Consider the following 115,343-nt stretch of genomic DNA (forward strand, 5'->3'; position numbering starts at 1 on the left):
GTTCCCGGCGGTCACGCGGCTTCGTGGTCCTGCTGGTCGAACCGGTCGTGCTGGTACTGCTGGTCAGGCACCCATCATGTGGACGCCGCCGTCGACGTGCACGATCTCGCCCGTCGTCTTCGGGAAGAAGTCCGACAGCAGCCCGACGACACCGCGGCCCGTCGGCTCCGGGTCGGACAGGTCCCAGCCGATCGGCGCGCGGTGGTTCCACACGTCGGCCAGTTCCTCGAAGCCCGGAATGGACTTGGCGGCCATCGACCTGAGGGGGCCGGCCGAGACGAGGTTGCAGCGGATGTTCTTGGCGCCCAGGTCACGCGCGAGGTAGCGGTTGGTGGATTCGAGCGCCGCCTTGGCGATACCCATCCAGTCGTACTTGGGCCAGGCGAACTGCGCGTCGAAGGTGAGCCCGACGACCGAGCCGCCGCGCTCCATCAGCGGCAGGCAGGCCATGGTCAGCGACTTGAGCGAGTACGCCGAGACGTGCACGGCCGTGCCGACGTCCTCCCACTCCGCCTCCAGGAAGTTGAAGACTCCCTGCGGGCCGAAGGCGATCGAGTGCACGACGCCGTCGAGGCTCGCGCCCTCGCCCTGGATCTCCCGGATCCGGTCGGCGAGGGAGTCCAGGTGCTCCTGGTTGGTGACGTCCACCTCGATGACGGGGGCGGGCTTGGGCAGCCGCTTCGCGATGCGCTCCACGAGCGAGAGACGCCCGAAGCCGGTGAGGATGACCTCCGCACCCTCTTCCTGCGCGACCTTGGCCGCGTGGAAGGCGATGGAGGAGTCGGTGAGGACCCCGGTGACGAGAATGCGCTTTCCGGCGAGAATTCCACTCATGTGATCAGTGACCCATGCCCAATCCGCCGTCAACGGGAATGACGGCTCCAGTGATGTACGAGGCATCGTCCGAGGCGAGGAAGCGGACCGCTGCCGCGATCTCCTCGGGCTGCGCGTAACGGCCGAGGGGGACTTGGGCGACGATGTTCTTGCGCTGCTCGTCGGTGAGCACCTTGGTCATGTCGGTGTCGACGAAACCGGGCGCGACGACGTTGAACGTGATGTTGCGCGAGCCGAGTTCACGTGCGAGCGAGCGGGCGAAGCCGACCAGCCCGGCCTTGGAGGCCGCGTAGTTTGCCTGCCCGGCCGAGCCCAGCAGCCCGACGACCGAGGAGATCAGCACGACCCGGCCCTTCTTGGCGCGCAGCATGCCGCGGTTGGCGCGCTTGACGACCCGGAAGGTGCCCGTGAGGTTGGTGTCGAGGACGGACGTGAAGTCCTCCTCGGACATCCGCATCAGCAACTGATCCTTTGTCACACCGGCGTTGGCGACCAACACCTCCACAGGACCGTGCGTCTCCTCGATCTCCTTGTAGGCCTGCTCCACCTGCTCGGCGTCGGTGATGTCGCACCGGACGGCCAGGCAGCCGGACTCCGTCAGGGCCTTGGGCGGTTCGCCCGAGCGGTAAGTGATGGCGACCTTGTCGCCGTTGCCGACGAAGGCCAGGGCGATGGCAAGGCCGATGCCCCGATTTCCTCCGGTGACGAGAACCGAGCGGCTCAACGAAGCACCTTTCGTAGCTGTCTGGGCTGTCTGCTCTGATACCTGGAAAACCTATCGTTCGCGGCGGCGCTCCGTGGACTCGGGCCTTGACAGCGCCTCGCTACGGTCGCTGTGGGGTCCCTACAGTTCCGCTTGTGCTCGGCTTTGTATGATCAGCTCTGCCAGCCTGTCGATCCGACTCTTCAGGTCCTGATGGGGCAGCCCGAGGTCGAGGGCATGGCGGTGCAGACGGATCTCGCCTCCGGCCACCGGTACCCGTACCACGTCCTCTTGGCCGGATGCATAAACCAAGTGCCCCTGGGTGAGCCCGAGCCGTACGCAGTAGGCGAGCATCTGATAGAGATCGTCCCGGGACGGGCCGCTCTTGTACTTCGCATCCACCACGACGGACGGTACGGGGACGCCATCAGCACCCGTCAGGTAGTGAACGAGGTCCGGCTTGAGGACGTGGCCTTTCCCCGTGTCGAGATGGTGTTCACGATCACGAGGTTCCGCCCTGCCTCCCGCGGTCCGCTCCAGGGCCTCGCCGAGCGCACCACCGAGGAAGTCCTCATACACCTGCCACATCCGGAACAGCAGCCCGTCCGCGCTGATGGTCCGCCCGTCCTCCAGTTCGTACGAAGACCCTCTGAGAATGAGCGTGGCGAGGGACAGAGCGGGCCGGTAGCGCAGATTGAGGCGGGTCGGTGACCATACGGGCAGGGGTGCGCCGGGCACCGGCGGTGTGACCCCGTCGAGCTGTGCGGCGAACCCCCGCAACTCGCGACGGTGTACCGGGATCACGCCCGGGACCCGCAGCATCCGCCGGACCGCGCCGAGCAGCAACCGGTTCTCCGGGATATCGGCGGAGTGATCGTCGTAGGTCACTTCCAGCGGAAGCGCCAGCCCGGGACGGCGCCCGAGCTGCGCGGCGCCACGCAGTCGGCCGCGCAGTACGGGGAGGGTGTCCTCGATCTCCCGGTAGCCGAACAGGACTCCGGCGCGCAGCGCCCGCCTGGACGCCCGGGAAAACGCGTGGGCGACGGCCGGCAGCAGGTCGGGCCGAGCGGCCACGTCGATCTGCTGTCTCTCCTTCTCCCAGAGAAGACGGTCCGGGGCATAGCCGAGCAAGTACATCAGCCGGTCCACCGGTATCTTCGGCGCGATGGACAACCGCACTTGGCCGGGGCCACGCCCCAGCCGGACGGCACCCACCTGGTTTCTGGCCCTGAGCCGCCATTCCCCGGTGACCCGCCCTGGGCGTACGTCCACGAGCTCCGAGGCGTCGAGCGTCCGCGCCTGTTCGTCGGTCAGCGGCCGACTGGACCAGTCGTCCGCCTCCCTGAGCAAGATGGGCGCTTCGTCGCTCATGCGTCGTCGGCCGACGGGGCGGATACGGGGGCCGGGGGCCTGAGCGACGGGCTGATGCCGAGGTGTTTCCTGATGGCATCGAGGCCGTAGGTCTCCTGGATGTCGATCGATTCGCCGTAGTGGTGCTCGGTGAGCAACGGGATGATCTGGGTACGCCAGAGCAGATCGAGGGCTCGGTCACCGCCCTGCGCGATGGACTGCATCAGATACGAGTGACCGACCCGGAAGTCACGGTCGGCGCCGGGTCCGGCGGCGATACGGCGGTTGAGCTCGTCGAGGAGCTGTGCTCCGAACTGGGGCAGGCTGTTCGCGTCGAGCCAGGAGCTCAACAGCCCCTTGAGGGGTGTTTCGTCGGGGTGGAGCTCCAGGAAGGAGAAGCGTCGGCGCATGGCCCCGTCCATCAGCGCCACGGTGCGGTCGACCGTGTTCATCGTGCCGATGATGTAGAGGTTGGGCGGCAGCCGGAACCCGCGTCCTTCGTCCGATCCGTAGAGGAGATGGACGAACTCCTTCCGATACTCCAGGAGGAAGTACATCTCTCCGAAGACCTTGGCGAGGTTGCCCCGGTTGATCTCATCGATGACCAGCACGAAGACCTCGGCGGGGCGCTCCTCCGCCGTGTCCGCGAGTCTGCGCAGAGGTCCCTTGACCAGATCGAAGACAATGCCGGTCGAGGCGGGTCCCTCACGCTCGGGGAGCATGGAGTCGGATGCCGACTTCTTCGGCGTCCGAGGCCGGAAACCTTCGAAGAAGTCCTCGTAGCTGTACGCCGGATGAAACTGCACCAGGCGTACGTTGCTCGGGCTGCCCCCGGTCAGATGACGGGCGAGCGCGAGAGCGGTGAACGTCTTTCCCGTGCCGGGCGGCCCGTGGAAGATCAACTGCGGCTTGCCACGGAGGAGTTTCACCGCGTCCTGGAGCCAGCCCGGGTCGGACAGGGTGAGACGGTCGGCCAGTTCCTGGGTGACATCGGGGAGTTCGGCCTTGATGTCCGGAGCAGGTGCGGTACGGCCTGGTTTCGGCCCAACCAGTGGTTCGAGACGGGCGGCGAACTCACTGACATCGACGATACGGGCATCGCCGTCGGCGACCCGGGCCACCAGTTCGGCGGGCAGAGCACGGATGAAGTCGAGGGGTTTACCCAGATTCCGCCAGTCGACGGACCGCACGAAGTGGGCCGCGTCGTCGCTGGGAGTGGAGTAAACAGCAGGTCCGCGTACCACCCCCAGATAGGCGTGGGGGCCGTCGGTGCACACCACGATGTCCCCCTCCTGTATCCGGGAGAGGAAGGTGTAGAGCTCTTCGGCCTGCCGGTCGCGTCGAGCGGACGTCGCACCTGAATACGCCTCATCGACGACCTTGCGCACGCGCTGCGGTCCGGTGCCCTGGGCGAGAGCGGGCAGCCGGTCGGCCGACAGGGTCACCACACCCTGCTCGCGCCAGAGCGTCTTGATCAGACTGGCCCCGTCCTGGGCCCTCCCGCGAATGACCCACACCCTGCGGGGGCGTTGAGGCACACTCTCCTGTCCCGGTTCCTCTCCCAGCACCAGCGCGGTGAGTTCCTCGGCGGTGAGTCGCGCACCAGGCCGGGCCCGTACGACGTCGAGGCTGGAGCCTTCGTCAATCAGCTCGTCGCGCTCCAACAGCATCCGCCAGGCGTCGATGTCCACGGGCGGCAACAGCAGATCCGGGCCTGCCACACCCTCGTCCGAGAGAGCCAGATGCCAGCCGTCGGGGCGGGTGCCCTGAAAAGACGCCGCGAGCGCCTCGGCGTCGACGTCGAACTCCCCGGCGAGGTCCTCGACGCTGATCCACCGCTCATCGGGCAGTTCGGAGAGAATCTTGGCCGCGGCGTCGAAGGAACCGCGCCGCGTACGCCAGTGGCCGTAGCGGGTCGTCGCCTCGGCGAGGAACGTCACCGGATCGGGATAGTCCTCAAGCGCCCGCCCGCCCAGCCCGGTCAACCGCCAGGTCCGGTTGGCCCGGGTCAGCCAGCCGGCCTTGGTCAGCGCGGTGGCTGTGTAGCTGAGGTTCTTGTCGATGTCCGTCTTCACCAGCGGCCCGAGCGCTGCCCAGTCGGTGACGAGCGAAGGCTCGGCCCGATGGATCAACGGCCGGAGCTCACGGAAGGGAAGGCCGTCCTGGAGATGCTCGGTGAGGACGGTGGCGGCTCGATGAACCGCTCGGGCGCTGATCTCGAATGCGGTGTGCACGGCTTCCTTTCGTACGGATGCGCCCACCGGGAGCGGGCACGACGTGGCACGGCGCGCGACATTGCGCGCTGTGCTCCCCGGATTCCGCGCTGTCCCCGGAACGGGGATGGTGACACAGTCCTCCACACAGGGGCAGTACAGACTCCCCCAGTGGCCTTCCTTCCGGAGAGACCAGCCGTCATCAACGAGCCCCTTGAGGACCGCGCTGATCTCTGTGTCTGGATGATCCGCCGGCGACAACACACGTCCGCCCACTCCCGTCCTCCAATGCCCCAACGCCCCGAACGAAGCGGCCCGTTCAAGGTCAACACCGCGTGAACTGGAAACTACTCCGGGGTACTGACAGTCGACGAAATCGCACGTCGATGCGGCAATTGGGTCGAGCGTGCGGGCAGTTGGGAGCCGCTTCTCAGTCGCGCGGCAGCAGGCAGCGGATCTGCTTCCCGACGGGAGTCCGCATCACGTCCCAGCCGGGCGCGAGCACATCCACGATCCGGAGCCCGCGCCCATGCTCGGCCTCCGGGTCATCCAGCGGGACGCCCGAACGCCAGGGCATACGCCCCTGATCGGGATCGTGCAGCCTGACCCAGATCCCCGCCCTGCCCACCTCCACCTCGGCGACGAGCGGCACGTAGTCGCCAACGGCATTGACGGCGTTGCTGTAGAGCTCGGCGAGGACGAGTTGGGCGCAGTCGACGCCGTTGGGGCTGACGCCCGCGTCGAGGAGCGTCGTCTCGGTGAGACCACGTACGGCACGGAGGTTGCGCGGGGAGGCGGACATGTGGAGGGAGAAGCCGGCGGGGTTGGGGGCGAGGTAGTGCCCGAGGGCGGCGGGAGGGTGGGGGGTTGAGGTGAAGGTGTGGGGCGAGTTGAGGTTCACGATGCCTCCTTGACCTGGGGTCGCCACTCCAGCCCGCGACGGTCAGGTCACTCAGTCGTCAAGAGTCGCCCAGGTGGGGCGACTTGCTTTCAGATTGCTCCTCAAGCAGCTCGATTTGCAAGTTTGTCACCAGACTTTCGTGATCGTTAATTTGTTCCCATCGACTTGCACCGGTGATGGTGAAACACTCACCGCATGCCAAACGTGCGCCCTGTTCCCACTGTCCGACGCCGACGCCTGGGCGAAGCTCTACGCCGGTATCGCAACGCCACCGGGATGAACCTCGACGTCGCCGCCGCAGCGGTGGGCTGGATCGCCCCGAAGCTGTCACGGATCGAGACAGCCAACGGCCATATCCGGCCCAACGAGGTGGTCAACCTCCTGAAGGCGTACGGAGTCAACGACCCGGACGTGGTCACAGCCTTGGAAGGGCTGGCCAAGGACGCCCGGAAACAGGGGTGGTGGCAGACATACAGCGGGATCGTGGCACCGGCCTACGCGGACTACATCTCTCTGGAGTCCGACGCCGACAGCATCCACGAGTTTGCCCCGCTACTGATCCCCGGCCTCTTGCAGACCGCCGCATACGCCCGCGAGACCATCGCGGCCAATGCGACCACCCGTACCCCTGATGAAGTGGCAGCTCTCGCGGAGGTACGGCAGGCGCGACAAGCCGTACTCACCCGCCCCGGTACTCCCTTGAAGATCTGGGCAGTGATCCACGAATCCGTGCTTCACCAACGGTTTGCCGTACGCCCCAACACCATGCGCGAGCAGCTGCAACGACTGCTGGATGTCTCCGAGATGCCCAACGTCACCATCCAGATCCTGCCACTGGAGGCGACACCGCATCCGGGAGGCGCGGGCGCTTTCAGCCTCGTGGGCTTCCCCGGCCCGATGCCCGATGTCGTACTGCTGGAGAATCTCATCGGAGCGACCTACGTTGAAGGTGTTGACGAAGTCCAGACCTTCGCCAACGCCTACGAACGCATCGTCGCCGCAGCGCTGCCGACAGAGGATTCGCTGGCGCTGATCACCCGGATGGAAGAGAGAAGCCGCAAGTGAATGACGATCGCAAGGCGGAGCTGTACGCCTTCGGCCTCTCCACCGTCAACTGGCGCAAGGCATCCGCCAGTGCTGGAGAGAACAACTGCGTCGAGGTCGCCGCCCTCCCCGGTGGCAGCAGGGCCGTACGCGACTCCAAGAACCCCGGTCTCGAACCACTGCGCTTCACGGCTTCGGAGTGGGCCGCGTTCCACATAGGCGTGGTCGCCGGCGAACTCTGAGGCCGACAACGCACGGTGGCCGCCCACCCGTTGGGTGCGGGTGAACGGCCACCGTGCGTTGCGGTGTCAGTCAAAGAGGTCGAGCTGAACCTCACCCTCGATCTCTCCGCGCCCGAAGAGTCCGCTCTGAGGAAGCCCTTCGCCTTGCGGCGGCTTACGCTCGGACCGCACCGCCGTGGTGTTGGTGACGGGCGGCTTGGGCTTGGGCCGGGACGTACGTGTCAGCGGGCTTACGCCGGGGTCGTGGCGGGGGCCCTTGCCGGGGGGTGGGGTGAGGGACGTGACGTACGGGCCGGATGCCATCGCCTCGTAGATGCGGATGATGGCGTCTTTGGTGCGCTGGAAGAGTTCGGGCTTCTTGTTACGGAAGGCACGGAAGCTGTCCAGGACGAGGTCGAGGTCCTTGCGCTCGATGCCGTAGAGGTGGAAGTACGCGGCATCGAGTTCGGCGCGCATGAGGAAACGACGTTCCTCGTCCCAGATGAAGGGGGCGCCTTCGTCGTTGAGGTGCTCAGCCCAGAGAGCCATCTCGTAGGAGGTGTAGGTCAGTTCGAGGACACGGGAGCGGATCCACAGCTCGGGCGACGCGTTACCGAGCCAGATAACGGGCTTGGCGTACGTTTCCGGAGATAGCACTGGCAACTGTTCAAACGTGAAATAAGCGAGAGACGCACCTGCATACTTCTGTTTGGCCGCAAAATCGAGAACACGGCTGGACAGGTTGGCAAGCAACAGATCTGGTGTGAACGCGGGGAACATGAGCGGAAGCTTGTGTCCAATTGCGGTCCGTGGCAGTACCGACGCAATGACGGTCCGTTCATCGGACGCACGGCACACATCACGCCAGCCGAGCAACCAATCATGCGGCCACTCCTCACGTTGCTTCGGCAGGTCTTCCGCCAGTCGTGCATCTACCTCAGACTCATGCACCCAATGCCGAGGTAGCGGGAATGCTGTCGGATCTTGGTGAGCATCAAGGCCCAACCGGGGCAGAGTGCCCTTGTTGATCTGGGCCTGGGTCGCGTTCTCGTAAGTAGCGAAACGGCCGTCAAAGTGATGTACGAACTTCCCCTCATAAAGCGGCAGGTGACGTTCTTCCTCCTTTATGAAGACTGACCCCGACCTTTCCCATCCGTCGTCTACCAATGACTCTTCGTTCCGAAAAAGGTCGGAGTCGCCAGACATGTGGAGCATGACATGGAACCGCAGGCCCCATGGGTTGGTGGTCGCCTCGCTACTGCTCTTGTTCCAGAGCACAGGCACACGCAGGTGCACTTCCTCCAGCACCCGCAGATGATCCGGACTCTCGCACACCGGCGCTGTCCGGCTGTTCGGGTTAATCCGCCGGAACCCCTCCGCGTCCAGCGTGAACTCCCGGGCATCCAACTGATCCGGCCGCCGCGCCCGAAAACCGAGGCGAACTCGCTCGTACTCGCCAGCCGAGCCCCCGAACGTGAACAAGCAGAACCGGTACTGGTTGTGGACATCCGCGAAGAGCTTCTCCTCGTTCTCCAGATCCAGCACCGTCGCCAACTGTCGCCGCTCCACCAGGTCCGAGAAGAACCCCGACGTCGTCTTGTCCGTGGCAATCCCCGTAGGCAGCACCAGCCCCGCCATGCCCTCCGGCGACAGCAGCGTCCGTGCCTTCTCCGCGAACACCGCGTACGTATTGACATCCCCCTTCCCCGTGAGCGGGAAGATGTCCGAGTCCCTGAGCATGTTCGTCGTGCCCTTGGACTCCCGCTGCGCCGTCAGATACGCCCCGTGCAGCTTCCGGTCCGCCTCGATCGCCTGGCCGTGTTCGTCCACCGACTTCAGCAGATCGCCGATCCGGCGCTCGCGCTCGTTCGCGGTCTCCGCGTCCGCCACGTACGGATTCTGCGCGGCGAACCACTCCTTCTTCTGGATCTTCACCCGCTCCCACGGCGGATTCCCGATTACGCAGTCGAAGCCGCCCTGCCACCCCGTCGCCGCGTTCGCGTCCGTCGCGTCCGTCGCGTCCCGGTCCTCGACCCGGAAGATACGGGGGAATTCCAAATGCCAGTGGAAGAAACGGTTACGGGAGACGATGTCGCGCAGTTCCCGCTCCCCCGCCTCTTCTCGCCACTCCCGTTCCTCTTCCGTCTCCGGGACCGGTTCCTCACCCATCTTCGGTCTCGGCTTCGGGATGCCCGGCAGATCCTCGTCCTTCTCCAGCTTCTTCAGTGTCGCCGTCGTGATCGGGACCGGCGCGTCCTCCCTCTTCGGCCAGATGAAGGCCGCGCACCACGCGTCCGCGACCTTCTTCAGCCGCTTGAGTTCGTCGTTCGCCTCGAACTCACGGTGCCTCTTCGCCAGTTCCCGTATCGCCGCGAGCCCCGTGCCAGCGACCGGCGCGTTCGCCGCCTCGTCGGCCGCGACGCGCACCTTCGCTGTACTCGTCAGAGTGGCCGGCTCACCCAGTCTGGTCTGAACCCAGACCTCCACGCCCCTGAGTTCCCTGGCGTTACGGTCCTTGGCGTTCTTGACCGTCTGCTGTTCGTCGCCCTCCAGCTTGCTGAATGCCTTCTGCGGGATTCCCGATTCCAGGAGCAGCGGTGTCGTCCCCAGCAGCGCGTTGCCGACCTTGATCCGGTCGTCCAGGTACACCAGTGGTTCCCCCGGGTTGAGGGACTCCATCCACAGCGACACCTTGGCGATCTCCGTCGCCAGCGGGTTGATGTCGACGCCGTGGACACAGGACTTCACGACCTTGCCCATCGCCTCGCGTACCCGCTCCGGCGCAGGTTCGTGTTCGCCGTCCGCAGCAAGCTGGGCGTAGCGCAGGGCGATGCGACGGGCCGCCGCGACCAGGACGTGGCCCGAGCCACAGGAGGGGTCGACGAAGCGGATCTTGAGCAGATCTTTCGGGATGCCGGATTTCGCGTAGCGCTCGATCACCGGGTCGAGGGCATTGTCAAGGAGCTTCTCGATGAGCACCTTGGGGGTGTAGTACGAGCCGGTGGTCTTCCGCTGGTTGCCCGCCACCAGGTCCTGGAGCCAGAACTCCACCTTCTGCGGGTTGTGGCGCGGGATGAGCTCCAGCAGGGACTCATAGACGCTGCCGAGCTCGTCGGCGTCCAGGTGCCGGTAGTCGACTCGGGTCACACGGCCCTGTTTGTCGGAGACGCGGGACAGCAGCCGGACCGCCTGGAGCAAGTGCTCGTTGGGGAGCTTGGCCGCCCGCAGCGGCTCGCTTCCGCCCGGGAGCCAGGTGATCTGCTTCTCGTCGTCGGCGGCGCGGAAGTACAGGCCGCCGAGTTCGGGAAGGGCCAGATTCTCTTCGCCGCCGATCCTGCCGAGGGCTTCCAGCACGGCACGCAGGCCGTCCCACAGGTCGGTGTGGTGGTCGCCGCCCCGCCTGAAGGCGATACGGCGCAACCTGGCCGTGGAGAAGTACCGGGTGTAGCGGTCGCGGGCCCGTTCCAGTCTCCCCCTCTCCGCCTTGGAGTCGTTTGGTCCGGCCTGGAGCAGTAGGGCGTCGCGGTCCTCAGCCACGAAAAGGAATACCAACTGGTAGGCCAGGCGCAGCAGTTCGTGGTGAAAGTCGTCGAGTGCCGCCTTGCCGCCACGGGTGAGGGCCTCTCCGAGCCCCGGGTTCGCCTGGAGGAATCCGGTGCCGAGGATGGACAGGGCGTCCTTGACCTGGTCGCGCAGCCGGTCCCGGGAGCGGATGCCCGTTTCGATGGAGTAGGTGCGCCACCATTCGATGCGGCAGTCCGCCGGGGTGAGGGGCGCGATGTCGTCGGCGAGGACGATGTCGTCGAGGGTTCCTTCGTCTGCGTCGGCCGGTTCTCCGCCCGCCAGTTCGCCGTCCCCTGCCGTGGCATCGGCAGAGGCGACGGCGACGGCCCCACGTCGTTTCTTCTCCGGCTTCGCGACCAGTTCGAAGCGCGAGGAGTGGAGCATCGCGTACAGCGTGAGGAAGTCCGCGAATTGGTCCCCGCCGAAAATGGCGTCCAGGTTGAACTCGACGTAGGCGGAGCCGACGAGTGTGGTGGAGTCACGCAGGACGCGCAGGACTCGGCCGTTGGAGAGCAGGCCCCACAGGTGCTCGGAGGAGACGTTCAGGAGTTCCTGGACCATCGACTGGGGGGCCCGGCCGGTGCCGATGCCCCGGTCGAGGTCGGTGTCCCAGCCGAGAAGGTGTACGGGGAGGTGGTCCTGCCAGCGGTGGCTGACGCGGTAGTACCTCTTGGGGTCCCGGCCGGAAAAATCGATGCCCTTGCGTTTCGGGACGTCCGAACGGCCCGTGTAGCCGAGTTCGTCGAGGAGGACGCTCAGCCACTGCTGGTAGGTGAGCTTCGTCAGGTCGACGTTCTCACCCTGCTCTTCGAGCTGTGCGCGGAAGGAGCTGTAGGTGCCTTTGAGGTAGTCCCACCTGCGGCTGGCGGCGTCCTCGACACGAACACCGCGTGGCAGGCCGTAGTCGGCGGGCGTGGAACCGGGGAGCTCACGGTCCGTGCCACCGATCTTGTTGAGGAGATCGCGGGAGAGCAGGGCTCCCTCGACGCGCACCGCTGTGCTCGCCGGAAGGTGGTCGAGAGCGAGCGCGGTCACCTGGAGCCTCCGGGGCGCTTGACGTACACGTACACACCGAGCAGGTCGGGTTTACCGGCGGGCTCGGCTCGGATGCCTCGCGCGGCTGCCGCGCCGCGCGCCCTGCCCCGTTCACCTGCGGCCTCGCGGACACGGAGGTGCGCCGCTTCCAGGCGGCGGGCGAGATCGTGGCCGTAGGAGGCCAGGTGGTCCTCAACCTCGTCCACTTCTTCGAGGGCGCGGGTGATCTGCTGGTCGCGCATGGAGGGGATGGTGTTGCGGTCAGGGGTAGCTGGAAGCAGTTCGGCTGTCTCCTGGTCGGTGAGCCACTCGCGGGTGCCGTCGCCCGTCGTGCGCCAGGCCAGCAGCTGGGCATCCTCGGCGACCAGTTCGCGGGGGTCGGCATGGGTGCGGTCCGCCCTGCGGCGGGGAGGCAGGGTGAGGTGGAAGCGGTAGCGGACCAGCAGGAGCACGATGCGGTGGTCGACGGCGGTGGTACGGATGACGCCGAGCCGCCGGGCGGGCCGGTCGATCTCGCTGAGGCTCCGGTCCAGGGCGGAGTCGAGGACGTACCGGGCGATGGCCCGTACCGCGGGGTCCGTACGGAACAGGGCGTGTTCCCCGACGGGGACCGGGAGGTCCTGGTGGAAGATCAGCTCGTTCGGGGCAGCCGCCTTTGCCGCCTTGGCCTTGGACTTCGACTTGCTCTTGGCCGTGCCACGGGCCGGAGCCTGGACGACACCCGGCCCGGTGGCCTGGTCGGAATCCTCGTAGATTCCGAGACCGTGGCGCAGGCCCCGGGGCAGTGGGCCCGCCGGAGCGGTGAAGCCGGCGCTGTGCGAGTCGGGGCGTACGGCGGATCCCAGCGACTTCAGGGTCTCGCGGGTGAAGTCGGCGATGTCCGAGGGTTCCCCGAGCGCCTGGCGCAGGGCGTTCAGCTCGGCCTGGACCTCTTCGGGTCGCAGGCCGCTGTGGGCGAACTTGGTGAGGATCTTCGACTCCCGGTCGGCCACGTCCTCCCACTCCTTGTGGAGGCGTTCCCTGGCCTGGCTGAAGAGCGCCTCGGTGTCGATGTCGAAGGTGAGCTGTTCGCTGTTCTCCTTGCCTCTGAGGAAGAGGCTGCTGGACAGGGCCTTGAGAACGCCCTCACCGCCGTCCGGCACGGGGACGACGACGCCGACCTGCTCGGCGATCGCCTGGTGTTTACGGATGAGGACGTTCAGGACGAGGCCGTCGATCCCGGTGTCGGTGTCGAACAGGGTGACGGCCCGGACGTTCTCGCGGGTCTGTCCGAACCGGTCGACCCGGCCTTCGCGCTGTTCGTGGCGGGTCGGGTTCCAGGACAGGTCGTAATGGAGGACCGCGCCGAAGTCGTCCTGGAGGTTGACACCTTCGGAGAGGCAGTCGGTGGCGACCAGGACATGTCGGCCACGCTTCGCCGTGAGCTCGTCGATACGGGCTTGGCGGGCGTCGGGGTGGAGCTTGCCCGTGACCGCGTCGACGTGGACGCCGCGGCCCAGGGCTTCGGCGAGATGGTCGGCGACGTACTCGGCGGTGGGGATGTAGCGGCAGAAGACGATCGGGTCGTAGCCGTCGACGAGCTGGCTCTTCACCTCGTCGACGAGGGTGCGGAGTTTGGCGTCGTGTTCCGGTCCTGAGAGCTGGTCGGCTCGCGCGGCGAACGACTTCAGCTTTCGGGCGCCGAAGGAGTTCTCCGGGGTGTCGAGCAGCGATCCCGGTACGCCGTCCTGGCCGTCGGCGGACTCGTCGTCGGTGAGGTCGAGGACGGCGCGGTGAAAGCTTTCGACCTCCGCCTCGGTGCGCGCGGCGGCGACACCCGCCCTGACGCGGAGGGTCTCGGCCGCGGCGGCGGGCGAGGAGAGCACACAGCGCAGCAGCGCGAGCACGGAGACCCAGGTCATCCGCTGCTCGTGGGCGCCGTCGGGGCGGCGGACCTGCTCGCGGGCGTAGGCCAGGACGTCGGTGACGAAGCCGGCGTACTCCGTGTCCAGGTGGTACGGGGTCTCGCGCACCATGCGTGCGCGGGGGAAGGGGGTCTCCTCGTCGAGGTAGCGCTTGATGTCACGGCGGCGGCGCTGAACAAAGTGGCGGGCGAGCCGGTCGCGGTGGGCGGGGAGGGTGGGGTCGAGGTCCTGGAGAGCCGGATCGAGCAGGCCGGTGAGCTTTGCGAAGGCGTGGACGTCTCCGCTGTGCGGGGTGGCGGTGACGAGGACGAGGTGCCGGTCGGGGTTCGCGGCGAGGTCGCGAAGCAGCTCGTACCGCAGCTGGTGTCCGGTGCCCGTACCGACACAGCTGTGGGCCTCGTCGACGATCAGGAGGTCGGGGCAAGTGCGTTGGAAGTTGCCCCGGCGCTCTTCCTGCTTGATGAAGTCGGTGGAGACCACGGTGCAGGGATAGCGGTCGAAGATCGACTGGCCCTGCTCCGTGGTCTTCTCCAAGCGGGCTGCCGTGGATGGAAGGACGAGTACGGCGTCCATGCCGAACTTCTCCCGCAGCTCTCGCTGCCACTGCTCGGCGAGGGACGGCGAGCAGAGCACGGCCATGTTACGCGCCGAGCCCTGTTCGAGGAGTTCCTTGGCGATGAGCGCGGCCTCGATGGTCTTGCCGATGCCGACGTCGTCCCCGATGAGCAGCCGTACGGTGTCCATGCGCAGCGCCATCATCAGCGGGACGAGCTGGTACTGGCGTGGCTGGACGGAGATGGAGGCGAGGCTGCGGAAGGGGCCCGCGCCGTGCGTCGCCGCGATGCGCAGCGCGGTGCGCAGGAGGCCGGCCGACGCGAAGTCGCCGACCTCTCCGGGGACGGCCTCGGGCCGGCCGAAGCCCGGGTCCTCGATCTCGTGGGGGAAGAGCGCGGTGAGATATTCGCGGTCGCCGTCGAGCGGCTGGGCGATCACCATGCCGTCCGATTCGTCGGCGGGGCTGGGCTGGAGCACCCAGTCACGGCCCCGGGCGGAGACAAGGTCGCCGGGCGCGCGGGGTGCTGGGGTCGTCGTGGTCCCGGGGGTCATCGGAGACTCCGTCCGGTGCCGAAGACGTCCGGGTGTACGCGCACTGTGTTCTCCCACTCCTCGATACCGGCTCCGGCACGGATGACGAGCCAGCCGTCGTCGATCAGCCGGAATTCGGCCTGCCGGTCCAGCGACGGGCCGCCGGAGGTGTCCAGGTAGACGGCGACGTCGGCGCCCGGCAGGCGGTAGACGATGTCGGGACGGACCGCTGCCCCGGTCTGGTCGGGTTGCGTCTCGTCCGGCAGCCGGTGCCCCGTCCGGCCCAGCCACTCTACAAACTCCGCGACGGGCCCCCGTACCGGCTCGGTCGCTGCGGCCAGGGTCTGGGCCCGCAGGATGGCTGGGGTCACAGCGCGGTCACCCTTGGTGGTGGCGTTGGCGAGCCTGAGCAGCAGCGGTACTGCGGAATGCCGGTCGATACGGGTGTGGAACCGCTGATTGTTGTAGGAGAGGAGGCAGTCGTAACAGCCACGCTCGCAGCGCTCGGGGGCGCCTTCGGCCCGGTCCTCGTCCTGGCCGGTGTCCGGGTCGTAGTGAATGATCTTCAGCGCGGCTCTGGCGACTTCGGCGAAGGCGTTCGGGTCGTCGTGCAGGAGCCGCAGCACGCCCGCGCCGCCTTCCGCTCCCTCGATGAAGAGCATTCGGCCGCGCTCCTCGTCGTCGGGAAGATCCTGGCTGTCCAGCTCGGAGTCCTCCAGCTGGTAGCGGGCCTCGATGCCGCGTTCCAGGGCGTGGCGGAGCGTGACGGCGACCGCCTCGCTCTCCACGGGTTCGGCCAGGCGCAGCACGGCGATGTTCTTCCGGTCCTCGACATAGGGAATGACCTGGAGTGTCCGGTCGGCGGAGGCGAACGGTGCCAGGGCCTCGTCCTCGGCCGACGCCTCCTGGATCTCGCCCGCTTTCTTGGCGCTGAGCCAGCGGCCCTGGACAGGGTCGAGCCAGAAGCCCCGGTCGGCCGGGTGCTTGCGCTTGCGGCGGCCGAGGTTGAAGACACGGATCCAGGCGGTGTCCCCGTACCCGATGTCGAGGACAGGCCCGGTCGCGTCGGAGGTCGTGGCGTCCTGGCGTCCGGCGGCCCCCGAGAACTGGTATCCCGTCAGCAGTTCGAAGCCGGATCGGAGGCGCTCCTCCTCGTCGGAGGAGATACGGCGCACCGGAGACGCCTGAACCGTACTCAGGACCATGGTCCGGCTCAGGGTCAGGGTCAGCGGGATCAGGCAGTCGTCGCAGGTGTCGGCGCCCTGGGCGCGGTCGTACCACATACCGCACGCGCCGCAGATCCGGGCGTCACTGGTGGCGACCTGTCCGGGAGTGGCTCCCATCGGGACCTGGACGCGGTCGACGGAGTAGCGCTGGCCCTCGTGGTAGATCAGCGCGCCGGGACCGAATTCGGAGATAGCGATGAAGCGCGGACGCTGGATGTACGCGCCGTTCCGTTGGCCGAGCCTGCCTTCGCCCCGCTGGCCGGGGATGTAGGCGGCCAGGGGAAGGCGCGGGAACGAGTAGCCGGGGAGGAATCCCTCGGACGCGAAGTAGCGGTAGCTGTAGAAGTCGCTGAAGGATTCCTCGCTGTCCTCGTTGCGCAGCAGCTTCAGCTGGTTCTCGGCCTCGGCCCGGCGGGCCTGGGCGCGGCGGCGGGACTTGGGATCCACGGAGAGATCGCCGGCGACTCGGTGCTGCTGTTCGCGTTCGTCGAGGGCGGCCCGGTAGAGGCGGCGCCAGCGATCGCAGTCGTGGTCGAACCGGCCCAGTGCGGCCCGGACGGCGTCCTCGATCCAGCCGTCGTACCACCAGGTGGGTGGCTTCTCCAGGCCTGTTAGCAGCGGCTGGAGGACATCGGTGGACCGGACGATGGCCCGGCGGCGGGCTGCCTCACTGTCGAGCTGCGTGCGCATCGCGTCGGTGAGCGGCAGGGGCACCGGCTCGCCGGGGCCGGTGGGCCGGGCCTCCGCGTCGATGATCTCGGTCATCCGGGAGCCGAGGGCGACACCTGTCTCGGCCAACCAGACGGCGTGGACATGGGAGCGCAGCAGTTCCTCGTTGGCGAGGTCGAGACGGGGCGGGGTGACGCTGCCCGCGACCATCAACTGGGGGCGGCGGAAGTAGTACTGGTCGTGGGCGCTGCCCGTCGAACAGTACGTCGTGACGAGCGCGGGCTGTCCGGAACGTCCCGCCCGGCCCGACCGCTGGGCGTAGTTGGCGGGGGTGGGCGGAGCATTGCGCATGCCCACCGCGTTGAGTGTGGCGATGTCCACACCGAGTTCCATCGTCGGCGAGCAGTACAGCAGGCTCAACTCTCCGTCACGGAATGCCTCTTCCCGCTGCTCCCGCAGCCCGGCGGGGACCTGCGCGGTGTGTTCCCTGGCCTCAAGACCGACGAGCTCCATCGCGGTGTCCCGGTAAAGGTCGCGGAAGTAGGTGTTGACGGATGGTGTCGCGTCGGGGTCGCTGACCTTGCGCAGTGGGTCGGGCTCGGGAGTGGCCCCGTCGCCCGGCAGCCAGCGCAGGGCGGTGGCCTTGACCTGGTGGCCGAGCGACCCGTCGCGCTCCTCCCGGACGATCGCCACCAGACCGTAGGTCTCCAGTACCCGCAGCAGATCACGGATCACCGTGTCGGCGTCCGCGACGGACATTCGCCTGCCCCGGAGTGCGGGAATCGTGGCGAACTGTCCCGGGCGACGGAGGAAACGTCCGTACGCGCCCAGGCCGCTGAGGTAGATGGCCTCTCCGGAGGGCGCCCCCTTCGGGCCGCTGCCTGGAAAAGCGACCCGCGAGGGAACGCGCGGCTCTCTGGGCGGTAGCGCCCAGACGCCCAGGAGATGGCCGTCGGACTGGCGCTGAACCTGTTCGAAGCCCTCCTGGGTCAGCAGCGGTTCATCGACGGCGAGCGAGCGGCGCAGCTCATCCAGCAGCACCCTCGCGAGGTACTCGCGGTGCGCGGGATCGTCATGCGCGAGAGCTTCATGCCGACCGTGCCAGCACTCCTCGTCGGCGGCGATCTCCGCCAGATCGGTGTAGTCGAAGCGCAGCAACCCGGTCTGGGTGAGGTTGGGCATGGTGATGCGCCAACCGCGTTCGAGGTCGGCGTGGACCCGGTAGGACAGCACCGCACGCAGCGCCGAGCGGGCCAGCTCACGCTGGCTGTATTTCGCGCCGGGGTTACGAGCGAACACGTCCATGGGCAGGCCAAGGGCCTCCTCGACGGCCTGAGGTAGCAGATCGTGCCGCAACCCCTGCTGCCCTGCCGCGGCCAGCGCCTGGTAAAGGGCGCCGCGGACCTGAGTGACCTGAGCGAAGTCATTGAAGTGACCGGCCTGGAGGCTCGCGTCCTGCCGGTTGTCGACGAAAGTGAGGAGTTTGCGCGCCTTCACATCCATATTCGCTTGGGCGCGCAACGAGCGCACCACGCTGGAGCTGATGAGCGACACCGCCGAGCTGCGTCCCTCGGCGGCGAAGGTGGCGAGCTTGGCGAAGTCACGGGCTCGCAACTGCTCGTGGCTGACTCGGCAACGTAGACAGAAGCGGAACGGCGCGGCGATCCACCAGGCCCGTAGGCCGTCGGCTCCGGTTTTCGTATCCGCTGGGGCCTCCGCCGCTCCGGCGGGCCGCTGGGCGAGGATCGTGCCGTCGGGAGCGATCTGTATCCCGCGCGGCAGATCACCCGCGCGGGCCTGGACAATGGTCCGGGCCCCGTCCTCGCCGGTCTCGACCCAGCTGTCCGGGAGGCGGCTCAGGATCTCGTCGGGCTCGGTCGGCCATGGCCGTTGCTCACTGACGTACAAATAACCGTCGTCCTGCTCGCCGGGGGCTTCCGGATCCCGGCGCGCGACAAAGCGCGGCCCGGCTCCACCACCTTCCCGGGTGACGACCAGATACTCGTGCCCGCAGTCCCGGCAGAAGGCCAGCGGGATCAGCGGCTTCTCCCGCTGCTGCGGGACCACGACCTGGTACTGGCTGGTCAGATGGCGTTGCCCCGCAGGTTCGAGACTGCTGTAGACGGTGTCGCCCTTGGACAGGAACTGGTGCAGCCGGAAAGCGAACAGCGGACGGCGGTGTACTCGGTGGCGTGCCTCGGCACCGGCTCTCAGGATCGATTCGATCGCCGCCCTGCACAGCTCCTCCCGTTGTCCGCTCATCCTGGAAAGGGCCTCGGCTGCTTCTGGCACGGTCACGGGCGTACGCCGGATCAGCCTGCCCTTGGGCTTCTCGTCCTCCTCCTTCAGTCCGAAGGAATCCTCTACCCATACGGCGAGCGGGTCGGTTCGCAGGACCTCGTAGTCCCGCGACAGCGCCGCAGGTTTCAGGGCCGCGCGCAGGACCGCCTCGCCCAGCGCGGACCGTCGCGCGCGTGGTGTGCCGGACTGCGTGGGGCCCGGATCCGTGGCGCGCTCCAAGGTCTCGCCAATCACCCGCTCCGGCTTTACGCGGGCTCCGAACAGCAAGGTGGCGACGGACGCCACCTTCTCTCGCGCTTCCTCGAAGGTGGCGGCGCTGGCCATGGTGGCGGAGGTGCCGATGCACTGAAGGTTGGGGGCGTCGCAAGCGTCCCGGAGCCGTCTCACCAACAGTGCGACATCCGCGCCCTGCCTGCCACGGTAGGTGTGCAGCTCGTCCAGGGCCAAGAACCGCAGTCCCTGAGCCGCGCCGATGAGCTCCTTCCGCTCATGGGGCCGCGTCAGCAGATACTCCAGCATGACGTAGTTCGTCAGGAGAATGTCCGGCTTGGACCGCAGGATCGCGGACTTCTGCCCGGCATCCTCCTGGCCTGTATAGCGAGCAAATGTCACCTTCCGGTGCTCCTCCGGAACCCCCCACCTCAAATAGCGTGCCAGTTCGTGTTGCTGACTGTTGGCGAGCGCGTTCATGGGATAGACGATGATCGCCGAGATCCCGTCGGGGTTTGGGCGGCGCAGCACCTCGTCCACGACAGGGATGATGTAGGCGAGGCTCTTGCCGGATCCGGTGCCGGTGGTGAGTACATAAGAATCGCGGGTGCGGGAGGCAGCGGCATCGATCGCTTCGCGCTGGTGCCGGTGGAGCGTCAGGGTCCGGGCTCCGGGGTCGTGCTCGTCCGTCTTCTCCCGGAAGTAGCGTTTGCACCCGCTGTGCAAAACGCCCTCCTCGACGAGCTCGGCGACCGTACCGCCGCTGCGGAAACTCGGATTGAGTGAGATACGGGGGTCGGGCCAGCGGACCTTTCCCTCACGCTCCGCGTCGAGATGGCGCTGGATGTCACGGTCCCGTACGGACACCAGGGATCGGGTGAAGGCTCCGTAGTCCTTGATGAGATTCTGATGGACTCCGAAGACATCCATGGCGACGCCGTTCTCCCCATGCCGCACGTGGTACCGCGCTGCCCCGCGGCCGTGAGCAGCGCTCACCGAATGGCGTCCCCTGGCCACCGGAAGTGATCAGCCTACTGCTACGCGCCCATTCGGGACATCAGAAACGGGTGGCCCGCCCTAAGCCCCGCACGGCATGGTTCACTCCCTATCCCCAGTACCAAAGTGTGAGAAGGAGAGGCCCGTGCCCCATGAGGTCGATCAGTCGTTTCTGGCACTGCCGCTGAGGGCGCTCGCCGACGCGGCGCTCGCCAGGGCGCGGGCGCTCGGCGCCGATCATGCCGACTTCCGGTTCGAGCGGGTACGGAGCGCCGCCTGGCGGCTGCGGGACGCCAAGCCCGCCGGGTCGTCGGACTCCACCGATGTCGGGTACGCGGTCCGCGTGGTGCACGGCGGCGCGTGGGGGTTCGCGTCCGGGGTCGACCTGACGATGGACGCGGCGGCCAGGGTCGCCGGGCAGGCCGTGGCGATGGCCAAGTTGTCGGCGAAGGTGATCGCGGCGGCGGGTTCGGACGAGCGCGTGGAGCTGGCCGACGAGCCGGTGCACGCCGAGAAGACCTGGGTGTCGGCGTACGACATCGACCCGTTCGAGGTACCCGACGAGGACAAGACGGGACTGCTCGCGGAGTGGAGCGCGCGGCTGCTGCGCGGGGAGGGCGTCGCGCATGTGGACGCCTCGCTGCTTACCGTCCACGAGAACAAGTTCTACGCGGACACGGCAGGCACCGTCACCACGCAGCAGCGCGTCAGGCTGCACCCGCAGCTCTCGGCGGTCGCCGTGGACGGCGAGAGCGGCGAGTTCGACTCGATGCGCACGATCGCTCCCCCGGCCGGCCGGGGCTGGGAGTATCTGACGGGCACCGGCTGGGACTGGGACTCGGAGCTGGAGCGGATCCCGGCGCTGCTCGCCGAGAAGATGCGCGCGCCGAGTGTCGAGGCGGGGACGTACGACCTGGTGGTCGACCCGTCGAACCTCTGGCTGACGATCCACGAGTCGATCGGGCACGCGACGGAGCTGGACCGGGCGCTGGGGTACGAGGCGGCGTACGCCGGGACGTCCTTCGCCACCTTCGACCAGCTGGGGAAGCTGGCGTACGGCTCGTCGATCATGAATGTGACGGGTGACCGGACGGCGGAGCACGGGCTGGCGACGATCGGGTACGACGACGAGGGCGTCGAGGCCCAGTCGTGGGACCTCGTCAAGGACGGCACGCTCGTCGGCTACCAGCTGGACCGGCGGATCGCGAAGCTCACGGGCTTCGACCGCTCCAACGGCTGCGCGTACGGCGACTCGCCGGGGCATGTGCCGGTGCAGCGCATGGCGAACGTGTCGCTGAAGCCGGATCCGGGCGGGCTGGCCACGGAGGATCTGATCGGCGGGGTGGAGCGCGGGATCTATGTGGTCGGTGACCGTTCGTGGTCGATCGACATGCAGCGCTACAACTTCCAGTTCACCGGGCAGCGGTTCTTCCGGATCGAGAACGGCAAGCTGGCCGGTCAGCTGCGGGACGTCGCGTACCAGGCGACGACGACGGACTTCTGGGGCTCGATGGAGGCGGTCGGCGGACCGCAGACGTATGTGCTCGGCGGCGCCTTCAACTGCGGCAAGGCCCAGCCGGGACAGGTCGCGGCGGTCTCCCACGGCTGCCCGTCGGCGCTGTTCCGCAGTGTGAACATCCTCAACACGACGCAGGAGGCCGGACGATGACGCGGGCCACGGGAATCGGCCGGGGGTCCGGGGGTTGCTCCCCGGGTCAGCACAGTCTCAACACGACGCAGGAGGCAGGACGATGAGCCCGAGCAGCAAGCCGCACGAGATCGTCGAGCGGGCGCTCGAACTGTCGACCGCCGACGGCTGCGTGGTCATCGCCGACGAGCATTCGACCGCCAACCTCCGCTGGGCGGGCAACGCGCTCACGACGAACGGTCTCACCCGGGGCCGTACGCTCACCGTCATCGCGACCGTCGACGGCAAGGAGGGCACCGCCTCCGGTGTGGTGTCGCGATCCGCCGTCACCGCCCACGAGTTGGAGCCGCTGGTGCGCGCCGCCGAGGCCGCCGCCCGTGGCGCGGGCCCGGCCGAGGACGCCCGGCCGCTCGTCAAGGCCGGGCAGGTGTCCGCGGGCTTCACCGACGAGCCCGCCGAGACGACGTCCGCGGTCTTCGCGGACTTCGCGCCGGCGCTCGGTGAGTCCTTCGCGCGCGCCAGGGCCGGCGGCCGTGAGCTGTACGGCTTCGCGAACCATGAGCTGACGTCGACCTATCTCGGTACGTCCACGGGCGTACGGCTCCGCCACGACCAGCCCAACGGCACGCTGGAGCTGAACGCCAAGTCCCCGGACCGCTCGCGGTCGGCCTGGGCGGGGCGGGCGACGCGTGACTTCACGGATGTCGATCCGGCGGCGCTCGACGCGGAGTTGGCGAAGCGTCTGGCCTGGGCGGAGCGCCGGATCGAGCTGCCCGCCGGCCGGTACGAGACGCTGCTGCCGCCCACCGCGGTGGCCGATCTGCTGATCTACCAGCTGTGGTCGTCCTCAGCCCGGGACGCGGCCGAGGGCCGTACGGTCTTCTCCAAGCCCGGCGGCGGCACCCGCGTCGGCGACTCGCTCGCCGAGCTGCCGCTGTCGCTGCGCAGCGACCCGAACGAACCGGGCCTGGAATCCGCCCCGTTCGTGATCGCGCACGCGTCGGGCGACGACTCGTCGGTGTTCGACAACGGCCTGCCGCTCGACGCGACCGACTGGATCCGGGACGGGAAGCTGGACCGGCTGATCACCACCCGGCACAGCGCGGAGCTGACGGGGCTGCCGCTCGCGCCGCCGGTCGACAACCTGATCCTCGACGGCGGCGGTGAGCGCTCGCTGGAGGAGATGGTCGCCGCCACCGAACGCGGGCTGCTGCTGACCTGCCTGTGGTACATCCGCGAGGTCGATCCGGCGACGCTGCTGCTGACGGGGCTGAGCCGCGACGGTGTCTACCTCGTCGAGAACGGCGAGGTCGTCGGCGAGGTGAACAACTTCCGCTTCAACGAGTCGCCGGTCGGCCTGTTGTCGCGGGCGTCGGAGGCGGGCCGCACGGAGAAGACGCTGCCGCGTGAGTGGGGCGACTACTTCACCCGGGCCGCGATGCCCGCGCTGCGGGTGCCGGATTTCAATATGAGTTCGGTCAGCCAGGGCGTATAACCTCGAAGGCGTTCCGTCGTCCTGGACGGCGGACGGATCCGACTCATTGGGCCTGCTTCGCCGGGCCTGTTTCATCGAAGGAGACGCGAGAAGCGTGACGGATATCGTCGAGGAGCTGCGGTGGCGCGGGCTGATCGCCCTGTCCACCGACGAGGACGCGTTGAGCAAGGCGTTCGCGGACGGCCCCGTCACGTTCTATTGCGGCTTCGACCCGACCGCGCCCAGCCTGCACCTGGGGAATCTGGTCCAGATTCTCACCATGCGCCGGATCCAGCTGGCGGGGAACCGTCCGCTGGGTCTGGTCGGCGGGGCCACGGGGCTGATCGGTGACCCCAAGCCGAACTCGGAGCGCACGCTGAACGCGCCCGAGGTCGTCGGTGAGTGGGTGGAGCGGCTGCGCGGGCAGATCGAGCGGTACCTGGACTTCGACGGTCCGCACGCCGCGACCATGGTCAACAACCTGGACTGGACGTCGGGTCTGTCGGCGATCAGCTTCCTGCGCGACGTCGGGAAGTACTTCCGGGTCAACAAGATGATCGCGAAGGAGGCGGTCGCGCGGCGGCTGAACTCCGACGCGGGCATCAGCTACACCGAGTTCAGCTACCAGATCCTGCAGGGGATGGACTTCCTGGAGCTGAACCGGCGCTACGGCTGCACGCTGCAGACCGGCGGCAGTGACCAGTGGGGCAACCTCACGGCGGGCACGGACCTGATCCACCGGGTCGAGCCCGACGCGTCGGTGCACGCCCTGGCGACGCCGCTGATCACGAAGGCCGACGGCACCAAGTTCGGCAAGACGGAGTCCGGCACGGTCTGGCTGGACGCGGAGCGGACGACGCCGTACGCGTTCTACCAGTTCTGGCTGAACGCGGACGACCGGGACGTCTCCAAGTTCCTGCGGATCTTCAGCTTCAAGTCCCGCGAGGAGATCGAGGAGCTGGAGAAGCTGACCGAGGAGCGTCCGCAGGCCCGCGCCGCGCAGCGCGCGCTGGCCGAGGAGCTGACGACGCTGGTCCACGGCGCCGAGCAGTGCGCGGGTGTGGTCGCGGCGTCGAAGGCGCTGTTCGGCCAGGGCGAGCTGACCGGGCTGGACGCGGCGACGCTGGCGGCGGCCCTGTCCGAGGTGCCGCACGCGCGGGTGGCTGAGCTGGCGCCGATGGTGGATCTGCTGACCGAGGTCGGGCTGGCGCCGAGCAAGTCGGCGGCCCGTCGGACGGTGAAGGAGGGCGGGGCGTACGTGAACAACGTCAAGGTCACGGACGCCGAAGCCGTACCGGACGCCGGGGAGCTGCTGCACGGGCGCTGGCTGGTGCTGCGCCGGGGCAAGAAGAACCTGGCCGCGGTCGAGGTCGCGGCGGACACGGGTTCCTGATCCGACGCCGGACAGCGGTACGGCCCGGTACGCGTGTCGCGTACCGGGCCGTACCTGTGTCGGGCGGGTCGTGCCGGGTCTACCGGGTCGGCGTCCGTCTCCTGCCGCCCCGGATCGACGACCAGATCATGTCGCCCACTCCCACGACGAGGATGGCGCCGATCAGCTGGAGCACATGCCGTGTCCAGTCGATGCCCTTGGTGTCCTCGACTCCGAACCAGCCCGCGGCCGCGTTGCCGAGGATGCTGCCCAGGATGCCGAAGACGGTCGTCAGCCACAGCGGGATCTGCTGCTTGCCGGGGATGATCGCCTTGGCGATCAGGCCCAGCACGAGACCCACGATGATTGCCCACAGCCAGCTCATGGTCGCCTCCTCGTGCGGTGCGCTCTGCGCATGTGCGGCCAGTCTGGGTGTGTCCGGCATACGTCGCATGTCGGACAGGGCCGTACGTGGCCGGGCGGGGGCGAGGTGCGCCGCCGTCGAGCGGTCCCCGCTCTCGTAGGCGGCGCACGGCGGGCGTACCGTTGTGCGGGTCCGGCACGGGGAACGGCCGGCGAGGGAATCGGGTGGTGGGTCGTGATGCGGAAGCAGCGCAGCGCCGAGGTCTTCCAGATCACGGGAGCGAGGCGGGGGCTCGACGAGGACGTGCGCGGCAGACAGCGGCGCTATGTCATCTCCATGCTGATCCGCACGCTCGGGATCATCCTGGCCGTGGTTCTGTGGAATGTTGAGCGTTATGTGGCGATTGCCGGTCTCGTGCTGGGCATCCTGCTGCCCTACGTGGCCGTGGTGTTCGCCAACGGGGGCCGGGAGAGGGCCCGTTCGCTGCCGTCGACGCATCTCACCCCGGAGGCCCGGCCGATGATCGCTCCGGCCCCCGCGGCGGGCGGAGCGGAATCCGGCACGCGGTCCGCGAACTACGAACACCCCGCTCCCCCACGCGAGCGGGCCTGAGCCGGGCGACCTCGAAGCTCAAGAAAAGCTCAGATCAATCATGAAGTTCCGGTGCACCTGACCCCATCACCCGTGACATACTTTGTAGGCGCTCCGCATCCCCCGTCGGAGCGACGGACCGACGCCGGGCAGCTCCCCCCGTGGCTGCTCGGCGTCGCCTTTTTCCGGGCGTTTTCTCCCGGGATCGGGGCGTACACCCCAAAGATCACCGGTGACGGACACACCCCGGTCACGACCTAGCTCGTGTCCTAGGCTTGAGGCCGTGGACCTCTTCGATTTTCCCGGCGCCGCTTCCGGTCCCGACGGACCCGTCTGTTCGGCCAAGGGCTGCCGCGCGGCCGCCGTGTGGGTGCTGGCGTGGAACAACCCCAAGCTGCACACGCCCGAGCGCCGTAAGACCTGGCTGGCCTGCGACGAGCACCGCGAACACCTGTCGTCGTTCCTCGGTGTCCGCGGTTTCCTCAAGGACGTGGTCACCCTGGCCGAGTGGGAGCGGGAGCGCTCAGCCGCCGATGGCTGACATGGGCCGGTCGGGCTGGAGGAACGTCGGGTCGTCCAGGCCGGAGCCCGCCTTCTTGCCCCACATCGCCAGCTTCCACAGCGTCGCGACGTCGTCGTCCGTGGCGTCCGAGCGCAGCGCCGCGCGCAGGTCGGTCTCCTCGCGGGCGAACAGGCAGTTGCGCACCTGACCGTCGGCGGTGAGCCTGGTGCGGTCGCAGGCCGAGCAGAACGGGCGGGTGACGGAGGCGATGACGCCGACCCGGTGCGGTCCGCCGTCCACGATCCAGCGCTCGGCCGGGGCGGATCCACGCTCCCCGCCGCCCTCTTCGGTGAGCGTGAAGCGGGTGCTGAGCGACTGCAGGATGTCACCGGCGGTGATCATCCCGTCGCGCTTCCAGCCGTGCTGGGCGTCGAGCGGCATCTGCTCGATGAAGCGCAGCTCGTAGGCGTGTTCGACGGCCCACGCGAGGAGTTCGGGAGCCTCGTCGCCGTTGAGCCCCGGCATCAGCACGGTGTTCACCTTGACGGGGGTCAGTCCGGCCTCGCGCGCGGCGGCCAGGCCGTCGAGCACGTCCTGGTGGCGGTCGCGCCTGGTCAGGGTCTTGAAGACATCACGGCGCAGGGTGTCGAGTGAGACGTTGACGCGGTTGAGGCCGGCGGCCTTGAGCGCGGCGGCCGTGCGCTTCAGCCCTATGCCGTTGGTCGTCAGCGACATCTTGGGGCGGGGGGTGAGGGCCGCGCACCGCTCGACGATCCCGACGAGACCGGGCCGCAGCAGCGGTTCACCGCCGGTGAAGCGGACGTCGCGGACGCCCAGCCGGGTCACGGCGATCCGTACGAGTCTGACGATCTCGTCGTCGGAGAGGAGATCGGGCTTCGCGAGCCATTGGAGGCCCTCCTCCGGCATGCAGTACGTACACCGGAGATTGCACTTGTCGGTGAGCGAGACCCGCAGGTCGGTGGCTACCCGGCCGTAGGTGTCGATGAGCACTGTGAGCCCCCTTCCCTCGTGGTGCGCCTGGTACCTCTGGCCGTACCCGTGGACGGTGATCGCCGTGGTGCCTGGCGCGTCCGGTCTTCCGAGCCTACGGCAGTCCTGTGACAACGACGGGGGCCGTTTGCCACGAGGAGCGGCGTGGCCGCGTCGTAGGACTCTACGACGCGGCCACGCCAAAGGCTCTCGCTTCGGTGGAGAACGATCAGTGCGCTCCGGTGCCGGTGAGCGACTTGACCTCAAGCTCGGCGTACTTCTTGACGTCCGGCTCCTCCTTGGAGAGGAGCGATCCCAGCCAGCCGAGCAGGAAGCCCAGCGGGATGGAGATCAGACCCGGGTTCTCCAGCGGGAAGAAGGCGAAGTCCACGCCCGGGAACATCGAGCTGGGCTTGCTGGAGACGACCGGCGAGAACAGCACCAGCAGGACGGACGAGGCGAGACCGCCGTAGATCGACCAGAGCGCGCCCGCCGTCGTGAACCTCTTCCAGAAGAGGCTGTAGAGGAGCGTCGGCAGGTTGGCGGAGGCGGCAACCGCGAAGGCGAGGGCCACCAGACCGGCGACGTTCAGATCGCGGGCGAGGGCGCCGAGCGCGATGGAGACGACGCCGATGGCGACGGTCGCGTAGCGCGCCGCGCGGACCTCCTCCTTCTCGGTGGCCTTGCCCCGGCGGATGACGTTGGCGTAGATGTCGTGCGCGAACGACGACGAGGACGCCAGGGTCAGACCGGCCACGACCGCGAGGATGGTGGCGAAGGCGACCGCCGAGATGACGGCGAGCAGGATGGCGCCGCCGGTGGAGTCCCCGCCGCCGCCGATCTCCATCGCGAGCAGTGGCGCCGCCGTGTTGCCCGCCGCGTTGGAACTGGTGATCTCCTCCGGGGTGAGCAGCGCCGCGGCGCCGAAGCCCAGGGCGATGGTCATCAGGTAGAAGCCGCCGATGATGCCGATGGCCCAGTTGACGGACTTACGGGCCGCCTTGGCCGTGGGCACCGTGTAGAAGCGGATCAGGATGTGCGGCAGACCGGCGGTGCCGAGGACGAGCGCGATGCCCAGGGAGATGAAGTCGAGCTTCGAGGTCTCCGTGAGGCCGTACTTGAGTCCCGGCTCCAGGAACGCCGAGCCCTTGCCGCTGTTGGAGGCGGCGGTGCCGAGCAGGTCGGAGACGTTGAAGTTGAACTTCAGCAGCACCAGGAAGGTGATGAGCAGGGTGCCCGCGATGAGCAGGACGGCCTTGACCATCTGGACCCAGGTGGTGCCCTTCATGCCGCCGATGGTCACGTAGACGATCATCAGGATGCCGACGAGGGCGACGATCAGGACCTTGCCCGCGTCGCTGGTGATGCCGAGCAGCAGCGAGACGAGCACGCCCGCGCCGGCCATCTGGGCGAGCAGGTAGAAGATCGAGACGACGATGGTGGAGGCGCCCGCCGCCGTACGGACGGGGCGCTGGCGCATCCGGTAGGCGAGGACGTCGCCCATGGTGTAGCGGCCGGAGTTGCGCAGCGGTTCGGCGACCAGCAGCAGCGCGACGAGCCAGGCGACCAGGAAGCCGATGGAGTAGAGGAAGCCGTCGTATCCGAACAGGGCGATGGCGCCCGCGATACCGAGGAAGGAAGCGGCGGACATGTAGTCGCCGGAGACCGCGAGTCCGTTCTGGAAGGCGGTGAACTGCCGTCCGCCCGCGTAGAAGTCGGCGGCGCTCTTGGTCTGCCGGCCGGCCCACACGGTGATGACGAGGGTCGCGACGACGAACAGCGCGAAGAGCGTGATGATCAGCGGCCGGTGCTCGCTGGCGTCGGTGTTGGCGGCCAGCTGGATTCCCGCGGCCTCGAACGGCTGGATGGTCGGGCTCACAGGTCGGCCTCCATACGGGACTTGATCGCCGCGCCCTTGGGGTCGAGCTTCTGCGATGCGAACTTCGCGTAGAACCAGGCGATGAGGAAGGTGGTGACGAACTGACCGAGGCCGAAGACGAAGGCGACGTTGATGTTGCCGAAGAGCTTGGTGCCCATGAAGCCGCCGGCGTAGTTGGACAGCAGGACGTACAGCAGGTACCAGGCGATGAAGGCGACGGTCAGGGGGAAGGCGAAGGAGCGGTACGTACGGCGTAGTTCGCCGAATTCGGCGCTCTCGTGGACCTCGACGAACTGTGCTGTCGTGGGCTGGGCGGGCATGCTGGGGTCCGAATCGCCCTTGGGCGGCGGCGGTCCATCGGTAGCCACGGAATCTCCTCGTGACGCGGGTGCGGTAGGGGTGCTCGGAGAGGTAGTCACAGGGGGTGATGCTGCTCCACCCCCTGACAACGGCACGGAGAGCACGCCGAAGTGGTTCAACACCAGCGCTTTTCTGACCGAAATCATTGATGAGCAGGGATGATCAGCGATAGCTTCGCTCGTCATGTACCCGTCCATGCGCAGCGTGCGCAGGGGCGGCCTCACGGATGATGTGGAGAACCCATGGCTCATCTGAGATCCAGACGGCGGCGCGCACTGGTCCTGCCTGTCGGTCTGGCGCTCATCGCCTCGCTCGGCTTCCTGCCGGCCGGGTCCGCCTCGGCGGCACCGGTCGACGTTCCGGCCGCCGTCTCGGCGGACGGCCCGAAGCTGTCGTACGTCGTGAACACCAACGGCGGGCACTCCACCGTCAAATCGGTGAAGAAGGCCATCGCCAAGGCCGGCGGGACAATCACGATCGCCTATGACCAGATAGGTGTCATCGTCGTCCACTCGCAGAACCCGGAGTTCGGCAACACGATCCGGAAGGTCCGGGGCGTGGCTTCGGCGGGCGCCACCCGCACGAAGCCGATGGCGGCCCAGACCACCACGGACATCGAGGCCGAACAGCCGCTGTCCGCCAAGGAGGCGAAGGCCGCCACGGCGAAGGCGTCCGACGACCAGGACGCGCTGGAGCCGCTTCAGTGGGACCTGCCGGCCATCAAGGCCGACAAGGCGCACAAGAAGTCGCTCGGCAGCAGCAAGGTCACGGTCGGCGTGATCGACACGGGTGTCGACGACACCCACCCCGACCTCGCGCCGAACTTCGACCGCCGCGCCTCGGTCAGCTGTGTGGGCGGTACGCCCAACACGGCGGACGGTGCCTGGCGTCCCGGCCCCGGGGAGAGTGACCACGGCACGCACGTCGCGGGCACGATCGCCGCGGCCAAGAACGGTACCGGTGTCACCGGTGTCGCTCCGGGCGTGAAGGTCTCCGGCATCAAGGTGTCGCAGCCCGACGGCTTCTTCTACACCGAGGCGGTCGTCTGCGGCTTCGTCTGGGCCGCGGAGCACGGCGTCGATGTGACGAACAACAGCTATTACACCGACCCGTGGCTGTTCAACTGCGAGGACGACCCGGACCAGAAGGCTCTGGCCGACGCCGTCACGCGGGCCACCCGGTACGCCGAGGGCAAGGGCATCGTGAATGTCGCCGCCGCCGGCAACTCGGACATGGATCTGGCCGCCGACGAACTGACGGACGGCTCCAGCCCGAACGACACCACTCCGGGTGAGCGTGTGATCGACCCGGACGAGTGCCTGGACATCCCGTCGCAGGTGTCGGGTGTCGTCACGGTCTCCGCGACCGGTGCGAAGAACCTGAAGGCGTCGTACTCCAACTACGGCAACGGGGTCATCGACATCGCCGCTCCCGGCGGCGACCTGACGGCGTACCAGACGCCGGAGGCGCCCGCCGTCAACGGTCTGATCCTGAGCACGCTGCCCGGTGGTGGCTTCGGCTACAAGGGCGGCACGTCGATGGCTTCCCCGCACGCGGCGGGTGTCGCGGCGCTGATCAAGTCGACCCACCCGTACGCCTCGCCGTGGCTGGTCAAGACGTTGCTCAACGTCCAGGCCGACGCGACGTCGTGCACCAACCCGTACGACATCGACGGTGACGGCACCGTCGACGCGGTGTGCGAGGGCAGCAAGCAGAAGAACGGCTTCTACGGTGTCGGCACGATCGACGCCCTGGACGCCGTCCGCCGGTAACGGCGAACGCGTGAGTGGGTGAGCGGGCCGTCCGAACGGGCGGCCCGCTCAGTCATGTACGGGGGCGGTACGGGACTCGGGGCGGGTACGGGCCTTGGGGGCGGTGCGAGCCCTCAGGACTCCGGCCACGAGCAGGACCTGCGCCGCGAGGTACGTGAGCATGATCCACAGATCGGCGGCCGGCGGCTGCGGCCATTCGGCGACGCCGGTGGCGATGAGCGTGTCGGAGAGCAGGAAGAGCGCTCCGCCCGCGCCCGCGAGCGGGCCGAGGCCGCTCGCCCGGTAGGCCATGGCGGCCAGCAGAAGGCTGTACACGGCGACGGGGACCCGGAGTTCGGCCGGGAGGTCGGGCCACAGCAGGGCGAGCGTCACGACGAGCACGAGGCCGTATCCGACCGCCAGGTCTGCGCGGGTGCGGCGGCGGCCGAACAGGACGAGGTAGCAGACGTGTCCGGCGGCGAAGCACCCCATGCCCGCGAGGAACGCCCCGTCGGCCGACGAGAGCAGGAACACGTCTCCGCCCCAGCCGAGGAGCAGCGCGGCGACGAGCAGCCGCGGTCCGCCCCGGGCGGCCACGTACGCGGCGAGCAGCGGCATCAGCATTGGCTTGGCGAGGAGTTGACCGGTCCGCGCATCCAGGGCGACGCTCACCAGCTCGCCGACGGCGGCGAGCGCGAAGGCGGCCAGAAGGGCGCCCGGGAGCGCGTGGCGGCCGCTCACTCGGGCTGCCAGCCGGGGCCCCGGAAGACCCGGCCGGCCCGTTCGCGCCAGTCGCGGGCCGACCGTACGTCGCGTGCGATGGCGGCGTACTCGTGGGTGGCGACCCGCAGCGGATTGTGGGTCTCTATGTTCTTCGTGAGCCCGAAGACGGGCCGTTCGGTCTCCGCCGCGAAGGAGCCGAAGAGGCGGTCCCACACGATCAGGATCCCGCCGAAGTTACGGTCCAGATAGCCGCCTTGGGAGGCGTGGTGCACCCGGTGGTGGGAGGGCGTGTTCAGGACGTACTCGAAGGGGCGCGGCAGCTTGTCGATCCGCTCGGTGTGCACCCAGAACTGGTAGACGAGGTTCGCCGACGAGCAGAAGGCGAGTGCCGCCGGATGGACCCCGAGGAGGATGAACGGAAGGTAGAAGGGCCAGACGGTGAGCGAGGTCCAGGGCTGGCGCAGCGCGGTGCTGAGGTTGAACTTGCGGCTGGAGTGGTGCACCACGTGGCAGGCCCACAGGAGCCGGACGACATGGTGGCCGCGGTGGGACCAGTAGTAGAAGAAGTCCTGCGCGAGCAGCATCAGCGGGATCGTCCACCACAGCACGGGGACGCGCAGGGGCGTCAGCTCGTACGCCGCCGTGTAGACGGCGACGACGGGGATCTTCCACAGGAGGTCGAAGCCGAGGCTGCCGAGGCCCATGGAGAGGCTGGTGGCGGTGTCCTTGCCCGAGTACCCGGCCGCGTCCTCGTCGGGACGCAGCCGGCAACTCACCACCTCGACAAGGGTGAGCAGGACGAACGCGGGTATCGACCACAGCACGACATCGGGCAGGTTCGGCGGCATGCCAGCACCGTAGGGCCGGGTGCGCGGCCCCCGCTAGATGTTGTTACTGACAAGTATGTAAGACATTCCGTCAGCGGCCGGTCAGATCGCCGCCATCCGCTTCTCGGTGTCGGTCCGCGCCGGTCGGGACACCCCTGAGGGCGCGTTCCGGACGATCCGTCAGCGCCTTTGCCGCGTGGGCGGCCCGACGACGGGTCAGAGGCGCGTCACGGACTGTCAGTCGCGGCCCGTATTCTCTGTGACCATGCTCGACGACCGTGCGACTTCAGCGATGTGGCCGACCGCGTACCCCCAGGGATACGCGGTCGTCGACGTGGAGACCACCGGACTCGCCCGCGACGACCGGATAGTGTCCGCGGCGGTGTACCGGCTGGACGCGCGGGGCAACGTCGAGGACCACTGGTACACGCTGGTCAACCCCGAGCGGGACCCCGGCCCGGTCTGGATCCACGGTCTGACGACCGCCGTGCTGGCGGGCGCGCCGCTGTTCCGGGAGGTGGCGCACGAGTTCTCGGAGCGGCTCGCGGACCGGGTGCTGGTCGCGCACAACGCGGCCTTCGACTGGTCGATGATCTCGCGGGAGTACGCGCGTGCGCGGGCGACCGTGCCCACGCGTCAGCGGCTGTGCACCATCGCGCTCGCCAGGGAGCTCCGACTGCCGCTGCCCAACCACAAGTTGGCCACACTCGCCGAGCACTTCGGCGTCACACAGCAGCGCGCGCACCACGCGCTGGACGACGCGCGGGTGCTCGCGGAGGCGTTCCGGCCGAGCCTGCACGCGGCGGCGCGGGACGGGGTGCGGCTGCCGCTGCTCGAATGCCGGCCGCTCACGGAGTGGTCGGACAGCCCGGTGACGCCGCTGATCGGCCATCAGCCGACGCACCGTCCGGGGACCTGGCGGCCGTCGCGCCGGCTCCCGGCCTGCCCGTATCCGAACCCCGGGCGGTACGAGAGCGACAAACCCCTCGCGCAGGGGATGCGGGTGGCCTTCTCGGGTGACACGTCGGTCGACCGCGAGCTGCTGGAGGACCGGGCCGTCGAGGCGGGGCTGCATGTCGCCACCAGCGTCTCGCGGAAGACGAGTCTGCTCGTGACGAACGATCCCGGGTCGGCGACGTCGAAGACGGTGAAGGCGGCGGAGTACGGCACGCCGGTCGTCGACGAGGCGGCGTTCACGCACCTGTTGCGTGACGTGGCGCCCTCCCCCGTGGCCCTGCCCGTGTCGGGGCGCCCGTCGGACGGGTGATTGCGCCGCGACTCGCCCGCCATCCGCTCGCACACCGCCGCGCAGCGTCCCAACCTGTGGCGCATGGCACGTTGCGAAGTCTGCGGAAACGAGTACGGCATGTCCTTCGAGGTGCACGCGCAGGGCGCGGTGCATGTCTTCGACTGCTTCTCCTGCGCCATCCACCGCATGGCGCCCGTCTGTGAACACTGCCGGGTCCAGATCATCGGTCAGGGCGTCGAGGTCGACGGCCAGTGGTTCTGCGGTGCCCACTGCGCCCGCGCGGAGGGGAAGGTGGGCATCGTCGACCGGGTGTGAGGTCCGGAGAGGGTGAGCGGGCGCCGACCGGGTCGGGCGGACCCGCTGCCGAGGGCGCCCGGCCCGCCGGGTACCGTCGAAGGCGTGTACCGCTTCCTCCTGTCGCGGCAGTGGGTGATCCTCACCCTGCTCGCCCTCGTCCTCATCCCCGTGATGATCGAACTGGGCTTCTGGCAGCTGCACCGGCACGAACACCGGGTGGCGCAGAACGCCCTGATCGCGAACAACCTCAAGGCGAAGCCGGTCCCGGTCACCGAGCTGACCTCCCCCGGCCACACCGTGCCGCGCGCCGACTTCTGGCGGCAGGTCGAGGCCACCGGCAGGTACGACACGGAGCACGAGGTCGTCGTACGCCGCCGGACCAACGTCGACGAGACCGTCGGCTTCCACGTCCTGACCCCGCTCGTCCTCGACGACGGCCGCGCGGTCCTCGTCAACCGGGGCTGGATCCCCTTCGGGGACGACCAGCGGTCCTTCCCCGACATCCCGGCGGCGCCGAAGGGCGAGGTCACCGTCGTCGGCCGTCTCAAGGCCGACGAGACGACGGGCACCAGCGGCATCAAGGAACTGAGCGACCTCCCGGACCGCCAGTTCATGCTGATCAACAGTGAGCGGCAGGCCCGCTCGCTGGGCCGTACCGTCCTCGGCGGCTACATCGAACAGACCTCCCCCGCGGCGCCCGGCGGCAGCCCGGAGCAGATCCCGAAGCCCGACTCCAGCTCCATCGGCGCGCACATGGCGTACGCCGTGCAGTGGTGGCTGTTCACCGCCGGCGTGCCCGTCGGCTGGGTCATTCTCGTACGGCGCGAAACGCGCGACCGCGCGGCGACCGCCGCCCGGGGCGCCCCCGAGCGCGAGACCGCCGCCGCATAACGCGCCTGTCCTGCGGGAACAGGGCAGACGTGACCCAACGCATCGAGGACTACGCCCTCATCGGCGACTTGCAGACCGCGGCTCTCGTCGGAATGAACGGCTCCATCGACTGGTTGTGCCTGCCCCGCTTCGACTCGGCCGCCTGCTTCGCGTCCCTGCTGGGCAACAAGGAGAACGGCCACTGGCTGCTCGCCCCCCGGGGCGCGAGCCGCGCCACCGGCCGCCGGTACGTGGGAGATTCACTGGTGCTGGAGACCCTCTGGGAGACCAGGGGCGGCACGGTGAAGGTCACCGACTTCATGCCGCAGCGCGACGTCGCGCCGGACGTCGTGCGGATCGTGGAGGGCGTCAGCGGCTCGGTGGAGATGAACGCCACCCTGCGGCTGCGCTTCGACTACGGCTCGATCGTGCCGTGGGTGCGCAAGACCGACGGCCAGCGTGTCGCCGTCGCCGGGCCCGACTCGGTCTGGCTGCGCGGCGTCTCGCGGGCGCGGCCCGTCGGCGGTGAACTGCCGCCGAACGAGAAGCCGTCGGTGAAGACATGGGGGCAGGAGTTCAGCACCTGCTCGTCGTTCACCGTGGGCGCCGGGGAGAAGGTCGCGTTCGTCCTCACCTGGCACCCCTCGCACCTGCCACGCCCCGACCTGATCGACCCGTTCGACGCGCTGGAGCAGAGCAAGGAGGACTGGGAGGAGTGGGCGGCGCTCTGTACGTACAAGGGACCGCACCGCGAGGCGGTCCTGCGCTCCCTGCTCACCCTGAAGGCGCTCACCTACGCCCCGACCGGCGGCATCGTGGCGGCCCCCACGACCTCGCTCCCGGAGGAGATCGGCGGCGTACGGAACTGGGACTACCGCTACTGCTGGCTGCGCGACTCCGCCCTCGTCCTGGGCGCCCTGCTGTCCGCCGGCTACGTCGACGAGGCCGAGGCGTGGCGCGACTGGCTGCTGCGCGCGGTCGCCGGTGACCCCTCCGACCTCCAGATCATGTACGGCGTCGGCGGCGAACGGCGGCTGCCCGAGACGGAGTTGCCGTGGCTGAGCGGTTACGCGGGCGCGAGCCCGGTCCGGATCGGGAACGAGGCGGTCGAACAGCTCCAGCTCGACGTGTACGGCGAGGTCATCGACTCCCTGCATGTGGCACGGGGCCTCGGCATCACCGGGCAGCCGCACGCCTGGGACCTCCAGCTCGCCCTGCTGGGCTTCCTGGAGTCGAAGTGGCGCGAGCCGGACGAGGGACTGTGGGAGGTGCGCGGCCGCCGGCAGCACTTCACGCACTCCAAGGTGATGGCGTGGGTCGCCGCCGATCGCGCGGTGAAGACGCTGGAGGCCGACCCGTCGCTGCGCGGCGATGTGAACCGGTGGCGCACGATGCGCGACGAGGTGCACCGGGAGGTGTGCGAGAAGGGCTACGACCCGGTCCGTAACACCTTCACGCAGGCGTACGGCTCCACGGAACTGGACGCGGCGACGCTCCTGATCCCGCGCTACGGTTTTCTGCCGCCGGACGATCCGCGGGTCGTGGGCACGGTCGACGCGGTGCGGGCGGAGCTGGGCCCGGAGGGCCTGGTCCGCCGGTACAGCACGGAGGGGACGGCGGTCGACGGACTGCCGGGCGGGGAAGGAACGTTTCTCGTCTGCTCGTTCTGGCTGGCGGACGCCCTGCTGATGACGGGCCGCAGGAAGGAGGCGACGGAACTCTTCGAGCGGCTTCTCGCCCTGCGCAGCGACGTCGGTCTGCTCGCCGAGGAGTACGACCCGGCGATCGGCCGGCAACTGGGCAACTTCCCGCAGGCGTTCAGTCACATCGGTCTCGTGGGGACGGCCCTCGCCCTGGCGGCGGACGAGGAGGCAGGATAGGGGCCATGGATCTTGGACTGAAGGACCGTGTCTACGTCGTCACCGGCGCGTCCCGGGGACTGGGACGCGCGTCCGCCGAGGCGCTGGCGGCGGACGGCGCGAAGGTGGTCGTCACCGGGCGGGACGAGAAGTCCGTCGCCGGGGCGGCGGACTCGATCGGTCCGAACGCGTTCGGCGTCGCCGCGGACAACGCCGATCCCGCCGTCGCGGAGCGTCTGATCGCCGTGGCACGGGACCGGTTCGGCGGCTTCGACGGGATCCTGATCAGCGTCGGCGGCCCACCGCCGGGACTCGCGCTGGACACGACGGACGAGCAGTGGCGGTCGGCGTTCGACTCGGTCTTCCTGGGCGCGATACGGCTGGCGCGTACGGCGGCGGCGGAGCTGGGCGACGGCGGCGTCATCGGCCTCGTCCTGTCCGGCTCGGTCTACGAACCGATCCGCGGCCTCACGATCTCCAACGGACTGCGGCCGGGCCTGGCGGGTTTCGCGAAGTCGCTCGCCGACGAGGTCGGTCCGCGCGGTATCCGCGTCATCGGGCTGCTGCCGGCCCGAATAGACACCGATCGCGTGCGCGAGCTGGACGCGCTGTCCGCCGATCCGTCGGCGGCACGCGCGTCGCACGAGTCCCGCATCCCGCTGCGCCGCTACGGCACGCCGGAGGAGTTCGGCCGCACGGCGGCGTTCATGCTCTCGCCTGCGGCGTCCTACCTGACGGGCCTGATGCTCCCCGTCGACGGCGGCACACGCCACGGCTACTGACCGGGGCTCCGCCCCGAACCCCGCTCCTCAACCGCCGGAGAGGCTGAAAGGCCCCCGTCACGTCACCCGCTGCGCCCGATGCTTGGCGGCACGCAACCGCGCCTCCGTCGGCAGGGCATCCAGCCCCGCCGACTCCCGCGCGTGCGCCACCGCCTCCTCCGTCAGCCCCTCCAGCGCCGCACCCGGCGCCGCGTGCGGCTCCAGCAGCAGCCGTACCCGCGCCTCCGGCGCGCTCCGCCGGCCCGTCAGCCGGACCCGCGCCCGGGACACCCCGTCCAGCGACTGCGCCTCGCTCTCCAGCACGTTCTCCAGCGCCCGGCCCCTCAGCAGCGCGCCCTCCCCGTCGCCGCTGTCGACCAGCACCTCCCCCAGCCGCGCGCGCCGCAGTTGGGACAGCAGCCACCACAGTGTCAGCAGCACCAGGACCGCGAGCACCGCGATGACGACCGGCCACCACCAGCCCTGCTCGCGCCAACGGTCCCGGTCGCCGGCGCTCAGCAGTACGTCCTTCTCGCCGCTGTACGGCCACCAGGACGGCACGGACACGCCCAGTCCCGTTGCCAGCACCCCGCCGCCCACACACAGCAGCACCAGCCCGACGAGGCCCAGCAGGACACGGTTGACGACCCTGACCATCCCGTCATCCCTTCTTCTTCGGCCGGCGGACATGCACGGAGAGCGCGGGCGGCTTGACGAGGCCAAGCTCGCCGATGCCGGTGCCCAGGGCCGTGTCGAGATCGGCGCGTACGTCGTCGAGTTCGCGGAAGTGGGACACGGCCCGCACACGGACCTTGGAGCGGCGGGCCCGTACCCGTACGGACTGCACACCGGAGACTTCGAGCGCCCGGTCGCGCAGTATCAGCGCCGCCGCCTCCCGGTCGAGCCCGGCCCGCACCCGCGCCGGGCCGCGCCGCATCGGCAGGATCTCGCGCAGGCCCGGCGTCAGGGCGAGGACGATCAGCCAGAGGCCGAGAGCCGCGGCGACACCCGAGCCGACCAGGACCCAGGTGTTGTCCAGGGGCTCGGTGGCGAGCTGCCGGGCGAGCCACCGGCGCCAGTACATGGCCGGATGGTCGGCGCGTACGGCCGCGACGTCGTACAGCAGCAGCGCCGCCGCGCCGAGCAGCACGGCCGCGACGACCGCGGCCGGGATCCGGCGCCAGGACCAGAAGCGGCCGGCCTTGCCGTCCGCCTCGTCCTGCCCCAGCGTCGGCCGCCTCGATTCGTACCGCGCGGCGGAGGTGGACTGGTCCAGTTGGATCACGTCCGCGCGGACGGCACCCGAGGTGTGCTCGGTCCCCTCGCCCACCGGTTCGCTCATCGGATCCTCCCCTGCGCCGCGCGCGACTGGGCGGAGTGGAGACGCTCGACCATGACCGCCACTTCGGGCACCTCCATCCCCGCCAGAGCATGTACCCGCTCTATGACTCGGCGACGCACCGCGCCGCACCGGGCGCCGATGTCGGAGGGGTAGTCCAGCTCGACACCGATCCGTACGCGGGCGACGTCGTGGTGGACCAGGACGCTGGCGTGCGGCGCCGCGCCCCCCTCCGGTACGCCGTCCAGCGCCTCGCGCGCCGCCTGAGCGGCGATCTTCGCGACGACCCGGTCGGCGATCGTGGTCGCCCCGCGCTCCGCAGCCGTCATCCGTTCACCGGCCACGCGCGGTCACCGCCGACGTTCGTCGCGTTCGCGACCGCGGAAGAGGTCGCCCGCTTCCAGATCGCCGTCGAGGAATCGGCCGGCCACGAACCCGACCGCGCCCAACGCGGCCACCAGCAGAAAGGCTCCGAACCCGCCGAAGTATCCGGCGAACGCCAGGGCCATACCGGCCAACAGGCCGACCAGCGCCATGCTCATCCTGTGACTCCTCTTCGGTCTTCCGGACCCGGCCGTTACTGCAGCCGGGAATCGGGCTCGTCGTCCTCTTCGTCGGGCAGCTTCACATCGCTGACGGCGATGTTGACCTCGACGACCTCAAGGCCCGTCATCCGTTCGACGGCGGAGATCACGTTCTCCCGTACGTCGCGGGCGACGTCGCCGATCGACACGCCGTAGTCGACGACGATCTCCAGGTCGAGGGCGGTCTGTACCTCGCCCACCTCGGCCTTCACGCCGCGCGAGACGGACTTGGTGCCGCCGGGGACCCGGTCGCGTACGGCGCCGAAGGTGCGGGACATGCCGCTGCCCATCGCGTGGACGCCGACCACGTCACGCGCGGCGAGGCCGGCGATCTTCTCGACGACCCCGTCGGCGATGGTGGTCCGGCCGCGGACGGACGGGTCGCCGCCGCCCTTCTTGCCGGTGGACTTCCGCTGGTCGTCGTTGGACGACGACTTGACGGTGGGCTCGGACTGGTTGCGCTGTGCGGTGTCGGACATGCGATTCGCCCCTTTCCGGGCGCTGATGGACTCGATGTCCACGTTAGGGCGCCTTGCCCGGTCTCGCGCCGGGAATGCGGCAGTCTGGGGCCATGACGACTGGGCGCGGTGGCAACGGTGCGGACGGATGGAGCGCGGCGGTACGCGAACGGCTCGGCCTCGGCCGACTGCTCCCGCTGGGCGATGCGGCGGACGGGGCGTGGCTGGCCGAACGGGCGGCGGCGACCGCGCTGCGGCGTACGGCGGCGCGGGTGCCCGGCGCCGCGCTGGGCCGACTGAGGCTCTGCCTGGCCGATCCCGGCTCGGCGGAGCGGCCCGCGGTGCCCCCGCCGCCCAGTGCGCTGCCGCCGGGGACGCTCCGTGTCGAGGGGGACTTCGCGGCGGTCGCGGGCGAGCCGCTGCCGGACGTGGCCGAGCGGCTGCGTGCGGCGCTGTACGCCCACGCGGTGGACCGGCTGGGACTGCGGGTGACGGAGGTGGACCTGCGGGTGACGGCGCTGCTGGAGAAGGTGCCGGCCGACGAATCCGCCCCGGACTCCGGCTCGGAGAATTCCGCGGGGACGGCTGCGCCATTCGGGGCAACCGCCGTCGCCCCGAAGGGCACGGCGGCGGTCATCGCGGCGAACGTCCCCGGCGTCGCCCATCTGTCCGGGTCGCTCGGCACGCCGGTGCTCGTGACCCAGGGCCATGTCCGCGTCGAACTGGCGACGGCGGCGGGCCACCACCCGTCGGAGGTGGCGCGCGCCGTCGGCCGGGCGGTCGCGGCGTCACTGCCGAGCCACCCGACGGTGGCGGTACTGATCACGGCGGTCGACGTCACGGCCTGAACGGTGTCTGACGAACAGCGCCGTCCGCCCGCAGGGCGGGGCGCGCGCCCGGCCGGTGTCTCGTCGGTGCGTGCCATCGCAAGGCGGAGGATCGGCGTTGCGGACGGCCCGGCCGTACGTGGGCGACCGACGACAACGAGGCGAGGTGCCGTGCCGGGCCGGGCGTCGCGCGCCGGGCGGGATTCGTCAGACACGGCCAAACGGTCTAGTCGCCGAGGCCCGCCAGGTCCCGCAGGCGGCGTGCCTGCGCGGCGCGTTCGGCGGCGCGTTGTTCGTCGTACGTACGCGACGCGGCGCCCAGCAGCAGCGCCTTCGTCTCGACCGTCGCGTCGCGCGGCGCCGCGAGCAGGGCCGCGGTCAAGTCCTGTACCGCCGCGTCGAGTTCGGCCGGCGGCACCACGAGATTGGCCAGGCCGGTGCGTTCGGCCTCGTCGGCCTGGACGAAGCGGCCCGTCGCGCAGATCTCCAGCGCGCGGGCGTAGCCGACGGCGCCGACGAGGGGGTGCGTACCGCCGAGGTCGGGAACCAGCCCCAGGCTGGTCTCGCGCATGGCGAACTGCACGTCCGACGCGACCACGCGCAGGTCGCAGGCCAGCGCGAGCTGGAATCCGGCGCCGATGGCGTGTCCCTGGACGGCGGCGATCGACACGATGTCGCTCCGGCGCCACCAGGTGAAGGCGGACTGGTACGCGGCGATGGCCGCGTCGAGGTCCGTGTCGTCGCGGCGTGCCAGCTCCGGGAAGGAGGGTTCACCGTCGAAGCCCTCGGGGCTGAACGCCTGCCGGTCGAGGCCGGCGGAGAAGGACTTGCCTTCGCCGCGCAGCACGACGACCCGCACGTTGCCCGGCAGTGACTGCCCGGCTTCCGTCAACGCCCGCCACAGAGCGGGAGACTGAGCGTTGCGCTTGGCCGGGTTGGTCAAAGTCACCGTGGCAACCGCGTCCTCGACGGTGAGCCGTACGCCGTCCTTGTCGAGTACGGGATCGAGCGAAGTCATGGGGTGCCTCCGGTTCGGTGCAGTCAGCACAGCAAGCTAAGTGACTGCACAGTAACCACCCGGTCGACCGCGACGACCGGCCGGGTGGTCACCGGTGGAACCGGTGGCCGGAGAAGCGGTACGCGGTCGTCAGGCCGAGGCCTTCTTGCCGCGTGTCGCTCCGCCGCGTCCCCGCAGCGTGACTCCGGACTCGCTGAGCATCCGGTGGACGAATCCGTAGGACCGGCCTGTTTCCTCGGCCAGCGCACGAATACTCGCACCGGAGTCGTACTTCTTCTTCAGGTCTGCCGCGAGCTTGTCGCGCGCGGGGCCGGTTACCCGGCTGCCCTTCTTCAGAGTCTCGGCCACCCGTGCCTCCTCATGGAAGTGCGCTCTGGACTTCTCATGATCACCCCTCGGGGCGCTCCTGGCCACCCATTCAGCAAGGTTCGCTCCACAAGCTTCGGCGGAGCCCAGGATTCGAACACGAACGGAATCACTGATTCCAGACCGGCGTATGCCCACCGATCCCCGGGCCGGCAGAAGAAACGGCAGGTCAGGAGCGGTGTTCGGGAAAGCTGATCGAACTGGTCCCGGAACTGCTTGATCGTCGGCGCGCCACGCCAAAGTACGAGACACACTCACTCAGATGATGGATCACCGCTGAGCCGAATGATCCATACGGAGTGGATCACGCCGGTGCCGTCAGGCCAGCGCCACCAGATCCGCGTAGTCCGCGCCCCACAGGTCCTCGACACCGTCGGGCAGCAGGATGATCCGTTCCGGTTCGAGCGCGTGGACGGCGCCCTCGTCGTGGGTGACGAGGATGACCGCGCCCTTGTACGTGCGCAGCGCGCCGAGGATCTCCTCGCGGCTGGCCGGGTCGAGGTTGTTCGTGGGCTCGTCCAGGAGCAGCACGTTGGCCGACGAGACCACCAGGGTCGCCAGCGCGAGGCGGGTCTTCTCGCCGCCGGACAGCACACCGGCCGGCTTGTCGACGTCGTCCCCGGAGAAGAGGAAGGAGCCGAGGGTCTTGCGGACCTCGACCAGGTCGAGGTCAGGGGCGGACGACCGCATGTTCTCCAGGACGGAGCGCTCGGGGTCGAGCGTCTCGTGCTCCTGCGCGTAGTAGCCGAGCTTGAGGCCGTGGCCCGGTGTCACGTCGCCGGTGTCGGGCTTCTCCACCCCGGCGAGCAGCCGGAGCAGGGTGGTCTTGCCCGCGCCGTTGAGGCCGAGGATGACGACGCGCGAGCCCTTGTCGATGGCGAGGTCGACGTCGGTGAAGATCTCCAGGGAGCCGTACGACTTCGACAGGCCCTCGGCGGTCAGCGGCGTCTTGCCGCACGGTGCCGGTTCGGGGAAGCGCAGCTTGGCGACCTTGTCGGACTGGCGTACCGCCTCCAGGCCGGACAGCAGGCGCTCGGCGCGGCGTGCCATGTTCTGCGCGGCGACGGTCTTGGTGGCCTTGGCGCGCATCTTGTCGGCCTGCGAGTTGAGGGTCGCGGCCTTCTTCTCCGCGTTGGCGCGCTCGCGCTTGCGGCGCTTCTCGTCGGACTCGCGCTGCTGCTGGTAGAGCTTCCAGCCCATGTTGTAGACGTCGATCCGGGACCGATTGGCGTCCAGGTAGAAGACCTTGTTGACGACGGTCTCGACGAGGTCGACGTCGTGGGAGATGACGATGAAGCCGCCGCGGTAGGACTTGAGGTAGTCCCGCAGCCAGACGATGGAGTCGGCGTCGAGGTGGTTCGTCGGCTCGTCCAGGAGCAGGGTGTCGGCGTCCGAGAAGAGGATCCGGGCGAGTTCGACGCGGCGGCGCTGACCGCCGGAGAGCGTATGGAGGGGCTGGCCGAGGACCCGGTCGGGCAGACCGAGCGCGGCGGCGATGGTGGCGGCCTCGGACTCGGCGGCGTAACCGCCCTTGGTGAGGAACTCCGTCTCCAGGCGCTCGTACTTCTTCATCGCCTTCTCGCGGGTGGCGCCCTGGCCGTTCGCCATCCGGTCCTCGTTCTCGCGCATCTTCTTCAGCACGGAGTCGAGGTCACGGGCGGACAGGATGCGGTCACGGGCGAGGGTGTCGAGGTCGCCGGTGCGCGGGTCCTGCGGCAGATAGCCGACGTCGCCGGAGCGGGTGATGGTGCCGGCGGCGGGGATGCCTTCACCCGCGAGGCACTTGGTGAGGGTGGTCTTGCCTGCTCCGTTGCGGCCGACGAGGCCGATGCGGTCGCCCTTGGCGATACGGAAGGAGGCTGACTCGATGAGGACACGAGCGCCGGCGCGCAACTCGACACCGGTGGCGGTGATCACGGAAAAACTCCAAGGCGGTATGGACGGCGGAAGGGCGGGCGGAGGGGATTCTTCGACGCCGGCTAATGCACAAGGAGAAATGCCATACGGCCCAGTCTACCGGGGCCGCACAACTGGTTTACGCCTGGCGGGGTCTGTCCGGGGCGGTCTGCCGCGCCGCGTTGTCGGTGGCCGGTGCCAGACTGGAAGAACTGAGACGCAGGTCACAGCCGAGCTTGGAGAAGGTGATCAGCATGGTCGGTGCGAGAAGTATCTGTCCGACGCTCGTCTACGAGGACGCGAAGGCGGCCATCGGGACATTGAAGGACGCCTTCGGGTTCACGGAGGTAATGGTGTACGAGGGTGAGGACGGCAGCGTGCTCCATGCCGAACTCGCCCATGGGGACGGCGTGGTGATGCTGAGCTCCCGGACAAATGAGGGCGTCTTCGGCAAGGCGATGGCGGGCGGCGGCCCCACCGGGGTCTACGTCAGGGTCGAGGACGTGGACACGCACCACGCGCGCGCCGTCGAGCGGGGGGTGGAGATCCTGATGCCGCCCACGGACCAGGACTACGGCGCGCGGGACTACATGGCGCGCGACGCGGAGGGGAACGTGTGGAGCTTCGGAACGCACGCGCCGGGCACCGCCGACTGAACGCGCGACGGATCGGCCGGGCGCCGGGCGTTCGCCGCCGAGACGTCCGACGCCGGCCGGTCAGGCTCCTCCGGTGTGTACCTGGAACGCCGCCCGGCGTACGGCCTTCGCGAGGGCGGGGTCCGGGTGCGCGGCCGCCAGCGCGACCAGCACCTGCACGGTGCGGGGGTGGCCGACGGCCCTGATCTCGTCGAGCAGGGCGGGGACGGTGCCCTGGACGGCCGAGTCGAGATGGCGGACCAGCAGCGCGGTCTCGCCGTGGTCGGCGACGGCCGCGGCGGTGTCGACCCAGAGCCAGGTCGACTCCTCGCGGGTGAGGACGTCGGGCGCGTCCTCGGGGTCCGTGCCGTCGTACTCGGCGAGCCAGAGCAGGGCGTAGGGGCGTACGGAGGGTTCGGCCGAGGCCGCGCGCACCTCGGGCTCGGCGGGGGCGCCGACGACGCGCAGCGCCTCGAAGGCGAGTCCGCGCAGGAGCGCGTCCTCCCCCCGTGCCACGGCGAGGAGTTCGGTGACCGCGCTGCCGACGGTGCGGGCGGCGAGCCAGGCGCGGTATTCGGCGCGGGCCGGTCCGGGGGTGAGCCGGGCGCAGCCGCGCAGCATGTTGTCGGCGGACTGCTCGATGTTGCCCGCCGGGCTCTGCGCGGCGACACAGATCTGCTCCAGCTTGACCCAGACCGCCCAGTTGCCGAGCGGGGTGAGTGTCGCCTGGCCCTTGCCGAGGGTGAGGGCGCCGACGGCGGCCAGCCCCTCCAGGGCCCAGTCGAGAAGCGGCGGCAGCGGGACCGTGTCCACGGCCTGGGCGGGCTCGGGCTCCGGCGCCGACGCGGTCGGGGCGGCGGTGGGGCCGGACGTGGTCGTGGGGTCGTACGGGACCTCGCACCGCTCGTCGCGCAGTTCCGCGACGCGCTGCTGGAGCAGGTCGAGCAGGGCCGGTACGAGCACGGGGCCGGCCGAGAGCTGAAGGAGGGAGAGCACCTGGGGAACGGCCTCGACGACCTCGGCGACCGTCGCCGGGGCGACGTCGGCGGGGGCGGCGTGGACGAGCGACCAGGCGTCGAAGAGGGCGACCCAGCCGCGCAGGACGGCGGAGTCGTCACGGTCCCAGGCGCGCAGGCGCCAGCCGGGGCGTGCGGTGCCGCCGTGCAGTTCGACGAGCCCGGCGAGCCTGGCGCGGTCCCAGCCCGCGCTCACCTGGTCCGGGGTCAACTCCAGGGCGGCGGCGGCCCGTTCCCGGGCCTTCGGGGCGAGCGGGCCCGCGCCGGGGTCCCGGTCGGCCGCGGCCCAGCGGGCGATCCGTACGGCGTCGGCGAGTACGGCCCGCGCCTGACGGGCCAGCTCGGCGGGGGGTGGTGTGCCCTCCGGCGGACGGGGCGCCGGACGCGTTCGTCCGGTGGTCACGGCCCGTCGGGCCGTGGTCAAAGCTCGCGGGCGGACGAGTCGGAGTCTGGAGTTGCGCGCCAATTGCTCATCAGGCTTTCGGGACGTCACAGGAGCAGTCTTCCCGCTGATTGCCCGAAAGCCCAAACGGAACCTCCGGGCCGGGCCTCCACCGGCCGGTCACACCGCCGGGAAGACACCGGACCGGAGGGTGGCCGGGGGCGGCCGTGGGGCGTCGGCGGCGGTGCCGCGGGGACGTCGCGCGCCGGGGTGGGGAAGCGGGACGCGGGGTTACATGAGGGGGGTGAGGAAGCGGCGGAGCGCCTCTTCGTAACCGGTGGGGTCGGCGTTCCACATGGCGCCGTGCGGGGCGTCCGAGACGGTGTGCAGCTCGACCAGCTCGGGGCGGCGCGCGGCGAGTTCGCGGGAGGGGTACCAGGGGGCCAGGACGTCGTCGGGACCGTGGAAGATCAGCGTCGGGACCTGGAGGGTGCCCGGATCGGCGACCACGGGCAGCCGGCCGCCGCGCAGTCCCGTCCGGCCCTGCGCCGCGCGGACGGCGAGCGGCAGCAGCGGGCCCGGGGTGCGGCGGGCGGTGGCGAGGGCGCGCAGGGTGGTCTCCCAGTCGAGCACCGGGCTGTCCAGGACGAGTCCGCTGATCCGGTCGCGCTGTCCGGACTTCCCGGCGGCGTGCAGGGCCATGGTGGCTCCGACGGACCAGCCGTACAGGACGACGTGTTCGGCTCCGCCCCGGACGGCGAAGCGGATCGCGGCGTCGAGGTCGCGCCATTCGGAGTCGCCGAGGTGGCCGAGGCCGTCCGGGGAGCGCGGGGCGCCGTGGTCGCCCCGGTAGGCCAGGTTCAGGACCGGGAGCTGCTGGTCCACCAGGAACTCCATGACGTTCATGGGGTGCTCCAGGGTGCTGCCGAGGCCGTGCGCGGTGATCACCCAGGTGTCGCGGCTGCCGGGCACGAACCAGCCGGGCAGCGCGCCGAGTTCGCCGGGGATCTCCACCCGGTCGTACACGATGCCGAGCGCCGTGGCGGGGTCGCCGCGGTGGAGCCGGGGGGTGAGCCGGACGCGGCTGCCGGCGCCGAGGGTGCCCACGTCCACGCGCTCCAGCCGGCGGACGACCGTGTCGGCGGGGTGCGGTACGTCGTCGATGACCGGGCCGACGACCGCCTGGACGTCCGCGGACTCCAGCCCGTAGGTGCCGGGGCGCAGGGAGGCGAGACAGCGTGTGAGGGTGATGCGGCCGGCGGCCGTGGCGTGCACGGTCAGCCGTGGGTCGCCCGGCAGTGGTCGCCCGGGGGGCGCCTTGAGCGCCGCGTCGCTGGCGTACCGGCCGGCCGCCACAGCGGCCGTGCCGACACCGATCACTGTGGTGACGGCTGCTGCCGTCGCTCTGGCCGGGCGCATTTCCCCAGTGTCGGTACGGACGGCCGGTACGGCCAGTGGAACAGGCGTCCGGGGTGACGCGGGAGGCGTGAGAGGCCCTGTCGGCGGGTGGGGTCAGCTCCGCTGGCCGTAGCCCTTGAGCTGCTCCTCGACGTCCCGTACCTGCTGCCGGGAGAGCAGGGTCGGTGTGTGGCCGGGGACGGCGGAGGCGGTGAGCCACAGGCGGCTCATCCACTCCAGCTGGGCCGTGCGGTCGTACGCCTTGTCCAGGGTGTCGGCGTAGGTGACGGTGCCGTGGTTCTGGAGGAGACAGCCCGTGCGGTCGCGCAGCGCGCGCACCATGTTCCCGGCCAGGGCGTCGGTGCCGTACATCGCGTACGGGGCGACCCGGACCGGGCCGCCGAAGTCCGCCGCCATGTAGTGGATCAGCGGGAGTTCGGGGACGAGGGTGGAGACGGCGGTGGCGTGCACGGCGTGGGTGTGCACCACGGCGCCTGCGCCGGTGTGCCGGTAGACCTCCAGATGCATCGGCAGCTCGCTGGTGGGCTTGAGGCGGCCGATGACCTGATGGCCGTCGAGGTCCACGGCGACGGTGTCCCCGGGCGTCAGCCGGTCGTACGGCACCCCGCTCGGCGTGACGAGGACCAGTTCCCCGACGCGTACGGACACATTGCCCGAGGTGCCGACGACCAGTCCGTCGGCCGCGCTCCGGCGGGCGGTGGCGACGAGGTCCCGCCACGCCTGTTCGATCGCCTGCCCGTGGGTGTGTCCGGTTTCCGTCATACGGGGATCCTCCCAGGTGGTTCACCAGGGTTCGCGGGGCCCACGTTTGAGCGATATCTCTCCCTGCCGCCGGGCCCGGGTCGGCCGGGCTTCCACAGCCGCCCGGAAGGCGCCGAAAACGGGGCTCGGGCCGGGCGCCGCAAGGGCCAAGCGGACGCCGGCGACGCCCTCGAACTCCCGTGCCCACACACCAGTTCGCAAGCGGAGCCAACACCCCCCGTTGGGAGTCACCGCAACGCCTGCCTCAGTTCATCTTCCGTTCACTCAACATCCCTACGTTCCTGAACGGCCGATGACGTCAAACGATTGCCTGGGTAAATGGAACACCTCACGCTGCTGCTCGCGATCGTGATCGTGACGGCTCTTGTGTTCGATTTCACGAACGGTTTCCACGACACCGCCAACGCGATGGCGACGACCATCTCGACCGGCGCCCTGAAACCCAAGACCGCGGTGGCGATGTCCGCCGTACTCAATCTGGTCGGCGCGTTCCTGTCGGTCGAGGTCGCCAAGACGATCTCCGGCGGGCTCATCAACGAACAGGGCATCAGAACCGAAGTGATCTTCGCGGCGCTCGTCGGCGCCATCCTCTGGAACCTGTTCACCTGGCTGCTCGGCCTTCCGTCGAGTTCCTCCCACGCTCTCTTCGGCGGTCTCATCGGCGCCACGCTGATGTCCGTCGGCACCTCGGGTGTCAACGGCGGGGTCGTCGTCACCAAGGTCCTGCTCCCGGCGCTCGCCGCGCCGCTGGTCGCCGGTCTGGCCGCGATGCTCGCCACCCGGCTGACGTACCGCATCAGCCGGAACACGGACGAGAAGTCGACCGCGAAGGGCTTCCGCGCCGGCCAGATCGCCTCGGCCGGCCTCGTGTCACTCGCCCACGGCACCAACGACGCGCAGAAGACCATGGGCGTCATCACCCTCGCGCTGGTCACCGGCGGCGTCATCGCCCCCGGCTCCAACCCCCCGATGTGGGTCATCGTCTCCGCCGGTGTCGCCATCGCGCTGGGCACCTACCTCGGCGGCTGGCGCATCATCCGCACCATGGGCAAGGGCCTCACCGACCTCCGTCCGCAGCAGGGCTTCGCCGCCCAGACCAGCGCGGCGACCGTCATCCTCGCCTCGTCGCACCTCGGCTTCTCGCTCTCCACCACGCAGTCCTGCTCCGGTGCCGTGATGGGCGCCGGTCTCGGCCGCAAGGGCGGAGTCGTCCGCTGGTCGACCGCCACCCGGATGTTCATCGCCTGGGGGCTGACCCTGCCGGCCGCCGCCCTGGTCGCGGCGGGCGCCGAGTTCCTGACCGGGCAGGGCCCGTGGGGCATCGGGGCCACGGCCGCGCTGCTCGTCGCGCTCTCGACGGTCATCTGGTTCGCGTCGCGCCGCCAGCCGGTCGACCACACCAACGTCAACGGGACCGACGAGCCCGGCGACGCGGCCGAGGCGACCGAGCCCCCGGGCGTCGTGACCGCCGCCGTCGCCGCCGTCACCCCGCCCCCCGTGGGCGGTCCGGCGTCGGAGATCGCCGCCACCATCCCGGCCCCGGGTCCGGGGACCGCGGAACCCACCGCCGAACCGGCCCGGCCCGCGACCGTCTGACCTCAGTGGTCGGCGTCAGCGGCCTGACGAAGCGAAGGACACTTTCAGCATGAACATCGACTGGGCGGCGCTCGGCTCCGTCTTCGGCGTCAGTCTCGTGGCCACCGTCGGTCTGGTGGGTCTGTTCACCCTGGGGATCATCGGGCTCTCCAAGAGCGCGGCACCCGCGCAGGGGACGACGGCCACCGCCGGCGCCACGGGCACCACCGCCACGGCCACCACCGGCTCCGTCGCGCTGGCCCGCACCGGCGCGTACGTCTGCTTCGCCCTGTGCCTGGCGGCCGTGTCGTACGGGATCTACATGATCGTCGCCTGAGCCCGGCGCGGCGCTGCGCTGCGCTGTGTGATCGGACGTGGTGGTGGGGGTGGCCCGTACGTACGGGCCACCCCCACCGCGTTCGCGGGTCAGCTCAGTTCACGCACCGCCCGGTACGCCTCGTCGATCGCCGCGTGCGTGTAGGCGAACGCCTGCGCGTCGGAGTTGGCGATCGCGATCCGGCCGTGCGGCCGCCTCGCGAGCACGTACGGCCGCGTCTCCTCCGGCTCGAAGAGCGAGGGATCGTCGAGGGAGTTGTACTCGTACGCGTAACCGTGCGCCCACCGGTTGACGGTGATCGCGCTGATGTCGCGCCCCGGATCGAACCCGTGGTCGCCCAGCGCCCGCGCCATCGTGTCCCTGATCTCCCGCTCGAACGTGGCGAATTCGGTCTTCACCAGCTCCACCCGCCCGGCCTTGTGCTGCTGTCTGGCCGACAGCCCCGCCCGCGGCTTGTTCGGTGTCCTGGACAGGCTGAGCACCGTCGGCAGCGAAGGCTCGTGCGGCATCTCGAAGCGGCCGATGCGGGTGGCCTCGGGCAGTCCGAAGCTGCTGAAGTACGAGGTCGGCGTCGACACCCGGGAGACGCCCGCGTCGGCCATCGCCCGCCAGTCGCGCAGCGCCACCCGCGCGTAGAGGAGCGGGATCTTCACGCCGTAGCGCATCGCCTTGGTCTGCTCGGGCGGGAGCCCGCGCACGACATAGCTCGCGACGGAGTTCCAGCAGGCCATGACGGCGTTCGCGGCGTGCACCCGGTAGCTCTGGCCGCCGCGTGAGTAGCTGACCTCGACGCCCCGGCCCGGGTGCGACTCGCTGACGTGCCGGACGTCGTACGCCGTCGAGCCGAGCCGGATACGGACGGGCGAGCGCTCCTCGTCGAGCCGGTCGTAGCGGGCCTTCGCGGTGACGATCCCGGTCATCGACTCCGGTCCGCCGAACACACCGGGCACCAGATGGCTGACGAGCAGCCGGGCGACGGATGCGTTGCCGTCGGGGAAGTAGTAGTTGCCGTCCGTCTCGCTGCCGTCGAGATGCATCTGGGCGGTCGCGCTGATGCCGGGCCAGGGGGTGTGCTCCAGCGCGAGTCCGGCGAAGCCGGGCTGGCCGAGCGAGGCGGCGTCGGCGGCGGGCACGCCGTCCGCGTCGAGTCCGTAAAGTCCGTTGGTGGCGCGGGCGATGTGCGCGAGGGCCTCGTCGCCGATCCCGACCTTGTCCCGCAGATACGTCTCGTAGGAGATGCGGGAGAGGATTTCCTTCTTCTTCGCGTCGGACAGGCCGGGGTAGTGATCCACCGTGGTGGTCTGGAGTTTGACCAGATCGGCGCGGCCCTTGTCCGACATCGGCATGCGCGCGGCGAACGACTCCCAGCTCTCGCCCTTGCCCCGGACGACCAGCCGGTCGCTGCCCCAGGTCTCGGCGTCGAAGAAGGTGCCGGACGACAGCGCGTACTTGTCGTACGCGGAGTCGTCGATGGTTCCTTCGAGACGCTTGAGATCGATGCCGAGATCGCGGGTGATCAGTGAGTGCGCCTGCTTGGACCAGGTGCTCGGGGTGTCGAGGTTGACCGTGCCTCCGTTGGAGAGCAGCGTGCGTCCGCGTACGTGGAACTCGTTGCGGTGCGCGTGGCCGCCGAAGTCCTCCAGCGCCTCCAGGATCAGGACGCGGGCGCGGCGTCCGTGCTGTTGGCGGTAGTAGTAGGCGGCGGCGAGACCGCTGATGCCGCCGCCGACGACCACCAGGTCGTAGCGCTCGCCGCTGTCGCGGATCCGGCCCGGGTCGAAGTCGCCGTCCCTGACGGCGTGACCGACGTCGTACGAGCCGGGGTGCTGGCCCCGGATGCCGGTGCCGGTCGGCGGGTAGACCGGCGGGTGGCCATGGCCGCCGGTGCCGCCGGATGTCGGGTGGGCGCCGGGCGTGGGGCGGCCGGAGGCGGCGGCCGTGCCGCCGAGGCCGGGGAGCGCCGTGGCCGCGGCGGCGCCCGCCACCGTGACCGCCGCTCCGTCCAGGAAGTCCCGGCGGGTGATCTTGCGGCGCATCCCGAGTTCTTCGTCGCTGTATCTGGCCACGGTCAACCTCCAGTAGCTGGGCGGCCCGACCGGCCGTCGCGCTCGATAGCTGCGGATTCTTGGTTGATCGCAATGTTTCAGCAAGGGATACGACAGAGAACGAGCGAAGAACGACGCAATCAGTTGCTTTTCCTAGATCCAACTGCGATATCCGCAGGACGCCGAATCGCTGTGGACGCCCGCTTCGTGTGGGCCTCGGCACACTGCCCCGCCGCAGGTCAAAGCCTGGTTGACGGGGATTCGCACGCATGGTGGACTGCCGAGGCCAATACGGCGACAGCGAGAGGAAGCCGGTGCGAATCCGGCGCGGTCCCGCCACTGTGACCGGGGACAGCCATGTCCCCGGAAGCCAGGAACTCTTGTCGCCGCATCACGTCGAACCGGGGCGCGGACCCTGAGTGAGGACATGTCGCCATGCCCGGCTGCGGTTCAGCTGTCGCCTCCAGAGCTGTGAGTACGAGAACCCCACCCATCCCTCCCGCCCCGAGAACCCGGAGAACTTCCCGAGGCGTATCGGCGGGCTGAGCGATGCGTGCCGAGTATTCGGCGGGCCGCGAAGTACCGGCCCAGGGAAGTGTTTTCGCGTACGGCGCCGCCGCCGGTCTCCTCGCCGACCGGTTCTTCGGCGATCCCCGGCGCGGCCATCCGGTCGCCGCCTTCGGGCGGGCCGCGGGCGCCGTGGAGCGTCTGCTGTGGCATGACCACCGGGGCTGGGGCGCGCTGCACACGGCCCTGTGCGCCGGGGGTACGGCCGGGGCAGCCGCACTCGTTGCGCACGGGCTGCGGAACCGTACCGCCGCTTCCGTGGCCCTGACCGCCGCCGTCACCTGGACCGTGGTGGGCGGTACGTCGCTGGGGCGCGAGGCGCGCGCCGTCGGCGGGGCGCTGGCGGCCGGGGACGTCGAGGTGGCGCGGGAGCGGCTGCCGCACCTGTGCGGGCGGGACCCGCAGAGCCTGGACGGCCAGCAGATCGCGCGCGCCGTCGTGGAGTCCGTCGCCGAGAACACCTCGGACGCCGTCGTGGGAGCCCTGGTCTGGGGCGCGTTCGGCGGGGTGCCGGGGCTGGTCGCGTTCCGCGCCGTCAACACGCTGGACGCGATGGTCGGGCACCGGTCGCCGCGCCATCTGCGCTTCGGCTGGGCGTCGGCACGGCTGGACGACGTGGCCGGCTGGCCGGGAGCCCGGCTGACGGCGGCGCTGGCCGCCGTGGCGGGCGGGGCGCCCGCGCGGGCCCTGCGAGCGGTACGGCGCGACGCGGGCCGCCATCCGAGCCCCAACGCGGGCCCCGTGGAAGCGGCGTTCGCGGGCGCGCTGGGGGTACGGCTCGGCGGCACCCTCGCGTACGGCGGACGGGTCGAGCACCGGCCGGTGCTGAACGGCGGCGGCCGGCCCGTCGAGGTGGCCGACATCGAACGGGCGGTCGAACTGTCGCGGCGCGTCGGCGTGCTGGCGCTCGGCGTCTGTGTGGCCGGACGCCTGCTGGCCGGCCACCTCCTTGGGAGGAGGAGCCGATGAGTGACGGACAACGGCTCGGCGGCGGACTGCTGGTCGCCGGCACCACCTCCGACGCCGGGAAGAGCGTCGTCACGGCGGGTATCTGCCGCTGGCTCGTACGCCGGGGTGTGAAGGTGGCGCCCTTCAAGGGGCAGAACATGTCGCTGAACTCGTTCGTGACGCGCGAGGGCGCCGAGATCGGCCGGGCGCAGGCGATGCAGGCGCAGGCGGCGCGCGTCGAGCCGACGGCGCTGATGAATCCCGTCCTGCTCAAGCCGGGCAGCGACCGCAGCAGTCAAGTGGTCCTGATGGGGCGGCCGGTGGGTGAGCTGAGCGCCCGCGGCTACCACGGGGACGGCGACGGGCCCGGCCGCCAGGAGACCCTGCTGGGCACCGTCGTGGACTGTCTGCGGGAGCTGCGGAGCACGTACGACGCGGTGATCTGCGAGGGCGCCGGCAGCCCGGCGGAGATCAATCTGCGGCGTACCGACATCGTGAACATGGGAATCGCGCGCGCGGCCCGGCTGCCGGTCGTCGTGGTCGGCGACATCGACCGGGGCGGCGTCTTCGCGTCCTTCTTCGGTACGACGGCGCTGCTGAGCGCCGAGGACCAGGCACTGGTCGCGGGCTATCTCGTCAACAAGTTCCGCGGCGACGTGACGTTGCTGGAGCCGGGTCTGGAGATGCTGCGCGGGCTGACCGGCCGCGCCACGTACGGCGTGCTGCCGTTCCGGCACGGTCTGGGCATCGACGAGGAGGACGGTCTGCGGGTCTCGCTGCGCGGCGCCGTACGGGAGTCGGTGGTGGCGCCTCCGTACGGAGAAGAGGTCCTGCGGGTCGCCGTCTGCGCGGTGCCGCTGATGTCCAACTTCACCGACGTGGACGCGCTGGCGGCCGAACCGGGCGTCGTGGTGCGGTTCGTGGACCGCGCCGACGAGATCACCGACGCGGACCTGGTGATCGTGCCCGGTACGCGCGGCACGGTCCGTGCCCTGGCCTGGCTGCGCGAGCGCGGTCTCGCCGAGGCGCTGCTGCGGCGCGCCGCCGAGGGCCGCCCCGTCCTCGGTATCTGCGGCGGCTACCAGCTCCTCGGCGAGCACATCGAGGACGACGTCGAGTCCCGCGCGGGCTCGGTCGAAGGCCTCGGACTGCTGCCCGTACGGGTCGAGTTCGCCCGCGAGAAGACCCTCGCCCGGCCTGTGGGCGAGGCGCTGGGCGAGCGTGTCGAGGGGTACGAGATCCACCACGGCGTCGCCTCCGTGGGAGGCGGCGATCCGTTCCTCGTCGACAGCGGTGGCCGTCGCCTCGACGGCACCCGCGTCGGACCGGTGTGGGGTACGCACTGGCACGGCTCCCTGGAGAGCGACGGCTTCCGGCGCGCGTTCCTGCGCGAGGTGGCCACGGCGGCGGGGCGCCGTTTCGTACCCGCCCCGGACACCTCGTTCGCCACCCTGCGCGAGGAGCAGCTCGACCTCCTCGGCGACCTGATCGAAGAACACGCGGACACGGACGCGCTGCTGCGGCTGATCGAGTCGGGCGCCCCGTCAGGACTTCCCTTCATCGCACCTGGAGCGCCATGACCACGGCAAGCACCGTCCTGTTGTTGTCCACCGCCGACACCGATCTGCTGGCGGCCCGAGCGTCGGGCGCGCCGTACGTGATCGGCAACCCGAGCCGGGTCGACGCCGCCGGCGATCTGCCCGCGCTGATCGCCGGGGCACGGATCGCCGTCGTACGTCTCCTCGGCGGCAAGCGCGCCTGGGAGGACGGTCTCGCCGCGCTCGCCGCCTCCGGGATACCGACGGTGCTGCTGGGCGGCGAGTCCGTACCGGACGCGGAGTTGATGGCCGACTCGTCGGTGCCCGCCGGTGTGGTGGCCGAGGCGCTGCGCTATCTGGTCGAGGGCGGGCCGGAGAATCTGGCGGAGCTGGCGCGGTTCCTCTCCGACACGGTGCTGCTGACCGGCGAGGGGTTCGAGGCGCCGCGCGCGATGCCCGAGTGGGGCGTGCACGGTGAGCGCGCCTTCGTAGAAGGACGGCCGACGGTGGGGGTCCTCTTCTACCGCGCGCACCATCTCTCCGGGAACACCTCCTTCGTGGACGTCCTCTGCGACCGCATCGAGGAGCGGGGCGCCAACGCCCTTGCCGTGTACTGCGGTTCACTGCGCGGCGCCGATCCCGCCCTGTACGAGCGGCTCGGCTCGGCGGACGCGCTGATCGCGACCGTGCTCGCGGCCGGCGGCACCGTCGCCTCGGACGCGTCGGCGGGCGGCGACGACGAGGCGTGGGACATCGGGGCGCTGGCCGACCTCGACGTACCCGTCCTGCAAGGACTCTGTCTGACGTCGTCGCGGGCCGCCTGGGACGCGTCGGACGCCGCGCTGTCCCCCATGGACGCGGCGATGCAGGTCGCGATCCCGGAGTTCGACGGGCGGCTGATCACGGTCCCGTTCTCCTTCAAGGAGCAGGGCCCGGACGAGGTCCCGGTGTACGTCGCCGACCCCGAGCGAGCCGGCCGGGTCGCCGGGATCGCGGTCAGGCACGCCCGGTTGGCGCACAAGCCGAACGCGGAGAAGAAGCTGGCCGTGGTCTTCACCGCGTACCCGACGAAGCACTCACGCGTCGGCAACGCGGTCGGCCTCGACACCCCCGCGTCGGCGGTGCGGGTGCTGGACGCCCTGCGCGACGCCGGTTATCTGGTGGGGGACGGCGCGGACGCGCACCCCGACAACGGCGACGAGCTGATCCACCGGCTCATCAACGCCGGTGGCCACGACGTGGAGTGGCTGACGGAGGAGCAACTGGCCGTGGCGCCCGCGCGGGTGCCGCTGGCCGACTACCGCACCTGGTTCGACAAGCTGGAGCCGGGGCTGCGCGCGGGCATGCTGGAGCACTGGGGCGAGCCGCCGGGCTCGCTCTACGTGGACGGCGACGACATCGTGCTGGCGTCGCTGCGGTTCGGGAACGTCGTGGTGATGATCCAGCCGCCGCGCGGCTTCGGCGAGAACCCGATCGCGATCTACCACGACCCGGACATGCCGCCGTCGCACCACTACATGGCGGCGTACAGGTGGCTGGAGACGGCGGTCGACGGGAACGGCTTCGGCGCTGACGCGATCATCCACATGGGCAAGCACGGCACGATGGAGTGGCTGCCCGGCAAGGGACTCGGCCTGTCGGCGAACTGCGGCCCGGACGCGGTGCTCGGCGAACTGCCGCTGATCTACCCGTTCATCGTCAACGACCCCGGCGAGGGCACGCAGGCCAAGCGGCGCGGCCACGCCACGGTCGTGGACCATCTGGTGCCGCCGATGGCGCGCGCCGACACCTACGGGGACCTGGCCAAGCTGGAGCAACTCCTCGACGAGTACGCGCTGGTCAGCGATCTCGACCCGACGAAGGCGCCGACCGTGCGCGCCCAGATCTGGACGCTCGTCAAGGCAGCCGAGCTGCACCACGACCTGCATGTCGACGAACAGCCGGGCGACGACGACTTCGACTCGTTCGTCATGCATGTCGACGGCTATCTGTGCGAGATCAAGGACGTCCAGATCAGGGACGGTCTGCATATCCTCGGCGGCGGCCCCGAGGGCGAGGCCCGGGTCAATCTGGTGCTCGCCGTGCTGCGCGCCTCGCAGGTGTGGGGCGGCAAGGCGAACGCGCTGCCGGGCCTGCGGGCGGCGCTCGCCGAGCACTTCGGGCTGGTCGAGAAGGAGTTGCTGGGCGAGCCGGGCGCGCCGGTGAAGGTGCCGGTGGAGCTGACGGAGCTGGTGGCGGGTCCGGCGCGGTCGGCGGCGGACGCGATCGACCTGCTGGAGCAGCTGTGCCGCCGGCTCGCCGAGGGCATGGAGGAGCGAGGGTGGGAGCTGTCGGCGGCGGCCCCGCTGGTGGGTGAGGTGCTGGGGCACGAACTGCCGTCGGCGGTGGCCGTGCTGGGCTTCGCCTCTACTGAGGTCGTGCCGAGGCTGGCCCGTACGACGGACGAGATCGACAACATCCTGCGCGCGCTGAACGGCGGTTTCGTCCCGGCGGGCCCGTCCGGGTCGCCGACGCGCGGACTGGTCAACGTCCTGCCGACCGGCCGCAACTTCTACTCCGTCGACCCCAAGGCCATTCCGTCGCGGCTCTCCTGGGAGGTCGGCCAGGCGCTCGCGGACTCGCTGGTCGCCCGGTATCTGGCCGACACGGGCGCCTATCCGGCGTCGGTCGGACTGACCGTCTGGGGCACGTCCGCGATGCGCACCCAGGGCGACGACATCGCCGAGATCCTGGCGCTGCTGGGCTGCCGGCCGGTGTGGGACGACGCGTCGCGGCGGGTCAGCGGCTTCGAGATCGTGCCCGCGGCCGAGCTGGGGCGGCCCCGGATCGATGTGACGGTGCGGATCTCGGGCTTCTTCCGGGACGCCTTCCCGCATGTGGTGGGGCTGATAGACGACGCCGTACGGGCGGTGGCGGAGCTGGACGAGCCGGCCGAGGCCAACTACGTACGGGCGCACGCGGATCAGGACACGGCTGAGCACGGTGACCGGCGAAGGGCGACGGCGCGGATCTTCGGGTCGAAGCCGGGCGCTTACGGGGCTGGTCTGCTGCCGCTGATCGACGCGCGGAACTGGCAGTCCGACGCGGACCTCGCCGAGGTGTACGCGGTCTGGGGCGGCTACGCGTACGGGCGCGGGCTCGACGGGCGCGCGGCGCGCGGCGACATGGAGACGGCGTTCCGGCGGATCAAGGTGGCGGCGAAGAACGTCGACACGCGGGAGCACGACCTGGTCGACGCGGACGACTACTTCCAGTACCACGGCGGGATGGTCGCGATGGTGCGGCATCTGACGGGCGAGTCGCCCGAGGCGTACGTGGGTGACAGCGCGACGCCGGACCAGGTCAAGACGCGGACGCTGGGCGAGGAGACGCACCGGGTGTTCCGGGCGCGGGTGGTCAATCCGCGCTGGATGGCGGCGATGCGGCGGCACGGCTACAAGGGCGCGTTCGAGATGGCGGCGACCGTGGACTACCTGTTCGGGTACGACGCGACGGCCGGGGTCGTGGACGACTGGATGTACGAGAAGTTGTCGGCCGAGTACGTCTTCGCGCCGGAGAACCAGGAGTTCATGCGGAAGTCCAACCCGTGGGCGCTGCGCGGCATCACCGAGCGGCTGCTGGAGGCGGCCGAGCGCGGGCTGTGGGCGGAGCCGGACCAGGCGACGCTGGAGCGGCTGCGGGCGACGTATCTGGAGCTTGAGGGCGATCTGGAGGGAGACGAGTGAGCTCCCTGGGGACCCCCGCGTCGGCGGGGACTACAGCGCTCGGACGGCTGTCGACTTGGCAGTGCCCGGACCACCCCCGCGTCGGCGGGGAACAGATTTCCACCATGGCGTCCTCACCCTCGGCACCCGGGCAATTCCGACACGAACCACTCGAAGGAGCGATCCGCGCATGAGCACGCCCTACCCGTTCTCCTCAATCGTCGGACAGGACGAATTGCGACTCGCATTGCTGCTGAACGCGGTGAGCCCGGCCGTGGGCGGTGTGCTGGTACGCGGCGAGAAAGGCACTGCGAAGAGCACGGCCGTGCGTGCCCTTTCGGCTCTCATACCGGAGGTGTCCGTCGTCGTCGGGTGCCGGTTCGCGTGCGATCCGGCCGCGCCCGACCCGGCGTGTCCCGACGGGCCGCACGAGACGGGCTCCGGCGCGGCGCGGCCCGCGCGGATGGTCGAACTGCCCGTCGGCGCCTCCGAGGACCGGCTCGTCGGCGCGCTCGACATCGAGCGGGCGCTGGCCGAGGGCGTGAAGGCGTTCGAGCCGGGGCTCCTCGCCGACGCGCACCGGGGCGTGCTGTACGTCGATGAAGTCAACCTGCTGCACGACCACTTGGTGGACCTTCTGTTGGATGCCGCCGCGATGGGCGCCTCCTACGTAGAGCGTGAGGGCGTCTCCGTACGGCACGCGGCGCGGTTCCTGCTCGTCGGGACGATGAACCCCGAGGAGGGCGAGCTGCGGCCCCAGTTGCTCGACCGTTTCGGGTTGACCGTCGAGGTCGCCGCGTCGCGTGAGCCCGATCTGCGGGTGGAGGTCGTACGGCGGCGGCTCGCGTACGACGACGACCCCGCCGGGTTCGCCGCGCGCTGGGCCGGCGAGGAGAACGAACTGCGGGCGCGCATCGTGGCCGCGCGGGCGCTGCTGCCGGAGGTACGGCTCGGGGACGCCGCGCTGCGGCAGATCGCGGCGACGTGCGCCGCGTTCGAGGTGGACGGCATGCGCGCCGACATCGTGATGGCGCGGACGGCGACGACGCTGGCCGCGTGGGCGGGGCGCACGGTCGTCCTGGCCGAGGACGTGCGGCAGGCGGCGCTGCTGGCGCTGCCGCACCGCAGGCGCCGCAACCCGTTCGACGCGCCGGGGCTGGACGAGGACAAGCTGGACGACACGCTGGAGGAGTTCGGCGGCGGGGAGGACGACACGCCACCGGACGACGATCCGGATCCCGACCCGGGCGGGTCGGACGGGGGCGGTGATGGCGGGCAGCCCCCGCAGGACGCGCCCCCCGAGGCTCCGCAGGACTCGCCCGCCCGGCCGGAGCCCGCCGAGGCCGACCAGGGCGAAGAGGCCGGCCGGCCGCAGGCACCGGGCGGCGGTGAGCAGTCCGCCGTGCGGGCCGCCGAGCCCTTCCGTACGAAGATGCTCAGCGTGCCCGGTCTCGGTGAGGGTGCGGCGGGGCGGCGTTCGCGGGCCCGTACCGACCACGGGCGGACGACCGGGGCCCGGCGGCCACGGGGCACGCTGACCAAGCTGCATCTGGCCGCCACCGTCCAGGCCGCCGCCCCGCACCAGCGGGCGCGCGGGCGTTCGGGGCGCGGGCTGGTGGTGCGGCGGGACGATCTGCGGCAGGCGACCCGCGAGGGCCGCGAGGGCAATCTGGTGCTGTTCGTGGTGGACGCCTCCGGGTCGATGGCCGCCCGGCAGCGCATGTCGGCCGTGAAGGGCGCGGTGCTGTCGCTGCTCCTGGACGCGTATCAGCGGCGCGACAAGGTCGGTCTGATCACCTTCCGTGGGAAGGACGCCACGGTGGCGCTGCCGCCGACCTCGTCGGTCGACGCGGCGGCCGTACGGCTGGAGACGCTGCCCACCGGCGGCCGCACCCCGCTGTCCGCCGGGCTGTTGAAGGCGCACGACATCCTGCGGGTGGAGCGGATGCGCGATCCCGCGCGGCGCCCGCTGCTCGTCGTGGTCACGGACGGGCGGGCGACGGGCGGGCCCGATCCGGTGGCGCTCGGTACGCGCGCGGCGCGGCTGCACGCCGCCGAGGGCACGGCGTCGGTGGTCGTGGACTGCGAGTCGGGGCCGGTACGGCTCGGTCTCGCGGTCGCGCTCGCGGGTGAACTGGGCGGCACGGCCGTCACGTTGGACGAGCTGCGCGCCGACAGCATCGCGGGGCTGATCAGGGACGTACAGGGCACGCGGGGCGCCAACAGGAAGGCAGCTTGATGCCACAGGGACAGCCGGCCGTCGTGCCGGACGACGGGCTCACCACCCGGCAGCGCCGTAACCGCCCCCTTGTCGTCGTCCACACGGGCATCGGCAAGGGCAAGTCGACGGCGGCGTTCGGGCTCGCGCTGCGCGGCTGGACGCAGGGCTGGCCGATCGGGGTGTTCCAGTTCGTCAAGTCGGCGAAGTGGAAGGTCGGCGAGGAGCACGCGCTGAAGGTGCTGGGGGCGAGCGGCGAGGGCGGTTCGGTCGACTGGCACAAGATGGGCGAGGGCTGGTCCTGGGTCCAGCGCGACAAGCAGCTTTCCAATGAGGACGCGGCGCGTGAGGGCTGGGAGCAGGTCAAGCGGGACCTCGCGGCGCAGACGTACCAGCTGTATGTGCTGGACGAGTTCGCGTACCCGATGCACTGGGGCTGGGTGGACACCGACGAGGTCGTACGGGTGCTGCGGGACCGGCCGGGGACACAGCATGTCGTGATCACCGGGCGGAACGCGCCGGCGGCGCTGGTCGAACTCGCCGATCTGGTAACCGACATGACGAAGGTCAAGCATCCGATGGACGCGGGGCAGAAGGGGCAGAAGGGCATCGAGTGGTGAACGCCGCCTCACGGACGGGTGTGGTGTCGGTGCCCCGCCTCGTCATCGCCGCGCCGGCCTCCGGCAGCGGCAAGACCACCGTCGCCACCGGGCTGATGGCGCTCCTGACCGGGCGCGGCCTCGCCGTGTCCCCGCACAAGGTCGGGCCCGACTACATCGACTCCGGCTACCACGCGCTGGCGACGGGGCGGCCCGGCCGCAACCTCGACGCGTACCTGTGCGGCACGGAGCTGATCGGCCCGCTCTTCGCGCACGGCGCGGCGGGCTGCGACCTGGCCGTGGTCGAGGGCGTGATGGGGCTGTACGACGGCGCCGCCGGGCAGGGCGAACTCGCGTCCACCGCGCAGGTGGCGAAGCTGCTGCGGGCGCCGGTGGTGCTCGTCGTGGACGCGTCGTCGCAGTCCCGGTCGGTGGCCGCCCTGGTGCACGGCTTCGCGTCGTGGGACCCGGAGGTGCGGATCGGCGGAGTGATCCTCAACAAGGTCGCGTCCGACCGGCACGAGGCGCTGCTGCGTGAGGCGCTGGACGAGTCGGGGGTGCCGGTGCTGGGGGTGCTGCGGCGTTCCGCGGAGATCGAGACGCCGTCGCGGCATCTGGGGTTGGTGCCGGTGGCGGAGCGGCGGGGGGACGCGGTCGCGGTGGTGCGGGGGTTGGCGGAGCGGGTGCGGGCGGGGTGTGACGTGGAGGGGTTGCTCCGGCTGGCGCGGAGCGCGCCTTCTTTGGAGGTGGGGGTGTGGGACGCGGTGCGGGAGGTGGGGGGTGGCGCGTCGGCGGGGCTGGAAGCGGAGCCGGAAAGGCCCGTCGTCGCCCTTGCCGGTGGGGCCGCCTTCACCTTCTCCTACACCGAGCACTCCGAGCTGCTGCGCGCCGCCGGCGCCGATGTCGTCGTCTTCGATCCGCTCCGGGACGAGCAACTGCCGCCCGGAACAGCGGGGTTGGTCATCGGTGGCGGGTTTCCCGAGGTGTACGCGCCCGAGTTGGGTGCCAACGAGCCCCTCCGTAAGGCCGTCGCCGAACTGGCCCACTCCGGCGCCCCCGTGGCCGCCGAGTGCGCCGGGCTGCTCTATCTGGCGCGGTCGCTCGACGGGGCGCCGATGTGCGGTGTGCTCGACGCCGACGCGCGGATGTCGGAGCGGCTGACGCTCGGGTACCGGGAGGCCGTCGCCGTCGGGGACAGCGTCCTCGCGGCGGCCGGGACGCGGCTGCGGGGGCACGAGTTCCACCGGACGGTGCTCGAACCGGGGGCCGGTGCCGCGCCCGCGTGGGGGCTGGTGCGGCCCGAGCGCCGGGTGGAGGGCTTCGTACAGCGAGGCGTGCACGCGAGCTATCTGCATACGCACTGGGCGGCGGCGCCCGGCATGGCACGGAGATTCGTCGAAAGGTGTACGGCATGAGCGGCAGACTCGTCGGGGTCGGCGTGGGACCCGGTGACCCCGAGCTGGTGACGGTGAAGGGTGTGCGCTGTCTGCGGGAGGCCGACGTCGTCGTCGTACCCGTCATGGCGGCGGCCGACGGCACGGACGGCGGGGAGCCCGGCCGGGCCGAGTCGACCGTGCTGCACTACGTCGGCGCAGAGAAGGTCGTCCGCGTCGTCTTCGCCCTCAACGAGCGCGGCGACCGGGCCCGTCGCGAGGCCGCCTGGGACGCGGCGGGCGGGCGGGTCGCCGAGCTGCTGCGCGCGCATCCTTACGGAAGCGTGGCGTTCGCGACGATCGGCGACCCCAACGTCTACTCGACCTTCACCTATCTCGCGCAGACGATCGGCGAGTTGGTGCCGGGGACGGTCGTGGAGACCGTGCCGGGGATCACCGCCATGCAGGACCTGGCCGCGCGCAGCGGCGCCGTACTGACCGAGGGCACCGAGCCGTTGACGCTGGTGCCGGTGACGGCGGGCGCCTCCGTACTGAAGGACGCTCTGGACGGTCCGGGCACGGTCGTGGCGTACAAGTTCGGGCGGCTGGCGGGCGAGGTCGCGACGGCGCTGCGGGAGACGGGTCGTACGGAGGGCGCGGTGTGGGGGTCGGCGCTCGGGCTGCCGGAGGAGTCGATCCGGCCGGCGTCCGAGCTGGAGCAGGGGACGCTGCCGTACCTCTCGACGCTCATCGCACCCGCGCGGCGCGACGGCGGGCGCGGGGGCAAGCTGTGAGCGCGCCGCCCCCGGACCGGTGCGCGTCAGCCGGCCAGCGCCACCACCAGCCAGATGAAGCCCACGCCGCCGACGGTGCACAGCAGCGTCGACAGCGCGGCGTGCTCGTGATGCGCCTCGGGAAGGATCTCGGCGGCGGCCAGATACAGCAGGGCGCCGCCGAAGAAGCCGAGATAGCTGCCGAGCAGTTCCTCCGGAAGGGTGAACAGCAGCGTGGAGGCCGCGCCGACGACGGGGGCCACCGCGTCGGCGAAGAGCATCGCGAAGGCTCTGCGGCGGTCGTTCCCGTAGAGGCTGGTGAGCGTGTACGTGTTGAAGCCGTCGGCGAAGTCGTGGGTGATGACGGCGAGCGCGACGGTCGCGCCGATACCGCCGCCGACCTGGAACGCGGCGCCGAGCGCGATGCCGTCCATCAGGCTGTGCACGACCATCGCCGACGCCGCCGTCAGGCCCACCTCGGGCGCGCGTTCGGGCCGTCCGGCGTCCCGGCCGTGGCGGTGCGGGTCGTCGGCGTCCGCCGCGCCGTGTGCGGCCCGGCGTACGGCCAGCAGGCGCTCCACGACGTGCGCGAAGAGGAATCCGCCGACGAACAGCAGGAGTGCCTGGTGGACGCCGAGGAAGTCCTCGCCGGCCACCTCCATGGCTTCGGGCAGCAGTTCGAGGCCGACCACGCCGAGCATCAGCCCGCCGGCCAGGCCGAGCACCAGATGGCGGCGGTCGGTGACGCGCTGCGCCGTCCAGCCGCCGAAGAGCGTCATGAGGAACGCGCCGAGCGCGACGATCACCGCCATGCGCCCTTGCTAGCCGATCGGACCCCCGGTCCGCACGTTCATGTTCACCCCTTCCGCTCCCCCGCCCCGTTGACCCGCGAGGACCGCCGCTCATGACCGATACCACCGCCACCGCCGGCAAGGTGACCTTCGTCGGCGCGGGCCCCGGCGCCGCCGACCTGCTGACCTTCCGTGCCGCGCGCGCCATCGCCGCCGCCGACGTCGTCATCTGGGCGGCCAGCCTGGTGCAGGCCGAGGTGCTCGACCACGCGCGCGAGGGCGCCGAGATCCTGGACTCGGCGGCGCTTTCTTTGGAGGACGTCGTCGCCGTGTACGAACGGGCGGCCCGCGACGGGCTGAAGGTCGCCCGGATCCACTCGGGCGACCCGGCCCTCTGGGGCGGTACGCAGGAGCAGGCCGACCGCTGCGACGCGCTCGGTCTGGAGGTGGAGATCGTGCCGGGGGTCTCGTCGTTCTCCGCCGTCGCGGCCGTCGCGGGGCGGGAGTTGACGATTCCGGAGGTCGCGCAGTCCGTGATCCTGACCCGGCTGGGCGGTGGCAAGACGCCGATGCCGCCGGGTGAGGAGGTGCGGGAGTTCGCCAGGCACGGCACGACGATGGCGGTGTTCCTGTCGGCCGCGCGGTCGGGACAGCTCACGCAGGAGCTGTTGGAGGGCGGCTATCCGACGTCGACGCCGGTCGTCGTCGCCCACCAGGTGACCTGGCCGGAGGAGCTGGTCGTGCGCTGCACGCTCGGCACGCTGGAGGAGACCGTCAAGGAGCACAAGCTCTGGAAGCACACGCTGTTCCTGGTGGGGCCGGCGCTGGCCGCGTCGGGGACGCGCTCGCACCTCTACCACCCGGGGCACTTCCACGGCTTCCGGCGGGCCGACCCGGCCGCCCGCAAGGCGCTGCGCGAGGAGCGGACCCGGGGCGCCGCGCGGTGATCACAGTCATCGGTACGGGGACGGGGACGCCGCTCTCCGCCGACTCCGTACGAGCCGTGTCCGAGGCGACGTTGGTCGTCGGCGGGCGTCGGCATCTTGAAGAGGCCGCGGCGAAGGCCTGGCTGCCGGAGCGGATCTCGCGGGTCGTACTCGGGCCGCTGGCACCGGCGCTGGACGTGATCGCGCGGCACCGTGCCGACGCGAGCGGCGGCCGTGTCGTGGTGCTGGCCTCGGGCGATCCGGGGCTGTTCGGGATCGTACGGGCGCTGGCCGGGCGCTTCGGGTCGGAGGCGCTGGACGTACGGCCGGCCGCCCCGTCCGTCGCCGTGGCGTTCGCCCGGATCGGTCTGCCGTGGGACGACGCGGTCGTCGTCAGCGCGCACGGACGCGACCTCCGTACGGCGGTCAACGTCTGTCGCGCGCACCCCAAGGTGGCCGTGCTGACCGGTCCGGGGGCGGGCCCGGCAGAGCTGGGGGCCGCGCTCGCGGACTCCGGGCTCCCGCGCACGCTCGTCGTCGCGTCGGCGCTGGGCGACCCGGACGGCGAACGGGTCGAGCAGCTGTCCCCCGCCGACGCGGCCGGCCGCGACTGGCCGGAGCCGCTGAGCGTGGTGCTGTGCCTGGACGACGTACGGGCGCGGGAGCACGCCCCGGTCCCCCGCACGCTGGCCGGCCGTGCGCCGGGGCCCGCGCGCTGGGCGCTGGGCGAGGAGGAGTTCGCGCACCGCGACTCGATGATCACCAAGTTCGAGGTGCGTGCGCTGGCACTGGCGAGGCTCGGGCCGAGGACGGGCGATCTGGTGTGGGACGTCGGCGCGGGCTCGGGGTCGGTGGCCGTGGAGTGCGCCCGGTTCGGCGCGGCGGCGATCGCGGTGGAGAAGTCGGCCGACGGCGTCGAGCGCGTCCGCGCCAACGCCTTGGCGCACGGCGTGGACGTTCAGACCGTGCACGGGTCCGCGCCGGCGGCGCTGTCCGGACTGCCGGATCCGGACGCCGTGTTCGTCGGTGGCGGGGGCCGTGAGCTGCCCGCCGTCGTCGCGGCGTGCGCGCGCCGGGCGAGCCGGACTGTCGTGGTGTCGGTGGCCGCGCTGGACCGGGTACCGGCGGTGCGGGAAGCGCTGTCCGGGGCCGGGTTCGCCACCGGCGGCGTACTGCTGCACTCCGCGCGGCTCGCCCCCCTGCCCGGCGACGTGACCCGGCTCGCGGGCACGAACCCCGTCTTCCTGCTGTGGGGCGACCGCCCCACTGATCCCCACCCTCCCCGAGGAGCGACCCAGTGATCGGCCTGATCTCCGCGACGGCGGCGGGAGCCGCGGCCCGCGACCGCCTGGCCACGGCCTGGCCGGGCCGTACCCGCGTCTACGACGGCCCGGTACGCGAGGCGGTGGAACGCGCGTTCGCCGAGTGCGAACAGTTGGTGTGCTTCCTGGCCACGGGGGCGACCGTACGGCTGCTGGCCCCGCTGCTGGCCGACAAGGCGACGGACCCGGGCGTCGTGTGTGTGGACGAGGCGGGGCGGTACGCGGTGTCGCTGCTCGGCGGCCACGGGGGCGGCGCCAACTCCCTGGCGACGGAGGTCGGTTCCGTCCTGGCCGCGACCCCGGTGATCACCACGGCGACGGACGCCACGGGCATCCCCGGACTCGACACCCTGGGCCTGCCGGTCGAGGGCGCGGTGGCGACGGTGACGCGCGCGATACTCGACGGCGCACCGGTGACGCTGCGCGCGGACGCGGTGTGGCCACTGCCACCGCTGCCGCCGAACGTGCGGCCGGGTGGGCCTCTTCCTTCGGAGCAGCCGGTATCGGCCCCGGCCGCGACGTCGGGGGACAGCGCCGCGCGGCTCCTCGTCACCGACCGGACCGTCCCCCTCGGGCCGACGGACGTCGCCCTTCGCCCGCCGTCGCTCGCCGTCGGTGTCGGCGCCAGCCGGGGCGCGGGCGTCGACGAGGTGTACGGGCTCGTCCTGGACGTCCTGCGCGACGCCGGGCTCTCGGCGCTCAGCGTCGCGGAGTTGGCGACCGTCGACGCCAAGGCGGACGAGCCCGGCATCGTCGGGGCGGCCGCCGCGTTCGGGGTGCCCCTCCGGACGTACCCGGCCGACGTGCTCGCCGCGATCGTCGTGCCCAACCCGTCGGACGCGCCGCTCGCGGCCGTCGGTACCCCGTCCGTCGCCGAGGCAGCCGCGCTCGCCGCCGGGCGGGGCGGTGAACTCCTCGTACCGAAGCGGAAGTCCAGCCCGGCGGGGCGGCCCGCGATGGCCACCTGCGCCGTCGTGCGCCGGGCCCCGCGCGGGCGGCTCGCCGTCGTCGGGCTCGGGCCGGGCGCGCGGGACCTGCTGACGCCGCGCGCCACGGCCGAGCTGCGGCGCGCGTCGGTGCTCGTCGGGCTCGACCAGTACGTCGACCAGATCAGGGACCTGCTGCGGCCCGGCACGCGCGTGCTCGAATCGGGGCTCGGGCGCGAGGAGGAGCGGGCCCGTACCGCCGTGACAGAGGCCCAGGCGGGCCATGCCGTCGCCCTCATCGGCAGCGGCGACGCGGGCGTGTACGCGATGGCGTCGCCCGCGCTCGCCGAGACGGCCGACGACATCGAGGTGGTCGGCGTACCGGGGGTGACGGCCGCGCTCGCCGCCGCCGCGATTCTCGGCGCGCCCCTGGGGCACGACCACGTCTCGATCAGCCTGTCCGACCTGCACACTCCGTGGGAGGTCATCGAGCGCCGCGTCCGCGCGGCGGCCGAGGCGGACATCGTCGTCACCTTCTACAACCCGCGCAGCCGCGGCCGGGACTGGCAGTTGCCCAAGGCGCTCGCCCTGCTGGCGGAGCACCGTACGGCGACGACGCCCGTCGGAGTCGTACGCAACGCGTCCCGCCCCGACGGCACCAGCCACCTCACCACGCTGGCCCGGCTCGATCCGGCGACGGTGGACATGATGACGGTGGTGACGGTGGGCAACACGGCTACGCGTGAGATCGCGGGCCGCATGGTGACGCCACGGGGCTACCGGTGGCAGTCGGAGGGAGCCCGATGAGCCAGGACACCGGTGGTCAGGCGCGTGTCGTCCATCCCATCGAGGAGGAGTCGTTCCGCCGGCTGCGCGCCCGCGTCGACACCTCGCACCTCGCGCCGCTGACCCGCGCGGTCGTGGAGCGCGTCATCCACTCGGCCGCCGATCCGGTGTATCTGACCGATCTGGTCTGCGACGAGGCGACGCTGTCCGCCGCGCACGGCGCGCTGCACGCGGGGGCGCCCGTCGTCGCCGATGTGGAGATGGTCGCCGCCGGGATCACCCGCCGCACCGCGGTGTGCCGTCTCAAGGAGGCCGTGTCGGGGCCGGGGCTGACCCGGTCAGCGCACGCGGTGCGCCTCGCGTACGAACAGGTCGGACCCGGCGCGATCTGGGTCATCGGCTGCGCGCCCACCGCACTGGAGGAGTTGCTGCTCCTGGACGCCGCGCCCGCGCTCGTAATCGGGCTCCCGGTCGGTTTCGTCGGCGCCGTCGAGTCCAAGGCCGCGCTGCGCGAGAGCGGACTTCCGGCGGTGTCCAACATCTCGGAGAAGGGCGGCTCCGCCGTGGCCGCCGCCGCGCTCAACGCCCTGCTCTACCACCCGTACGACCCGCCCCACCCGCACCAGCTCGCCAAGGAGAACGCGTGACCACCCCTCGACCCGCACTGCTCATCGCCGGCCACGGCACCAGGGACGCCGGGGGCGCCGAGGCCTTCCGGGAGTTCGTACGGGAGTTGGGCAGGCGCCACCCCGAACTGCCCGTCGCCGGGGGCTTCATCGAGTTGTCGGCGCCGCCCATCGGGGACGCCGTGGCCGAACTCGTCGAGCGCGGCGTCACACGGTTCGCCGCCGTCCCGCTGATGCTGGTGTCCGCCGGGCACGCCAAGGGCGACATACCGGCCGCGCTGAAGCGCGAGAAGGAGCGCCACCCGGGGATCTCGTACACCTACGGCCGTCCCCTGGGCCCGCACCCGGGGCTGCTCACGGTCCTCGAACGGCGCCTGGACGAGGCGTCGGCGAAGCTGACGGACTACGACGGCGACAGGTCCGAGGTGACCGTGCTGCTCGTGGGGCGCGGCTCGACCGACCCCGACGCCAACGCGGAGGTCCTGAAGGCGGCGCGGCTTCTTTGGGAGGGTCGCGGTTACGCGGGCGTGGAGACGGCCTTCGTGTCGCTGGCCGCGCCGGACGTGCCGAGCGGACTCGACCGCTGTGTACGGCTCGGGGCGCGCCGGATCGTGGTGCTGCCGTACTTCCTGTTCACCGGGATCCTGCCGGAGCGGGTGGTGCGGCAGACGCGGGAGTGGGCGGCGGCGCATCCGGAGACGGAGGTCGCGTCGGCCGATGTGGTCGGGCCCACCGAGGAGTTGCTGGACCTGGTCATGGAGCGCTACCGCGAGGCGGTCCAGGGCGATCTGCGGATGAACTGCGACTCGTGCGTCTACCGCGTCGCGCTGCCCGGCTTCGAGGACAAGGTGGGGGCGCCGCAGCAGCCGCACTTCCACCCGGACGACGACGGTCATGACCACGGCGGGCACGGGCACCACCACGGCCACGGCAGTCATGCGCACGCGCGCTGACGCCCACGAAGTGGGCCGTCACGATCTGCGGCACCACGGCGACGCCGAGGTACGGGACGACGGCGCGGACCTGACCGACCTCGCGGTCAACGTCCGCCCCGGCACACCGCCGGACTGGCTGCGGGAGCGGATCGCCGCGTCGCTCACCGGTCTCGCGGCCTATCCGGACGGGCGCGCGGCGCGGGCCGCCGTCGCCGCGCGGCACGGGCTGCCGGTGGAGTGCGTGCTACTGACGGCGGGCGTCGCGGAGGCGTTCGTCCTGCTCGCCCGCGCCGTCGCGGCGCGCCGCCCGGTCGTGGTGCATCCGCAGTTCACGGAGCCGGAGGCGGCGCTGCTCGGCGCCGGCCACACGGTGCGGCGTGTGCTGCTCGACGCCGGCGCGGGCTTCCGGCTGGATCCGGCGGCCGTCCCCGAGGACGCGGATCTGGTGGTGGTCGGCAATCCGACGAACCCGACGTCCGTGCTGCACCCGGCGGCCGACCTCCGCCGACTGGCGCGTCCGGGGCGGACGCTGGTGGTGGACGAGGCGTTCATGGACGCGGTGCCCGGGGAGCCGGAGGCCCTGGCGGGACGCCGGGACGTGCCGGGACTCGTGGTGCTGCGCAGCCTGACCAAGACGTGGGGGCTGGCCGGTCTGCGGATCGGCTACGTCCTGGCGGATCCGGCGACCGTCACGACGCTCGGGGCCGCCCAGCCGCTCTGGGCGGTCTCGACACCGGCGCTCGCCGCCGCCGAGGCGTGCATGACACCCGCCGCGCTGGCGGAGGCCGAGACGGCCGCGCGGCGTACGGCGGCGGACCGGGCCCATCTGCTGGCCGGACTGGCCGAGTTCGAGGGTGTGCGCGCCGTGGAGCCGGCGGCGGGGCCCTTCGTCCTCGTACGGATGGAGTCGGCCGACTCCGTACGGGACCACCTGCGCGCCCTGGGCTTCGCGGCGCGGCGCGGCGACACGTTCCCGGGGCTCGGCCCGCGGTGGCTACGGCTCGCGGTACGGGACCGGACGACGACGGACCGCTTCCTGCGGGCACTGGACAAGTCCCTGTCGGCGGTCCGCGCCTGAGGGACGCCGTGGCCGGGCCGGTTCGCCCGCAAGCGCGGGGACAAGGCGCTTGAGGGCGAACCGGCCCGATCCGTCAGCTCCTGCCGCGCGCCCGCACCAGCACCATCGCGCCGCCGCCCACCGCGAGCAGCAGCACGGCGCCGCCCGCCAGGTACGGCGTCGTGGAACTGCCGCCCGTCTCCGCGAGGTTCTCGGTGGTCGGCTCCTCGGCGGTCTGCGGCTCGACGCCCTCCTTCTCCGGTTCCGGCTGCTCGGGCTTCACCGGTGCGGCGGGCGCCTCGCAGGTGGCCTCGGCGAGTGTGAGGGTGCCCTGGACGTCGGCGACGTTCAGCTTGAGCGGGTTCACCGCGACCTTCAGTTCGAGCGCGGTCGCGGCGGCGGTGCGGGACGTGGTCCGCGTCTTCGACAGGTCGAGCGTCACCTCGCCGACGCCCGGCACCTCGACGCGGGTCGGCCCGGCCGCGGAGAGCGTGACCTTCTTGCCCAGGACGGTGACGGTGCCCAGCAGATTCGATTCAGCAACGGGCTTGGCGCCGGCCTCGCAGACCGCCTTCGAGGTGACTTCCTGGACCTCGATGAGCGAGAGCAACGGCAGCCCCGGCACATGCACCTTGGCGTGGGCGATGTTGGCGTAGCCCTCGGCCTTGCGCTCGTCGACCGTGGCCCGCGCGGTGGCGACGTCGGCGCGCAGCACGGTGAAGGGCCTGCCCTTGTCGACCCCGTCGAGTTCGACGGTCAGCGCGGTCCTGTCGGCGTCGGCCGGGGCCTGCACCTCGTTGAGCGCCGCCCGCAGCGGCACGTTGACCGACTTGTTGAGCAGGGACACGTCGAGCCCGGTCCGCAGAACGACCGCGCCCGCCTTGCCCTTTCCCGAGGTCGTTCCGGTTCCTCCGGTGGCCTGCGCCGGGGCGGCGAGCACGACCGGTCCGGCGACCAGCGCCACGGCGGCGGCAAGCGCGGCGGAACGGCGTGCGGGCATGCGGAAGACATTGCTGTTCAAGATGGTGGAACCCCCACAGAGTTACGACGTCGCCGACCGGCCCGCACGGGGACACGTGGGCGGCTGCGGCGACCGAGACACCGGAATCCTCACCCACCGAGAGTGAACTGGCGGACACCTGGGGTGAGTTCACTCCAAAGTGGGGTTTCCGTGTCTACGTTCGAATCGGCGGGTACGGGCGTTCCTTCAGGCCACCCGCACGGGGGGCGTAAGGTCGCGTACCAGCCTGTTTCGGTGGGCGTACGGCGCACGCCACCCCGTCAACGCGGCTCCCAACCGTCCTGCCCGGCCGTCTACTTGAGCGTGTCGGCGAAGCTGACCCGCACCGCGACGATGGCACCCGATGCGTCGAAGTCGGCAGACACCGGGAAGTAACCGTCGCCCCAACTCGTCATCGCGCAGAGAAGCCGAGCATCGCCGATATCCGCGGTGCCGGCCCCGACGTCAGAGGCGCGAACCTGTCGCATGACCTGCCAGTGATGGGAGTGGGGCCGGAAGTCCACCATCATCCGGTGCCCGGTCTCCTCCTTCCAGCTCTGCACGGCCCGGGCCTTCTCCATCGCCTCCGCCACGGCCAACCCGGTCCACCCGCGGACCCCGTCCTCACCGGGTTCGCCCAGTTCAGGTGCCGCGAACGTCGCCCCGGCCTCGTCCGCGGCAGCACCCCAGAACGCGACGTCGGCCAAGCCGTCCACCGGCTCGTCGTGCTGCCAGGCGTTCAGGGCGTCGGCATCGCCGAAGAGCACCCGGGCCCAGTCGACGCCGACGTCACCCAGCGGCACCGATGACTCCACCGGGGCGTCGCTCATCCGGACCGTCATCTCCGACCAGCGCGACCCGACACCGTCGCCGGAGTCGCCCCGCGAAGCCAGTACCGGCAGATGCCGGTCGCGAGGCACCCCGCCCACCGCGACGACGGGCACCCCGAACATGGTGAAACCGCCGCCGCCTTCGGCGGCTGTCCGGCGCACGCGGTGGGCGTGCGGTTCGCGGCTCGGGAGCGCTTCCAGGCGCGCGTCCAGGCCGGCGACTAGGCAGTGCTCCTCGAACAGCGACCCGAACGCCGCCGTCCGGGAGGCCGGGATGTCATGAAGCATCGCGCCCGGCTGCCGGTCGAATCCGCGGACCGCCGCTGACGCGTCCGGGCCGACCACGGCGAAGTCGACCGAGTCGAGGACATCGCCGGCCGTTGCCGCGTCGTCGACGCCGAGAAGAGCGGGATCGATCTCCGCCGGCGACCGCTCTCCGCTCCACAACCCCAGATGACCGCCGTCGACGACGACCAGGATTCCCGACGGACAGTTGATCTCACCGAGCCTGAAGATCTCTTCCATGCCGCGGGAGTTTATTGCCGCTCCCTCCCGCCAGTACCGGCGGCCCGGGTCGATCCCGGCACCGACCTCAGCCCACGACCCGCCCGTTCAGCACGATCCGCCGCGGCTGCGCCAGCACCCGCACATCCGCCCTCGGGTCCTCGTCGAACACCACCAGGTCGGCCGGAGCGCCCTCCTCAAGGCCCGGGCGGCCCAGCCAGGCCCGCGCACCCCATGCCGTCGCCGACAGTGCCTCCAGCGGCGGAATACCGGCTTTCACCAACTCCGCGACCTCGTCGGCCACCAGACCGTGCGCCAGGGAGCCGCCCGCGTCCGTGCCGACGAAGACCGGGATCCCCGCGTCGTACGCGTCGCGCACCGTGTCGTAACGGCGTTCGTGCAGTCGCCGCATATGGGCCGACCAGCGTGGGAACTTGGACTCGCCGCCGGCGGCGAGTGCCGGGAAGGTGGCGATGTTGACCAGCGTCGGGACGATCGCGACACCGCGCTCGGCGAAGAGCGGGATCAGGTCGCCGGTGAGGCCCGTCGCGTGCTCGATGCAGTCGATCCCGGCCTCGACCAGATCGCGCAGCGCGACCTCGGCGAAGCAGTGCGCCGTCACCCGGGCGCCGAGCCGGTGCGCCTCGGCGATCGCCGCCTCGACCTCGCCGCGCGGCCAGCACGCGGTCAGGTCCCCCGCCTCGCGGTCGATCCAGTCGCCGACGAGCTTGACCCACCCGTCACCGCGCCGGGCCTCCTGGGCGACGAAGGCGACGAGGTCGCCCGGTTCGATCTCGTGGGCGAAGTTACGGATGTAGCGGCGGGTCCGCGCGATGTGCCGGCCGGCCCTGATGATCTTCGGCAGATCGTCGCGGCCGTCGATCCAGCGGGTGTCGGACGGCGATCCCGCGTCGCGCAGCAGCAGCGTGCCGGCCTCCCGGTCCGTGAGCGCCTGCTTCTCGCTCGTCGCCTCGTCCACCGGGCCGTGGGTGTCCAGACCGACATGGCAGTGGGCGTCCACCAGGCCGGGCACGGCCCAGCCGACCACGGTGCGGACGTCACGCGCGCCGGAGGGGCGCTCGTAGGTCGTCCGCCCGTCCACGACCCACAGCTCGTCCCTGACGTCGTCGGGGCCGACGAGCACCCGCCCCTTCACATGCAGCACCGCGCGATCACTCCTGGGACTCATGGGCCGAACTTTACGAGGCGCTGAGTACCCTCGACGAGGGAGTGTCCGAACACCGTTCGAGCGGCATGAACACACCCCCGCGCCCACCCCGTAGAACACAGCACCGCCCGGCCCACCGGCCGGCCCGAACCGACCCGAAGAGAGCACCGCCGTGACCCACCCGCTGCTGGACCTCGCCCCCCTCACCCCCGCCCACTTCGCGGCCGTCGAGCGACGGGTCGCGGCCCTGCTCGACACCGAGCAGGACGTGGTGATCACGCAGGGCGAGGCGCTGCTTCCTTTGGAGGGCTGTGTCCGCGGCGGCGCCCGCGCCGGTTCGACCGCGCTGAACGTCGTCACCGGACCGTACGGCCAGACCTTCGGCGACTGGCTGCGCGACTGCGGCGCGACGGTCGTGGACCTGGAAGTGCCCTTCCACGCCGCGGCCACCGCCGAGCAGGTCGAGCGCGCCCTGGCGGAGCACCCGGAGATCGACTTCGTCTCCCTGGTCCACGCGGAGGCGGCCACCGGCAACACCAACCCCGTGGCCGAGATCGGCGCGGCCGTCCGCGCCCACGGGGCGCTGTTCATGCTGGACGCCGTCGCGTCCGTGGCCGCCGAGCCGCTGCTGCCCGACGCCTGGGGCGTCGACCTGTGCGTGATCGGCGCGCAGAAGGCCATGGGCGGGCCCGCCGGAGTCTCGGCCGTGTCGGTGAGCGCCCGCGCGTGGGAGCGGCTGGCCACGAACCCGGGGGCGCCGCGCCGCTCGTACCTCTCGCTCCTCGACTGGAAGGAGCGCTGGATCGACACCGGCCGCAAGGCTCTGCCGCACGCCCCCGCCCAGCTGGAGATGCTGGCCCTGGACGCCTGCCTGGAGCGCATCGAGGCGGAAGGGCTCACCACCCGAATGGCGGCACACGCGTCGGCCGCCGCGGCCACCCGCGCGGGCGCGCTCGCGCTCGGCGGCGGTCTTGAGCCGTACGTGTACTCCGCGCGGGACGCGGCGCCGGTGGCGACCACGCTGCGCACCCCCGCGGGGACGGACGCCGCCGGGCTGGTCGCGCGGGCCCTAGCGGCCGATCCGTCGCTGCCCCTGATCGCCGGGGGCGGGGCGCTGGCCAAGGAGATGATCCGGGTCAACCACTACGGCTCCGACGCCACCCCCGCCGCGGTGCGGGCCTCGATCACCGCGCTGGGCGGCGTGCTCGCCGGGGCGGGCGCCGAGGTGAATGTCGCGGCGGCCGAGAAGGCAGTATCCGACAACTTCCCCGACAACGCATCCTGAATACAAAGCAGGCGTTAATTCGAGAATACGGGAACGCATTCTTCTCCGCACAGCTTCCCGTATTCGTCTGCCCGCTTTTTCTGATCCTAAACACTAAGGTTTCAACAACGGCTACAGCGTAATTCCGGCGCGGGTCGAGAGCGTTACGCATATGTGACCGAGTACACAAGCGCGCCCGTCTTGCACCAAATCTGCCGGTCAAACCGTCACAGACCACCTCTGTGTCGCGCGGCGCACGCGCTCGCGTGATAACACAGATCAGGTCTGCGCCCAACCCCTGCCGACGATGCGATTTCTGAATTAGCTCGGTAAATTCAATAGACATGACTGCCGCCCAAGCAGACCTTGCAGGTGTCCGAAGCGAATTCACGCGATCCATCAGGATCGACGCCCCACGAGTGGAGGACGGAGCCGCGATCTGGCGCATCGCCCGCGACTCCGAGGTACTGGACCTGAACTCCTCGTACAGCTATCTGCTGTGGTGTCGTGACTTCGCCGCGACCTCCGTCGTGGCCCGCGACACCGCCTCAGGGGCCGACGGGACCCCCCGGACCGACGGGACTCCCATCGGGTTCGTCACGGGTTACGTCAGGCCCGAGCGCCCCGAGGCCCTGGTCGTCTGGCAGGTGGCCGTCGACCGTGCCCACCGGGGCAAGGGTCTCGCCGGGACCCTGCTCGACGCACTCACCCGGCGGGTCACCGAGGAGCAGGGGATCACCTCTGTCGAGACGACCGTCACGCCCGACAACACCGCGTCGGACCGTATGTTCCACGCCTACTCCGAGCGTCATGGCGCGACCCTGGAGCGCGAAGTGCTCTTCGACGGGGATCTCTTCCCCGACGGCGGGCACCAGCCCGAGGTGCTGTACCGGATCGGCCCGCTCACGACCTGAGCCCGCGCCGTCCCCCTCCGACCCTCACTCCTCTTCTCCCACACCCTTCAGGAGACCGCTGTGACCATCACCCCGCCTGCCCTGAGTGTCTTCGAGACCCTTGAATCCGAGGTACGCAGCTACTGCCGCGGCTGGCCGGCCGTGTTCGACCGCGCGCAGGGGAGCCGCCTCACCGACGAGGACGGCCACAGCTACCTCGACTTCTTCGCCGGCGCCGGTTCACTCAACTACGGGCACAACAACCCCGTACTGAAACGCGCCCTGATCGACTACATCGAGCGCGACGGCATCACCCACGGCCTGGACATGGCGACCACCGCGAAACGCGCCTTCCTGGAGTCGTTCCAGAACGTGGTGCTGCGCCCGCGCGACCTTCCGTACAAGGTGATGTTCCCCGGCCCCACGGGCACCAACGCCGTCGAGTCGGCGCTCAAGCTGGCGCGCAAGGTGAAGAACCGCGAGTCGATCGTGTCCTTCACGAACGCCTTCCACGGCATGTCGCTGGGCTCGCTCGCCGTCACCGGCAACGCCTTCAAGCGGGCCGGGGCCGGCATCCCGCTGGTCCACGGCACCCCGATGCCGTTCGACAACTACTTCGACGGGCAGGTCCCGGACTTCCTGTGGTTCGAGCGGCTGCTCGGCGACCAGGGCTCCGGGCTCAACAAGCCCGCGGCCGTCATCGTCGAGACGGTGCAGGGCGAGGGCGGCATCAACGTCGCCCGCGCAGAGTGGCTGCGCGCGCTCGCCGCGCTGTGCGAGCGGCAGGACATGCTGCTGATCGTCGACGACATCCAGATGGGCTGCGGGCGTACCGGCGGGTTCTTCTCCTTCGAGGAGGCCGGCATCACCCCCGACATCGTCACGCTGTCGAAGTCCATCAGCGGCTACGGCCTGCCGATGGCGCTGACGCTCTTCAAGCCGGAGCTGGACATCTGGGAGCCCGGCGAGCACAACGGCACGTTCCGCGGCAACAACCCGGCCTTCGTGACGGCCGCCGCCGCGCTGAACACGTACTGGGCCGACGGCCAGATGGAGAAGCAGACGCTGGCGCGCGGCGAGCAGGTCGAGCGCGCGCTGCTGGCTATCGTCGACGAGTGCGAGCCGGACAGTGTGAGCTTCCGCGGCCGCGGCCTGGTCTGGGGCATGGAGTTCAAGGACAAGCCGCGCGCGACCGCGATCTGCCGTCGCGCCTTCGAGCTGGGGCTCCTGCTGGAGACCTCCGGCCCGGAGAGCGAGGTCGTGAAGCTGCTTCCCGCGCTGACCGTCACGCCCGAGGAACTGGACGAGGGCCTGCGCACCCTGGCCCGCGCCGTACGCGAGACCGCCTGATCCCACAGGTCTCCCCTGGGGGCCGGGTCTGACCCGGCCCCCAGGGGGCACCCGTACAGGGCACGACCACAGCACCGCAGCACAGAAGGGTCCTAGTCACCGTGATCGTCCGATCGTTCAGGGACATCGAGAACACCGACCGCCACGTGAAATCCGCGTCGGGCACCTGGGAGAGCAAGCGCATCGTGCTCGCCAAGGAGAGGGTCGGCTTCTCCTTGCACGAGACCGTGCTCTACGCGGGCACCGAGACGTCGATGTGGTACGCGAACCACATCGAGGCCGTGCTGTGCGTGGAGGGCGAGGCCGAACTCACCAACGACGACACCGGCGAGACCCACTGGATCTCCCCCGGCACGATGTATCTGCTCAACGGCCACGAGAAGCACACGCTCCGGCCGAAAACCGACTTCCGATGTGTCTGCGTCTTCAACCCGCCGGTGACAGGGCGGGAGGACCATGACGAGAACGGCGTTTACCCGCTGCTGACCGAGGAGGGCTGAATCACGATGACCACCACCGCCCCTGCACGCACCGACCTGTACCCGACCCGTGGCGTGGGTGAGGTGACCACCCCGCGCCAGGACCCCGTCGTCTGGTCGCCGCCCGGCACCCCCGGCCCGGTCGACGCGGCCGGTCTCGCGGGTCTGGAGCGGGACGGGTTCCTCACCGTCGACCAGCTGATCCGCCCCGACGAGGTGTCGCTCTACCGCGACGAGCTCGACCGGCTGATCACCGACCCGGCGGTCCGGGACGACGACCGCTCGATCATCGAGCCCAAGTCGAGGGACGTACGGTCGGTGTTCGAGGTCCACAAGCTCAGCGAGATCTTCGCCGGTCTGGTCCGCGACGAGCGTGTGGTGGGGCGGGCCCGGCAGATCCTCGGCTCGGACGTGTACGTCCACCAGTCCCGTATCAACGTGAAGCCGGGCTTCGGTGCCTCGGGCTTCTACTGGCACTCGGACTTCGAGACGTGGCACGCCGAGGACGGCCTGCCGAACATGCGGACCGTCTCCGTGTCGATCGCGCTGACCGAGAACTACGACACCAACGGCGGCCTGATGATCATGCCCGGGTCGCACAAGACCTTCCTGGGCTGCGCGGGCGAGACGCCGAAGGACAACTACAAGCAGTCGCTGAAGATGCAGGACGCCGGGACGCCGTCGGACGAGGCGCTGACCGGCTTCGCCGAGCAGCACGGCATCAAGCTGTTCACGGGCAAGGCCGGTGCGGCGACGTGGTTCGACTGCAACTGCATGCACGGCTCGGGTGACAACATCACCCCGTTCCCGCGCAGCAACGTCTTCATCGTGTTCAACAGCGTCGAGAACACGGCGGTCGAGCCGTTCGCGGCGCCCGCCCCGCGGCCGTCGTTCATCGGCTCCAGGGACTTCACGCCGGTCCGCTGAGGACGCGTACGCGCGGGGCCCGGTCTTCCCGACCGGGCCCCGTGCGTCTGTGTTCAGCCCGCGAGGACGTCCAGCGCGCGGTCCACGTCCGCCGTCGAGTTGTACAGATGGAACGCGGCGCGCAGATTGCCCGCGCGGACCGCCACCTTCACACCCGCCGCCACGAGCCGGGGCTGCAGGTCACCGAGGCCGGGAACGGCCACGACGGTGGAGCCCGCGGCGGCGACCGGCTCGTGCCCCAGGGAGACCAGGCCCGCCCGGAAGCGGTCGGCGAGCGCCGTGACGTGGGTGTGGATCCGCTCGACGCCGATCTCCTCCAGCAGGGCCAGGGACTGTTCGGCGCCGTGGTAGGCGAGGAAGGCCGTCGGCTCGTCGAACCGCCGCGCCGAGTGGGCGAGTTGCTCGACGGGGCCGTACGTGCTCGCCCAGATGTCCTCGCCCGAGACCCACCCCGCGTGGATGGGCACCAGGCTCTCCTGGGCCTCCTCGGTGACGGTCAGGAACGAGGTACCGCGCGGGCTCACCAGGAACTTGTAGCCGCCGGCGACGGTGTAGTCGTACGCCGCCGCGTCGACGGGCAGCCAGCCGGCCGCCTGTGTGACGTCGAGCAGCGTACGGGCGCCGTGCGCGGCGGCGGCGGCCCGTACCGCCGGCAGATCGGCGATCCGGCCGTCGGCGGACTGGACGGCGGATACGGCCACCAGCGCGGTTCCGGGCCGTACCTCGTCGGCCAGCGACTCCAGTGGCACGTACCGCGGCTTGAGATCGCCGCGTACGGCGAAGGGCGTGACGACGGAGCTGAACTCGCCCTCGGCCATGAGGACTTCGCTGCCCGGCGGCACCGACGCGGCGATCAGACCGACATGGACCGTCACGGAGCCGCCGACGGCCACCCGCCCGGCGGGCACCCCCACGAGGCGGCCGAACGAGGCGCGGGCCGCGTCCACCGACTCGAAACTGCCCGCGCCGTCGCGCTGCCCCGCGCCGTTCTCGGTGGCCAGCGTCCGTACCGCTTCGACGGCCCGGCGCGGGAGCAGACCGCAGGTCGAGGTGTTCAGATACGTCGTCTCCGGCACGAACTCGGCGCCACCCAAAGTGTCCATGTCCTCACCCTGGGACCCGCGTCTTCCCTAGTCAATTGCGCATTTCTGAGGGGAACACCCAAGAGATCCTTATGAATGGCTGTGGGCCCCGGGAATCGCGCAGGCCCCGTCCGCGTCGCAGGTGACAGCCGCGTTGTCACCGACGGGCGTGATCGCGCGCCCCTGCCACGCCTGCTCCAGCGCCTGGGTGAAGACCTCGGCGGGCTGGCCGCCCGAGACGCCGTAGCGCCGGTCGAGGACGAAGAAGGGCACACCGGTCGCGCCCAGCTCCGCCGCCTCCCGCTCGTCGGCCCGTACGTCGTCGGCGAACGCGTCCGGGTCGGCGAGGAGCACGCGTGTCTCGGCCTCGTCCAGTCCCGCCTCCACCGCGAGGTCGACCAGCGTCTCGGTGTCGTAGACCGAGCGCTCCTCGGCGAAGTTCGCCCGGTAGAGGACGTTCAGCAACGCGTCCTGCCGGCCGCGCACCTTGGCCAGATGCAGCAGCCGGTGAATGTCGAACGTGCTGCCGTGGTCCCGGTCGCCGACGCGGTAGCCGAGGCCTTCGGAGCGCGCCTGCGAGGCGACCTGCTCCTCCATGGCGAGGGCTTCCTGCCGGGACCGCCCGTACTTGGTGGCGAGCATGTCGACCACGGAAGCGACCTCGCCCTTGGCGTGCCCCGGGTCCAGCTCGAAGGACCGGTGCACCACCTCGACGTCGTCGCGGTGCGCGAAGGATTCGAGCCCCTTCTCGAACCGGGCCTTCCCTATGTAGCACCAAGGACAGGCGATGTCGCTCCAGATCTCCACACGCATGTGTCTGCTTCTCTCCAGGCCGGGTCGGTGCGGAGCCTGCCTCCGCTACCAACCGCAACCCCTCGGCCGCGCCACCCATTCCCGACGTCCCGCACCGGCCTCACCGCTCCCCCGCCGAGACCCGGCGCACCACGCTGAGCAGGTACTCCTTGCGGTTGAGCGGGTCGTGGTCCGTGCGGGAGCGGGTCGGGGGTTCGCCCTGGACCGGTTGGTGGTGGGCGAACGACGCCTCCAGGACGCCCTCGCCGCTCGTGAGCGTCGGGAGCAGTTGTTCGAGCGCGTGGACCTGGGCCGCCGGGATCTCGCCCTCCACCACGTACGACGACCCGCGCACCGACGGCGTGTGCGGTACCGCGCGGCGGCGGACCAGGGCGGGCAGGACCGTGCCGTAGGTGTCGGCCGGGACGTCGAGGCGGAAGTGGTGCATCGGTTCGCACACGATCGTGCCCGCGTCCCGCAGAGCGGCCATCAGGACCAGCGGGGTCAGCAGGCGGAAGTCGCCGCCCGTGCTGGACATGCTCTTGTCGAACGTGCCGTGGGCGTGGCTCTGCCGGGGCGCGTAGCCGCTGCGCGTCAGTACGACGACGCAGTCGGGGATCGCCCATCCGTACAGCCCTTCGCCCAGGGTGGCGCGCACGGTGTCCTCGATGGCTTTCATGAACGCGTACGGCATGGAGCCGAGTTCGACCTCCAGCCGGAACTCCACACCGCCGCCGGGCGGGGCTGGTTCGACCCGGAGGCCGACGGTCGCGAGGAACGGATTGGGTTCCTTTCCCATGATCTCCGCGGCGCTTCCCTCGCCGGCGATCCTTTCGACGCAGATCGTCGTCGTCTCGCGGAAGGTGACATCGACGCCGTATTCGTCGGCGAGTGTCGCCTGGATGACTTCTTTCTGCACCTCGCCGTAGAGCGACACGGAGATCTCCTGCCGGATCTCGTCCTGCCGCAGATTGATCAGCGGGTCCTGCTCGGCGAGTTGGGTGAGCGCCGCGTGCAGCGCGCCCTTGTCGGTCCCCTCGCGCGGGGCGACGACCGTCTCCAGCGACGGCGGGGAGAAGTGGTGACGGGCGGCGGCGACCGCCGCCGGGTCGCCGATCACGTCGCCGATCCGGATGTCACCGAGCCCCCAGAGCTTGCCGATCCGGCCCGCGCCGACGGACGCGCGGCGCACCGACGAGCCGTCGTCGAAGACGCTGATCGCGGTGACCTTGCCCTCGGTGTCCCCGATCGGCAGCCGGTCGCGCACCCGCAGCGCGCCGGAGAACATCCGGACGTACGCGATCTTCTCGCCGGCCGTGCCGCGCTCGACCTTGAAGACGGTGCCCGAGACCGGGCCCCGCTCGTCGCCCGCCGTGGCAGGCAGCAGCTCCCTGACGGCGCCGGTGAGTGTGTCCACGCCCGCGCCCGACATGGCGGAGCCGAAGAACACCGGGTGGACGAGCGCCCGTCCGGTCTGGGCGGCCAGTTCACGGCGGAGCCTGTCGTACGTGAGACGGGCCGGGTCCTCGACGTACGCGGCCAGGAAGGCGTCGTCCTGTTCGGCCAGCCGCTCGGCCACGGGTCCGGTCGCGGAGAAGGCCGGGTCCGCTGCTCCGTACGGGGTGAAGTCGGCTTCCCTGGTGCCGAGTCGGCGTACCGATCCCATCGGGACGATCGCGGGCGTCAGCTTCTCGGCCAGGTCGCGCAGGAGGTCGTCGTGGCGGGCGCCGACGCGGTCGATCTTGTTCACGAAGACGAGCGTGGGGATGCGCAGCCGGCGCAGCGTCCGCATCAGGACGCGCGTCTGCGCCTGGACACCTTCGACGGCCGAGACGACCAGGACGGCGCCGTCAAGGACGCTCAGCACTCTTTCCACCTCGGCGATGAAATCCGGGTGGCCGGGGGTGTCGATCAGATTGACGGTGATGTCGTCGACGGCGAACGACACGACGGCGGACTTGATGGTGATGCCGCGTTGACGTTCGAGGGCCAGCGAATCGGTCTGGGTGTTTCCGTCGTCGACACGGCCGATCTCGTCGATGACTCCGGCGGCGTGCAGCAGCCGCTCGGTCAGGCTGGTCTTACCGGCGTCTACGTGCGCCAGGATTCCGAGGTTGAGCGTACGCGTACTCACTGAGCGTCATGTCCTTCGAATAGGCAGGAATTCCCTTCTGCTGGATGGACATCGACGCTCGGCGCATGACGGCTCCTCGACTGCTTGACGGATCGGCCGCTCGGCCGACGTCGCGGAGTACAGCAAACCCCCGGCCCGCCCGGCAAGCGATTTACCGGGCGGTCGGGGGCGGTGGTCGTGCTGGGTTGACGCGTTACGAGGCGGTCGCGGGCTCCGCGCGGCCGTCGACGCGGCGCGGCAGGCCGGTCGGGTTGTCGTCGCGCAGCTCCGGGGGGAGCAGCGCGGCGGGGGTGGACTGGTAGGTGACGGGCCGCAGCCAGCGCTCGATCGCCGTGGCGCCGACGGACGTCGACGTGGAGGTGGACGCCGGGTAGGGGCCGCCGTGCTGCTGCGCGGGGGCGACGGCGACGCCGGTGGGCCAGCCGTTGACGAGGACGCGGCCCGCGAGCGGCGTCAGGTCGGCGAGCAGCCGCGCGGCGCCGGAGTCCGCGTCCTCGGCCTCGCCGTCGGCGAGGTGCAGCGTGGCGGTGAGGTTGCCGGGGAGCCGGGCCAGGACGGCGCCGACCTCGGCGTCGGAGCCGTACCGCGCGACGACGGTCACGGGGCCGAAGCACTCCTCCAGCAGGAGGTCGTGCGGTCCGTCGGCGGCCAGGCGCTGGGCCGGTACGGTCAGATAACCCGCGCTGACGGTGTGGTCGCCGCCGGCGCCCGGGGTGATCGGGGCCGCCACGTCGGGGAGTTCGGCCCGTTCGCGTACGCCCGCGACGAACGCGTCGCGCATCCGGTGGTCGAGCATCACGCCGGGCTCGGTCTCGCTGACCGCCGTCGTCAGCGACTTGAGCAGGCTGTCGCCGGCGTCACCGGTCGGGACGAGCACGAAGCCGGGCTTGGTGCAGAACTGGCCCTCGCCGAGTGTCATCGAGCCGGCCAGCCCGGCGCCGATCTGCTCGGCGCGCTCGGCCGCGGCGGCCTCGGTGATCACGACGGGGTTGAGCGAGCCGAGTTCGCCGTGGAAGGGGATCGGTGTGGGGCGGGCCGCCGCGGCGTTGAAGAGGGCGCGTCCGCCGCGTACGGAACCGGTGAATCCGGCCCCGGCGACCAGCGGGTGCTTCACCAGCTCCACACCGGCCTCGAAGCCGTGCACCAGGACCACCACGTCCTCGGGCAGGCCCACCTGTGCCGCGGCCCTGCGCAGCGTGGCGGCGCAGATCTCGGAGGTGGCGGGGTGGTCGGGGTGCACCTTGACGACCACGGGGCAGCCGGCGGCGAGCGCGCTCGCCGTGTCACCGCCCGGGACGGAGAAGGCGAAGGGGAAGTTGCTCGCCGAGTAGACGGCGACGACGCCGAGCGGCACCTTCCAGCGCCGCATGTCGGGCCAGGGCGGCGTGCGGTCGCCGTCGGCGTGGTCGATGCGTACGTCGAGGAAGGCGCCCTCGTCCACGACGTCGGCGAAGGCCCTCAACTGGGCGGTCGTGCGCGCGAGTTCGCCGGTGAGCCGGACCGGCCCCAGGGCGGTCTCGGCGTCCGCCGCCTCGATGACGAACGCGCCCGATTCGTCGAGCAGGTCCGCCGCCGTACGCAGAAGCGCCGCACGCGCGGTACGGTCGGCGAGCGCGGGCCGGGTGGCGTACGCGCGACGTACTTCGCGGTCGACCTCCTCGGCCGTGGCCTCGACCGCGACCTGCTCACGCGGCTTCCCGGTTCGGGGGTCGACACTCCAGACTGGTGCTGCTGCCACCGCGGCTTCCTTCCACTTCCTGTGCCGTCCGCTGTCATCACCGAGGTGCTGTTCGGTATTCTGAACAAAGTTCCTGATGATGAATCCATGGGAACTCTATTTCCGTGCGTTCTGTGTGGTCAAGAGTGGTCAAGATAGGGGCGAGGGACGATGTCGGCTGCGGAAACCGGTGGTGCACAGGTCAAGTCCGCTGTGCGGACGGTGGAATTGCTGGAGTACTTCGCCGGACGCCCCGGTATGCACTCGCTCGCCGTGGTGCAGGAGGCGGTCGGCTACCCCAAGTCCAGTCTCTACATGCTGCTGCGGACCCTGGTCGAGCTGGGCTGGGTGGAGACGGACGCGACGGGCACGCGGTACGGCATCGGTGTACGGGCGCTGCTGGTCGGCACGTCGTACATCGACGGTGACGAGGTGGTGGCCGCCGCCCGCCCCACCCTGGACCGGCTCTCCGACGACACGACGGAGACCATCCACCTGGCGCGTCTCGACGGCACGAACGTCGTCTACCTCGCCACCCGCCAGTCGCAGCACTATCTGCGCCCCTTCACCCGCGTCGGGCGCCGGCTGCCCGCGCACTCCACCTCGCTCGGGAAGGCGCTGCTCGCGACGCACAGCGACGAGCAGGTGCGCAAGATGCTGCCGGAGACGATGTCGCCGCTGACCGAGCACACGATCACCGACCGCGAGAAGCTCATCGAGGAACTGAACACGATCCGCGAGCAGGGGTACGCCGTGGACCGTGAGGAGAACACCCTCGGGCTGCGCTGCTTCGGCATCGCGATCCCGTACCGGACTCCGGCGCGCGACGCGATCAGCTGCTCGGTGCCGGTGGCGCGGCTGACCCCGGCGCACGAGCAGATGATCAAGGACGCGCTGTTCGACGCGCGCGACCGGCTGACGCTGGCGACGCGCAGGCTCTGACCGACCCGTCGTCCGGGCCCCCTGTCCGCCGCCGGGTCTCCCCCGCGCGGCGGAGGGGGATCGTCAGGGCGCAGGAGGTGCGGGAGGCCGCCGGCCGGGAGCGTGGGTGGCATGACGCAGACATCCGCCGCATCCGCCGCCCCGCTGCCCGTGCCCGAGACCGGACCTCCTGCCGCGCCGTCGCTCGGCCGTGGCGTACGGGCGCTGCGCGCCGTCGCGGTCGCCTCGTGCCTCCCGTACATCACGCTCAAGGTCCTGTGGATCGCCGGGAACCGGGTCGGCATCCCCGACGACAGCACGCTGCTGGACGACCGGATCGCGATGGCCGTCGCCAACAGCGTGTCCGTCGTCCTCGACGCCGCCGTGGTGGTCCTCGCGCTGCTGCTCACCCGGCCGTGGGGACGACGGGTCCCCGCCTGGCTGCTCGCCCTGCCGATGTGGGTCGCCGCGGGGCTGCTGGCGCCGATCATGACCGGCTATCCGCTCCAGCTGGCGGGCTCCGTGGTCGACGGCTCGCGCCCGGCGCCCTCGAACTCGGAGCCGTTCCTCGACGCGTGGGTCTTCGCCGTCGTCTACTCCGGCTTCATCCTCCAGGGCCTCACCCTGGGAACGCTCTTCGTGTTGTACGCGCGGCGCCGCTGGGGCCACCTCTGGCGGGGCCCGCTCGGGGACCCGCGGACGACGACCACCGCGCGGGCGACCGCGGCGGCCGGTGCGACGCTGGCGCTGCTGCCCGGCGTCATGCATCTGCTCTGGGCGACGGGAGCCACGACCGGGCTCAGCGCCGACCGGATCGCGGAGCGGTCGACCGACTTCCATCTCGTGGAGGGCGTCCACGCCCTGTTCGCCGTGGTCGCGGTGGCCGGCACGCTGCTGCTCGCCTTCCCCTTCCGCGCGGCCGGCCGGCTGTCGCCGAGGATCCCGCTCGCGACGGCGTGGGTGGGCTCGGGGACGCTCGGCTGCTGGGGCGGCTTCCTCTTCCTCACCACGCTGCTGCCCACCGATCCGGATCAACGGGCCGCCGGCCCGATGGTGCTGACCTACGCTGTGTCGATGGTCGCCGGGTTCCTGCTGTTCGGCAGTGTCGTCTCCACCCTGCGGCGCCGCGCCGTATGACAACCCCGCGCCCGCGCCGGACCGCCGCGCTCCTGCGCCCGCTCTTCGGCGGTCGGGCGCGGCTGCGCTGGACGCATCTGATCCTCGGCGGCGCGCTGCTGATGCCGTACTGGCTGCTCGGTACGGTGGTCGTCGGCCCGCTGGTCGACGCCGACAGCCTGTTCGCCAACTCCCTCGCGCTTCAGTTCGGCGCATACGCGGTCGCCCTGCCGCTGGCCGCCGCGAGCGCGCTGTTCCCGCTCGTACGGCCGCTGTCGGTGGCCGCGGCGCGGGCGCTGTGCGGGATCCCGGAGGGCTCCCTGGCCGACGGTCCCGCCCGCTCGCGCGCGGCCAGGGTGCGTACGACGGGCTGGTTCACCCTGCATGTCGGGCTCGGCGGGATCATCAGCGGCATGTCGCTGGCGCTGCCGCCGTTCGCGGTGGCGCTGATGGTGCTGCCGCTGTCGTCGGCGCTGCGGGAGTCCCGGCTCGGGATGCCCCGGGTCTTCGGCAACGGCTGGACCATGGCTCTCGCGCCTCTCGCCGGGATCCTTTCCCTCGTCGCCCTGGCCGCGTGCGCGGCGGCGGCGAGCACGCTGCTGGCCCGGCTCGCGCCCGTGCTGCTCGGGCCCACACCGGCCGACCGGCTGGCCGCCGCCGAACGGCGCGCGGCGGATCTCGCCGTACGCAACAGGCTCGCCCGCGAGCTGCACGACTCGGTCGGGCACGCGCTGAGCGCGGTGACCCTCCAGGCGGGAGCGGCACGGCGGATCCTGGACAGCGACGCGCCGAAGGACAGGGAGTTCGTACGGGAGGCGCTGACGGCGATCGAGGAGACCACCCGGCGCACGGTGGGCGAACTGGACTCCGTGCTGGGCCTGTTGAGGCAGGACGACGAGGACCGGCCGACGGCGGGAGGCGGCGGTGCCGCGGGACCGACACTCGACGCGCTGGACGCGCTGCTTGCCCACTGCGGCGTACACGTCGCGCTGACCGTCGAGGGGGACGTCACGACCGTGCCGGAGCCGGTGTCGCGCGAGGCGTACCGCATCGTCCAGGAAGGGCTGAGCAACGCCCTGCGGCACGGCGGGACCGCGCCCGTCACGCTCCATGCCGCCCTGAGCACCGAGAAGTTGGAGATCACGATGGAGAATCCGCTGCCGGACACGGCGCCGGTCGTACGGCCCGGGGGCGGGCGCGGACTGCTCGGTGTCGCCGAGCGGGCCACGCTGCTCGGCGGGCACGCCGAGGCCGGGCACGACGGGGCGCTGTGGCGGCTGTCCGTCGCCCTCCCGCTGGCCACCGGCGGAGGCGCTCGGTGAATCCGGCGGAGACCGTGATCAGGGTCGTGGTCGCCGACGACGAGCGGATGGTCCGTACGGCGCTGCGCGTCATTCTGGACGCCGAGCCGGACCTGACGGTCGTCGGCGAGGCGGCGACCGGCGCCGAGGCGGTGTCCGTGGTGCGCGCGGTGCGCCCGGACGTCGTGCTGATGGACGTGCGGATGCCGGAGATCGACGGCATCCGCGCGACCGAGCAGATCCTCGGCCCGGCGCCCGGCTCACCGTCGGTGCCGGTGCAGGTGCAGGTGCCGCGCGTCGTCGTGGTGACGACCTTCGAGAACGACAGCTATGTGTACGACGCGCTGCGCGTCGGCGCCTCCGGGTTCCTGCTGAAGCGGGCGGCGGCCGAGGACCTGGTGCGGGCGGTCCGGCTGGTGGCGCGGAGCGATTCGCTGCTCTTTCCCGCCGCGCTGCGGGGCCTGGCGGCGGAGTACGCCCGCAGCCGGCGGGCTGCGCCGAGCTGGGCGGGCCGGCTCACCGAGCGCGAGGCGGCCGTGCTGCGGCTGATGGCGACCGGTCTGACGAACGCGGAGATCGCGGGACGGCTCGGTGTCGGCCCGGCGACGGTGAAGTCGCATGTCGCGTCGGTGCTCGCGAAGACCGGGACCAGGGACCGTACGCAGGCGGTGATCGCGGCGTACGAGTCGGGGTTCATCAGCCCGAGGTGACGCAGGCCTCCTGAAGAGGCCCGTCCGGTCCCGTCCGCTCCCGTCCCGGTATGAAGAGTTTCTGAGAAGGGGCGCCCGGTGGAACGGGGCGGCCGGTCCCGTTCGTCTTCGCTGTGGGATGAACAAGACAATCAGGCGCACCGCGGTCGTCTGTCTGCTCATGGTGCTCGCCCTGCTGGTGCGGGTCACCTGGGTGCAGGCGTACCAGGGCAAGGCCCTCGCGGACAACGAACGCAACCGACGCACGCTCATCGACCAGTACGCCCAGCCGCTGGGCGACATCGTCGTGGCCGGTTCCGCCGTCACGGGCTCCGCCCGGACGGCGAGCAGCGACGACCTGAAGTACAAGCGGACGTACACGGACGGTGAGCTGTACGCGGCGGTGACCGGCTACAGCTCGCAGGCGTACCGCTCCACGCAGCTCGAAGGCATCTACTCGCACGTCCTGGACGGCACGGACTCCCGGCTGAAGAATCCGCTGGACGCGCTCACCGGCAAGCAGGCCGCGCCGGGCAGTGTCCTGACGACCATCGACCCGGCGGTGCAGAAGGCCGGTTTCGAGGCGCTCGGCGACAAGAAAGGCGCGGCCGTCGCGATCGACCCGGCGACCGGCAGCATCCTCGGGATGGTCAGCACCCCGTCGTACGACCCGTCGAAGATCAGCGGGACGACGGACGGCGACGCCTGGGAGCAGCTGAACGCCGACCCGGACAAGCCGATGGTCAACCGGGCGCTGCGGCAGCCGCTCCCGCCCGGTTCGACCTTCAAGCTGGTGGTGGCCGCGGCGGCGCTGGAGGACGGGCTGTACGGATCGGTGGACACCCGGACGGAGAGCCCGGACCCGTTCACGCTGCCCGGCACGAGCCGGGTCCTGGAGAACGAGAACGCGTCGGCGCCCTGCGAGAACGCGACGATCCGCACGGCGCTCCAGTACTCGTGCAACAACGTCTTCGCCAAGATGGCCGCCGACCTCGGCAAGGACAAGGTCGGCGCGATGGCGTCGAAGCTGGGCTTCAACGACGCCGAGCAGGATGTGCCGGTGCGGGCGGCCGAGAGCGTCTATCCGTCCGAGATGGACGACGCGCAGACGGCGCTGACGGGCATCGGCCAGTTCGAGGTCACCGCCACGCCGCTCCAGATGGCGATGGTGTCGGCGGCGCTGGCGAACGACGGGATCCTCGAAGCGCCGCACATGGTGTCCAAGGTGGTGGACGCGGGTGGCGACACGCTCACCTCTTACGAGGACGAGTCCTCGCGCCGCATCGTCTCGTCCTCGACGGCCGAGCAGTTGCGCAGCGCGATGGTGACGGTGGTGAACGAGGGCACGGGCACGAACGCCCGCATCGACGGCGCCGAGGTCGGCGGCAAGACGGGTACGGCCCAGCACGGCGTGGACAACAGCCAGACGCCGTACGCCTGGTTCACCTCGTACGCGAAGGACGCCTCGACGGGCAAGGAGGTGGCGGTGGCCGTGCTGGTCGAGGACTCGGGCGCGGCACGTTCGGAGGTCAGCGGCAACGGCCTGGCGGCCCCGATCGCCAAGAAGATGATGGAGGCGGCGGTGCGCTGACCGGCCGGTCCGGTCGCCTCCCGCCAACCCCTGTGGGGCCTGTGGCTCCCGTGCCACGATGTGCCGATGGGGACGGGGAAACGGGCAGGGAAGCCGGCGGGCGGGTCGGCGGGAAAGTCGGCAAAGAAATCGGCGGGCGGCCCGGCGGGCAGGAGCTGGGCGATAGCCACGGTCCTTCGGGACCGTAACGCCGGGCTGTATCTGTCCGGCGTCGTCGTGTCCGGTTTCGGCACGTCGGCGATGTGGCTGGTCGGCGGCATCTGGGTCAAGTCGCTGACCGGGTCGGACAGTCTGGCGGCCCTGACCGTCTTCGCGATGTGGGCGCCGACGCTGGTGGGGCCGCTGCTGGGGGCGTTGGCCGACCGGTGGCGGCGCCGGCCGCTGCTGATCTTCTGCAATCTCGCCATGGCCGCGCTGCTGCCCCTGCTCCTCGTCGTGGACTCGGCGGACCGGATCTGGGTCCTCTTCGCCGTGCTGTCCGTGTACGGCGTCAGCGGCGTCGTCCAGGACGCGGCCGAGGCGGCCCTGGTGGCCACGGCGATCGACAAGCGGCTGCTCGGTGACTTCAACGGGCTGCGGATGACGGCCAACGAGGGCATGAAGCTGCTCGCGCCACTCGCGGGCGCCGGGCTGTACGCGGCGTACGGCGGCGGGACGGTCGCCCTGCTCGACGCCGTGACGTTCGCGCTGGCCGCCGGCCTCTTCGCGCTGATGCGGGTCCAGGAGGAGCGGCCGGTGCCGGACCGTACCGGTAGCTGGCTGTCCCGGACGGCGGAGGGCGCGCGCGTGCTGCGCGACTCGCCGATCCTGCGCCCGCTCGTCCTGGCGGGCTCGGTCACCATGCTGCTCGCGGGGCTCAACGGCGCCGCGATCTACGCGGTGGTCGACAAGGGCCTCGGGCACGCTCCTACGTACGTAGGTCTGCTCTACGCGCTCCAGGGTGTCGGCTCGGTCGGCGTCGGGCTGCTGGCGGGCCCGCTGATGCGCAGGATGCCGGAGCGGGTGTTCGCCGCCGGTGGCATCGCGCTCTTCGCCGCCGCCGTGGGGCTGCGGGCACTGCCGTACGACGCCGTGGTGCTGGCGAGCGCGGTGGCGGTCGGGATCGGGCTCCCGTGCGTGCTGATCGTCGCGCTGACGGCGGTGCAGCGCGAGACCCCGGACGCGGTGCTCGGCCGGACCGCCGCCACCGCCAACACCCTGATCTACGTGCCGAACGCGGTGTCCCTCGCGCTCGGCGCGGGACTGATCGCGTTCGTCGACATCACGGTGCTGCTGCCGGTCACCGGGGTGATCGGGCTGCTGACGGCGGCCGGTCTCACCTTCTACGGAGACTTGCCGCGACGGGCCTCAGCCGAGGCGTGAGAGCCCGGCGGCGACGGCGGCCAGATCCGCGTCCGACGCCAGGCCCGCGTGGTACAGCCGCAGTTCGGTCGCGCCGAGCGAGCGCGCGTGCGCCGCGTCGTCGGCGAGGGTGTCAGGGCTGCCGCCCATACCCGCCACGACGGTGAAGTTGGCGGCCAGCACGGTGGATTCGCGGCGGTGGGCGGCGAACGGTGTCAGCATCGCCTCCGCCGCGCCGCCGGTGCAGGGCAGGACGACCCCGTCGGCGGTGTCCAGGATGTGCGCGGGGTCGACTCCGGCGTTGGCCCCGGTGCGGTGGGGGTTGGGGTCGGCGTGGAGCAGCACCTGGAAGCCGGGGTGCGCCCGCGCGCGTACGGCGGCGACGGTGGCCTCCTGGAGCGTACGGGCGGTCCGGACACGCCAGTTGAGGGTGGCGGTCGCCAGATCGGCGCCCAGGAGCTTTTCGACGGCCGGCCAGCCCGCCGGAGTGCCGGAGCCCTCCGCGCCGCTCCAGACGGGCTCCAGGGCCCGCCTGACGGCGGCGTTCAGCTCGTCGGCGTCCAAGCCCAGCGACAGATACCCGGCGCGGCAGACGGAGCAGAAGCAGAGCGACATCAGGTACTGAGCGGCCTCGCCGAGCGGGACGCCACCGATCTTGTCGTGGGCGTGCAGATGCGCGAGTCCGTACCAGCCGAGGGATTCCAGTTCGGTGCCGGCCGCGCCGGGCTGTACGGCGGCTTCCGCGGCGAGCGACGCGACATACGTACGGACGGCGGGGCGGGCGATGCACGGGGCCCAGGGGTAGCGGTCGCCGTAGGCGTTCACCACGGAGGTGCCGGGATGCTCGGCGCCCAGCCGGGAGTTGTGCGCGAGGACGACCCAGGTGTGCACGTCGAGCCCCGCGTCGGCGAGCGCGGCGGCGGCCTCGCCGTAGGCGTCCGCGGGTGCCCAGTCGCCGGCGGCGTACGGGCGCAGTTCGGCGTCCGCCCAGTGGACCTCGTCCATCGGGTAGAGCACGGCGGCGTGTTCGGCCGTGACGACGCGGTGGCGCGGGTGGCGCGGGGTCAGAGCGCGGGTGGAGTGGTAGGCGGAGGCGAGGGTGACCTGCCGGACGCCGAGGTCCGCGACGCGGGCGGGCGCGGCGGGGTCGCCGACCACGTCCCAGGGGTAGAGAAAGGCGGAGGTCTTCACGCGTTCGTCTCCGTCTCGCCGGGCTCTCCGGGCTCTCCGTCGCCGTCGCCGTCGCCGAGCAGCGTGTAGCCGCGCTCGATGATCTCGGTGAGTTCCTTGATGTGCGCGGGCTGCGGTTCGCTCAGGGGTGTGCGTACCTCGCCGACGTCGTAACCGCGCAGTCTGACGCCCGCCTTGACGAGCGAGACGGCGTATCCGCGTCCTTTGGAGCGCAGTTCGACCAGCGGCCGGTAGAAGCCGTCGATGAGCCTGTTCACGGTTGTGTCGTCGCCGGAGTTGAGGGCGCGGTGGAAGGCGAGGGCGATCTCGGGCGCGAAGGCGAAGACGGCGGAGGAGTAGAGGCTGATGCCGATGCCGCGGTAGGCGAGGCCGGTGAGTTCGGCGGTGGGCAGGCCGTTGAAGTAGAGGAAGTCGCGGCCGGGTTCCTCGGTGCGTACGGCGCTGAGGATGCGCTGCATCAGATCGAGGTCGCCGTAGCCGTCCTTGAGGCCGATGATGCCGTCCACCTTGGCGAGTTCGACGACGGTCTCCGGGGTGAAGATCGCGTTGTCGCGCTGGTAGACGATGACTTCCAGACCGGTGGCGGCGGCCAGCGCCGAGTAGTGGCGCAGCAGGCCCTCCTGGTCGGCGACGACCAGGTAGGGCGGCATGGCGAGCAGTCCGTCGGCGCCGGCGGCCTCGGCGATCTCCGCGTATCTGACGGCGATTGCCGTACCGTAACCGGCGGCCGCAACGACTGGGACCGCTCCCGCGGTCTCCTCGACGGCCGCCCGTACGCACTCCCCGAACTCCTCCGGGGTGAGCGCGTGGAACTCGCCCGTGCCGCAGCAGGCGAAGACCGCGGCGGCTCCCGCGTCGACGCCGCTTCTGACGTGCGCGCGGAACGCGTCGAGGTCGAGGGCGCCGTCCGGACCGTACGCGGTGACGGGGAAGAACAGCGGCCCGGCGACTCGGGTGAGGCGGGCGGCGAGCGGGGCTGAGGTCACTGGCGCTCCCTGGGCCGTGCGGCGAGCACTCACGCTCGTGCACAATTCTGATCGGCGTCCATATTTCTGAACAGCGCCACGCTAGGGCAGCCGTGCGGCGCCGGTCAAGACGGAAAACCGCAACCCAGGAGCGGATTGGCCGCCTCCGCGCGACACTTGACGCTGGCGGCGACGCTCCTTAGCGTGTCCACGCATGTGAATCCTGTCCACGGATCTGAGCCATTCCGGGTCCGCCTGAGTCCGTCCGAGGAGATTTACGCCCATGCCCCAACCGCGAACCGTCCTGCTCACCGGCGCAGCGGGCGGCCTCGGCACCCTGATGCGGGGCCTGCTGCCCGCGTACGGGTACGAGCTCCGGCTGTTCGACGCCACACCCATCGAAGGCGAGCCGGACGCGATCACGGCCGACCTCGGCGACAAGCGCGCGCTGCGTGAGGCCGTCAAGGGTGTCGACGCGATCATCCATCTCGCCGGCATCTCCCTGGAGGCGTCGTTCGACAAGATCCTGCGGGCCAACATCGAGGGGACGTACAACCTCTACGAGGCGGCACGCGAGGAGGGCACCGCGCGGGTGGTCTTCGCGTCCAGCAACCACGCCGTCGGGTTCACACCAAGGCCGCAAGGCACCTATCCGCTCGACTCGGAGGCGCTGATCCCGATCGGGACCCCGCGCCGCCCCGACACGTTCTACGGCCTCTCCAAGTGCTTCGGCGAGGATCTGGCGCAGCTCTACTGGGACCTGCACGGGCTGGAGACCGTCTCCGTACGGATCGGGTCCTGCTTCATGGAGCCGACCTCCGTACGGATGCTGTCGGTCTGGATGAGCCCCGGCGACGGCGCGCGGCTCTTCCACGCCGCGCTCACGGCCGAGGACGTCCAGCACTCCGTCGTCTACGGCTCGTCCGCCAACACCCGCCTGTGGTGGGACCTCTCGACAGCGCGGGCCCTCGGGTACGAGCCGAGGGACGACTCCGAGCAGTACGCGGACAAGCTCGTCGCCGAGCAGGGCGAACTGGACCCGGAGAACCCCGACCACGCCAACCTGGGCGGCCACTTCTGCACGCATCCGCCGCAGTGGCCGTACTGATCCGGCCCGCCGCACCGAACGCCGCCCGGCCGGTCGTCACGGCCGACCCCTCCGGCTGACCCGTCCGGCTGACCCGTCCGGCTGACCCGTCCGGGCGAGGGTGGGAAAAGTAAGGGAACGGCAAAGAGGGGTCGTTCGTTACGTCTGGCATGACAGCTATGACCCCCGGCTCGAACATCCCCCTCTCGGCCGCCCGCGTGGCGGTGGACGTCGCCGCCCCGGTGCGGCTCGACGTATCGGGCCTGCTGCTCACCGCCGACGGCAAGGTGCGCTCCGACGACGACTTCATCTTCTACAACCAGCCGAACGGACCGGGTGTGACCTACCGGTCCGGCGGCGGTACGGCTCCGGACGCGATCGTGGTGGACACGTCCGCCGTCCCCGCCGGAATCGAGAAGATCGTCGTCACGGCCAGCCCCGACGCCGCGGGCCAGAGCTTCCAGGGCATCGAGCCCACAGCGACCATCCGCAACGCCGACGACGGCAGCGCGCTCGCCACCTTCACCCCGCCGAATCTGGGTTCGGAGACCGCTCTGGTGGTCGTGGAGGTCTATCTGCGCAACGGCGCCTGGAAGGTCCGCGCGGTCGGCCAGGGTTACTCGAACGGGCTGTCGGGCATCGCCACCGACTTCGGCGTCTCCGTCGAGGAGCCCACGACGCCCGCCGCGGCCGCCCCACAGGCACCGCAGGCCCCCGTGGCCCCGATGGCACCGGTGCCGCCCTCCGCACCCGTCCCGCCCCCGGCTCCGACCCCCACGACGGCCGACCCGCGGATCGCCGCCCCCGTCACTCCCTCGGCCCCCGTTCCGCCGTCCGCTCCCCCGGCGGCTCCCGCGGGCTCCGGGAAGATCAATCTCGACAAGGGCCGCGTCAACCTCCAGAAGAACCAGACGGTGTCGCTCGTCAAGGGCGGCGCCCCGCTGCTGTCCCAGGTCAAGATGGGCCTCGGCTGGGAGCCCGCCTTCCGCGGCAAGGACATCGACCTCGACGCCTCCGTGATCGCCTACGGACCGAACCGCAACCACCTGGACAGCTGCTACTTCGGCAAGCTGTCCATCCTCGGCGGCTCGGTCAAGCACTCCGGCGACAACCTCACGGGTGAGGGCGCCGGGGACGACGAGACGATCGTGGTCGACCTCGGCCGGCTGCCGGCCGAGGCCACGGGCCTGGTCTTCACGGTGAACTCGTTCACCGGCCAGAAGTTCAACGAGGTCGCGAAGGCCTACTGCCGGCTGCTCGACGCGCATACCGGTGAGGAACTGGTCCGCTTCGACCTGACGGGCGCCGAGCCGCAGACCGGCGTGATCATGGCGAAGCTCATCAAGCAGTTCTCCGGTGAGTGGGAGATGACGGCCGTCGGCGAGTTCGTGAAGTCCCGCACGGTCCGCGGCATGGTCAAGCCCGCGGCCAAGTCCCTCTGAGCGCCGCTCCGGACATGCCTTTACGGGCCGCCGCGGTCACGGGGATCGCGGCGGCCCGGGGGCCTGGGTCTTCAGAGCTTGGTCAGTTTGGAGAAGGGGCTCAGGATCCGACCCTGGCGGCCCGAGAAATCGATGAGCACGGCGTTCTCGCCCTCGACTCCGATGACTCTGCCCAACCCGAACTGATCATGGGAAACACGGTCTCCCACGTCGAAGTGCTCGGGCGGAGGTGAGGCCGGGCCTTGGCGGTTGAAGGGACTGGACGGCAGGTGGCGCCGGGAACCGGCTGACTTTGTCATTACCTGGAGTATGCGCCCAACGGCCCCCGACGCGCCATGCCCGACCGCCGACGGGCCGCGGGATCACTCGTTCCCCAGTGACCCCACGGCCCTCCGCCGGCCCCCGTTCCGGCGGTCAGTCCGCCCACGGCCAGCGGGCGTCCCGACCCGCCTCAAGCAGCGGAACCATGCGGAACGCGGCGTCGGAGAGACCACCGAAAGTGTGCCGGTTCCGCGTGCCCGACGGCCCGTGCCCGGCCCGGTATCCCGCCAGATTCCAGGTGTAGACGGGAACGCGGTCCGGGACCTGCTCGGTCGGGTCGCCGAAGTGGCTGTACGACGCCTGCTCGTCCGTGACGATCAGCACCCGGTCGTGGCCGCGGTAGTGGGCCCGTACCGCCCCGGTCGTGTTCGTGCCTCCCAGACTGCCGAAGCGGCCCAGGACCTTCAGCACGGACTCGCCCCCCTGGTACTTCACCGTGCCGCTGCCCGAGCCGAACTCGACCAGATCGGCGTCGGCGGCGCGCATCGCCACCGCCGTACCGAAGATCGCCGCCGCGTCCGCCCGGTTGAGCTGCGAGCGGTCCGACAACGGCGACCACATCGAGCCCGACCGGTCGACCAGGATCAGCGTCCGCCCCGGCAGCGCGGGCACATTGGCCAGCGAGTGGCCGAGCGCCCGCTCCAGCGGGTACGACCAGCGCAGCGACGGCGCGTGCTGGTACGCCGCGAGGTAGCGGAACGGGAACTGCCGCGACCGGGCGACCACCGCCGGGTCCGACAGCTCGGCGGCGACCCGGGCCGCGACCTCGTCGCCCACCCCGGCCTCGTCGAAGTTCCGCAGGTTGCGCAGCAGCGCCATCGGCCCCATGGAGGGGATGACGGCCTCCCACGCCACCGCGTCCATCGGCCCCTGCAGCCAGCCCGCCAGCATCTCCCACGTCATGCCCGCCGCCGCCAACCGCTCGGCGGCGCCGGGAGCCGTGATCACCGCGCGCCGCTCGGCGACCGGCAATTCCATCAGGGCCCGGTGCGCGACAAGAGTGCGGTTCGACGCGGGCGGAACGGCGCTGTCGGGGTGGTGCCGGCGGTCCAGGGCGTAACGGAACAACTCGCCCTGCCATGCCTTGGCCGGATCGGGCGAGGCGTGGACGAGATTGAGAATGTCCCCGAAGCGGTAACCCTTCGACGCGGTGTCGTACTTCAACAGCGACTTTCCGCTGTAGAGGCGCCGCACGGCGTCGGCCAGTCCCCGCTTCACGGGCTTGGGTATTGCACGTCCGTAACGAGACGTCCAGTAACCGAGGAATTCACCCGGCTCGTCGGCACGCAGCAGTACGGAATCGACGACCTGGCGGTTCGACGGGCCCGCGCTGACGCCCAGTTCGAGACGCGCCTTGACGTATTCGGCGGCGCCGACGACGGCGGCGGTCCGCATGTTCCCGTCGCGGCGCAGCCAGCTCAGGAGACCGGCCGTCCACGACGGATCCTCGACGGCGAGCTTGCGTACGAGGGAGGCGAAGCGGTCGTCGCGGTCGTCACCGGACTCGTAAAAAGTCTGCTGGGAAACGAAGTTGGCGACGGCCAGCAGAAACAGCTCGGACTTCGCGTCGCGCAGGTGTCCGGCGCCGCCCTGGTGGGTCCGGGTGGTCGCGCCCGTCGACCGTACGGGCGACGTGCCGCGGACCACGGAAAGGCGAGTGTTGAAACGGGCCATGGGAATTCCCCCGAATTCGATGAAAAGTCCAGAGATCAAGGCCGGCGGAACCGACAAGGTGCTCTGCCAACTGAGCTACATCGGCTCGAAAGCCGATGGCAGGACTCGAACCTGCGGCCTCCCCATTAAGAGTGGAAGTAGGTCCCGCCTTCGCACCTGGACAGATATGACTTTAGGAGAGGGGGCGACCGGCTGCCACGGGTTTTAGCGGCGTTACGGGGCGGGCCCACGACCCGGTACGGGCACGGCCCCCGGCCGGTATCGGGTGGCCGCCGCAACCTTGGGATGCTCTTTGGGCGTCGCAGTGATCGGCCGCGTACGGATGGCGGGTTCGGAGGGGGAGCCACGGTGGAGAAGCTCGGGGGGTACCGGCTGGTCGCCCTGCTCGGTGAGGGCGGCATGGGGCGGGTCCATCTCGCCAGGGCGGCCTCGGGGCGGCTGGTGGCCGTGAAGACGGTACACGAACACCTGGCGGCCGATCGGCGGTTCCGGGAGCGGTTCCGGCGGGAGGCCGCCGCCGCCCGTTCGGTGGCGGGACCGTTCACGGCCGCCGTGCTCGCCGCCGACCCGGAGGCCGTACGCCCGTGGCTGGCCACCGAGTTCTGTACGGGCCCCACCCTCAGCGGGGCGGTCTCGGCCCTCGGACCGCTGGCCCCGGGCGAACTCGCCGCGCTCGGCGCCGCGCTGGCCGAGGCGATCGCCGCCGTGCACGCCGTGGGGCTCGTCCATCGTGATCTGAAACCGTCGAACATCGTCGTGACGCGCGACGGCCCGATGGTCATCGACTTCGGCATCGCGCGGACCACGGCCGAGGAGAGCCTGACCGACAGCGGTGAGGTCGTCGGCTCCCCCGGCTTCATCGCGCCCGAACTGCTCACCGGGGCGGGTGAACCCGGTCCGGCCGTCGATGTGTTCGCGCTCGGGGCGCTGCTCGCGTACGCGGCGACCGGCCGTCCGCCGTTCGGCACCGGCCCGGTGCACCAGGTGCTGTACCGGACCATGCACGGCCCTGCGGACCTCGACGGGTTGGCGGAGGCCTCGGGCGCGCGGGACGGCGCGGCCGGGTGGCGGGAACTGCTCGGAAGCTGTCTGAGCCAGGAGCCCGGCCAGCGGCCCACCGTGGCCGAGGTGCTGACCGCGTGCGCGGCGTGGACCGAGGGTGCTCCGTGGTGGGAGCGGGAGGCGGTGTCCGGTCTGATCCGGCGCCGCGAGGAGGAGGTGGCCGCGCTGGTCGCGAACGCGCCGGAAGCGGCGACGACGGCGGCCACCGAACCGGCGGACACGCGAGCCGACGAACCGGCGGACGAACCGGCCGGCGAAGCCCGGGCGCCGCGCGACGCGACCGTCCCCCGCCTCCCCGCCCCCACGACGCCGCTCGCACCCGGCGCCGGCACCACGGTCGTGAGCGGCGGCCGGGGCGCGTCCCGAAGACGCTTCCTGCGCTGGGGCGGCGCGGCCCTCGCCGGCGGCGCGGCGGTCGGCACGGTCGCCTGGCTCTCCTCACTCACCGGCCGCGACGACAAGGACGAGGACGCGACGGACTCCGCCCCTTCCGGCACACCGGGCCCGTACACACGGGGCCGCGCCCTGTGGACCCGCGACATCGGCGACGCACTGCCGATGCGGTACGGCGAGGCCCTGTACCTCCGAGCCGGGGACGGGCTGACCCGCCTCGATCCCCGGACCGGGGTCGTCGCCTGGAGCCACCCGGTCGACGGGGACATCACCGACGTCGTGCTCGGTGAGGAACTCGTCCACGTCCTGTCCAACCAGCTCTCGTTCTCGACCGAGATCGCCGCGCTGGACGCCGCGACCGGTGTCGCGAAGTGGTCCGCCGACCCCATGGTGAACAACCCCCGGCGCCCTCTGGAGCTGGGCGGGGCGGAGCCGACCGTCGCGGTGGACGGGAACCGCAGCGCGCTCGCCGTCGCCGAGGACATCCTCTGTGTCGTCACCTACGCCTCGTACTCGACGGCGTGGGAGCGCCGCACCAACCGCGAGAGCCCCTGGCGCGCCTACGGTTACGACCCGCGCACCGGAGCCTCCCTCTGGTTCCACCAGGGCGCGCGGGCGGAGGTGGCGGCTCTCCGTCGGACGGACGACCGGATCGCCGTGGCGGCCAGGACCGTCTCCGCCGCCCCCGGCGGGAACGACGACGCGAGCGAGGCCGACGGACCACTGACCGTGCTGCGCGCCGCCGACGGCGTGCTCGAACGTGAGATACCCGGAGGCGCGGCGTACCCGGAGTCGTATCTCGGCTCCCGCGGCGTCCGCTACTACGCGACGGCCGGACGTCTGAGGGCCGTCGACCTCGCGACCCGGCGCACCCGGTGGACCCGCGATCTGTCCGAGGAAGAGACCGACGACACCACCATCACCCCCACGGCCACCGCCGGGCTGGTGCACACCGCCACGTACGACACGGTGAAGGCCCTCGACGCGGACACCGGCCGCACCCGCTGGAGCCGCACGGGCATCGGCCTGCCGCTGGTGGTGGCCGGCGGGCTCGTCTACGGCCGGGGACGGGCGCCGGAGGACGCGGAGACAGCCGAGAGGCGCCCCGACTGGGGAGTGCATGCGCGGGACGCGGCGACGGGCGACCTCGTGTGGGCGGCCGAGACCGGCGAGGCGAGCGCGGTGGTCGTCGGGGCGGGCGGTGGCGACGCCGCCGGGGCGGGACCCGGCCTCGTCCATGTGGCGTCGGGAGGCGTCCTGACCACCTACGCCGCACCGGAGTTGTCATGACCGATCCCCTGCTGCCCGGCGACCCCGAAAGACTGGGCTCCGTACGGCTGCTCGGCCGGCTCGGCGCCGGTGGCATGGGCCGGGTGTATCTGGGCCGTACGACCGGTGGCCGACTGGTCGCCGTGAAGACCGTCCACGCGCACCTCGCGGCCGAACCGCACTTCCGCGAACGGTTCCGGCGCGAGGCCGCCGCCGCCCGCGCCGTGACGGGGGCGCACACGGCGGCGGTGCTCGACGCCGATCCCGCGTCGCCCGTGCCCTGGCTGGCCACCGCCTACCTGCCGGGCGTCACCCTGCGGGGCGCGGTCGCCGCCGCCGGGCCGCTGGGCGTGCCGGCCGTACGGTCGCTGGGCGCGGCGCTCGCGGAGGCGCTGACGAGCATCCACGGCGCGGGGCTCGTCCACCGGGACCTCAAGCCGTCCAACGTGCTGGTCACGGCCGAGGGGCCGCGCGTCATCGACTTCGGGATCGCCCGCGCGCTGGGCGACCACGGGCTGACGGCGGCCGGGGACATCGTCGGGACGCCGGGGTTCATCGCGCCCGAACAGATCACGGGCGGCTCGCCGGTGACCGCGGCGGCCGATGTGTTCGCCCTGGGCGCGGTCCTCGCGTTCGCCGCCACCGGCCGCAATCCCTTCGGGGACGGAACGGTGGCGATCCTGCTCTACCGGGCGGTGCACGAGGAGCCCGACCTGGCCGGCGTACCCGTGGAGATACGCGGGCTGGTCGCCGACTGTCTGGACAAGGAGCCGGGGCAACGGCCCTCCGTCGCCGCCGTGCTGGAGCGTACGGCCGATCCCGGGTCGCCGCTGTGGTGGCGCGAGGAGCCGCTGCGGAGCCTGGTCCAGGGCGACGAGGAGGACCGGCCGCGCGAGCACACGGCGGTGGTTCCCACGAAGCGGGTGACGGCGCCGGGCCCGGCGCCGCGGCCCGTACCGGCGCGCGCCGGGCGGCACCGTCAACTGGCCCGCCGGGGAGTGCTGGTGGCCGGTGCGACCACCTTGACCGGGCTGCTCGGCGTCTCCGTCGTACGCGGCTGGGGAAGCCCCGGTCCGGACGGCGCCCAGCCGGACCTCGAAAAGGGCTCGGCGAAGCCGGGCGCGCTCCGCTGGAGCGTCACCACGGAGTTCGAGGCGATCGACGCGCTGCTGCCCACCGGCGGCACGGTGCTGCTGCACGGAACGCTCACCGGCGGTTCCACGGGCTACGTCCGTGCCCGCGCGGCCTCCGACGGAGCCCGCCGCTGGGAGTTGGAGGCCTCGGCGGACGTGCCGCACATGTGGGGCGTCGTGGACGGGAATCTCGTGGCGCCCGACGTCGGGCTGCCGGTGGTCGATGTCGGCTCGGGGAAGTCGCGCGTCGAGGCCGACCCGATTCAAAGGCTGCCGGCCCGGTGGGTCGCCGTCGTGGACGGCACGGTGGTCTCGTCGTACGCGGACGAGGACGACGAGAAGGAGCTGGAGGCCGTCGATCCGCGTACGGGGGCGAGCCGTTGGGCGCGGGAGCTGGGCGGCACGGAGCCACCGGCGGTGCTGGGCGGCACGATGCTGCTGGCCCGCGCCCTGCGGTGGGAGGTGCTCGGTGTCGACGCGGCGTCGGGCAGGACGCTGTGGACGTACGAGGGGTTCAAGGCCGGCGGCGACCAGTTGCTCGCCGCCGCCGCGCTGCCGGACGCGGGGAACTTCGGCCTGCTCACCACGGCGGGCAAGCTGCACATCGTCCGCGCACGCGGCGGGGAGCGCGTCGCCGTCGCGGCGGAGACCTTCCCCGTGACCCCGGGCGCCACGGCCGTCGGTGAGGCGGGCGGTACGGGCCTGCTGGCCACGGCGGGCACGCTCCACGGCTTCGACCCGGAGAGCGGAGAGCGTCGCTGGCGGCGCCCCACGCTCGGCGTCGAGACGAGCTGGCAGCCGCGGACGGGCGGGCTGCGCGGTCCGGTCACGGCGGGCGGTCCGGGCAGTGCGGGCGGTCCGGTGCTGCACTGGTCGAAGGCGGACACCCTCCAGGCCCTCGATCCCCGGTCCGGCGAGCCTCGTTGGACGCGGCGGCTGACGGGGATCGCGAAGGTACCGCCGGTCGTCGCGGGCGACACGGTGTACGCGGCGGCCGGCGACACCTGCACCGCCCTGCGGCTCGCCGACGGTACGCCGCTGCGCGAGTGGGTGCTGCCTGGCATCATCGACCAGCTCGCGTCCGACGCGTCCGGCTGGTACGGCCGGGTCGGCACGTCGGAGGTACGGGCGTACAACGCCGTCGACGGCTGACGCCTCCCGAAGGGACCCCTCCATGAACTTCCCGCAGACCGGCCGCCGGGTCCTGGTCACCGGCGCCGCACGAGGACTCGGCCGCGCGGTCTCCCGCGCCTTCGCCGCCAACGGCGACCGCGTCGCCGTCCACTACGGCACCCGTGCGGACGACGCGCGCCGCACCCTCGAATCCCTCGACGGCACGGGCCACGCGCTGGTGGGCGGCGACGTGTCGGACCCCGAGGGCGCGGCCCGGATCGCGGACGCGGCACGGGACGCGCTGGGCGGCATCGACGTGCTCGTGAACAACGCGGCGGTGAACGAGCCCCATCCGCTGCCCACCACCTCGTACGAGGACTGGGCGGCGAGTTGGCAGCGCCACCTCTCGGTGAACCTCCTCGGCACGGCGCTGCTCAGCCACCGCGCGGCACGGTCGATGATCGACCGCGGCACGGGCGGCCGCATCGTCAACATCGGCTCACGCGGCGCCTTCCGCGGCGAACCGGACCACCCCGCGTACGGCGCCACGAAGGCGGCGGTGCACGCACTGGGCCAGTCCCTCGCGGTCTCACTCGCCCCACACGGCATCGCGGTCGCCTCCGTCGCCCCGGGCTTCTTCGCCACGGAACGGGTGGCCGCGCGCCTGACCGGCCCGGAGGGCGACGCGATCCGCTCACAGAGCCCGTTCGGCCGGGTGGCGACGGCGACCGAGATCGCGTCGGCGGTGCTGTGGCTGGCCTCCCCGGAGGCGGAGTGGTCGTCGGGGGCGGTGCTGGACCTCAACGGGGCGTCGTATTTGCGGACGTGAGGGGGGCGGGTTCACCGCCCGGCACGGCACGGTACGCGCACACCGCCCGGCGCTACGAGGGACCGTATGCGTACGCCGCCCGGTACGGCATGGAACCGTACGCACACCGCCTGGCCCGGCGCGGGACTGCACCCACACACCGCCGGCCCGACGAGGGCGGGTTCACCGCCCGGCACGGGACGGGACCGTACAAGTACGCGCCCGCGTCGGGCCGCCTCCGGAGAGGCCGACGTACGGCCACGCACAGCACGGCTGCCGAACGCCTACGAGGGCGCCGGGGTCACGTCGCGCGGCTCGCGCGCCGCAGCTGCCGCAAGGGCGCCGGACGGGCATCCAGCCCGTCCGGCGCTTGAGGACGACCGGCCACCGGCCGGACCCGCCCACCGGCACCGGCCCCGCGAGCCCAGCGCCGCAGCGCGGCGCACGATCGGCGGCGACGAGGCGTGGGTCTCGATGAAGTGGGCTCCGCGGTAAGGGAGTTGCAGTGGCCCGACCCCGTCCGGCCACCGGACAAGCCCGCTTACCCGCACCGGCCACGCGAGCCCGGCGGCGCAACGCGCCGCTGGGGCTGCTGCCCTCGGCCCGCGAGGGCGACGCACATGAGGGCGGCGGCGGCCCTGCGGGCCGTGGCGCAAGGCGCGGCCCGGCGCCGCGTGGCACGGCCACCCGGCCGAGTCGTTGCCCGCGGCACCCGGCCCCGCCCACCCGCCTCACCCCCCGCTGCGCGACCTCGCCTTGAACGCCGCCTTGCGGGCCTCCTTCGCCGATTTGCGGTCCTGGTGCAGACGGCCCATCGCCTCCAGGACGTCCGCCGTCGCCGGGTGGTCCACCCGCCATGCCGCGTCGAAGAAGCCGCTGTGCTGGCCGACCAGGCCCTCCACCAGCTCCTGGAGCTCCACCGGCTCGCCCTCCGCGTCGAGTTGGGCCGCGATCGTGTCGATCGCCAGCCAGAAGATCATCGACTCGGGCGGCGGCGGCACGTCGGCCGCCCCCAGTTCGGCGAGCCAGACGCGGGCGAGGCCGCCCAGCTCCGGGTCGTCCAGGACCTCGCGCACCGCGGGCTCCGCCTCGGCGCCGACGAGCGCGAGGGACTGCTGGCAGTGCAACCGGCGCAGCGGGGCGCCCGGGTCGGTTCCCTTGGCGGCGACGAGGAGTTCGCGTGCCGCGGCGGCGGCCCCGCGGCGGGCCAGCCACTGTTCGGTCTCGGCGCGGGCGGCCGGCTCCGGGAAGTGCGCGACGCCCTCGAGCAGCGCGTCCGCGCCCTTCTCGGCCAGGTCGCCGACAGCGGGCGCCTCGACGCCCGCGTCGCGCATCCGGGACCTGATGCCGTGCAGACCGAGCGGGGTCAGCGTGACGACGCCGTACCGGGACACGTCCTCGTCGTCGCCGGACGGTACGGCGTCGGAGCCGGCCTCGGAGTCCTCGACCATCAGGGCCTCGTCCACGGGCACGTACGTGACGAGCCCGATCGGCTCCAGCAGCGCGAACTGGTCGTCCAGCCGCATCATCGCCTCCGACACCTGCTCCAGGACGTCGTCGGTGGGCTCGCCCATGTCGTCGGGCACGATCATCGACGCGGCGAGGACCGGCAGGGGTACGGGGACGGGGTCCGTCCCGCCCTCTCCGACCGTGAGCAGATACAGATTCCCGAGGACGCCCTCCAGGAACTCCGCCTCCACCTCCGGGTCCCAGTCCAGCGCGTCGAGGTCGATCTCGCCGTCGTCGCCGATCGCGCCGGCCAGATCCTCCAGAACGGGCGCCGTCGCGTCCGCGAACACGACGTCCAGGGCGTCCAGCCAGAGGGAGAGGATGTCCTGCGGGCTGCCGGAGGTGATCAGTTCGAGCGCGGCCCCGGCGCTCACGGTGCCGTCGGCATCCTGAGAGTCGTGGGAGTCCGAGGCGTCGTCATCCGCGTCCTCGACCTCGACCAGCCCCGTGTCCACGGCCACCCGCCACGCCTCGCTCGCCTCGGCCTCGGCGTCGGCCCGTGCCTGCGCCGCCAGCGCCTCGTCGCTCTCCGTCGGCTCCGGGCTCTCGGTCCCGAGGAGTCCCAGCACCTCGGCCGCGTCGGGCAGTTGCTCGTCGACGAGTTCACCGCCCGCGCCGACGCGTGTCCCCGGCCCGGCCCAGCGGGCGAGGCGCACCGCCCTGGCGAGCAGCGGTACGGCGAGCGCGTCCCGCGCCAGCTCCGCGTCCGAGGGCAGCCGCACCGGCGGCAGAGTGGGGCGGTCTCCGGACATCTGGTGATTCTCCTTGCGCCTTACGGGGTCCAGGGCGCCCAAGCGTAGACGTATTTCACCCCATCCCACCCGGTTCACTTGGCCGACAACGGGCGTACACCCGGACACCCTTGACAACACATGGGCCCACGCAAGAGATTGACGCGCGTAGAACTACGTCTCCACGCCGCCCCCCTCCCGCAGCCCTTCCTCACTTCCCGGAGTCCCGTAATGCCTTCATCCGTACCGAGAACGGCCGCGGTTTCCGCCCTCGTCGCCGCCGCACTCGCCGCCGGTCTGCTCGCCGGATCCTCCTCGGCCTCGGCCGCCGACGTCAGGATCCACGGCATCCAGGGCAGTGGCCGGATATCGCCGCTCGTGGGCACCCCGGTGGCGGACGTCCCGGGCATCGTCACCGGTGTTCGGACCTACGGCTCCCGGGGCTTCTGGTTCCAGGACCCGAACCCCGACAAGGACGCGGCGACGAGCGAGGGCATCTTCGTCTTCACCAACGCCGTGCCGACGGTCGCCGTGGGCGACTCGATCAAGGTGTCCGGCACGGTCACCGAGTACATTCCCGGCGGCGCCGCCTCCGGGAACCAGTCCCTCACCCAGATCTCGTCGCCGAAGATCACGGTCGTCTCCTCCGGCAACAAGGTCCCCGCGCCGGTGACCATCTCCGCCAAGTCCGTACCGGCCGCGTACGCCCCGAAGGGCACCGCCGCGACCGGCAACAGCATCAACGGCCTTCAGCTGAAGCCCAAGAGCTACGCGCTGGACTACTACGAGTCGCTGGAGGGCACCAACGTCCGCGTCGGCACCTCGCGCGTGGTCGGCGCCACCGACCCGTACTCGGAGCTGTGGGTGACGGTCAAGCCGAGCGAGAACGAGAACCGCCGCGGCGGCACGGTCTACGGCGGCTACGACGACCAGAACACCGGCCGGCTCCAGATCCAGCAGCTGGCCCCGGTCGCCGAGCAGCCGTTCCCGAAGGCCGATGTCGGCGACGTACTGTCGGGCGACACCGAAGGCCCCCTGGACTTCAACCAGTTCGGCGGCTACACGCTGACCGCCCGCACGCTCGGCAAGGTCACCGGCGGTGGCGCGAAGCCCGAGACGACCCGTGCGCAGCGCCGCGACGAGCTGGCCGTGGCGACGTACAACGTCGAGAACCTCGACCCGTCCGACCCGCAGGAGAAGTTCGACGCGCTCGCCGGCGCCGTCGTCGGCAACCTGGCGTCGCCGGACATCCTGGCGCTGGAGGAGATCCAGGACGACAACGGCGCGAAGGACGACGGCACCGTCTCCGCCGACGCCACGATCGCCAAGTTCACCGCGGCGATCGTCGCGGCCGGCGGCCCGGCGTACGAGGCGCGGACCATCGACCCCGAGAACAAGACCGACGGCGGCGAGCCCGGCGGCAACATCCGCCAGGTCTTCCTCTTCAACCCCGAGTGCGTCTCCTTCACCGACCGCGCGGGCGGCGACGCCACGACGGCGACCGAGGCCGTACGGACCGACGGCAAGGCCGCGCTGAGCCTCTCCCCCGGCCGGATCGACCCGACGAACGCCGCCTGGACCGACAGCCGCAAGCCGCTGGCCGGTGAGTTCGTCTTCCGCGGCAAGCCGGTCGTCGTGATCGCCAACCACTTCGGCTCCAAGGGCGGCGACGAGAGCATCGTCTCGCACCACCAGCCGCCGAACCGGATCTCCGAGGCGCAGCGGCACCTCCAGGCGCAGGCCGTCAACACCTTCGTGAAGGACCTTCTCAAGATCCAGCGGAGTGCCGACGTCCTGGTGGTCGGTGACATCAACGACTTCGAGTTCTCCACGACCACGAAGACGCTCACCGCCGGCGGCGCGCTGTACCCGGGGATCAAGTCCCTCCCGGCGCCGGAGCGTTACTCGTACGTCTACCAGGGCAACAGCCAGGTTCTCGACCAGATCCTGACGAGCCCGGCGGTCGACGACTTCGACTACGACAGCGTCCACATCAACGCCGAGTTCGCCGACCAGAACAGCGACCACGACCCGCAGGTGCTGCGCTTCCGCCCGTGACCGGGCCCGCGTCCGCCTGAACCGACCCTGCCCCGACCCTGAACGGCGGTGGCCCGGCCGTACCCCACATACGGCCGGACCACCGCGCTCCAGCCGCGCTCTCAGCCCGCGGTGAGGCTGATCGCGGGCGTGTACCTGTTGACCGTGCTGCCCGCGAGCCCCGGGAAGTTCCGCACCTTCTCCCACTGCTCCGTGCTCGAACCGACGCCGTCCCCGGGCGCTTCGAGCGCCGCGATGTGGCCCTCCGCGCTCTCCCACTCGGCGTAGTTGAGCACCCGCGTCCCGTCCGTACTCGCGTGGAAGTACGCGGCGATCCCGGCCGACCGCTCGTAGGGATCGTTGTCGAGAGCCGCGAAGACGGTGTCCGTCCACTCCCGCTGCCGCGCCGCATCGGGTCCCTCGAACTCGATGTCCACGATCACCACGCAGCCCGGCACCCGAGTGTCCCCCTCGGCCAACTCCCCACTGCGGTACAGCTCGTACGAGCCGAGCCCGAGCCGCTCGATCCCCGGCACGGCGGCGTCGATCTCCGCGTTGCGCTCGTCCCGGCCCGTACGGAAGAAGTCCTGGTAGGCCGCCTCGTCGCGCCACTGCGAGTAGTGCAGGAGCGTCTCGCCGTCCTCGCCGACCAGGACGCTGTACGAGAGGAGGCCGCCGTCCGGCCAGTCGCGGCTCCGCCAGGCCTCGCCGATCGCGTCGACCGCCGCGCGCTGCCGTTCGGGCGTGCCCACCCGCCAGGTGCTGACCTTGACGACGCCCACGCCGGGACGGGTGATCTCAGGGACAGTGGTGACCTGCACGGACATGGTGATCCCTCCTCGCCGCACCTCCGTGGTGCGGCGTCACTCACCATGCTCAGATATGAAGTGCGGTTGAGGTCAACGCGTCTTCGCCCAGCGCGCCACCCAGTCGGCGAAGCCGGACTCCTCCTCGAAAGGCGCGGCGCCCACGTCACTCACGGCCCATATCCGGCCACGCTGCGCGCCGGTGACGATCAGATGCCAGTAGAGCCCGCAGCCGTCCGTGCCCAGCACGATGCTGCCGTCGTTGCCGACCTCGTCGATCAGCGGCTCTATCTCCTCGTACGGCCGGGAGTCGTCCTCCCACACCCAGGCCTCGGTGAGCGGGAACGGCCTCGCGGGGGCGCGCTGCCCGTCGTCGGGGCCCCAGTCCGCCGGCAGACGCTCCAGCGGGATCAGCCCGTCGACATCGGCGGGACCCTCACCGCTGCCGTCGCATATCTCGGCGACCAGCGTGCGATACGGCTCCGGCAGCACGATGCCCTGCTCCCGCTCGAAGGCACGCACGGTGTCCCAGCCAAGCGGGGGCCGGCGGATCTCGGGCGGGAAGGCGGCGCGCAGCGCGTCGAGGTCGGCGGGATCGGCGGGATCGGCACGTTCGGTGTTCATACGGCCCATTGGATCACCGGCCACTGACAGGGTCGGCCGTCCAGGCCGTCACGTCGAGGGTTCCCTCCGTGCCGAGGTCGACGCCGAGCGGCAGGGAGATCGGCTCCTCGCCGGGAGCGGGCGTGACGAGGATGTGGGCGCCCGGGGTAGGGGCTCCGTCGAGGGAGGTGACGCGGTTGTTCCACTCCAGATTGGTGCGGGCGGTGCCGTTGGGGGCCAGGGTCAGCTGCCGCGGGCGGTCCTTCCCGTGGGTGATCGACACGTCGATCGGCTCGCGGCCCTCGTCGAGGAGTTCGATGCCCGGGTAGCCCTTGACCCGGTAGGGCTTGTCGCCGCAGTTCCAGAGCTTGACGGTGATCACGCGTATGCCCATGGCCGCGTTCTCGCCGCCGATCACGACGTCGAGGCCGGACGGCGGGCAGCCGGGCGCCTTCGTCCCGACGGACGGGGACGAGGACGAGGACGGGGGCGGGGATCCGTACTGCTGGTAGGAGGGCGAAAGCCGCTCGGGGGACACGGGCCGGGACGGGCCGGCGCCACCGCCCTGCTCCGCCTCGATCTCGCCCTTCACGTCCGAACAGCCCGCCGCCGTCAGCAGCAGGACGAACGCCCCCGCGAGCAGCGCGGCATGGCGGTGTCGCCTCGTCATCGGATCCCCGTCCCCCTTGGTGTACGCGCTGACGCGTCGTCAGTTGTTGCTGTGCAGAACGTCGTTCAGGCCGCCCCAGACCGCGTTGTTCGGACGGGCCTCGACCTTTCCGGTGACCGAGTTGCGGCGGAAGAGGATGTTCGAAGCGCCGGACAGCCCACGCGCCTTGACGATCTCCCCGTCGGGCAGCGTCACACGCGTACCCGCCGTGATGTAGAGACCCGCCTCGACGACACACTCGTCGCCCAGCGGAATACCGACACCCGCCTCCGCGCCGATGAGGCAGCGCTCACCGATCACGATGCGCTCCGTGCCACCGCCGGAGAGGGTGCCCATGGTGGAGGCCCCGCCGCCGATGTCCGAGCCGTCGCCCACGATGACACCGGCCGAGATCCGGCCCTCGACCATGGAGGTGCCGAGGGTGCCCGCGTTGAAGTTGACGAAGCCCTCGTGCATCACGGTGGTGCCCTCGGCGAGGTGCGCACCGAGACGGACGCGGTCGGCGTCGCCGATCCGGACGCCCTTGGGGGCGACGTAGTCCGTCATACGCGGGAACTTGTCGACCGAGGTGACCTGGAGGTGCAGCCCCTCCGCGCGGGCGTTCAGACGCACGGTCTCCAGCGCGTCGACGGCGACCGGGCCGAGCGAGGTCCAGGCGACGTTGGCGAGCAGGCCGAAGAGGCCGTCGAGGCTCTGGCCGTGCGGCTTCACCAGGCGGTGGCTGAGCAGGTGCAGGCGCAGATACGCATCGTGCGCGTCCAGCGGCTTGTCGTCGAGCGAGGCGATGACCGTGACGACGGCGACGACCTCGACCCCGCGGCGCGCGTCGGGCCCGACGGCCTTCCGCGCGGCGTCGCCGAGCAGTTCGGCCGCACGGTCGGCGGTCAGCCGCTCGGTGCCGGCGGGGCCCGGCTCGTCGCTGAGCGCGGGGGCGGGGTACCAGGTGTCGAGGACGGTGCCGTCCTCGGTGAGGGTGGCGAGCCCGGCGGCGACGGCGCCGGTGGTACGAGTAGCAGTCGTGTCGGTCATGAGCGAAACCTAACGGGCGCCCGTACGCCGAGGCCAACCGGTCTCGGCGTACGGGCACCCGCCCCCCCGTGGGTCGAGGGGCCCCGTGGGTCGAGGGGCCTCGTGGTTCGAGGCCGCTCGTGGCTCAAGGGCGCTGACGATCCTTGGCGACCAGAGCCGATTCCAGCACGAGGTCCTCCATGGTGACGTCCCCCTTCTTCCAGGAAGTCGACGGCTCGGCCGTGACCGGCTTCCCGTCCGGCCCGATGTGCTGAACCGCCGAGCTGTCCTGAGTCGCCGTCCACCGCTGCCCGAGCGGCAGACCCGTGGCCGGATCCAGCAGATACATCCTGATCTCGGCGCCGGCGCCTCCGGCGTCCTTCATGCCGATGGCGACGGTCTCCCGGCCGGCGGTGTCGGTGACCCGGCTCGCCTTGATACCGGGGAGCTCCGCCATCGCGCGGTAGACCTTCGCCAGCCCCTCGGGATGGACGATCGGCTGCTCGGTGAACATCAGCCCGAGCGCCCGGAACGCGTGCTGGTCGGGCGTCTCCGGGCCTTCGGAGTCGGTCGGATAGAACCTCAGGACCTCGTCGAGCACCTTGTCCCGGTCGTCGGGCAGGCCGGCGAGGCGTGCGTAGATCTCCCGGGCCGAGTAGTCGTCGTCCTTCCTGCCCTTCTCCGCGGCCGGATCGCCGAACGGGATCCACTCCTCCACCTCGTGCGGCCCCGGGCCCGTCAGGAGCACGGTGTTCTCCTCGCCCGGCATCACCGGCGCCCTCACCGTCGCCCCCGGCGGAGGCTTCTCGCCGGGGCGGAGTTCGACCACGATGCCGGAATTCTCGTCCATGGTCACGTTGTAGGAGCTCTCGCGGGTGTAGATCCACTGCTTGGCGCCGGGGTGCGGCACCGGGTCGTCCTCGACCATCGCGGCGGCGTCCAGCAGCACGTCCTTCGCGCTGCCGACCTTGCCCGCTCCGCTCAGCAGCGACGCGGGCGCCTTGTCCTGCCCGTCCCCGCCCACCAGCAGGGTCACCGTCACGGCGGCCACCGTGACCGCGGCGACGGCTCCGACTGCCCCCGTACGCCAGTCGGAGCGCAGCCTGCGGAGCCGGCCGCCGGACGACGCCGTGTCGAGCAGCCGCTGCCTGCCCGGGGCCAGCCTGGCCCGGTCGGGTACCGGTGCGTCGGCGCGCAGTTCACGCACGAATGTCGTCTCATCCATGGATCGTCGCCTCCGCAACGTCTGTCACTCGGGTGGGGTCGTCGCCCAGCGCCGTACGTACCTTGCGCCGTGCCCTGTTGAGCCGCGACCGGACCGTGCCGATCGGTATGGACAGCGCGTCCGCCACCTCCTGATAGCTGAGGTCCGCCCAGGCGACCAGCAGCAGGACATGCCGGTCGCCGCCGGACAGGGCGGCGACGGCCCCGGCGAGCGCGGCCTGCGCGGCCTGCGCGGTGACCCGGCTGTCGACGCGCTCGACCCAGGACTCGGCGACGGGGTCGCGGCCGGTACGGGCGAGGGCGCGCAGGCCCCGTACCTCCTTACGGCGCTGCTTGCCGATCAGGTTGGCGGCGATGCCGTACAACCAGGGGCGCGCGCTGTCCCGCGTGGTGTCGAACCGGGCGCGGATGCGGAACGCCGTCAGGAAGGTGTCGGCGGTGATGTCGTCGGCGGCGCCGTCGCCGAGCCTGCGTGCGGCGTAGCGGTGGATGTCGGCGGCGTGCCGGTCGTAGAGGAGCGCGAAGACTTCCGGGCGCTCCAGGGACTGTCGGACGACGGCTGCGTCGTCCTCGTCGTCGTCCGGTGGTCTTCCGGTCACGAGCCCTCCGTGTGCGGCGTGTTCAGGTGTGCTTCCACTGCCTGTTCCCCGATGCGCCGCAACGGGTTCACGCGCGGCCGACGGGCCCGCGCCGGTTCGGCCGAGCCGGTTCAGCCGAGCCGGTTGTCGTCGCTGTCGCCGGGGGCGCGGCCGGTGTCGTCCTCGGCGCGCGGCAGGAGCCGGTGCCCCTCGGAATGGTGGTTCACCCAGCCGCAGACTCCACAGCTGTAGCGGCCGTCGAGCCCGGCGATGAGCGTGCCGCACTGCCGGCACTCCGCGTACGTGATCTCGGGGCCTATGACGGCCACGGGTTCCGGCGCGGACTCCGGCGCGCGCTCCGGCACGGACCTGGCGGGCGGATTGGTCATCCGGTCAATCTACCGGGACCGCTCCACGCCCCGTCGAACCGTCCGCGAGGATCCGGCGGAGCATCTCGCGCGTGTAGCCGGCGTCGTACTCGCTGCCGGTGAGCAGTACTTGCAGGCAGATGCCGTCGAGCAGCGCGACCAGCGCGCGGGCGGTGACCGGGTCGACCCGGTCGGCGAGGATCGTCGTGACCCCGACGCACCACTCGGCGGCCACGGGCCGCAGCGCGGGGCGGCGCAGGGCGGCGAGGTACAGCTCGTACTCCAGCTCGACGCTCGTGGGGTCCGCCGCCAGCCACCGCCCGGTGATACGGGCCAGCTCGTCCGCGATGTCGCACTCCGGGTCGGCGAGGGCGCCGCTCTCCCTGACGGCGGTGGCGAAGCCCTCGTTGGCCTGTCGCAGCGCGGCGACCAACAGCTCGTCCAGGGAGGCGAAGTGATACGTCGTGGAGCCGAGCGGCACATCGGCCTCGGCGGCGACGGTGCGGTGGCTCAGCCCCGCGATCCCGCTGCCGCCGACCACCCGGATCGCCGCGTCGATGATCCGCTGGCGTCGCTCGGGGTCGTAGCGCCGCGCCATCAGTGGGCCCCGCCGAGATTGAGGAGTACGACACCGCCGATGACGAGCGCGATGCCGGCGAGTTTGGCCGGGGTGGCCGCCTCGCTCAGGAAGACCATGCCGATGGCGGCGACGGCGGCGGTGCCGACGCCC

Annotated in this window: 95 protein-coding genes, 1 tRNA gene and 1 riboswitch (1 of these 97 running past the window's edge); of the genes, 47 read left to right on the plus strand and 49 right to left on the minus strand. The window is 71.2% G+C overall.

Going from position 1 to position 115,343, the window contains the following annotated elements; genetic code table 11:
- Positions 1–63: 63 nt before the first annotated feature.
- From fabI to ACFT9I_RS10165, 5 genes are all read right to left on the minus strand, one after another.
- Entirely contained in the window at positions 64–834 is a 771-nt protein-coding gene (fabI, locus tag ACFT9I_RS10145; protein ID WP_382562643.1) for an enoyl-ACP reductase FabI, read from the minus strand.
- A gap of 4 nt (positions 835–838) precedes the next feature.
- A complete protein-coding gene (gene fabG, locus ACFT9I_RS10150; RefSeq protein ID WP_382562645.1) occupies positions 839–1,558 on the minus strand; it encodes a 3-oxoacyl-[acyl-carrier-protein] reductase in 720 nt (239 codons plus the stop codon).
- Positions 1,559–1,678: 120 nt separating this feature from the next.
- Entirely contained in the window at positions 1,679–2,908 is a 1,230-nt protein-coding gene (locus ACFT9I_RS10155; protein ID WP_382562646.1) for an McrC family protein, read from the minus strand.
- The gene (locus ACFT9I_RS10160) at positions 2,905–5,121 is read right to left on the minus strand and encodes an McrB family protein (protein WP_382562648.1); all 2,217 of its coding nucleotides are present in this window, start codon (positions 5,119–5,121) and stop codon (positions 2,905–2,907) included. The genes ACFT9I_RS10155 and ACFT9I_RS10160 overlap by 4 nt, the downstream gene beginning before the upstream one ends.
- 409 nt (positions 5,122–5,530) lie before the next feature.
- A complete protein-coding gene (locus ACFT9I_RS10165) occupies positions 5,531–6,001 on the minus strand; it encodes an ATP-binding protein (RefSeq protein WP_382562649.1) in 471 nt (156 codons plus the stop codon).
- A 195-nt stretch (positions 6,002–6,196) separates the two neighbouring features.
- Between ACFT9I_RS10165 and ACFT9I_RS10170 the strand changes: the two genes are divergently transcribed.
- On the plus strand, positions 6,197–7,066 hold the full coding sequence (locus ACFT9I_RS10170; protein WP_382562651.1) for a helix-turn-helix domain-containing protein: 870 nt from the start codon (positions 6,197–6,199) through the stop codon (positions 7,064–7,066).
- Positions 7,063–7,287: a DUF397 domain-containing protein gene (locus ACFT9I_RS10175; protein ID WP_382562652.1), complete on the plus strand. Its 225-nt coding sequence runs from the start codon at positions 7,063–7,065 to the stop codon at positions 7,285–7,287. The genes ACFT9I_RS10170 and ACFT9I_RS10175 overlap by 4 nt, the downstream gene beginning before the upstream one ends.
- A gap of 66 nt (positions 7,288–7,353) precedes the next feature.
- On the opposite strand, the gene ACFT9I_RS10180 is transcribed toward ACFT9I_RS10175, so the two are convergent.
- The 3 genes from ACFT9I_RS10180 to ACFT9I_RS10190 are packed head-to-tail and all read right to left on the minus strand — an operon-like array spanning position 7,354 to position 20,191.
- The gene (locus tag ACFT9I_RS10180; RefSeq protein ID WP_382562654.1) at positions 7,354–11,865 is read right to left on the minus strand and encodes an Eco57I restriction-modification methylase domain-containing protein; all 4,512 of its coding nucleotides are present in this window, start codon (positions 11,863–11,865) and stop codon (positions 7,354–7,356) included.
- Positions 11,862–14,876: a helicase-related protein gene (locus tag ACFT9I_RS10185; protein WP_382562656.1), complete on the minus strand. Its 3,015-nt coding sequence runs from the start codon at positions 14,874–14,876 to the stop codon at positions 11,862–11,864. The genes ACFT9I_RS10180 and ACFT9I_RS10185 overlap by 4 nt, the downstream gene beginning before the upstream one ends.
- Positions 14,873–20,191 carry a DEAD/DEAH box helicase gene (locus ACFT9I_RS10190; RefSeq protein ID WP_382562657.1) on the minus strand — a complete coding sequence of 1,773 codons (5,319 nt, stop codon included), beginning with the start codon at positions 20,189–20,191 and terminating at the stop codon, positions 14,873–14,875. Before ACFT9I_RS10190 ends, ACFT9I_RS10185 begins: the two co-directional genes overlap by 4 nt.
- Positions 20,192–20,402: 211 nt before the next feature.
- Here ACFT9I_RS10190 and ACFT9I_RS10195 point away from each other — a divergent pair, with 211 nt between their 5' ends.
- The 3 genes from ACFT9I_RS10195 to tyrS all read left to right on the plus strand — a co-directional run bounded on the left by ACFT9I_RS10195 (position 20,403) and on the right by tyrS (position 24,772).
- Positions 20,403–21,926, plus strand: a complete 1,524-nt coding sequence (locus tag ACFT9I_RS10195; RefSeq protein ID WP_382562659.1) for a TldD/PmbA family protein — start codon at positions 20,403–20,405, stop codon at positions 21,924–21,926.
- 82 nt (positions 21,927–22,008) lie between these two features.
- Entirely contained in the window at positions 22,009–23,400 is a 1,392-nt protein-coding gene (locus ACFT9I_RS10200) for a metallopeptidase TldD-related protein (protein WP_382562661.1), read from the plus strand.
- A 94-nt stretch (positions 23,401–23,494) separates the two neighbouring features.
- On the plus strand, positions 23,495–24,772 hold the full coding sequence (gene tyrS / locus ACFT9I_RS10205; protein ID WP_382562662.1) for a tyrosine--tRNA ligase: 1,278 nt from the start codon (positions 23,495–23,497) through the stop codon (positions 24,770–24,772).
- Positions 24,773–24,851: 79 nt separating this feature from the next.
- Here tyrS and ACFT9I_RS10210 read toward each other — a convergent pair whose 3' ends face one another.
- Positions 24,852–25,136: a GlsB/YeaQ/YmgE family stress response membrane protein gene (locus ACFT9I_RS10210; protein ID WP_382562663.1), complete on the minus strand. Its 285-nt coding sequence runs from the start codon at positions 25,134–25,136 to the stop codon at positions 24,852–24,854.
- 216 nt (positions 25,137–25,352) lie between these two features.
- Between ACFT9I_RS10210 and ACFT9I_RS10215 the strand changes: the two genes are divergently transcribed.
- A complete protein-coding gene (locus ACFT9I_RS10215; RefSeq protein ID WP_382562665.1) occupies positions 25,353–25,727 on the plus strand; it encodes a DUF3099 domain-containing protein in 375 nt (124 codons plus the stop codon).
- 262 nt (positions 25,728–25,989) lie between these two features.
- Entirely contained in the window at positions 25,990–26,247 is a 258-nt protein-coding gene (locus ACFT9I_RS10220; protein WP_354606012.1) for a hypothetical protein, read from the plus strand.
- On the opposite strand, the gene moaA is transcribed toward ACFT9I_RS10220, so the two are convergent.
- The 3 genes from moaA to ACFT9I_RS10235 all read right to left on the minus strand — a co-directional run bounded on the left by moaA (position 26,230) and on the right by ACFT9I_RS10235 (position 29,445).
- Positions 26,230–27,219, minus strand: a complete 990-nt coding sequence (gene moaA, locus ACFT9I_RS10225; RefSeq protein ID WP_382562667.1) for a GTP 3',8-cyclase MoaA — start codon at positions 27,217–27,219, stop codon at positions 26,230–26,232. The genes ACFT9I_RS10220 and moaA overlap by 18 nt on opposite strands.
- A gap of 208 nt (positions 27,220–27,427) precedes the next feature.
- A complete protein-coding gene (locus ACFT9I_RS10230) occupies positions 27,428–29,077 on the minus strand; it encodes a cation acetate symporter (protein ID WP_382562672.1) in 1,650 nt (549 codons plus the stop codon).
- A complete protein-coding gene (locus ACFT9I_RS10235; protein WP_382562674.1) occupies positions 29,074–29,445 on the minus strand; it encodes a DUF485 domain-containing protein in 372 nt (123 codons plus the stop codon). Before ACFT9I_RS10235 ends, ACFT9I_RS10230 begins: the two co-directional genes overlap by 4 nt.
- Before the next feature lie 234 nt (positions 29,446–29,679).
- Between ACFT9I_RS10235 and ACFT9I_RS10240 the strand changes: the two genes are divergently transcribed.
- A complete protein-coding gene (locus ACFT9I_RS10240) occupies positions 29,680–31,209 on the plus strand; it encodes a S8 family serine peptidase (protein ID WP_382562676.1) in 1,530 nt (509 codons plus the stop codon).
- Between the two features lie 48 nt (positions 31,210–31,257).
- Here the strand turns inward: ACFT9I_RS10240 and ACFT9I_RS10245 are convergent, their stop codons facing one another.
- On the minus strand, positions 31,258–31,929 hold the full coding sequence (locus ACFT9I_RS10245; protein WP_382562678.1) for a lysoplasmalogenase: 672 nt from the start codon (positions 31,927–31,929) through the stop codon (positions 31,258–31,260).
- Complete coding sequence (locus ACFT9I_RS10250; protein ID WP_382562679.1) at positions 31,926–32,759, minus strand: sterol desaturase family protein; 834 nt, start codon at positions 32,757–32,759, stop codon at positions 31,926–31,928. The genes ACFT9I_RS10245 and ACFT9I_RS10250 overlap by 4 nt, the downstream gene beginning before the upstream one ends.
- Positions 32,760–32,997: 238 nt before the next feature.
- Between ACFT9I_RS10250 and ACFT9I_RS10255 the strand changes: the two genes are divergently transcribed.
- The 5 genes from ACFT9I_RS10255 to ACFT9I_RS10275 all read left to right on the plus strand — a co-directional run bounded on the left by ACFT9I_RS10255 (position 32,998) and on the right by ACFT9I_RS10275 (position 37,795).
- Complete coding sequence (locus ACFT9I_RS10255; RefSeq protein WP_382562681.1) at positions 32,998–34,005, plus strand: DEDDh family exonuclease; 1,008 nt, start codon at positions 32,998–33,000, stop codon at positions 34,003–34,005.
- 63 nt (positions 34,006–34,068) lie between these two features.
- Positions 34,069–34,302, plus strand: a complete 234-nt coding sequence (locus ACFT9I_RS10260) for a hypothetical protein (RefSeq protein ID WP_354606005.1) — start codon at positions 34,069–34,071, stop codon at positions 34,300–34,302.
- Between the two features lie 84 nt (positions 34,303–34,386).
- Positions 34,387–35,175, plus strand: coding sequence for an SURF1 family protein (locus ACFT9I_RS10265; protein ID WP_382562683.1), 789 nt, complete (start codon positions 34,387–34,389; stop codon positions 35,173–35,175).
- Between the two features lie 29 nt (positions 35,176–35,204).
- Positions 35,205–37,034 carry a glycoside hydrolase family 15 protein gene (locus tag ACFT9I_RS10270; RefSeq protein WP_382562685.1) on the plus strand — a complete coding sequence of 610 codons (1,830 nt, stop codon included), beginning with the start codon at positions 35,205–35,207 and terminating at the stop codon, positions 37,032–37,034.
- A gap of 5 nt (positions 37,035–37,039) precedes the next feature.
- Entirely contained in the window at positions 37,040–37,795 is a 756-nt protein-coding gene (locus ACFT9I_RS10275; RefSeq protein ID WP_382562687.1) for an SDR family oxidoreductase, read from the plus strand.
- Between the two features lie 57 nt (positions 37,796–37,852).
- Here ACFT9I_RS10275 and amaP read toward each other — a convergent pair whose 3' ends face one another.
- The 5 genes from amaP to ACFT9I_RS10300 are packed head-to-tail and all read right to left on the minus strand — an operon-like array spanning position 37,853 to position 40,176.
- On the minus strand, positions 37,853–38,431 hold the full coding sequence (gene amaP, locus ACFT9I_RS10280) for an alkaline shock response membrane anchor protein AmaP (protein WP_382562689.1): 579 nt from the start codon (positions 38,429–38,431) through the stop codon (positions 37,853–37,855).
- 4 nt (positions 38,432–38,435) lie between these two features.
- Complete coding sequence (locus tag ACFT9I_RS10285) at positions 38,436–39,116, minus strand: DUF6286 domain-containing protein (RefSeq protein WP_382562691.1); 681 nt, start codon at positions 39,114–39,116, stop codon at positions 38,436–38,438.
- Positions 39,113–39,442, minus strand: coding sequence for a hypothetical protein (locus ACFT9I_RS10290; protein WP_382562693.1), 330 nt, complete (start codon positions 39,440–39,442; stop codon positions 39,113–39,115). Before ACFT9I_RS10290 ends, ACFT9I_RS10285 begins: the two co-directional genes overlap by 4 nt.
- Positions 39,443–39,463: 21 nt before the next feature.
- On the minus strand, positions 39,464–39,655 hold the full coding sequence (locus ACFT9I_RS10295; RefSeq protein ID WP_382562694.1) for a hypothetical protein: 192 nt from the start codon (positions 39,653–39,655) through the stop codon (positions 39,464–39,466).
- A 35-nt stretch (positions 39,656–39,690) separates the two neighbouring features.
- The gene (locus tag ACFT9I_RS10300; protein ID WP_382562696.1) at positions 39,691–40,176 is read right to left on the minus strand and encodes an Asp23/Gls24 family envelope stress response protein; all 486 of its coding nucleotides are present in this window, start codon (positions 40,174–40,176) and stop codon (positions 39,691–39,693) included.
- A gap of 92 nt (positions 40,177–40,268) precedes the next feature.
- Here ACFT9I_RS10300 and ACFT9I_RS10305 point away from each other — a divergent pair, with 92 nt between their 5' ends.
- On the plus strand, positions 40,269–41,003 hold the full coding sequence (locus tag ACFT9I_RS10305) for a hypothetical protein (protein ID WP_382562698.1): 735 nt from the start codon (positions 40,269–40,271) through the stop codon (positions 41,001–41,003).
- Positions 41,004–41,208: 205 nt separating this feature from the next.
- On the opposite strand, the gene ACFT9I_RS10310 is transcribed toward ACFT9I_RS10305, so the two are convergent.
- The 3 genes from ACFT9I_RS10310 to ACFT9I_RS10320 form a co-directional block, all read right to left on the minus strand.
- Positions 41,209–42,000 carry an enoyl-CoA hydratase/isomerase family protein gene (locus ACFT9I_RS10310; protein WP_382562700.1) on the minus strand — a complete coding sequence of 264 codons (792 nt, stop codon included), beginning with the start codon at positions 41,998–42,000 and terminating at the stop codon, positions 41,209–41,211.
- A 129-nt stretch (positions 42,001–42,129) separates the two neighbouring features.
- On the minus strand, positions 42,130–42,348 hold the full coding sequence (locus ACFT9I_RS10315; protein ID WP_023542602.1) for a helix-turn-helix domain-containing protein: 219 nt from the start codon (positions 42,346–42,348) through the stop codon (positions 42,130–42,132).
- 336 nt (positions 42,349–42,684) lie between these two features.
- Positions 42,685–44,283: an ABC-F family ATP-binding cassette domain-containing protein gene (locus tag ACFT9I_RS10320; protein ID WP_382562702.1), complete on the minus strand. Its 1,599-nt coding sequence runs from the start codon at positions 44,281–44,283 to the stop codon at positions 42,685–42,687.
- Positions 44,284–44,516: 233 nt separating this feature from the next.
- Here ACFT9I_RS10320 and ACFT9I_RS10325 point away from each other — a divergent pair, with 233 nt between their 5' ends.
- Positions 44,517–44,918 carry a VOC family protein gene (locus tag ACFT9I_RS10325; RefSeq protein WP_382562704.1) on the plus strand — a complete coding sequence of 134 codons (402 nt, stop codon included), beginning with the start codon at positions 44,517–44,519 and terminating at the stop codon, positions 44,916–44,918.
- Positions 44,919–44,978: 60 nt separating this feature from the next.
- Here the strand turns inward: ACFT9I_RS10325 and ACFT9I_RS10330 are convergent, their stop codons facing one another.
- From ACFT9I_RS10330 to ACFT9I_RS10340, 3 genes are all read right to left on the minus strand, one after another.
- Entirely contained in the window at positions 44,979–46,406 is a 1,428-nt protein-coding gene (locus ACFT9I_RS10330) for a hypothetical protein (RefSeq protein ID WP_382562706.1), read from the minus strand.
- A gap of 180 nt (positions 46,407–46,586) precedes the next feature.
- Positions 46,587–47,714 (minus strand): alpha/beta hydrolase, encoded by a 1,128-nt coding sequence (locus tag ACFT9I_RS10335; RefSeq protein WP_382562707.1) that lies wholly within the window; start codon positions 47,712–47,714, stop codon positions 46,587–46,589.
- A gap of 93 nt (positions 47,715–47,807) precedes the next feature.
- Complete coding sequence (locus ACFT9I_RS10340) at positions 47,808–48,476, minus strand: class II aldolase/adducin family protein (protein WP_382562708.1); 669 nt, start codon at positions 48,474–48,476, stop codon at positions 47,808–47,810.
- Positions 48,477–48,794: 318 nt separating this feature from the next.
- Here ACFT9I_RS10340 and ACFT9I_RS10345 point away from each other — a divergent pair, with 318 nt between their 5' ends.
- Both ACFT9I_RS10345 and ACFT9I_RS10350 read left to right on the plus strand, forming a co-directional pair.
- The gene (locus ACFT9I_RS10345; RefSeq protein WP_382562710.1) at positions 48,795–50,072 is read left to right on the plus strand and encodes an anion permease; all 1,278 of its coding nucleotides are present in this window, start codon (positions 48,795–48,797) and stop codon (positions 50,070–50,072) included.
- 49 nt (positions 50,073–50,121) lie between these two features.
- On the plus strand, positions 50,122–50,388 hold the full coding sequence (locus ACFT9I_RS10350; protein ID WP_382562712.1) for a hypothetical protein: 267 nt from the start codon (positions 50,122–50,124) through the stop codon (positions 50,386–50,388).
- 89 nt (positions 50,389–50,477) lie between these two features.
- Here the strand turns inward: ACFT9I_RS10350 and ACFT9I_RS10355 are convergent, their stop codons facing one another.
- Positions 50,478–52,454 (minus strand): FAD-dependent oxidoreductase, encoded by a 1,977-nt coding sequence (locus ACFT9I_RS10355; protein ID WP_382562714.1) that lies wholly within the window; start codon positions 52,452–52,454, stop codon positions 50,478–50,480.
- 282 nt (positions 52,455–52,736) lie between these two features.
- Positions 52,737–52,813, plus strand: a riboswitch (cobalamin riboswitch).
- A 169-nt stretch (positions 52,814–52,982) separates the two neighbouring features.
- Between ACFT9I_RS10355 and ACFT9I_RS10360 the strand changes: the two genes are divergently transcribed.
- The 7 genes from ACFT9I_RS10360 to cobI all read left to right on the plus strand — a co-directional run bounded on the left by ACFT9I_RS10360 (position 52,983) and on the right by cobI (position 64,174).
- Positions 52,983–53,969, plus strand: coding sequence for a cobalamin biosynthesis protein (locus ACFT9I_RS10360; RefSeq protein ID WP_382562716.1), 987 nt, complete (start codon positions 52,983–52,985; stop codon positions 53,967–53,969).
- Positions 53,966–55,528, plus strand: a complete 1,563-nt coding sequence (locus tag ACFT9I_RS10365; protein WP_382562718.1) for a cobyric acid synthase — start codon at positions 53,966–53,968, stop codon at positions 55,526–55,528. Before ACFT9I_RS10360 ends, ACFT9I_RS10365 begins: the two co-directional genes overlap by 4 nt.
- A complete protein-coding gene (gene cobN, locus ACFT9I_RS10370) occupies positions 55,525–59,211 on the plus strand; it encodes a cobaltochelatase subunit CobN (protein ID WP_382562720.1) in 3,687 nt (1,228 codons plus the stop codon). The genes ACFT9I_RS10365 and cobN overlap by 4 nt, the downstream gene beginning before the upstream one ends.
- A 169-nt stretch (positions 59,212–59,380) precedes the next feature.
- Positions 59,381–61,429, plus strand: a complete 2,049-nt coding sequence (locus ACFT9I_RS10375; protein WP_382562722.1) for a putative cobaltochelatase — start codon at positions 59,381–59,383, stop codon at positions 61,427–61,429.
- A complete protein-coding gene (gene cobO, locus ACFT9I_RS10380) occupies positions 61,429–62,028 on the plus strand; it encodes a cob(I)yrinic acid a,c-diamide adenosyltransferase (RefSeq protein ID WP_382562724.1) in 600 nt (199 codons plus the stop codon). Before ACFT9I_RS10375 ends, cobO begins: the two co-directional genes overlap by 1 nt.
- 20 nt (positions 62,029–62,048) lie before the next feature.
- On the plus strand, positions 62,049–63,422 hold the full coding sequence (locus tag ACFT9I_RS10385; RefSeq protein ID WP_382562907.1) for a cobyrinate a,c-diamide synthase: 1,374 nt from the start codon (positions 62,049–62,051) through the stop codon (positions 63,420–63,422).
- Positions 63,419–64,174 carry a precorrin-2 C(20)-methyltransferase gene (gene cobI / locus ACFT9I_RS10390; protein ID WP_382562726.1) on the plus strand — a complete coding sequence of 252 codons (756 nt, stop codon included), beginning with the start codon at positions 63,419–63,421 and terminating at the stop codon, positions 64,172–64,174. Before ACFT9I_RS10385 ends, cobI begins: the two co-directional genes overlap by 4 nt.
- A gap of 26 nt (positions 64,175–64,200) precedes the next feature.
- Here cobI and ACFT9I_RS10395 read toward each other — a convergent pair whose 3' ends face one another.
- Positions 64,201–64,965 (minus strand): ZIP family metal transporter, encoded by a 765-nt coding sequence (locus tag ACFT9I_RS10395; RefSeq protein ID WP_382562728.1) that lies wholly within the window; start codon positions 64,963–64,965, stop codon positions 64,201–64,203.
- A 92-nt stretch (positions 64,966–65,057) separates the two neighbouring features.
- On the opposite strand from ACFT9I_RS10395, the gene cobM reads away from it, so the two are divergent.
- Genes cobM through cobC form a run of 6 tightly spaced genes read left to right on the plus strand, consistent with a single transcriptional unit; the run spans position 65,058 to position 71,543 of the window.
- Positions 65,058–65,891: a precorrin-4 C(11)-methyltransferase gene (gene cobM, locus ACFT9I_RS10400; protein ID WP_382562729.1), complete on the plus strand. Its 834-nt coding sequence runs from the start codon at positions 65,058–65,060 to the stop codon at positions 65,889–65,891.
- On the plus strand, positions 65,888–67,171 hold the full coding sequence (cbiE, locus tag ACFT9I_RS10405) for a precorrin-6y C5,15-methyltransferase (decarboxylating) subunit CbiE (protein ID WP_382562730.1): 1,284 nt from the start codon (positions 65,888–65,890) through the stop codon (positions 67,169–67,171). The genes cobM and cbiE overlap by 4 nt, the downstream gene beginning before the upstream one ends.
- Entirely contained in the window at positions 67,168–68,925 is a 1,758-nt protein-coding gene (gene cobJ / locus ACFT9I_RS10410) for a precorrin-3B C(17)-methyltransferase (RefSeq protein ID WP_382562732.1), read from the plus strand. The genes cbiE and cobJ overlap by 4 nt, the downstream gene beginning before the upstream one ends.
- Positions 68,922–69,551, plus strand: a complete 630-nt coding sequence (locus ACFT9I_RS10415) for a precorrin-8X methylmutase (RefSeq protein WP_382562734.1) — start codon at positions 68,922–68,924, stop codon at positions 69,549–69,551. The genes cobJ and ACFT9I_RS10415 overlap by 4 nt, the downstream gene beginning before the upstream one ends.
- A complete protein-coding gene (locus tag ACFT9I_RS10420; protein WP_382562736.1) occupies positions 69,548–70,483 on the plus strand; it encodes a sirohydrochlorin chelatase in 936 nt (311 codons plus the stop codon). The genes ACFT9I_RS10415 and ACFT9I_RS10420 overlap by 4 nt, the downstream gene beginning before the upstream one ends.
- Positions 70,467–71,543, plus strand: coding sequence for an Rv2231c family pyridoxal phosphate-dependent protein CobC (cobC, locus tag ACFT9I_RS10425; RefSeq protein ID WP_382562908.1), 1,077 nt, complete (start codon positions 70,467–70,469; stop codon positions 71,541–71,543). The genes ACFT9I_RS10420 and cobC overlap by 17 nt, the downstream gene beginning before the upstream one ends.
- Positions 71,544–71,616: 73 nt before the next feature.
- Here cobC and ACFT9I_RS10430 read toward each other — a convergent pair whose 3' ends face one another.
- From ACFT9I_RS10430 to ACFT9I_RS10440, 3 genes are all read right to left on the minus strand, one after another.
- Positions 71,617–72,543, minus strand: a complete 927-nt coding sequence (locus ACFT9I_RS10430; protein ID WP_382562737.1) for an SCO1860 family LAETG-anchored protein — start codon at positions 72,541–72,543, stop codon at positions 71,617–71,619.
- Between the two features lie 293 nt (positions 72,544–72,836).
- A complete protein-coding gene (locus tag ACFT9I_RS10435; RefSeq protein WP_382562739.1) occupies positions 72,837–73,877 on the minus strand; it encodes a hypothetical protein in 1,041 nt (346 codons plus the stop codon).
- Positions 73,878–73,944: 67 nt separating this feature from the next.
- Positions 73,945–75,045 (minus strand): amidohydrolase family protein, encoded by a 1,101-nt coding sequence (locus ACFT9I_RS10440; protein WP_382562740.1) that lies wholly within the window; start codon positions 75,043–75,045, stop codon positions 73,945–73,947.
- Positions 75,046–75,196: 151 nt separating this feature from the next.
- Here ACFT9I_RS10440 and ACFT9I_RS10445 point away from each other — a divergent pair, with 151 nt between their 5' ends.
- The 5 genes from ACFT9I_RS10445 to thpD all read left to right on the plus strand — a co-directional run bounded on the left by ACFT9I_RS10445 (position 75,197) and on the right by thpD (position 79,937).
- Positions 75,197–76,309: a pyridoxal-phosphate-dependent aminotransferase family protein gene (locus ACFT9I_RS10445; protein ID WP_382562742.1), complete on the plus strand. Its 1,113-nt coding sequence runs from the start codon at positions 75,197–75,199 to the stop codon at positions 76,307–76,309.
- A 323-nt stretch (positions 76,310–76,632) separates the two neighbouring features.
- The gene (gene ectA, locus ACFT9I_RS10450; RefSeq protein WP_382562744.1) at positions 76,633–77,202 is read left to right on the plus strand and encodes a diaminobutyrate acetyltransferase; all 570 of its coding nucleotides are present in this window, start codon (positions 76,633–76,635) and stop codon (positions 77,200–77,202) included.
- A 60-nt stretch (positions 77,203–77,262) separates the two neighbouring features.
- Complete coding sequence (ectB, locus tag ACFT9I_RS10455) at positions 77,263–78,531, plus strand: diaminobutyrate--2-oxoglutarate transaminase (protein WP_382562745.1); 1,269 nt, start codon at positions 77,263–77,265, stop codon at positions 78,529–78,531.
- Between the two features lie 101 nt (positions 78,532–78,632).
- The gene (locus ACFT9I_RS10460) at positions 78,633–79,031 is read left to right on the plus strand and encodes an ectoine synthase (RefSeq protein ID WP_382562747.1); all 399 of its coding nucleotides are present in this window, start codon (positions 78,633–78,635) and stop codon (positions 79,029–79,031) included.
- A 6-nt stretch (positions 79,032–79,037) separates the two neighbouring features.
- On the plus strand, positions 79,038–79,937 hold the full coding sequence (thpD, locus tag ACFT9I_RS10465) for an ectoine hydroxylase (protein ID WP_382562748.1): 900 nt from the start codon (positions 79,038–79,040) through the stop codon (positions 79,935–79,937).
- A gap of 53 nt (positions 79,938–79,990) precedes the next feature.
- On the opposite strand, the gene ACFT9I_RS10470 is transcribed toward thpD, so the two are convergent.
- The 4 genes from ACFT9I_RS10470 to ACFT9I_RS10485 form a co-directional block, all read right to left on the minus strand.
- Positions 79,991–81,040 (minus strand): aminotransferase class V-fold PLP-dependent enzyme, encoded by a 1,050-nt coding sequence (locus ACFT9I_RS10470; RefSeq protein WP_382562750.1) that lies wholly within the window; start codon positions 81,038–81,040, stop codon positions 79,991–79,993.
- Between the two features lie 69 nt (positions 81,041–81,109).
- A complete protein-coding gene (locus ACFT9I_RS10475) occupies positions 81,110–81,832 on the minus strand; it encodes a DsbA family oxidoreductase (protein ID WP_382562751.1) in 723 nt (240 codons plus the stop codon).
- A gap of 100 nt (positions 81,833–81,932) precedes the next feature.
- Entirely contained in the window at positions 81,933–83,945 is a 2,013-nt protein-coding gene (locus ACFT9I_RS10480) for a GTP-binding protein (protein WP_382562753.1), read from the minus strand.
- A gap of 193 nt (positions 83,946–84,138) precedes the next feature.
- On the minus strand, positions 84,139–85,683 hold the full coding sequence (locus ACFT9I_RS10485) for an aldehyde dehydrogenase (NADP(+)) (RefSeq protein ID WP_382562755.1): 1,545 nt from the start codon (positions 85,681–85,683) through the stop codon (positions 84,139–84,141).
- Between the two features lie 150 nt (positions 85,684–85,833).
- Here ACFT9I_RS10485 and ACFT9I_RS10490 point away from each other — a divergent pair, with 150 nt between their 5' ends.
- From ACFT9I_RS10490 to ACFT9I_RS10515, 6 genes are all read left to right on the plus strand, one after another.
- Positions 85,834–86,604: an IclR family transcriptional regulator gene (locus tag ACFT9I_RS10490; RefSeq protein WP_382562757.1), complete on the plus strand. Its 771-nt coding sequence runs from the start codon at positions 85,834–85,836 to the stop codon at positions 86,602–86,604.
- Between the two features lie 111 nt (positions 86,605–86,715).
- Positions 86,716–87,720: a hypothetical protein gene (locus tag ACFT9I_RS10495; RefSeq protein WP_382562758.1), complete on the plus strand. Its 1,005-nt coding sequence runs from the start codon at positions 86,716–86,718 to the stop codon at positions 87,718–87,720.
- Complete coding sequence (locus ACFT9I_RS10500; protein ID WP_382562760.1) at positions 87,717–89,021, plus strand: sensor histidine kinase; 1,305 nt, start codon at positions 87,717–87,719, stop codon at positions 89,019–89,021. The genes ACFT9I_RS10495 and ACFT9I_RS10500 overlap by 4 nt, the downstream gene beginning before the upstream one ends.
- A 47-nt stretch (positions 89,022–89,068) precedes the next feature.
- Positions 89,069–89,710: a response regulator gene (locus ACFT9I_RS10505; RefSeq protein ID WP_382562910.1), complete on the plus strand. Its 642-nt coding sequence runs from the start codon at positions 89,069–89,071 to the stop codon at positions 89,708–89,710.
- A gap of 118 nt (positions 89,711–89,828) precedes the next feature.
- Complete coding sequence (locus ACFT9I_RS10510) at positions 89,829–91,280, plus strand: peptidoglycan D,D-transpeptidase FtsI family protein (RefSeq protein WP_382562762.1); 1,452 nt, start codon at positions 89,829–89,831, stop codon at positions 91,278–91,280.
- Between the two features lie 66 nt (positions 91,281–91,346).
- The gene (locus tag ACFT9I_RS10515) at positions 91,347–92,642 is read left to right on the plus strand and encodes an MFS transporter (protein ID WP_382562763.1); all 1,296 of its coding nucleotides are present in this window, start codon (positions 91,347–91,349) and stop codon (positions 92,640–92,642) included.
- On the opposite strand, the gene ACFT9I_RS10520 is transcribed toward ACFT9I_RS10515, so the two are convergent.
- Together ACFT9I_RS10520 and ACFT9I_RS10525 are read right to left on the minus strand one after the other, a co-directional pair.
- Positions 92,628–93,812 carry a hypothetical protein gene (locus ACFT9I_RS10520; protein WP_382562765.1) on the minus strand — a complete coding sequence of 395 codons (1,185 nt, stop codon included), beginning with the start codon at positions 93,810–93,812 and terminating at the stop codon, positions 92,628–92,630. The genes ACFT9I_RS10515 and ACFT9I_RS10520 overlap by 15 nt on opposite strands.
- Complete coding sequence (locus ACFT9I_RS10525) at positions 93,809–94,798, minus strand: 5-dehydro-4-deoxyglucarate dehydratase (protein WP_382562766.1); 990 nt, start codon at positions 94,796–94,798, stop codon at positions 93,809–93,811. The genes ACFT9I_RS10520 and ACFT9I_RS10525 overlap by 4 nt, the downstream gene beginning before the upstream one ends.
- A gap of 262 nt (positions 94,799–95,060) precedes the next feature.
- Here ACFT9I_RS10525 and ACFT9I_RS10530 point away from each other — a divergent pair, with 262 nt between their 5' ends.
- Together ACFT9I_RS10530 and ACFT9I_RS10535 are read left to right on the plus strand one after the other, a co-directional pair.
- Positions 95,061–95,885, plus strand: a complete 825-nt coding sequence (locus ACFT9I_RS10530; RefSeq protein WP_382562768.1) for an NAD-dependent epimerase/dehydratase family protein — start codon at positions 95,061–95,063, stop codon at positions 95,883–95,885.
- Positions 95,886–96,034: 149 nt separating this feature from the next.
- Entirely contained in the window at positions 96,035–97,306 is a 1,272-nt protein-coding gene (locus tag ACFT9I_RS10535; protein ID WP_382562770.1) for a TerD family protein, read from the plus strand.
- A gap of 71 nt (positions 97,307–97,377) precedes the next feature.
- Here ACFT9I_RS10535 and ACFT9I_RS10540 read toward each other — a convergent pair whose 3' ends face one another.
- The 3 genes from ACFT9I_RS10540 to ACFT9I_RS10550 form a co-directional block, all read right to left on the minus strand.
- Positions 97,378–97,605, minus strand: coding sequence for a hypothetical protein (locus ACFT9I_RS10540; RefSeq protein WP_037784015.1), 228 nt, complete (start codon positions 97,603–97,605; stop codon positions 97,378–97,380).
- A gap of 115 nt (positions 97,606–97,720) precedes the next feature.
- On the minus strand, positions 97,721–99,301 hold the full coding sequence (locus ACFT9I_RS10545) for a TROVE domain-containing protein (RefSeq protein ID WP_382562772.1): 1,581 nt from the start codon (positions 99,299–99,301) through the stop codon (positions 97,721–97,723).
- A 93-nt stretch (positions 99,302–99,394) separates the two neighbouring features.
- Positions 99,395–99,464, minus strand: a tRNA-Lys gene (locus ACFT9I_RS10550).
- A 185-nt stretch (positions 99,465–99,649) separates the two neighbouring features.
- On the opposite strand from ACFT9I_RS10550, the gene ACFT9I_RS10555 reads away from it, so the two are divergent.
- Genes ACFT9I_RS10555 through ACFT9I_RS10565 form a run of 3 tightly spaced genes read left to right on the plus strand, consistent with a single transcriptional unit; the run spans position 99,650 to position 105,100 of the window.
- Positions 99,650–102,046, plus strand: coding sequence for a protein kinase (locus tag ACFT9I_RS10555; RefSeq protein WP_382562774.1), 2,397 nt, complete (start codon positions 99,650–99,652; stop codon positions 102,044–102,046).
- A complete protein-coding gene (locus ACFT9I_RS10560; protein ID WP_382562775.1) occupies positions 102,043–104,310 on the plus strand; it encodes a PQQ-binding-like beta-propeller repeat protein in 2,268 nt (755 codons plus the stop codon). The genes ACFT9I_RS10555 and ACFT9I_RS10560 overlap by 4 nt, the downstream gene beginning before the upstream one ends.
- A 22-nt stretch (positions 104,311–104,332) precedes the next feature.
- On the plus strand, positions 104,333–105,100 hold the full coding sequence (locus ACFT9I_RS10565) for an SDR family NAD(P)-dependent oxidoreductase (protein WP_382562777.1): 768 nt from the start codon (positions 104,333–104,335) through the stop codon (positions 105,098–105,100).
- Positions 105,101–105,810: 710 nt separating this feature from the next.
- On the opposite strand, the gene ACFT9I_RS10570 is transcribed toward ACFT9I_RS10565, so the two are convergent.
- Entirely contained in the window at positions 105,811–107,340 is a 1,530-nt protein-coding gene (locus ACFT9I_RS10570) for a hypothetical protein (protein ID WP_382562779.1), read from the minus strand.
- A 210-nt stretch (positions 107,341–107,550) separates the two neighbouring features.
- On the opposite strand from ACFT9I_RS10570, the gene ACFT9I_RS10575 reads away from it, so the two are divergent.
- A complete protein-coding gene (locus ACFT9I_RS10575) occupies positions 107,551–109,377 on the plus strand; it encodes an endonuclease/exonuclease/phosphatase family protein (RefSeq protein ID WP_382562781.1) in 1,827 nt (608 codons plus the stop codon).
- Between the two features lie 101 nt (positions 109,378–109,478).
- On the opposite strand, the gene ACFT9I_RS10580 is transcribed toward ACFT9I_RS10575, so the two are convergent.
- The 9 genes from ACFT9I_RS10580 to ACFT9I_RS10620 form a co-directional block, all read right to left on the minus strand.
- Positions 109,479–110,183 carry an antibiotic biosynthesis monooxygenase gene (locus ACFT9I_RS10580; protein ID WP_382562783.1) on the minus strand — a complete coding sequence of 235 codons (705 nt, stop codon included), beginning with the start codon at positions 110,181–110,183 and terminating at the stop codon, positions 109,479–109,481.
- 72 nt (positions 110,184–110,255) lie between these two features.
- Complete coding sequence (locus ACFT9I_RS10585; protein ID WP_382562785.1) at positions 110,256–110,786, minus strand: SMI1/KNR4 family protein; 531 nt, start codon at positions 110,784–110,786, stop codon at positions 110,256–110,258.
- A gap of 13 nt (positions 110,787–110,799) precedes the next feature.
- On the minus strand, positions 110,800–111,435 hold the full coding sequence (locus ACFT9I_RS10590; RefSeq protein ID WP_382562787.1) for a DUF4232 domain-containing protein: 636 nt from the start codon (positions 111,433–111,435) through the stop codon (positions 110,800–110,802).
- A 39-nt stretch (positions 111,436–111,474) separates the two neighbouring features.
- On the minus strand, positions 111,475–112,464 hold the full coding sequence (gene dapD / locus ACFT9I_RS10595; RefSeq protein ID WP_382562789.1) for a 2,3,4,5-tetrahydropyridine-2,6-dicarboxylate N-succinyltransferase: 990 nt from the start codon (positions 112,462–112,464) through the stop codon (positions 111,475–111,477).
- A 124-nt stretch (positions 112,465–112,588) separates the two neighbouring features.
- Positions 112,589–113,668, minus strand: a complete 1,080-nt coding sequence (locus ACFT9I_RS10600; protein WP_382562791.1) for a CU044_5270 family protein — start codon at positions 113,666–113,668, stop codon at positions 112,589–112,591.
- Positions 113,661–114,266, minus strand: a complete 606-nt coding sequence (locus ACFT9I_RS10605) for an RNA polymerase sigma factor (protein WP_382562792.1) — start codon at positions 114,264–114,266, stop codon at positions 113,661–113,663. The genes ACFT9I_RS10600 and ACFT9I_RS10605 overlap by 8 nt, the downstream gene beginning before the upstream one ends.
- A 110-nt stretch (positions 114,267–114,376) precedes the next feature.
- A complete protein-coding gene (locus ACFT9I_RS10610) occupies positions 114,377–114,634 on the minus strand; it encodes a hypothetical protein (protein WP_382562794.1) in 258 nt (85 codons plus the stop codon).
- 4 nt (positions 114,635–114,638) lie between these two features.
- On the minus strand, positions 114,639–115,211 hold the full coding sequence (locus ACFT9I_RS10615; RefSeq protein ID WP_382562796.1) for a TetR/AcrR family transcriptional regulator: 573 nt from the start codon (positions 115,209–115,211) through the stop codon (positions 114,639–114,641).
- Positions 115,211–115,343, minus strand: partial view of a DMT family transporter gene (locus ACFT9I_RS10620; protein ID WP_382562797.1) — the end only. It continues 194 nt past the right edge of the window; 133 of the gene's 327 nt are visible here — the last part of the coding sequence; the start codon falls outside the window, past its right edge; the stop codon is at positions 115,211–115,213. The genes ACFT9I_RS10615 and ACFT9I_RS10620 overlap by 1 nt, the downstream gene beginning before the upstream one ends.

Origin of the sequence: Streptomyces sp. NPDC057137, from assembly GCF_042670825.1 — a bacterium.
Taxonomy (GTDB): Bacteria; Actinomycetota; Actinomycetes; order Streptomycetales; family Streptomycetaceae; genus Streptomyces.

What these genes read in the sequence shown, in the direction of transcription:
- fabI (WP_382562643.1), bottom strand. Translation starts at nt 834, where the DNA reads ATGAGTGGAATTCTCGCCGGAAAGCGCATTCTCGTCACCGGGGTCCTC.
- ACFT9I_RS10155 (WP_382562646.1), bottom strand. Translation starts at nt 2,908, where the DNA reads ATGAGCGACGAAGCGCCCATCTTGCTCAGGGAGGCGGACGACTGGTCC.
- ACFT9I_RS10170 (WP_382562651.1), top strand. Translation starts at nt 6,197, where the DNA reads ATGCCAAACGTGCGCCCTGTTCCCACTGTCCGACGCCGACGCCTGGGC.
- ACFT9I_RS10185 (WP_382562656.1), bottom strand. Translation starts at nt 14,876, where the DNA reads ATGACCCCCGGGACCACGACGACCCCAGCACCCCGCGCGCCCGGCGAC.
- ACFT9I_RS10190 (WP_382562657.1), bottom strand. Translation starts at nt 20,191, where the DNA reads ATGGATGTCTTCGGAGTCCATCAGAATCTCATCAAGGACTACGGAGCC.
- ACFT9I_RS10200 (WP_382562661.1), top strand. Translation starts at nt 22,009, where the DNA reads ATGAGCCCGAGCAGCAAGCCGCACGAGATCGTCGAGCGGGCGCTCGAA.
- ACFT9I_RS10210 (WP_382562663.1), bottom strand. Translation starts at nt 25,136, where the DNA reads ATGAGCTGGCTGTGGGCAATCATCGTGGGTCTCGTGCTGGGCCTGATC.
- ACFT9I_RS10215 (WP_382562665.1), top strand. Translation starts at nt 25,353, where the DNA reads ATGCGGAAGCAGCGCAGCGCCGAGGTCTTCCAGATCACGGGAGCGAGG.
- ACFT9I_RS10240 (WP_382562676.1), top strand. Translation starts at nt 29,680, where the DNA reads ATGGCTCATCTGAGATCCAGACGGCGGCGCGCACTGGTCCTGCCTGTC.
- ACFT9I_RS10250 (WP_382562679.1), bottom strand. Translation starts at nt 32,759, where the DNA reads ATGCCGCCGAACCTGCCCGATGTCGTGCTGTGGTCGATACCCGCGTTC.
- ACFT9I_RS10260 (WP_354606005.1), top strand. Translation starts at nt 34,069, where the DNA reads ATGGCACGTTGCGAAGTCTGCGGAAACGAGTACGGCATGTCCTTCGAG.
- ACFT9I_RS10275 (WP_382562687.1), top strand. Translation starts at nt 37,040, where the DNA reads ATGGATCTTGGACTGAAGGACCGTGTCTACGTCGTCACCGGCGCGTCC.
- amaP (WP_382562689.1), bottom strand. Translation starts at nt 38,431, where the DNA reads ATGGTCAGGGTCGTCAACCGTGTCCTGCTGGGCCTCGTCGGGCTGGTG.
- ACFT9I_RS10285 (WP_382562691.1), bottom strand. Translation starts at nt 39,116, where the DNA reads ATGAGCGAACCGGTGGGCGAGGGGACCGAGCACACCTCGGGTGCCGTC.
- ACFT9I_RS10290 (WP_382562693.1), bottom strand. Translation starts at nt 39,442, where the DNA reads ATGACGGCTGCGGAGCGCGGGGCGACCACGATCGCCGACCGGGTCGTC.
- ACFT9I_RS10295 (WP_382562694.1), bottom strand. Translation starts at nt 39,655, where the DNA reads ATGAGCATGGCGCTGGTCGGCCTGTTGGCCGGTATGGCCCTGGCGTTC.
- ACFT9I_RS10300 (WP_382562696.1), bottom strand. Translation starts at nt 40,176, where the DNA reads ATGTCCGACACCGCACAGCGCAACCAGTCCGAGCCCACCGTCAAGTCG.
- ACFT9I_RS10305 (WP_382562698.1), top strand. Translation starts at nt 40,269, where the DNA reads ATGACGACTGGGCGCGGTGGCAACGGTGCGGACGGATGGAGCGCGGCG.
- ACFT9I_RS10310 (WP_382562700.1), bottom strand. Translation starts at nt 42,000, where the DNA reads ATGACTTCGCTCGATCCCGTACTCGACAAGGACGGCGTACGGCTCACC.
- ACFT9I_RS10325 (WP_382562704.1), top strand. Translation starts at nt 44,517, where the DNA reads ATGGTCGGTGCGAGAAGTATCTGTCCGACGCTCGTCTACGAGGACGCG.
- ACFT9I_RS10335 (WP_382562707.1), bottom strand. Translation starts at nt 47,714, where the DNA reads ATGCGCCCGGCCAGAGCGACGGCAGCAGCCGTCACCACAGTGATCGGT.
- ACFT9I_RS10340 (WP_382562708.1), bottom strand. Translation starts at nt 48,476, where the DNA reads ATGACGGAAACCGGACACACCCACGGGCAGGCGATCGAACAGGCGTGG.
- ACFT9I_RS10345 (WP_382562710.1), top strand. Translation starts at nt 48,795, where the DNA reads ATGGAACACCTCACGCTGCTGCTCGCGATCGTGATCGTGACGGCTCTT.
- ACFT9I_RS10350 (WP_382562712.1), top strand. Translation starts at nt 50,122, where the DNA reads ATGAACATCGACTGGGCGGCGCTCGGCTCCGTCTTCGGCGTCAGTCTC.
- ACFT9I_RS10360 (WP_382562716.1), top strand. Translation starts at nt 52,983, where the DNA reads ATGCGTGCCGAGTATTCGGCGGGCCGCGAAGTACCGGCCCAGGGAAGT.
- ACFT9I_RS10365 (WP_382562718.1), top strand. Translation starts at nt 53,966, where the DNA reads ATGAGTGACGGACAACGGCTCGGCGGCGGACTGCTGGTCGCCGGCACC.
- cobN (WP_382562720.1), top strand. Translation starts at nt 55,525, where the DNA reads ATGACCACGGCAAGCACCGTCCTGTTGTTGTCCACCGCCGACACCGAT.
- ACFT9I_RS10375 (WP_382562722.1), top strand. Translation starts at nt 59,381, where the DNA reads ATGAGCACGCCCTACCCGTTCTCCTCAATCGTCGGACAGGACGAATTG.
- cobO (WP_382562724.1), top strand. Translation starts at nt 61,429, where the DNA reads ATGCCACAGGGACAGCCGGCCGTCGTGCCGGACGACGGGCTCACCACC.
- cobI (WP_382562726.1), top strand. Translation starts at nt 63,419, where the DNA reads ATGAGCGGCAGACTCGTCGGGGTCGGCGTGGGACCCGGTGACCCCGAG.
- ACFT9I_RS10395 (WP_382562728.1), bottom strand. Translation starts at nt 64,965, where the DNA reads ATGGCGGTGATCGTCGCGCTCGGCGCGTTCCTCATGACGCTCTTCGGC.
- cobM (WP_382562729.1), top strand. Translation starts at nt 65,058, where the DNA reads ATGACCGATACCACCGCCACCGCCGGCAAGGTGACCTTCGTCGGCGCG.
- ACFT9I_RS10415 (WP_382562734.1), top strand. Translation starts at nt 68,922, where the DNA reads ATGAGCCAGGACACCGGTGGTCAGGCGCGTGTCGTCCATCCCATCGAG.
- cobC (WP_382562908.1), top strand. Translation starts at nt 70,467, where the DNA reads ATGCGCACGCGCGCTGACGCCCACGAAGTGGGCCGTCACGATCTGCGG.
- ACFT9I_RS10435 (WP_382562739.1), bottom strand. Translation starts at nt 73,877, where the DNA reads ATGGAAGAGATCTTCAGGCTCGGTGAGATCAACTGTCCGTCGGGAATC.
- ACFT9I_RS10440 (WP_382562740.1), bottom strand. Translation starts at nt 75,045, where the DNA reads ATGAGTCCCAGGAGTGATCGCGCGGTGCTGCATGTGAAGGGGCGGGTG.
- ectA (WP_382562744.1), top strand. Translation starts at nt 76,633, where the DNA reads ATGACTGCCGCCCAAGCAGACCTTGCAGGTGTCCGAAGCGAATTCACG.
- thpD (WP_382562748.1), top strand. Translation starts at nt 79,038, where the DNA reads ATGACCACCACCGCCCCTGCACGCACCGACCTGTACCCGACCCGTGGC.
- ACFT9I_RS10470 (WP_382562750.1), bottom strand. Translation starts at nt 81,040, where the DNA reads ATGGACACTTTGGGTGGCGCCGAGTTCGTGCCGGAGACGACGTATCTG.
- ACFT9I_RS10475 (WP_382562751.1), bottom strand. Translation starts at nt 81,832, where the DNA reads ATGCGTGTGGAGATCTGGAGCGACATCGCCTGTCCTTGGTGCTACATA.
- ACFT9I_RS10490 (WP_382562757.1), top strand. Translation starts at nt 85,834, where the DNA reads ATGTCGGCTGCGGAAACCGGTGGTGCACAGGTCAAGTCCGCTGTGCGG.
- ACFT9I_RS10495 (WP_382562758.1), top strand. Translation starts at nt 86,716, where the DNA reads ATGACGCAGACATCCGCCGCATCCGCCGCCCCGCTGCCCGTGCCCGAG.
- ACFT9I_RS10500 (WP_382562760.1), top strand. Translation starts at nt 87,717, where the DNA reads ATGACAACCCCGCGCCCGCGCCGGACCGCCGCGCTCCTGCGCCCGCTC.
- ACFT9I_RS10505 (WP_382562910.1), top strand. Translation starts at nt 89,069, where the DNA reads ATGGTCCGTACGGCGCTGCGCGTCATTCTGGACGCCGAGCCGGACCTG.
- ACFT9I_RS10510 (WP_382562762.1), top strand. Translation starts at nt 89,829, where the DNA reads ATGAACAAGACAATCAGGCGCACCGCGGTCGTCTGTCTGCTCATGGTG.
- ACFT9I_RS10515 (WP_382562763.1), top strand. Translation starts at nt 91,347, where the DNA reads ATGGGGACGGGGAAACGGGCAGGGAAGCCGGCGGGCGGGTCGGCGGGA.
- ACFT9I_RS10530 (WP_382562768.1), top strand. Translation starts at nt 95,061, where the DNA reads ATGCCCCAACCGCGAACCGTCCTGCTCACCGGCGCAGCGGGCGGCCTC.
- ACFT9I_RS10535 (WP_382562770.1), top strand. Translation starts at nt 96,035, where the DNA reads ATGACAGCTATGACCCCCGGCTCGAACATCCCCCTCTCGGCCGCCCGC.
- ACFT9I_RS10540 (WP_037784015.1), bottom strand. Translation starts at nt 97,605, where the DNA reads ATGACAAAGTCAGCCGGTTCCCGGCGCCACCTGCCGTCCAGTCCCTTC.
- ACFT9I_RS10545 (WP_382562772.1), bottom strand. Translation starts at nt 99,301, where the DNA reads ATGGCCCGTTTCAACACTCGCCTTTCCGTGGTCCGCGGCACGTCGCCC.
- ACFT9I_RS10560 (WP_382562775.1), top strand. Translation starts at nt 102,043, where the DNA reads ATGACCGATCCCCTGCTGCCCGGCGACCCCGAAAGACTGGGCTCCGTA.
- ACFT9I_RS10565 (WP_382562777.1), top strand. Translation starts at nt 104,333, where the DNA reads ATGAACTTCCCGCAGACCGGCCGCCGGGTCCTGGTCACCGGCGCCGCA.
- ACFT9I_RS10570 (WP_382562779.1), bottom strand. Translation starts at nt 107,340, where the DNA reads ATGTCCGGAGACCGCCCCACTCTGCCGCCGGTGCGGCTGCCCTCGGAC.
- ACFT9I_RS10575 (WP_382562781.1), top strand. Translation starts at nt 107,551, where the DNA reads ATGCCTTCATCCGTACCGAGAACGGCCGCGGTTTCCGCCCTCGTCGCC.
- ACFT9I_RS10580 (WP_382562783.1), bottom strand. Translation starts at nt 110,183, where the DNA reads ATGTCCGTGCAGGTCACCACTGTCCCTGAGATCACCCGTCCCGGCGTG.
- ACFT9I_RS10585 (WP_382562785.1), bottom strand. Translation starts at nt 110,786, where the DNA reads ATGAACACCGAACGTGCCGATCCCGCCGATCCCGCCGACCTCGACGCG.
- ACFT9I_RS10590 (WP_382562787.1), bottom strand. Translation starts at nt 111,435, where the DNA reads ATGACGAGGCGACACCGCCATGCCGCGCTGCTCGCGGGGGCGTTCGTC.
- dapD (WP_382562789.1), bottom strand. Translation starts at nt 112,464, where the DNA reads ATGACCGACACGACTGCTACTCGTACCACCGGCGCCGTCGCCGCCGGG.
- ACFT9I_RS10600 (WP_382562791.1), bottom strand. Translation starts at nt 113,668, where the DNA reads ATGGATGAGACGACATTCGTGCGTGAACTGCGCGCCGACGCACCGGTA.
- ACFT9I_RS10610 (WP_382562794.1), bottom strand. Translation starts at nt 114,634, where the DNA reads ATGACCAATCCGCCCGCCAGGTCCGTGCCGGAGCGCGCGCCGGAGTCC.
- ACFT9I_RS10615 (WP_382562796.1), bottom strand. Translation starts at nt 115,211, where the DNA reads ATGGCGCGGCGCTACGACCCCGAGCGACGCCAGCGGATCATCGACGCG.